This is a genomic window from Bacteroides sp. AM54-2NS (genome assembly GCF_003602935.1).
GTDB classification, from domain to species: domain Bacteria; phylum Bacteroidota; class Bacteroidia; order Bacteroidales; family Bacteroidaceae; genus Bacteroides; species Bacteroides xylanisolvens.
In genome coordinates, this window is record NZ_QTMZ01000006.1 from 115343 (window position 1) to 212644 (window position 97302).

Here is a 97302-nt window from a genome sequence, read left to right on the forward strand (position 1 = left end):
GGACTGACGATAAACATAAAAATAGTAGATAATATATATTGGAGGACAACATATATGAATAGTGATTATAAAGTGGGCGATTTAATTTATGATGCAAATATTTATGATGCGATGAATACTAATCTAGATGATTGGTACTTTTATAAGCGATGGCTGCCGGAAAACAAGGATGCCAGGATACTTGAACTTTGTTGTGGTACGGGCAGGCTCACTCTGCCCATTGCAAAGGAAGGATATGATATTACTGGGATTGATTATACCCCTTCAATGCTTGCCCAGGCAAAAATTAAAGCTTCCGAAGCAGGATTAGAAATAAGTTTTATCGAGGCAGATATCAGAACTTTGAATTTGCCGGAAAAATACGACTTTATCTTTATTCCGTTTAATTCAATTCATCATTTATATAAGAATGAAGATTTATTTAAGGTATTTAATGTCGTTAAGAATCACCTCAAAGACGGTGGCTTATTTCTGTTTGATTGTTTTAATCCGAATATCCAATATATAGTTGAAGGTGGAAAAGAGCAGAAAGAAATTGCTGCATATACAACCGATGACGGTAGAGAAGTATTGATAAAGCAGACTATGCGATATGAAAATAAAACTCAGATTAACCGTATCGAATGGCATTATTTTATCAATGGCAAGTTCAACTCTATTCAAAATCTGGATATGAGAATGTTCTTCCCTCAAGAGTTAGATTCATATTTGGAATGGAATGGTTTTCATATTAATCATAAGTATGGCGGATTTGAAGAAGAGGCATTTGACGATAATTCGGCAAAACAGATATTTATTTGTCAATGTGATTTAGTGTATTGAGATTTTATTAATAAATAAGTGAAAATGTAATTTGTCGGCAATCAGTATGGTAGCGTGGTTGCCTAAAGACCTTTTGGGGCTGTCTTTATCCTTTTGAACTGGAAGTACTCATCAGAATTCTTTTTCAGTTTCGACTTTTCTCATTTTGTTTAATGATTCTTTAGTTACTTCTCGTAATAAATTTGGCGTTCGCTAAAGTAGGAAGTCTGACTTTGGCTTCCTTGGTTTTGATACTTACTTCATTTCCTTAAATAGGTTAGAATAGATATTATAGCAGATTGATAAAAAATAGAATCTGTAATTCGGGTAATAATGTCAGTAATTCATCTACATACAGTCTCTTTATTTCACCCTATTTTTGCAACGTAGAAAATAGATAATCAATTCTTTAATTATTAAAACACAAGAGATATGAAACGGATTTTATTATTAACAACTGTATTTATGATGATGCTTGGAACTAGTTTTTCTTCTGCACAGACAGATGCAGATAACTTTTATAAAAGTGATTTGGTAAGTGTGGAGAAAGTTTCTTTTTCCAACCAGTATAAAATGAAGGTAGCCGGAAATTTGTTTCTGCCTAAGAATATGAAAGAAGGGGACAAATACCCTGCAATCATTGTCGGACATCCAATGGGAGCTGTCAAGGAACAGAGCGCGAATCTTTACGCAACGAAAATGGCCGAACGGGGTTTGTAACACTCTCCATAGACCTGTCTTTTTGGGGTGAGAGTGAAGGCGAACCGCGTAATGCTGTTCTGCCGGAAGTTTATGCGGAAGACTTTAGTGCCGCAGTTGATTTTTTAGGTACCCGTCCATTTGTTGACCGGAATCTGATTGGAGTAATCGGTATTTGCGGTAGTGGAAGTTTTGCTATCAGTGCAGCGAAAATAGACCCTCGCCTTAAAGCCATTGCGACAATCAGTATGTACAATATGGGTACGGCTAGCCGTAACGGGTTAAAACACTCATTGACATTGGAACAGAGAAAGCAAATAATGGCTGAAGCGGCAGAACAGCGTTATGCTGAATTTTTAGGTGGAGAAACTCAATATACAGGTGGCACCGTACATCAACTGACAGAAAAGTCCAGTCCGATTGAACGGGAGTTCTATGAGTTCTACCGTACACAAAGAGGAGAATTTACCCCCGACGGAGCAACTCCTATGACCACCACTCATCCTACACTTTCAAGCAATGTGAAATTTATGAATTTCTATCCTTTCGAAGATATTGAGACTATTTCACCCCGTCCTATGCTTTTCATCACCGGTGAAAATGCCCACTCACGTGAATTTAGTGAAGACGCCTACCGATTGGCCGCCGAACCTAAAGAACTGTATATAGTACCCGGCGCCGGACACGTAGACCTTTACGACCGTGTAAGCCTTATACCATTTGACAAGCTGGAATCTTTCTTCAAGGAGTATCTGAAGAAATAGTGATAACAGGAAGTGTAAATGTAACTTTTGAAATAACAGATTAAAGAATAAACTAATGGAACAAATAAGAAATAAAGAATATGGAGGCGAACGTCCTCTGTTCGCGACCCACGACCTTCAACTGGAAGATGTAACAATTCACGCCGGTGAATCTGCATTGAAAGAATGTAGTAATATTATAGCAATCAACTGTCGCTTTGAAGGAAAATATCCTTTTTGGCATACCAACGGATTCATTGTGAAAAACTGTCTCTTCACAGAGGGAGCCCGTGCTGCTCTATGGTACTCTCAAAGTCTGCAAATGGCAGATACCTTGGTAGAAGCACCGAAGATGTTTCGTGAAATGGACGGAATAAAACTCGAAAACGTGCAGTTGCCTAATGCTTTGGAAACGTTTTGGTATTGTCGTAATATAGAGCTGAAGAACGTACAGATTGATAAAGCGGATTACCTTTTTATACACAGTGAGAATATTAAGATACAAAACTATGCCCAAAACGGGAACTATTCGTTCCAATATTGCAAGAATGTAGAAATCCATAATGCAGTTATCAATTCCAAAGATGCTTTCTGGAATACGGAAAATGTAACAGTCTATGATTCCGAGCTGAACGGAGAATATCTGGCTGGCATTCTAAAAACTTACGTCTGGTAAATTGCAGGATTTCGGGGACTCAACCGCTTTGCTACGCACATGATCTGGTGATGGAAAATTGTACGATGGCGGAAGATGCTGACCTTGCTTTTGAACACAGTAGTGTGAAGGCAACGATTAAAAGTCCCGTTCATTGCGTAAAAAATCCTCGTACGGGAAGTATTGTTGCCGAAAGTTTCGGAGCAATCATTTTGGACGAAAATATTAAATCACCAGCAAATTGTGAATTGAAACTTTGGGACGATCTAACCTGTTTTAATTGAAATATGAAATATAATTTCGATGAAATTATTCCACGCAGAGGAACGAATTCTTATAAATGGGATTCGGCTGAAGATGCGGATGTATTGCCGATGTGGGTAGCTGATATGGATTTCCGTACGGCTCCCCCTGTCGTGGAGGCATTGAAGAAACGGGTGGAACATGGGATTTTCGGTTATGTACGTGTACCTGATGCATACTACGAGGCAGTTCTAAATTGGTTTGCTCAACGGCATGCCTGGCGGATGGAAAAAGAGTGGATTATTTACACCACCGGTGTTGTGCCGGCAATATCTGCTGTGATTAAAGCATTAACGCTGCCCGGAGATAAAGTAATGGTGCAGACACCTGTATATAACTGTTTTTTCTCCTCTATCCGTAATAACGGATGCGAGATGATTGCCAATCCTTTGGTATATAGAAACAGGGGCTATCAGATTGACTTTGATGATTTGGAGCGGAAAGCTTCAGACCCGAAGGTAAAACTTCTGTTGTTATGCAATCCGCACAATCCTGCCGGAAGAGTGTGGAGCAAGCAAGAGTTAAGGCGGATAGGTGAGATTTGTCTTCGAAATAATGTGTTTGTGGTTGCGGATGAAATTCATTGTGAATTGGTATTTCTGGGGCATGAATATACTCCTTTTGCTTCTATATCAGAAGAATTCCTACTGAACTCGGTCACTTTTGTTTCGCCTAGCAAAGCCTTTAATTTGACAGGACTTCAGATAGCCAATATCATTTCCGCAGATGCAGATGTACGGAGGCGGATAGATAAAGCGATTAATATAAATGAAGTCTGTGATGTGAATCCTTTTGGAGTGGAGGCGTTGATAGCTGCTTATAATGAGGGTGAAGAATGGCTGGAAGAACTTAAAATCTATTTGTTTGCGAATTACATCTATTTAAAAGGTTATTTCGAGACCTATCTTCCGGAGTTTCCTGTAATGATGTTGGAAGGTACGTATTTAGTTTGGGTAGATTGTTCGGTTCTGCATCAGGCGTCAGCGGAAATAGTCAAAGACTTGTTGAAGAAAGAAAAACTTTGGGTGAACGAAGGCAGCCTGTATGGAGAGGCTGGTGAAGGATTTATCCGTATCAATATTGCCTGTCCGCGACAGCGGTTGATAGATGGATTAAACAGATTGAAGCGGGCTTTGAAATAATAAAATAATTGTCAGTTTATTGAGAGATCCCCCTTCTCACTCCCCGTAAATACGAATGAAAAGAAGTAATATGGAAAGTCTGAATTGTTCGAAAGGGAATACGGTAGGTATTGTTGTTGCCTATTTTCTCATTTATGTAGTCTGGGGCTCCACCTATTTTTTTATCGGTGTGGCCTTGAAAGACTTTTCGCCTTTCCTTCTCGAGCGCTCCGGTTTACGGCTGCCGGGATTATACTTCTGGGAATCTGTTATTTGCGGGGAGAACAAATTATAAAGAAAAGCTTGGTAAAACGTTCCGCCGTTAGTGGCATTGTATTGTTGTTTGTAGATATGGCTGTCGTTATGTTGGCGCAACGTTATCTGACCAGTAGCCTTGTAGCCATTATCGCTTCTTCCACAGCCCTTTGGATTTTGCTGTTGGATGTCCCGATGTGGTGTACTAATTTCCGTAATCCACTTACTATAATGGGAGGTTTGATTGGTTTCGGAGGGGTAGTGATGCTTTATGCAGAGCAACTCAATGTCAGATGGTTACATTTGTATAGTGAGCGTGGTATTCTGCTCCTTATTTTTGGGTGCATATCCTGGGCTTTGGGAACGCTATATGCCAAATATCGTTCTTCTCGTGAAGAAAAAGTGAATGCTTTTGCCGGTTCTGCCTGGCAGATGCTTTTTGCCAGTGGAATGTTTTGGCTTTGTGCTGTTATCAATGGAGATGTTCGGGAGGCCGATTTGCGTGAAGTCTCGGTTACAAGCTGGCTCTCCCTGCTTTATTTAGTCTCTTTCGGTTCTTTACTGGCATATTCGGCATACGTTTGGCTGTTGAAAGTGCGTCCGGCTGCGGAGGTAGGGACACATGCTTATGTCAATCCTTTTATTGCTGTTCTTTTAGGAGTCTTTTTAGGAAACGAACAGGTTACTTTTATTCAGGTTTCCGGTTTGCTGGTTATTCTGTTGGGAGTGATGTTGATAAGTCGGAAGCGTAAAGCGCAATAAATAGAAAACGATGTACATCTTATACCATTTCGATAATATAATTCCTTATATTTGTATCAGGATGAATAAACCAATAATTTGAGAAATGAAAACAGAAAAAGAAAAAATGTTGGCGGGAGAAGTTTATGATTGTGCTGATAATGAGTTACTGACCAGGTGGCATAAAGCAAAGCAGCTTCAACAGGAGTATAATAATACTCTCACTACTGATGCAGGTAAAATTTCTGATTTATTAGATGAATTAATCGGTTCAAGGGGGGATAATGTCTGGATTAGTGCTCCTTTCTTTGTGGACTATGGTGAGAATATTTATATCGGGAAGAATGTAGAGATTAATATGAATTGCGTTTTTCTTGATTGTAACAAGATTGTTATCGGTGATAATTCGGGGATTGGGCCGGGAGTACATATTTATACTGTTTTTCATTCTACAAAGGCATCGGAAAGAACCTCTGAAAACAGTACTTTTTGGAAGTCACAGACAGCTCCGGTGATTATTGGCAATAATGTGTGGATTGGTGGAGGATGCATCATTCTTCCGGGAGTAACTATTGGCGATAATACAACTATTGGGGCAGGGAGCGTTGTCACAAAGTCTATTCCGGCCAATGTGCTGGCGGTTGGCAATCCGTGTAGAATCCTTAAACAGATAGAGGATTGACGCTTCTTTAATATTCGTATTATCTCGTCAGTAAAAAAGTCACTTGTAATGCTATGTTAAGCACTTCCCATTCATAACGTAAAAAATACCAGAACGGGGAGTATTAGGGAGAAATGTGTTGATCTAATAATGACGCTATATCTCTGTATTTAAGATGTCAGGTTTGCGTGCGGAATTTATTAGGAGTCATCCCGACAATTCGTTTAAACATTCGGTTAAGATGTTGTGGATACTGGAATCCGATTTCGTAGGCAATCTGACTCGTTGTTTTATCCGAAGACAAGAGTTGTTCTTTTGCCAGTTCAATCATTTTATCCTGAATATATTCGGAGACGGTTTTACCAGTTTGCTTACGAATCATATCGCCAAAGTAGTTGGGAGAAAGGAATACTTTGTCGGCAAAGTATTTGACCGATGGCAATCCTAAATGTTGCGGAGCATCTCCTTCAAAATATTCATTGAGCAGATGTTCGAAGCGGACGATAATATCATTGTTAACTTTGTTTCGGGTTTCAAACTGTCGTTCGTAAAAGCGCATACAGTAATCAAGCAGCAATCTGATATTGGTACAGATCAGGCGGCGACTGTGTCTGTCGATAGCATGGTTTAGTTCGATTGCTATTTTTTGCAGGCAATCCATTACTATCTGTCGCTCCTCTTCAGAAAGATGGAGTGCTTCATTGGTTTCGTAAGAGAAGAATGAGTAGTTTTTTATTTCTTGTCCGAGGCTGGTGCCTCGTATGAGGTCGGGATGGAATAGGAGGCCGTGCGCATTGGGCTGAATGTTTTGGATCAATTCCAAATCAGTAATTTGCCCGGGGCCAAAACAGACAATGGTTCCGTCTTGATAGTCATAATATTGACGACCGTATTTAATATCACCGCATTTTACATTTTTCAAGAATAGCGCATACACTTCATAGCGAAACCATGCGCGTGTAGGCCATGTGGTGGCCTTGGTGAGATCGATGATGCTGACCAACGGATGTTTGGTTTCAAGTCCGAATATTTCGTTATAACGATTCACGTTATCTATTACAATCATTTCGTCTTTATAATTCTCTTCCATAGCGTTGTCTGCTTTTAGTAGGTTACAAATATAATTCTTTTATCCATAAAATTAGTTCTCCATCTTCAAAATCCATGATTGGGGTATAAATATCCGTAAATCGTCTACATCCGGGGTGGATGATTCCCAGTAACTTTGTAATCGGTAATTTAATACTGAAATTCGAACTATCATAAGTTATCAAGATGAAAAAGTTACTGATTGCTTTTCTATTGTTTGCTGCCGCTATTTCGGCCAGCATCATTAAACCGGTTGAGCGGTTTGCCACCGAAAATAATAAAGTACGGTTGTCTCGCATAACAGTCGATTCGGCACGACTGGAAGAATATAATGCTTATCTGAAGGAAGAAATCGAAGCCTCCATGCGATTAGAACCAGGTGTGCTGGTACTCTATGCCGTAGCGGAGAAAGAACGTCCCCACCATGTGACAATTCTTGAAATTTATGTTGATGAAGCAGCTTATAAAAGCCATATTGCTACGCCTCATTTTCAGAAATATAAAAAAGAAACGCTTGATATGGTGCAGTCGCTCGAACTGGTAGATACCACTCCACTCATTCCTGGGCTGAAGATTAAGTAAATTGAATCAGTAATATTGGTTTCTATATCCGTAATTTGTATCATAAAGAGTTGGAACAGAATAGCTAACTTTGCATTATCAGAGAGTTCATAAATAATAAACCATACGTAGTTATATGAGAAAATTGTTTTTTATTATTGTAACAGCCATCGGAATGATGCAAATCCCGATGCAATCTATAAATGCACAGAATATGAAAAAAGAAGAAGTACCTCAAAACATCAGCGCATTTCCGGTAGGAAAAGCGAATACAGGATTCGAACAATATTTCACGGGTAGATCTTGGCTGGCACCGCTGACTGGTAACAAAGACTTGAATGTACCCATGTCCAACGTTACTTTTGAGCCTGGCTGCCGGAATAATTGGCACAGCCATACGGGTGGACAACTCCTGATTGCCGTCGGCGGTGTGGGATATTATCAGGAACGTGGTAAAGCGGCGCGTCGTTTACTTCCCGGTGATGTGGTTGAAATTGCTCCAAACATAGAACACTGGCATGGCGCCGCTCCCGATAGTTGGTTTTCACATCTGGCTATCGGATGCAATCCGCAGACCAACCAGAATACATGGTTGGAACGAGTGGATGACCAACAGTATGCCGAAGCAACGAAAGGTAACGTAGCAATCGGACTGCAAGCTACCGATCCTGAATTGGACGATATATTTAGTAATTTTACAAAAGAAGTGCAAGAATACGGTGCACTGGACATTAAAACCCGTCTTATGGTAACATTGGCATCCAATATTGCTTCACAAGCGCAGGCCGAATACCGCATCACACTCGAAAGCGCACTTAATGAAGGCATTGCTCCGATAGAAATAAAAGAAATCCTTTACCAGTCAGTAGCCTATGCGGGCATGGCTAAGGTCAGAGATTTTATCGGTATCACCAATGATATATTGCTCGCCCGTGGCGTGCGTCTTCCTTTGGAAGGACAATCGGTTGTATCATCCGAAACACGTTTCAATAAGGGACTGGAGTTGCAGAAATCCATATTTGGCGAACGGATAGAACAGATGCATAAGAACGCTCCCGACAATCAGAAGCACATCCAACGTTACCTCTCCGCCAACTGTTTCGGCGACTATCAGACACGTAGCGGACTGAATGTAAAGACCCGCGAACTGATTACATTCTCGATACTTGTTTCTTTAGGCGGCTGTGAATCGCAGGTAAAAAGTCACATACAGGGAAATGTCAACGTAGGGAATAATAAAGATACGTTGCTGGCAGTCGTAACGCAACTCTTGCCATTTATTGGTTATCCGCGCACACTCAATGCCATAGCCTGTCTGAACGAAGTGATTCCGGAAAAATAATAAAGACATTGATGCATCCCGAAAGGTAACGATTAAAATCTATCCGGGACTTGACAAACGCTTTTTAATGTTGTATATTTGTAGTCCGGGAAAGTATGAAACGAATGAATACTAAATGAAAAAATAGACGGAATATGGATATGAAATGGATGGAAAATAGTATAATATAACAACGAACTTAGCTCATTCCCTTAGCTTATACTAGAGGATAAGGCAACAGATATAACCCAAAGGCTGCGAACTTTACAGAGTTCGCAGCCTTTTTTGTAACCTATTATTGAATATATTTATGCAAATTCAGATTTTAAAGTTTATAATAAACAGGGGGGACGTTTATAATAAACGGTCACAGTATTTATTAATAACGCTCTTTATGTTTATGTGGTAGGTTGTTATCTTTTTTGTATAACCTTTCTCTAAAGGATAGAAACTTGTGCGGTTGTGATAATAATAATTGATATATTGACTGGGTAATTTAATTTTATAAAATATAGTTTCTCCACTATTCTTGTTATTGTTACTCTATGTTATCTATCAGCTTTGTTTTGAAATGCACCTTGAATACCTGTTTTTATCTGTCGGAAACTTTGCAGGACGAGATAATAAAACCTCATATTTGATGATCGATTCACTGCAAGATTTGTTATCTTTGCAAAGGTTTCATTTATAAAGAGAAGAAGTTATGGATATCATGGACCGTTTGAAAGAACCCCGGCGCAATCTGCCTATCGGAATACAAAGTTTTGAGAGACTTCGTCGCGACGGCTATTTGTATGTTGACAAAACAGCATTTGTCTACGAACTTGCCTCAACGGGCAATCCGTATTTCCTTAGCCGTCCGCGTCGTTTTGGCAAAAGTCTGCTGCTTTCTACGCTGGAAGCGTATTTCTGTGGAAAGAAAGAGCTTTTTGAAGGACTTGCCATTGAACAGCTCGAAACAGAATGGAACGAACACGCTGTATTGCATCTTGACCTTAATGCCGAGGATTACTCTGAAATAGAAGGATTGAGAAACGGACTTGAATTGCAGCTTCGTAGTTGGGAAAAAGTCTATGGAACCAGTGAGGAAGGTTTGAGTTATTCCGGTCGTTTCATGCAAGTCATTAAAGAAGCTTATCGACAAACAGGTCGTGGCGTAGTTGTTCTTATTGACGAGTACGACAAACCGCTGCTTCGCTCCATGCATAATCCGGAATTACAAGACAAGTTCCGCGAAATGCTCACCGCTTTTTATACTGTACTGAAATCAGCAGACCCCTGGTTGCGCTTCGTCTTTATCACCGGAGTGACCAAATTTGCTCAAATGGGTATATTCAGCACTCTCAACCAACTGATCGATATCAGCTTCGACCCGCAATACAATGCTCTTTGTGGTATGACCCGCCCGGAAATTGAAGCCAATTTCGTCCCGGAACTGGAACGGTTGGCAGAAAGGAACGGTTTGACAAAAGAAGACTGTATGGCATACCTTACTCGTATGTATGACGGATATCATTTCAACTATGTCCGTAAGGAAGGTATGTACAACCCGTTCAGCATACTGAATGTGCTTAGGAGCGGGATGTTTGAGAATTACTGGTTTGCCAGCGGAACACCCACTTTCCTTGCCGACATGCTGAAGAAGACCCATTATGATTTGCGTGAACTGGACGGATTGGAAGTAACTGCTGCCTCTCTTACCGACGACCGTGCTGACGTAAACAACCCTGTGCCGATGATTTATCAAAGCGGCTATCTGACCATTAAAGGATATGATACAGAACTGCGTCTCTACAAGCTGGGTTACCCCAATGATGAGGTGAAGTATGGCTTTCTTAATTTTATCACTCCGTTTTATACCTCGTTGGATGAATCGAAAGCCCCCTTCTATATCGGACAGTTTGTAAAGGAACTAAGGGCAGGAGATGTTGAGGCTTTCCTCACCCGTCTTCGTGCGTTCTTTGCCGATTTTCCCTACGAACTGAATGATAAGACAGAGCGTCACTATCAAGTGGTATTCTATCTTGTTTTTAAACTACTGGGGCAGTTTATTAACGCCGAAGTGCAAAGTGCCCTGGGACGTGCTGACGCTGTGGTGAAAACAGCAAATGCTGTTTATGTCTCGAATTTAAGCTAAACGGTACCGCAGAAGAAGCATTGGCACAGATTGATAATCGCGGCTATCTCATACCTTATACTACTAATGGTTGCCGTATAGTGAAAATAGGTGCAGAGTTCAGTAAGGAAGAACGCAATTTGAGTCGATGGTTAGTAGAGGAAGAAGGATAGTAGGGAATTGATAATAAAAGTATAGTATATAATTTCACCCCCCAAAAGTAACGCCCAAACGGTAAAACAGCATCCGTTTGAGCGTTTTTTTTTAGAAATCTTTTTGGAAGGACGAGGAAGGAAACGATAGCTTATATCTTCCATTACTCCGTTCCCTATGCGATATAGACGTTGATTTTAATGTTTCCTTTGACAACTCCCGGTCGATGTTCTATTTTTCATATTTTAGATTGCTCGAAAACACAATAGATGTTAATTGGCTACCAGGCTTGCGAACTAATTTTTAATATGATATGTTGTTTAAAGTGAATAACGAATTAAAAAATGAACTAGAAAGTTAGATATGGACAAATAAAGCATTTCTAATGATTTAGCAGATAAAACATTACATTATAAAACTTATGATTATGAGAAAATCGATTATTTTATTAGCCTTGATATTGGGTGGACTTACAGCAAATGCCCAATCAGTTGTAGAAGGTACAAAAGTAACAGACAATTGGTCTGTGGAAGTCAATGCCGGTGCAATCACTCCCCTTACTCACAGTGCTTTCTTTAAAAGTATGCGTCCTGCTTTTGGAGTGGGAGTTTCCAAGCAATTAACTCCTATCTTCGGTTTGGGATTCCAAGGAATGGGATACATTAATACTACTCCGAGTAAAACATCTTTTGATGCTTCCGACGTCAGCCTGTTGGGTAAAGTCAACCTGATGAACCTGTTTGCTGGTTACAAAGGCGAACCCCGCTTGTTTGAAGTGGAAGCCGTTGCAGGAATGGGCTGGTTACATTATTATGTGAATGGTGATGGAGATCAGAACACTTGGTCTACACGTTTGGGATTGAATTTCAACTTCAACTTGGGTGAAAGCAAAGCATGGACATTGGGTATCAAACCTGCCATTGTATATGATATGCAAGGCACTTACCCCGAAACAAAGAGCCGTTTCAATGCCAATAACGCAGGTTTCGAATTGACAGCCGGATTGACATATCACTTTAAGACAAGTAACGGAACACATCATTTTGCAAAAGTGAGAGTGTACAACCAAGCTGAAATTGACGGATTGAACTCTTCCATCAATGCGCTTCGTTCGGAAGTGAACAACAAAGACGGTCAGATCAGCAACGCCAACCAGCGCATCAACGGACTGCAAGAAGAACTTGAAGCCTGCCGTACAAAGGTTGTTCCGGTAGAGACAGTAGTGAAAACCGCCCGTGTGCCCGAATCTATCATTACTTTCAGACAAGGTAAATCATCGGTTGACGCTTCCCAACTTCCTAACGTGGAACGTGTAGCTTCCTACATGAAGAAATATGCCGATGCAAAAGTAGTTATTAAAGGATACGCTTCTCCGGAAGGTAGTGTGGAGGTCAACGCAAGAATCGCTGCTGCACGTGCAGAGGCTGTAAAAACTATCCTTGTTAATAAATACAAGATTAGTGCATCCCGCATCACTGCTGAAGGTCAGGGCGTAGGCGACATGTTTACCGAACCGGATTGGAACCGTGTAAGTATATGTACGATTGAAGATTAAACAGATAGATTACATAAATAGAATAATGAAGGCTGCCCAAAAGGCAGCCTTTGTTGTATGTACTGGTTTTATAGATAAGCGGCTTATTTTTGAATAAGCCTGAAAGATTAGTAAACAGATTTCTTTGTACATTATATAAAATAGCTATTTTTGCAAGTATTGTTCATGCGCGTTCTGTGTTGAGTGTGCAAATATCAACCATTAAAAACTGTATTATGAAGAGAGTATTCGTTTTTCAAGATTTTAAATCGCAGAAATTCTGGAGTATAGAGGTAGTCGGGACAGATGTTACTGTAAATTATGGTAAGCTGGGGACTGCCGGACAAACACAAGTGAAAAACTACGCAACTACTGAAGAAGCTGAAAAGGCTGCCAACAAACTGATTGCAGAGAAGACAAAGAAAGGTTATGTGGAAACTGCCGAAGAAACGGCACGTGAAATGAAAGTGGAAGCTAAGAAATATACATTGAGCTATGATGAGTATGAAAACGATGTGAAGCTTTTGGATAAGATATTGAAAGACAAGCATCTCTCTGAATATAAGCAAATAACGATTGGCTGTTGGGATTATGAAGGTGATGACTGTTCGGCTTTATTACAGGGCCTCATTGAAAATAAGGACAAGTTTGCGCAGATAGAAGGCCTGTTCTGGGGTGATATTGAACAGGAAGAACAGGAGATTTCATGGATTGAACAAGCCGACCTTAGTCCGCTGCTCGATAGTATGCCTAAATTGAAGGATCTGAAAATAAAAGGAACAAACAATCTGCGCTTGGGAAAAACTTCACGTCCGGAGTTGCGGTCGCTGGAAATAATTAGTGGTGGTATGCCTACTGAAGTGGTAGAGGACATTCTTGCTTCTGACTTTCCCAATCTGGAAAAACTGATTCTATATGTTGGTGTGGAAGATTACGGATTTGAAGGTGATATTGAGATCTTCCGTCCGCTTTTCTCCAAAGAGCGTTTCCCGAAGCTGACCTATCTGGGGCTTGTTAACTCTGAAGAACAGGACAGCATTGTAGAAATGTTCCTGGAATCGGATATTCTACCTCAACTTGAAACCATGGATATTTCGGCCGGTACTCTGAAAGATGAAGGTGCACAGTTGTTGCTGGATAATATGGATAAAATCGCTCATTTGAAGTTTATCAATATGCGCTATAATTATTTGAGCAAGGACATGAAGAAACAGTTGCAGAACCTTCCTATGAAAATAGACATTGCCGAAACCGAAGAGGCGGATGAATATGATGGTGAATTGTGGTATTACCCGATGATTACAGAATAGGAGATGCAGATAATCGTTGTCAGCAACTCTTTATCCAAACGTATAGAATATTTTGTTGAAGCAGGTAAGCACTTGCAGACAGAAGTTTGTTTTATGACTTATGAGGAACTTTTTAGCTGCTTGCCGCTATTGCGGCAGGCAGTTATCAAACTGGAACCCTGTGTAAGTGATGAAACTGATTTCCTGAAATATGCGCTGTTGAATCAGGCATATAAGGAGACATTGCAACGTTTGAGCGAGATGAGCCTGCCTGATGATGTGTGCTTTTTAAATACTCCTGATGCTTTGTTGCGTGCTCTTGATAAAAAGGAAACAAAAGAAGTCCTGATGGACAAAGGGCTGAAAGTGACTCCGATGTTACCGTCTCCACAATCCTTCGATGAGTTACGGCAGCTTCTTGCCGATTGCGGTAGAGGATGCTTTTTAAAACCCCGTTATGGTTCGGGTGCGGGAGGCATTATGGTGATTCGTTATCAGCCCAACCGGAATAAGTGGGTAGTCTATACTACGTTGCGGCAAGTGGACGGAGTGATTCATAATACCAAACGAATCAATCGTTTGAGCGTGGAAAAAGAGATAATCCCGTTGGCAGAAGCTGTGATACAAACAGGAGCTATCCTCGAAGAATGGATTCCTAAAGCACAATTGCAAGGAGAAAATTACGACCTCGGGTAGTGTGCCGGGAGTCTGAAATAGATTATATCGTTGTGAGATGCAGTAAAGGAAGCATAACGAATTTACACCTGAACAACAAGGCGCATTGGTGGAATGAATTGTCTCTATCCGAAGAGGTACGGCAACAAATCTATTTTCAATGTCAGGAAGCTGTGCAATCCTTGGATTTGCGTTATGCAGGAGTAGATGTATTGATAGAAAGAGGGACGGATATTCCTTATATAATAGAAGTCAACGGACAAGGAGACCATGTTTATCAGGATATGTTTGCTCATAATTCTATTTATACTCAACAAATAAAAAACATAAAAAAGAAATATAACCATGCAAATAGATGAACTGCCGGCTGGCGAACAGACCCGTCATCCGGATCTGGATATGAATCAGGTGGTGGGTACTCATGATATATTGATGCTTTGCTTTGACACCTTGCGGTATGATGTCAGCAAAGAGGAAGAAGCGGCCGGAAGAACGCCTGTACTGAACAGCCATGGAGGAGAATGGGAGAAAAGACATGCTCCGGGAAATTTCACTTACCCGTCTCATTTTGCCATCTTTGCCGGATTTCTGCCTTCTCCGGCAGAACCTCATTCGTTGCGTAGCCGTAACTGGTTGTTTTTCCCCGTGCAAGCGGGTACAGGACGTATTCCGCCCAAAGGAAGTTATCCATTTACAGAAGCGACTTTTGTGCAGAGTCTTGCCCATACAGGCTATGAAACGATTTGTATAGGTGGCGTAAATTTCTTTAGCAAGCGTAATGAGCTGGGGCGTGTATTCCCCGGTTACTTTACTAAAAGTTATTGGCTGCCTACCTTTGGATGCACAGCACCCGATAGTACTGAAAAACAGATTGATTTTGCATTGAAAAAACTAGAAAATTATCCGGACGACAAACGGATCTTTATGTATATCAATTTTTCTGCTATCCATTATCCGAACTGTCATTATGTGGAGGGTAAAATGAAAGATGATAAAGAATCACATGCAGCTGCCCTGCAATATATTGACAGTCAGCTACCTCGTTTGTTTCAGGCTTTTCAGAAACGGAGCAATACGCTGGTGATTGCCCTTTCCGATCATGGCACTTGCTATGGTGAAGATGGGTATGAATACCATTGCATATCTCACGAAACGGTTTATACAGTCCCTTACAAACACTTTATTTTAACGAAACAATGAATCAACCGCTACCACGATATGTAGACTATATGTATAGCTATCCACATAAAACTGCCTATCGTTCTTTTCCATCTCCGGTTTCGCTGCTTCCTTACCTGGAACAGGTGGAAGGGCAGAAGGCATCACTCTATTTCCATATTCCTTTTTGTAGTCATAAATGTGGATATTGTAACCTGTTTTCTCTACAAACCAATCGTGCGGATTATATCGCAACTTATTTGGAAACCCTTCATAAGCAGGCACAACAATTGTCACCTCTCACCACCGGACTGATCTTTAACAGTTTCGCCATTGGAGGAGGCACGCCATTGCTTCTCACCGTTTCCCAACTGGAATACTTATTGGAGACGGCTGCCCTGTTCGGAGTCCATCCTTCACATGCTTTTACTTCCATAGAAACATCACCGGAGTATGCTGATCCTGCCCGTTTGACATGGTTGAAACAGGCAGGAGTGGCTCGTATAAGTATCGGTATACAAAGTTTTCTCAACGAAGAGTTAACCGCTTTGAAAAGACGTCCCCGGCAAGACACGATCAATCAGGCGTTGGAAACTATCCGGAAGATGGAATTTCCTTTTTTTAATATCGACTTGATTTACGGAATCAAAGGACAAACAGTGGATAGTTTTCTCTATTCTTTAGAGCAGGCTCTTCTGTTTCAGCCTAACGAACTCTTTATCTATCCGTTATATGTGCGACAGGGAACAGCTATCACGGAGCGGGAATCTGATGATGTCTGTTTCCGGATGTATTGTGCCGCCCGTGATCTGTTGAAAGACAGAGGCTTTCTACAAACTTCGATGCGGCGTTTTATTCATCATCCGTCTACTGATGCGGAAATTTCCTGTGGAGATGAAGTGATGCTTTCGTGTGGTTCCGGCGGACGTAGTTACTTGGGTAATTTGCATTATGCCACCCGGTATACTGTTTGTCAGCGCTATATTGCCGAAGAGATAGATGACTATATGGGCACTACTGATTTTACAGTAGCTCGCAATGGATTTATCTCTCTCAAGAAGAACGAAGGCAACGTTTCATCATTAAAAATCTGATGTATTATATGGGGCTTGATAAAGCCGAATATGAGCGTCGTTTTGGCGAATCACCGGATGATATTCCATTATTCCGGCAACTGGCAGAACGGCAATGGATAGAAAATACAGATGACCGCATTTGTCTTACTTCCGAAGGAATAGGATATTCTGATTATATTGGTCAGTTGTTCATTACTCCTGAAATAAGAGGGCTGATGGAAACTTATTCTTATTGAACGAAATGAAAATGAAAAACGAGGGGGATTTACTTTCCATCAAGCGTATCTATTATCGCGGTAAATTGAATAGCTGCAATTATACCTGCTCTTACTGTCCTTTCGGCAAAAAGTCACATCTGACAGCCACTACGCAGGATGAACAGGCGTGGAACCGTTTTATTACGGCTATTGAACAATGGAAAGGGGGACCGTTGCAGTTATTTATTATTCCTTACGGTGAAGCATTGATACATCGTTATTATCGGAAAGGGATCATTCATTTAGCGGCGTTGCCACAAGTGGCTGGAATTTCCTGTCAGACTAATCTTTCTTTTTCTGCTGATGAATGGCTGGACGAATTTCCGGCTACACCGACATTGATAAGTAAGATCAAGATTTGGGCCAGCTTTCATCCGGAAATGACTTCAGTAGAAAGTTTTGTCCGGCGACTTCATACACTTTATAATGCAGGAATACAGGTCTGTGCCGGAGCGGTAGGCAATCCGATGGCAAAAAGCGTACTTAGTGATTTGCGAAATGCTCTTTTGCCGGATATTTATTTGTTTATTAATGCTATGCAAGGTTTGAAGTCTCCGTTAAGCATAGAAGATATTCGTTTCTTTACGCAACTGGATAACCTTTTTGAATATGATTTAAAAAACGCTTCGGCTCAATGGACTATCTGTTCGGGAGGGAGAAGTAGTTGTTTTATTGATTGGAAAGGAGATATCTTTGCTTGTCCCCGAAGTCAGGTGAAGATAGGAAATTTTTATCAGAATCAAATGTTGGCCCCCTTGCTTCCTTGTCGGCGGAAGGTCTGTGACTGTTACATTGCTTTCAGTAATTTGACTAATCATCCTTTGCATCGAATAATGGGAGCAGGTGCATTTTGGCGGATCCCGGATAAGCCTTTCATTACTTCCGTGTTTTTTGATGTGGATGGAACACTTACCGATGCCCAGGGAAGGGTTTCGGAAAGTTATGCCCATGCTTTGCGGTACATAGCGCAATTTGTTCCCTTATATCTTGCTACTTCTTTATCTATGCAACAGGCGCGGAGAAAGTTAGGCAAGGCTCTTTTCAGCCTGTTTGAAGGAGGGGTGTTTGCTGATGGTGGATTACTGGTATATGGCGGGCAGAGCCGGTGTATGCCGGTTGAATTACTACTGGACATAAACGAAGAATCAGCAAAGATAACGGCGCATAGCTATGAAGGTCAAGTCTATAAATACAGCATGCTGGTTTATGATAAGGAAGAGAGAATAAATATTCTTTCTCGCTTAAAAGAGAAACCTTATCAGGTGTTTTATAAACCACCTCTTATTACGGTTATCCATAAGGAAGTTGACAAACGGAAAGGAGTGCTTCATATATGCAAGGCTTTAGCTTTTCCCCTTGACCAAGTATTGGTTGTCGGAAATTCATTGAAGGATTGGGAGATGATGTCAGTAGTATCTCATTCTTGTGCAGTGATGAACGCCGAACCACTTTTAAAAGAACGTGCCCGCTATACGCTGAATCCGGACCGATTGGCTGCTTTCTTCCGCTTCCGGGAGTAGAAAAGCGACTGCAATAAAAGCTTCACATTGATACCTGATTGTACCATTCAAAAATAAAAATCAGTTATAATTTGGTAGTTATAAAAACAAAGCCCATATTTGCAGCCCGAAAATAGGGACAGGCATAAAAATCCTCATCGGAGGGTGCTATAATAGATAATTATAGTGCTGGATAAGATGAATGGTGTAAATCATTCGCTTGTCCGGCACTATTTTTTATTGTAACAATTTAAGATAAGAGGTAAAGTAGCGGAGAAACTATGAAAGAGTTAAATTTGACACAAGGAAGTGTTCCGAAGGTATTGCTGCAATTTGCAGTGCCTTTTCTTATTGCCAATGTGCTTCAGGCACTTTATGGTGGAGCCGACTTGTTTGTTGTGGGGCAATATGATGATTCGGCAAGTGTGGCGGCTGTGGCTATCGGCAGTCAGGTGATGCAGACGATTACGGGTATTATTCTTGGCATTACGACAGGCACAACCGTGCTGATTGCTATCGCTATCGGAGCAAAAGATGACCGGAAAGTAGCTTTTACAATCGGTTCTTCCGTGTGGCTATTTTCAATCGTAGGAGTCTTGCTGACCTTGGTCATGCTGGCATTTCATGGGCAGATAACCGAACTGATGCACACGCCTGCGGAAGCGATGGCTGATACTAAAAACTATATTCTGGTATGTTCGGCTGGTATTCTGTTCATAATAGGGTATAACGTTGTATGTGGTATCCTGCGTGGATTGGGTGATTCAAAGACACCGCTTTATTTTGTAGGCTTGGCATGTGTAATCAACATAATGCTCGATTTTATACTGGTCGGCTATTTCCATTGGGGAGCTACAGGAGCGGCTATTGCTACTGTAACCGCGCAAGGCGTCAGCTTTGGAATAGCGCTTTGGTTCTTATACCGGCATGGATTCCACTTTGATTTCTCGCGGAAGGATATCCGTTTGAACCGGAATCTGTCTAAAAAGATCATGGTATTGGGAGCGCCTATTGCTTTGCAAGATGCTTTAATCAATGTTTCATTTCTGATAATCACTGTCATTGTGAATCAGATGGGAGTCATTGCGTCTGCTTCTTTAGGGGTTGTTGAGAAAATCATAGTGTTTGCCATGCTGCCTCCGATGGCTATATCATCGGCTGTGGCAACCATGACTGCACAAAATTACGGGGCGGGACTTATCAAGAGAATGAATAAATGTCTTGCTTCCGGAATAGGGATTGCTCTTGTTTTCGGTGTGTCGGTTTGCGTGTATTCGCAATTCCTGCCGGAGACTCTTACCGCTTTCTTTACGAAAGATGCCGCTGTGGTGGCAATGGCAGCAGAGTACCTGCGGGGATATAGCATCGACTGTATCGTAGTCAGTTTTGTGTTCTGCATCAATTCTTATTTCAGCGGACAAGGGAACTCGTTATTCCCGATGATTCACAGTCTGATAGCTACTTTCCTGTTCCGTATACCATTGTCATACTGGTTCAGTCAGATGGATAGCTCGTCGCTGTTTATCATGGGATTTGCTCCACCCATTTCAACGGTGGTTTCATTATTGATTTGTATCTGGTATTTGCGATATACGCAAAGGAAATTATACTTGAGAGGCACATTGATGCCTGCTATGTCGAATTAGGTGTTTTTAAGTGACATATATTAACTAAAATCTATTTTGTATGGAAGCTTATTTGAAGAAACTCTGTTTTGAGTATCAGGTTGATGAAAAAGAAGTGAAAGAGCTGTTGGCTCGTATGGAAATGGTGTATCTGGATAAAGGAGAAACGATTGCATCTGCCACAATGCCCGAGCAGAGCTTGTATATTATTGTTTCCGGCATTCTGCATACATACACGACCCATGAAGGAGAGGACAGAACCATCCGGTTTTTATCTGAAGGGGATGCTGTATTGTGCTATAACTCCAGTCAGTATGCTGTAAAGGCGCTGACGAAATGTGCTGCTTATTACATCAGCGAAGAGGAGATTGAAGAGTTGTGCGCAACATCTATTTCGTTTGCCAACTTGGTTCGTCAACTGATGGAATATCAGTTCTATTTTAAAGAAGAAGAGAATATGAACGTTCGTAAACTGACGGTAAGAGAGAGGTATCTTTCTTTATTGGCAGAAATCCCAGATATTCTGTACAGGGTACCTTTGAAGTATATTACTCATTATCTGGGTGCCGATGTAACCAGTTTGGGATATATGGCTGGAAGTTCTAAATAGGAAATATGACCTGGACATCTATTTTTCTATGTATTCCTTATCAGATGGTTCATTGACTATTCAAAATTGAGTTTGAAAAGTCTTTGGATTATTTGGTAAGGAATATTATTTTTGTATTCCAAATGAAAAACTCAATACCTCGATATACTTTTTATAAGAATAAGTATGGAAGCGAACTTTTGGTCGATGTGGTAGAACTGAAATATGTGAAGAAGTTCTTGGCTGAAAGTGCTATTCACACGTTGAATTATTATGATGTTACTTTTATAACAGAAGGTAAAGGGACGTTTTCAGTCGATAACCAAACCTATGAAGTAACCCCATGTGACGTTCTATTCTCTAAACCGGGCGAAATCCGGAACTGGGATACGCGTCATATCATCAATGGTTATGCGCTGATTTTCGAGGAAGAGTTCTTGTCTTCCCTCTTTAAAGATTCTTTATTTGTACAGCATCTTTCGTTTTTTCAGCTGGAAAGCTTTTCATCAAGACTGCATTTGCCCGATGAGCTTTATGCCCGTATACTCCAAATTTTGCATCATATAAAGATGGAGATCGACTCGTATCAGCAAAACGATGTGCATGTATTGAGAGCGTTGCTTTATGAAGTCCTGATGTTATTGGACCGGGCTTATCTTAAAATGACTTCGATAGAGGAGGGCAGGAGCAGAGAAGCGTCTAATAACCATGTAAGTAAATTCATGAATTTGGTAAATATCCATTCGAAAGAGCAACACTCGGTTCAGTATTATGCGGATAAACTTTGCATTACTTCAAACTATTTGAATGAGATGGTAACCTCGACAATGGGGTTTAGTGCCAAACAATATATTCAGAATAAAGTGATGGATGAGGCTAAAAGACTGCTCGTTTATACAAATTTCCCCATATCGGATATTGCTTTTGAACTCTGCTTTTCAACGGTCTCCTATTTTATTCGCAGCTTCCGGCAACATACGGGAGAAACTCCATTACTTTATCGGAAAACACATAAACCGTAAAAAGTGCTATTTTCCCCTTTCTTTTTATTACGTCGTGTTTCTTCTATTTCTCTACTTTCGCATCAGATAATAACTAACAATAAAAAATGAAATGATGAGAGACGCAGAAAAAACAGTAGGGAGCATGATTGATAAGTTGAAAACAGCTTTTATCGGTTCTATAGACAGTGAAGGGTTTCCTAATATCAAGGCAATGTTGCAGCCTAGAAAAAGGGAAGGGATCAGAACGATTTATCTGACAACGAATACTTCATCCATGCGTGTGGCACAATACGGGGAGAACAATCATGCCTGTATTTACTTTTGTGATACAAGATTTTTTAGAGGTGCGATGCTGCGGGGTACAATGGAAGTATTGACAGACAGTGCCAGCAAAGAAATGATTTGGCAGGAGGGTGATACCATGTATTACCCGGAAGGAGTGACAGATCCCGACTATTGTGTATTGAAATTTACGGCAACTTCCGGTAGGTTTTATAGTAATTTCAAATCGGAGAGCTTTATCGTAGAATAAAACTCATAGTATATAAGAGATACTAAGAGACAGCGCTTTTATAGTCTCAATGTGCTATTTTTAAGATTGTATAAAAGAATAGCAACTTTAAAAACAATGAACCAGTGAATAAACGGCATAAAATAGTGCAATAATATGCGGAAATGCAGGTCTATTTCGCATAAAACTACATACGGTATGCATCTTTTCTTGTTGGCAAAGCGTTCGTTCCTCGGTGAGGAGCGGGGTGTTCCTCGGTGTGCGTCGCTAGCTTCCTCACCGAGGAACTTGTTTGTCATCGGTGAGGAAGCTGAAACTGGTCTTTTTGAGGGTGGTTTTTCTCTAGTTTGGCATAACTGTTAGAAAGGATAGGAATAATAAAAAGAACGGTTATCTTAATATTTTATGTTGAATGGTGAATGAATAATGGAAAATAGCTGCTATTTGGATGATATATGTCCCAAATGATAATAATAAAGAACTTTCTCCCGACAGATGCCGGGCTTTTTTCTATTTTTCTTAAATCGTTATGCTATTGTCTCTCTTTCTGATTGCTTAAATATTCCTTTTTTAAGAATGGTCATTCTTTCATTCATTTTATGCTCCCGGACAGAATCCGTTTTTATAAAACAGATAACTTTCCTCTATCGCATCGGCAGTATCAGCTTCTAATGCATATAATATTTCTTTGCAAAATTCCAATTGCCCGGTTCCGTTGGCAGTTACAATATTCTCGTCTCTTACAGCTTGTTCATTGATATAGTTCGAATCGCCTGTATATTTATCCCCAGCATACTGTTTTAGATAATTGAGCGTATTGCTGGTATGCTTTACCTCATTAAGGAAACCGTGCATACCCAGAAAAACAGAAGCATTACATATTCCGGCAACTAATTTCTTTTCTTTAATAGCTTTTTCTACAAGTGGAACTATCAATTCAGCTTCAGGTGAGAACCAGTTCATACCGCCAATTAACACCAGCCCCGCATAATCTTCCGCCATATCTTTTAGCCCATAATCAGGCAGCACTCTGAATCCGCCTATTGAACTTACGGGTTCTTGAGTTATTGATAGGGTTTTCACTTTATAACTAATAGGATTTCCGGGCTTGACTCCCTGATTCAAACAGGTAGCTATATATGCGCCTTCCCAGTCGGCGAACCCTTCTAAAATTACAAATATTACTTCTTTCATATATGATTCTAATTTTTAGTGAGTACAAAGGTGTGATATTTAATTGACTTTTGTAGTAGTAATTGTGGTAAAATATCGAATAATACAATTAAAATATGATTATTCAGTTTACAATAGGAAACTTTTTATCATTCAAAGAGCAATGATGAAGGGCGTGAAGTAAAAACTATAACTTTTCCATTCAGGAAAAATGAATTGGAAGGTACAATACCTTATGGGGGAGTGCGATACGCTCGGAAAAGAAATGACTCAATTAACGGAAGATAAATTTTTGTCCGTACTGGGACTGTCAATACACAAACAGGTAAACTTGTCGTCGCAGGTTATTATGATACAAACAATAATAACAAGTATGACAAAACAGATAAGGATGAAATCTTAATCTATGATTTGAAAACCTTGAAGTTAGCTTCGAGAATATGATTTCCGGCTAGATAGCCAACTGTGTACAAAGTAGAAAAGTGAAATAAAAAAAACTCTGTAATCATTGAATTACAGAGTTTTTTTTTATTTCACTTTCTTAAGAAGCGGTGCGTACGGGACTCGAACCCGTGACCCCATGCGTGACAGGCATGTATTCTAACCAACTGAACTAACGCACCAGAATTTCAATTTATTAATCTGCATCTCTCTCGATTGCGGGTGCAAAGGTAGTTGTTTTTTATAAATCTGCAAGCGTTTTGAGAAAAGTTTTTTTCAAGAAAAAACGATAAAAATGCTTAGTGTCTCATTTTGAGTACTTTTGTAATGAAAAAAATATTGTTTTTTTTCTCTTCGGATAGTGACGCTATCCGGTTGTTATAGTGACGCCATCACGATAGGATAGCGTCACTGTCCGAAGTCAATAGCGTCACTATCCTGAAGTTTGTCATTCTTTTCATTGAAAATAACTCTCGATATCTTTCTATCTGTAAGAAATCACCGTTTTTATATCAACTTTCTGCTTGAATAATTCGTAATTTTGCAATAAATCGTTATTTTTGCGGACTAAAATTAGAAAGGTAGAAAATAATCTGCCTAGAATCGTTAATTAGTAGAAAGAATGATGACAACAGCCAAACTGTTATTGCACTGTCCCGACAAACCGGGAATCCTAGCGGAAGTGACAGACTTTATTACGGTGAACAAAGGAAATATTATCTATTTGGATCAGTATGTAGATCATGTAGAGAACATCTTCTTCATGCGTATTGAATGGGAACTGAAAGATTTTCTGGTTCCACAGGAAAAAATTGAAGATTATTTCAGAACACTCTACGGGCAAAAATATGAAATGGATTTTCGTCTTTATTTCTCTGATGTAAAACCACGTATGGCCATTTTCGTATCCAAGCTGTCACACTGTCTTTTCGATATGTTAGCCCGGTATACGGCAGGAGAGTGGAATGTAGAGATACCTCTTATTATAAGTAATCATCCGGATTTGCAGCACGTAGCAGAACGTTTCGGAATTCCTTTCTATCTGTTCCCTATCACCAAGGAGACGAAAGAAGAACAGGAGCGCAAAGAGATGGAATTGCTTGCCAAACATAAGATTACATTTATTGTATTGGCACGCTATATGCAGGTGATCTCCGAACAGATGATTAATGCTTATCCGAATAAGATTATCAATATTCATCATTCTTTCCTTCCTGCGTTTGTAGGGGCGAAGCCTTATCACGCAGCTTTCCAGAGAGGGGTGAAAATTATTGGTGCAACTAGTCATTATGTAACGACAGAGCTGGATGCCGGACCGATTATTGAACAGGATGTAGTGCGCATTACTCATAAAGATGCTATTGAAGACCTCGTAAATAAAGGAAAGGATTTGGAAAAAATCGTTCTTTCGCGTGCAGTGCAGAAGCACATCGAGCGCAAAGTTTTGGCTTATAAAAATAAAACAGTAATATTTAGCTGATGAAAGTAGCAGTTGTAAAATACAATGCCGGCAATATTCGTTCTGTGGATTATGCTTTAAAGCGGTTGGGGGTAGAAGCGGTGATTACTGCTGATAAAGAAGAACTCCAATCGGCCGATAAAGTTATTTTTCCCGGAGTGGGAGAGGCGGAAACTACCATGAACCACTTGAAGGCAACGGGACTGGACGAACTGATTAAGAATCTCCGTCAGCCTGTATTTGGAATTTGTCTCGGCATGCAGTTGATGTGCCGGCATTCCGAAGAAGGAGAAGTCGATTGTTTGAATATCTTTGATGTGGATGTGAAACGTTTTGTCCCGCAGAAACATGAGGATAAAGTGCCGCACATGGGATGGAACACCATTGGAAAAACGAATAGCAAATTGTTTGAAGGGTTCACCGAAGAAGAGTTTGTCTATTTTGTGCATAGCTTCTATGTGCCGACCTGCGACTTTACTGCTGCTACAACTGACTATATTCACCCGTTCAGTGCTGCGCTCCATAAAGATAACTTTTATGCTACCCAGTTCCATCCGGAAAAAAGTGGTAAGACAGGAGAGAAGATTCTGACAAACTTTTTAAACCTCTAAGATACAAATAGTAAATAGATGATAGAAATTATTCCAGCCATTGATATTATTGACGGAAAGTGCGTACGCCTTTCCCAGGGAGATTACGATAGTAAAAAGGTGTATAATGAGAACCCGGTGGAAGTTGCAAAGGAGTTTGAAGCGAACGGTGTTCGCAGGCTCCATGTGGTAGACTTGGACGGTGCTGCTTCTCATCATGTCGTTAACTATCGGGTGTTGGAACAGATTGCTGTACGCACTTCTCTTGTCATAGATTTTGGTGGAGGAGTAAAGAGTGATGAAGATTTGAAAATTGCTTTTGAGAGCGGTGCGCAGATGGTAACCGGAGGAAGCATTGCAGTGAAAGATCCGGAATTATTCTGTCATTGGCTGGAAATATACGGCAGTGAGAAGATTATTTTGGGGGCAGATGTAAAAGAACATAAGATAGCCGTCAATGGTTGGAAAGATGAAAGTGCCTGTGAACTTTTTCCATTTCTCGAAAATTATATAGATAAAGGTATACGAAAAGTAATCTGTACGGATATTAGCTGTGACGGAATGTTGAGTGGCCCTTCTATCGATTTATATAAAGAGATGCTGGCAAAATTCCCTGACCTTTATCTGATGGCTAGTGGCGGGGTGAGCAAGATGGATGATATTGTTGCCTTGGATGAGGCCGGTGTTCCCGGAGTTATTTTCGGTAAGGCATTATACGAAGGACATATCACCTTACAAGATTTGAGAATCTTTCTATAATGAGCGTATCGGAATAAATAAGATACCTTTATTATAAGGAAGATAAGAATCGAGCTTCAGGAATATAGATTATAAATTGTTGAACAATAAATAAAATAGGATTGTGTTAGCAAAAAGAATAGTACCTTGTCTGGATATAAAAGACGGACAAACCGTGAAAGGAACGAATTTTGTCAACTTGCGCCAAGCCGGTGATCCGGTGGAGCTAGGTCGTGCTTACAGTGAACAGGGAGCGGATGAACTTGTTTTCCTGGACATTACTGCAAGCCATGAAGGACGTAAGACTTTTACGGAATTGGTAAAACGGATTGCTGCTAATATCAATATCCCATTTACCGTAGGTGGTGGAATCAATGAATTAAGTGATGTAGACCGTCTGCTGAATGCAGGGGCAGATAAGATTTCTATCAATCTTCCGCTATCCGCAATCCCCGGTTGGTTGACGAGATAGCAAAGAATTTCGGCTCACAAGTTTGTGTGTTGGCTGTAGATGCCAAACAGGCCGAAAACGGTTGGAAATGTTACCTGAACGGAGGACGCATCGAAACGGATAAAGATCTGTTCGAGTGGACTAAAGAAGCACAGGAACGCGGAGCAGGAGAAATACTCTTCACAAGCATGAATCACGATGGTGTAAAAGCCGGTTATGCAAATGAAGCACTTGCCGCTTTAGCGGATCAACTCTTTATTCCCATCATAGCTTCGGGAGGTGCGGGCTGTAAGGAGCACTTCCGTGATGTCTTTTTACAGGGAAAGGCAGATGCTGCATTGGCTGCCAGTGTTTTTCACTTCGGAGAAATTAAAATTCCCGAATTAAAATCGTATCTTTGCGGCGAAGGAATTACCATCAGGGGGTGAGGCACCCCGGCCGGGTTTTCCTGCGGATGGATTATATAGTCAGATAAATATAGGAACTGTCTGCAAAAGAATTCCGTAGGCGAATAGGTAGTAATTGTAAATTGGAATAGTAATTAGAACTTATATAAAAATGGAATTGGATTTCGATAAAATGAACGGACTCGTTCCGGCTATCATACAGGACAACGAGACACGTAAGGTCTTGATGCTGGGTTTCATGAATAAAGAAGCTTATGATAAAACGGTGGAAACCGGAAAAGTTACATTCTTTAGCCGTACGAAGAATCGTTTATGGACAAAAGGTGAAGAAAGCGGTAACTTCCTTCATGTTGTATCTATAAAGGCTGATTGCGACAATGATACATTATTGATTCAAGTAGATCCGGTAGGTCCTGTGTGTCATACAGGCACAGATACTTGTTGGGGGGAGAAAAACGAAGAACCAGTCATGTTCCTGAAAGCATTGCAGGACTTCATAGACAAGCGTCACGAAGAGATGCCCGAAGGTTCTTATACGACCAGTCTGTTTGAGTCGGGAATCAATAAGATAGCTCAAAAAGTAGGTGAGGAAGCTGTGGAAACAGTGATCGAAGCAACGAACGGTACTGACGAACGTTTGATCTACGAAGGAGCCGACCTCATTTATCACATGATTGTATTGCTTGCTTCAAAAGGCTATCGCATCGAAGATCTTGCACGTGAACTGCAGGAAAGACATAGCAGTACCTGGAAGAAGCATTAATAAGTAAAGATTAGAAATTAAAAATTAAAACGGGAGTCGGCATGGATGACGGGGCGTTGATACAATATAAGAACGTAGAAATCCATCAACAGGAACTCTGTGTGCTAAGTGATGTAAATCTGGAATTGCACAAAGGAGAGTTTGTCTATTTGATCGGAAAAGTAGGCTCGGGGAAAACGAGTCTGCTCAAGACTCTTTATGGCGAACTGGATGTAATTGACGGTGAAGCGGAAGTGCTGGGCTATAATATGCGATCTATCAAACGTAAGCATATCCCGCAATTGCGCCGCAAGTTAGGCATTGTATTCCAGGATTTTCAGCTGCTCACAGACCGTACTGTATATAATAACCTGGAATTTGTGCTTCGTGCCACAGGCTGGAAAAACAAACAGGAGATACAGGAGCGTATTGAAGAAGTGCTTCAACTGGTGGGAATGTCCAACAAAGGTTATAAACTTCCGAACGAACTTTCCGGTGGCGAACAGCAGCGCATTGTGATTGCACGTGCCGTACTCAATTCTCCGGCTATCATCCTGGCGGATGAACCAACCGGAAATCTGGATGTGGAAACAGGTAAAGCCATCGTTGAATTGTTGCACAATATCTGCGAATCCGGCTCATCGGTAGTGATGACGACGCACAATTTGCAACTGTTGAAAGATTATCCGGGCAGGGTATATCGTTGTGCCGACCATCAGATTGTAGATGTGACTGATGAATATATGCCCAGACAGAGAACAATAGAAATAGATTTAAATATAGATAACTAAAACAGTAACGAAAATGAAAGTTTTAAAGTTTGGAGGAACTTCCGTAGGTTCTGCTCAGCGCATGAAGGAAGTAGCCAAATTGATTACCGATGGTGAACAGAAGATTGTTGTTCTTTCTGCTATGTCAGGAACAACAAACACATTGGTGGAAATTTCGGACTATCTGTATAAGAAGAATCCGGAGGGTGCCAACGAGATTATTAATAAGCTGGAAGCAAAATATAAACAGCATATTGATGAGCTTTTTGCAACCCAGGAATATAAACAGAAAGGTCTTGAAGTTGTCAAATCCCACTTCGACTACATCCGCTCCTATACTAAAGACCTTTTCACTTTGTTCGAAGAGAAAGTGGTTTTGGCACAGGGAGAGCTTATCTCTACGGCGATGGTAAACTTCTACCTGCAGGAATGTGGTGTGAAGTCCGTGTTGCTTCCGGCTTTGGAATTCATGCGTACTGACAAGAACGCAGAACCGGATCCTGTATATATTAAGGATAAATTGCGTGCTCAATTGGATCTTTATCCGGATACGGAAATCTACATTACGCAAGGTTTCATCTGCCGCAATGCTTACGGTGAGATAGACAACCTGCAACGTGGTGGTAGCGACTACACCGCTTCTCTGATCGGAGCAGCAGTGAACGCTTCCGAAATCCAGATCTGGACAGATATCGACGGTATGCACAATAACGACCCGCGTATTGTTGACAAGACCGCTCCGGTACGCCAGCTGCACTTCGAAGAAGCAGCCGAGTTGGCTTACTTCGGTGCAAAGATTCTGCACCCTACTTGTATCCAGCCGGCTAAATATGCCAATATCCCTGTCCGCTTGTTGAACACAATGGATCCGGAGGCTCCGGGCACACTGATTTCTAATGATACGGAAAAAGGCAAGATTAAGGCAGTAGCTGCAAAAGATAACATCACTGCTATTAAGATTAAATCCAGCCGCATGTTATTGGCTCATGGTTTCTTGCGTAAGGTGTTCGAAATCTTCGAAAGCTATCAGACATCTATCGATATGATCTGTACGTCAGAAGTCGGTGTATCTGTTACGATAGATAACACGAAACATCTTAATGAGATTCTGGACGACCTGAAGAAATACGGAACAGTAACCGTTGATAAAGAAATGTGTATCATCTGTGTTGTAGGTGACCTTGAATGGGAAAATGTCGGTTTTGAAGCAAAAGCACTCGATGCGATGCGCGATATACCGGTGCGAATGATCTCGTTTGGAGGAAGTAACTATAACATCTCCTTCCTCATTCGGGAGTGTGATAAGAAAGTAGCTTTACAATCGTTGAGCGATATGCTTTTCAACGGCAAATAATTCCACAAATAATACGAGCGCTTTTACCGAACTGATAAAAGCGCTCTTTTTTAACCAACTAAACAAGTTTTTCGAATTATGAAGGGAATATTTCCAATCGATAAATTCCGCACTTTGCAGACACCTTTCTATTATTACGATACCAAAGTGCTGCGCGATACATTGTCGGCTATTAACCATGAGGTTGCCAAATATCCTAATTATTCAGTGCATTACGCTGTTAAAGCAAATGCTAACCCGAAAGTACTTACCATCATCCGTGAGAGCGGAATGGGAGCCGACTGTGTGAGCGGTGGAGAAATTCGTGCCGCTATCCGTGCAGGATTTCCGGCCAATAAAGTTGTTTTTGCAGGAGTAGGTAAAGCAGACTGGGAAATTAACCTCGGGCTGGAGTACGGCATCTTCTGTTTCAATGTAGAGTCTATTCCCGAACTGGAAGTAATCAATGAATTGGCTGCTGCTCAAAATAAGGTGGCTAATGTTGCTTTCCGTATCAATCCGGATGTAGGCGCACATACTCACGCAAATATCACTACCGGTTTGGCAGAAAATAAATTTGGTATCAGCATGCAGGATATGGACAAGGTGATAGATGTGGCGCAGGAGATGAAAAACGTAAAGTTTATCGGTCTTCACTTCCACATTGGCTCGCAGATTTTGGATATGGGTGATTTTGTAGCCCTCTGCAATCGTGTCAATGAGTTGCAGGACAAACTGGAAGCACGGAGAATTTTGGTAGAACATATCAATGTAGGTGGTGGTTTGGGTATTGATTACGGACACCCCAACCGTCAGGCTGTCCCGAATTTCAAGGATTACTTTGCTACCTATGCCGGACAATTGAAATTGCGTCCTTATCAGACCTTGCATTTTGAATTGGGACGTGCAGTTGTAGGACAGTGCGGTTCCTTAATCTCTAAGGTTTTGTATGTAAAACAAGGCACACGGAAGAAATTTGCCATCCTTGATGCAGGTATGACCGACCTGATCCGTCCGGCTTTGTATCAGGCATTCCATAAAATGGAAAATATAACTTCCGAAGAACCGTTGGAAGCCTACGATGTAGTAGGACCGATTTGTGAATCGTCAGACGTTTTCGGAAAAGCGATTGACTTGAACAAAGTGAAGCGTGGTGACTTGATCGCCCTTCGTTCTGCCGGTGCGTACGGTGAAATAATGGCTTCCGGATACAACTGTCGTGAACTGCCGAAAGGATATACTTCCGACGAAATGGTGTAAGTAAAAAATGAACTGCTACAATCAAAATGTGAATGTAGTTTAAAAATATAGGGTGCATGGAACAATTTTAACTGAAAGCGTGTTATTTTTGTAATGAGTTCAAAAAGAAACTACATTAACAACTTAATAAAAAAATACGATTATGATTTCAGAAAAATTACAGAATGCAATTAACGAACAGATTACTGCTGAAATGTGGTCTGCTAACCTGTATTTAGCAATGTCTTTCTATTTTGAGAAAGAAGGTTTCAGTGGTTTTGCTCATTGGATGAAAAAACAATCCCAGGAAGAAATGGGACATGCTTATGCAATGGCAGATTATATCATCAAACGTGGAGGAACTGCTAAAGTGGATAAAATAGATGTTGTTCCTAACGGATGGGGTACACCTCTCGAAGTATTCGAACACGTTTACAAACATGAATGTCATGTTTCTCAATTGGTAGACAAGCTGGTAGACGTAGCAGCTGCTGAAAAGGATAAAGCAACACAGGATTTCTTGTGGGGATTTGTTCGTGAACAGGTAGAAGAAGAAGCTACAGCGCAAGGCATTGTTGATAAAATCAAGAAAGCCGGTGATACTGGAATTTTCTTTGTAGATTCACAATTGGGACAGCGTTAATGATGCTACTCTGAAAAAATAGTTCTTTATATAGAAAGAAGCTACTCGAAATTTCTTCAAGTAGCTTCTTTTTTTTCACTTATTTGGCTCGTATCTGGAAATAAACTACCTTTGTATTAAGAGTCAGAGAGAAATTAATCCCGATTATTATAAATGAATGGTGTGAACAGAGGAATTTTTAGATTGCTCCCTATATTTTTATTGCTCTTTTTGGGGGTGAGCAGTTGTTCTCAAAAAGAGGAACGGCGTATTTTAGTTATCCACTCTTATGAGGAGACTTACGCGGCTTATCCGGAATTTAACCGGATGATAGCGGAGCAATTTGAGAAAGAGAAAATAGATGCTGATATCCGTACCGTTTATTTAGATTGCGAGTCCTATTGGGAAGAACCGGAGTTGGAACGAATGCGTTTTCTGGTTGATTCCGTTTCGAAAGACTGGCGGCCGGAAGTGATTCTGGTGAATGAAGACCAGGCTACCTATCATTGATGAAATGTGGGGTTCAGTTGGGCAAAGAAGTACCTGTGGTTTTTGGTGGTGTCAATTACCCGAATTGGGGCTTGCTGAAACGCCATCCTAATGTGACGGGTTTCCATGATAAGATCGCCTTTAATGAAAATGTCAGTGTGGCAAAAGAACTTTTCGGTGAACACGTCCGGTTGTTTACCATGCTTGATACCACTTATATCGATAAACAAATCAGAAGAGATGCAAAGGAACAGTTTAAAGGTCATAAAGTGACCGGATTCATCGATAACCCCGAACTTTCTCTTGAAGACAGATACGTTTGACGCAGGAGGAAGGTTATACTCGTTTCATGGCTATTCCTTTACGTAATGCCAGAAATCATTCGGATGCTACCTTTATGTGGGTGTTGAACAGAAGCTATCGCGATCAATGCTATATTCAGCTGAAACGGGATTATACTACCATTAATATTGGAAGCTCATCTGCTGGCTCCAGTCTGACAGCCATCAATGAAGCCTTCGGGTTTGGTGAGAAGTTGCTGGGTGGATACATCACTTCGTTGCCTATTCAGGTGGAAGAAGAGGTGAAAGCAGCCGTTCGTATATTACACGGTGCGAGTCCGGCGGACATGCCTATTGTTGAAAGCCGGAAAGAGTATGTTGTTGATTGGAATACAATGACGCAAATAGGTTTGAGTAAGGAAAGTATTCCTGCTAAATATCGTATTATCAATATTCCGTTTAGTGATAAATACCCTTTGTTGTGGGGAATTTCAGTCGCATCGTTCATTCTTATACTAATTATTCTTTTCGCTTCTCTTTGGTGGCTATACCTCGGGAACAGATGAGGAAAAAGCAGGCTCTTATAGCATTGGCTGATGAAAAAGAAACATTGTCATTAGCCATTGAGGGTGGAATGACGTATGCCTGGAGATTGGATAATGGTTGTTTTGTTTTTGAAGATGCATTCTGGGCGTCGCAAGGGTTAAATCCCAGACAACTTTCGTTTAAGGAATTCATGAGCTTTATCCATCCCGACCATTGGGAAGGAGTGAAGTTCAACTGGCGAAATCTGAAAAGTGCTCATAAAAAGATTGTGCAGGAGCTTTGTAACTTCGACGGCAAAGGCTATCAGTGGTGGGAGTTCCGTTATACCACCAAACAGCTACCTGGAGGCGAATATAAAACTGCAGGTTTGTTGCTTAATATACAGGATATAAAAGATCGTGAAGAAGAATTGGAAGCAGCACGCTTATTGTCTGAAAAGGCGGAATTGAAACAATCATTCCTCGCAAATATGAGCCATGAGATACGTACTCCGCTTAATTCAATCGTTGGCTTTGCCAATATACTGGCATTGGAAGATGGATTGAGTTCCGCAGAACGCGAAGAGTATATCAGTACTATTAACAAGAACAGCGAGTTATTACTCAAACTGATTAATGATATTTTGGAACTTTCCCGTATCGAATCAGGATATATGTCTTTCTCATTCAAGAGATGCAAGGTGAGAGAGTTGATTGACGATATCTATATGACACATCAGGTTCTGATTGCTCCACATTTGGAATTCCTGAAAGAAGTGGATGATACACCTTTGGAAATCAATGTGGACAGAGAGCGCTTGATACAAGTCCTGACAAACTTTCTGAATAATGCCGGTAAGTTTACGGAAACCGGATATATCAAATTAGGATATAGCTATCTGCCGGATGAAGGCAAAGTGCAGATTTATGTAGAAGATACCGGAAGAGGGATTCCACGAGAAGAACAACGGATGATTTTCAGCCGTTTCTACAAACAAAACGAATTCTCGCAGGGAGCAGGATTGGGACTTTCTATTTGTCAGGTGATTATAGAGAAGCTGGGTGGAAAGATCGAACTCAAGTCCGAGGTAGGCAAGGGAAGCCGCTTTACGGTTATTCTTCCTTGCCGGGTGGTATCTTGATAATGATAGACTTTAACGGGAATACGAACAATCTTATTTCTTGTTTTTTCCTTTCTCCATCGTTCCCAGGTAAATCTCCAGTGAACGGGTGGAAATCTGTATTTCGCGGAAAGATACGCCTAAAGAAGCTATCAGCAGAATCAATGCCAATCCGAATACATAAGCAGAGAATAATTGAAGCCCGATATAAATAAGGAACATGCTGACTACACAGAAAAAAAGGCTTGCAATACCTAGTCCTTGCATCCTACGGGTCAGGTTCAATCGTTTCCGTAGATTCTCGATTTGTGCTTCAGTGATATCCGAAGGGTTTTCCATGTAGCGGTCACGCAGTTGGCGCACAAGTTGGGCATACGATAAGAAACGGTTGGTATAAGCCAGCAATATCAATGAAACTGCCGAGAAAAGTAGGGCAGGAGTAGTGAGAGTCAATTCTTCCATAATCTATTTTTATAGTCAAGTAGCGGTTCAAAATTCATTTTATAAAAGAGAATTTTTAGGCACTGGTTACATGGATTTCACGGTTTTAGAAATATGCTTGCATAAAGCAACAGCGTAATCAGTGTAATCCGTGCCTAAAAATGGATGCTGCGAGTAAACCCTGCCCCGGAGTTATTCCGCTTTCAGCACATTAAGCTCTTTGCCTACCTTGATAAAGGCAGCGATGCACTTGTCAAGATGTGCTTTCTCGTGCCCTGCAGAGATTTGCACACGGATGCGTGCCTGATCTTTCGGCACTACCGGATAATAGAAACCTGTCACATAGATACTTTCCTCCTGCATACGTGCAGCGTAAATCTGGGACAACTTCGCGTCATACAACATAACGGCACAGATAGCGCTTTGTGTCGGTTTGATATCAAATCCGGCAGCCGTCATCTTATCACGGAAGTAGTTTACATTCTCAACAAGTTTATCATGTAATGCATTGTTCTCTTTCAGCATTTTGAAAACTTCAAGGCTGGCACCAATGATGCTCGGAGCCAAAGAATTCGAGAACAGATACGGGCGGCTGCGTTGACGAAGCAAATCGATAATCTCTTTACGACCGGTGGTGAAACCTCCCAGTGCACCGCCAAAAGCCTTACCTAATGTTCCGGTATAAATATCTACCCGTCCATGAGTCTTATACAACTCGCTTACTCCATGCCCTGTGGCACCTACCACACCGGCAGAGTGTGACTCGTCCACCATTACCAGTGCATCGTATTTCTCGGCAAGATCGCAAATCTGATCCATTGGAGCTACATTGCCGTCCATAGAGAACACACCGTCCGTTACAACAATACGGAAACGTTGTGCCTGCGCTTCTTGCAAACATCTTTCCAAGTCCTTCATGTCAGCGTTAGCATAACGGTAGCGCTTTGCCTTGCAAAGACGTACTCCGTCAATGATAGAAGCATGATTCAGAGAATCCGAGATGATGGCATCCTCTTCAGAGAAAAGCGGTTCGAATACGCCGCCGTTGGCGTCGAAACAAGCAGCATACAAGATCGTGTCTTCCGTTTGGAAATACTCCGAGATGGCAGCTTCCAGTTCTTTGTGTATATCTTGCGTTCCACAAATGAAGCGGACGGACGACATTCCGTAACCACGGTTATTCATCATTTCCTGCGAAGCCTTAATCAATCGCGGGTGATTGGATAATCCTAAGTAATTATTTGCACAGAAGTTCAGCACTTCCTTACCTTTTACAGTGATGGCAGCTTGCTGCGCACTTTCAATCAGTCGTTCTTCTTTATAAAGTCCGGCTTCCTTGATTTCAGCCAATGTTTGGCGGAGATATTCTTGCATTTTACCGTACATAGTGTTTGGGTGATTAAGTTATATTGCAAAGGACACAATTTTTCTTGGAATAACAATGTCTTTTTGATTAAAATCTGAAAAAAAAGTGCTTACTTTGCGCACTATTTAAGCTTGATATTCTAAGTCAGAAGAAAAAATGGAACACATTTTGATTATTGGAGCTACCGGACAGATAGGGTCGGAGCTAACGATGGAGCTACGTAAACGTTACGGAAATGCAAATGTAGTAGCAGGTTATATTCCGGGTGCAGAACCTAAAGGGGAATTAAAGGAGTCCGGACCGTCGGCAATTGCTGATGTAACGGATGGAGAGGCGATCGCATCTGTGGTAAAAGAGTATCACATCGATACAATTTATAATTTGGCTGCTCTGCTGTCCGTAGTTGCCGAGTCGAAACCCAAGCTGGCCTGGAAAATAGGTATCGATGGATTATGGAATGTATTGGAAGTGGCACGCGAACAAGGATGTGCAGTGTTTACTCCGAGTTCTATCGGTTCGTTTGGCGCTAGTACGCCTCATACGAAAACACCGCAGGATACAATTCAGCGTCCGCGCACCATGTATGGAGTCACCAAGGTAACGACCGAGTTGCTAAGTGACTACTATTTTAATAAATATGGTGTTGATACCCGTGCTGTCCGTTTTCCGGGCATTATTTCGAATGTGACCCCTCCGGGAGGAGGTACGACCGATTATGCTGTCGATATTTATTACTCGGCGGTGAAAGGAGAAAAATTTGTGTGCCCCATTAAGCAAGGCACTTTGATGGATATGATGTACATGCCGGATGCGCTGAACGCAGCAATTACGCTGATGGAAGCTGATCCGACAAAATTGATACACCGAAATGCTTTCAATATCGCCTCGATGAGTTTCGACCCGGAGACGATTTATCAGGCTATCAGGAAGCATGTGCCGCAGTTTGAGATGATCTATGATATAGATCCTTTGAAACAGCGCATTGCCGATAGCTGGCCCGATAGTCTGGATGACACCTGCGCTCGTGAAGAGTGGGGCTGGAAGCGGCCTACGATTTGGAAAGCATGACGGTAGATATGCTTGAAAAGTTAAGAGAGAAACTAAAATAATGAAAAAACTAATTGTAGGGGTCATGTTGCTCGGTATACTGGGTGCTTGTGGAAACAAGAAAACAAACATTGACCCCTTCGCATCTATCACAAAAGAAGTGGATTCTATCCGGCGGGTAGCCGATTCTATTCACTGTGATGAATCGCCGGAAGATCCGCAACCTATACAGGCAGATGAATCTTTCGATGATTTTATCTACAATTTTGCTTCCGATGACGTGTTGCAGCGTCAGCGTGTGAAATTTCCGTTGCCTTACTACAATGGAGATAAAAAAACGAATATCGAGGAGCATAACTGGAAGCATGATGACTTGTTTACCAAACAGCATTATTATACGCTTCTGTTTGATAGAGAAGAAGATATGGATTTAGTAGGAGATACCTCCCTCACTTCCGTACAGGTAGAATGGGTGTTTGTGAAAACACGAATGGTAAAGAAATACTATTTTGAGCGTATCAAAGGTGCATGGATGCTAGAGGCAATTAATCTGCGTCCCATTAAGCAAAATGATAATGAAAATTTCGTGGAGTTTTTCGGACACTTTGCCGCAGATAGTCTTTTTCAGAGTAAGCGTGTGTGTGAGCCTCTGGCTTTTGTAACCACCGATCCGGACGATGATTTCTCTATTCTGGAGACCACCCTCGATCTTAATCAGTGGTTCGCTTTTAAACCGGGACTTCCTGCCGATCGTCTTTCTAATATCAATTACGGGCAGCGGAATGACGATGATTCGCCAACGAAAATTCTGGCGTTGAAAGGTATCGGTAATGGTTTTTCCAATATCCTCTATTTCCGTCGCAAAGCCGGGGAATGGGAATTGTATAAGTTTGAAGATACAAGCATTTGATGCAGGTAGTAATACGCTACAAGAAATAGCCTTGCTGTTAATGATATAACAGTATTTGCCGGCTTATAACGAATAATGATATAACTTATAATTAAAAATATATGTATTCTCTTTTACCCTACAATACATTCGGCATTGATGTCAGTGCCGCTCGTTTTTTAGAGTACACTTCGGTTGAAGAACTGAAGAAGCTGATTGTGCAAGGTGCCGTTACGACACCTTTTTTGCATATTGGTGGTGGCAGTAACCTGTTGTTTACCAAAGATTACGACGGGTTGATATTGCATTCCCGCATTGAAGGAATCGAAGTGACGGAAGAAGATGCTCACTCTGTATCAGTGCGAGTGGGAGCAGGGGTGGTATGGGATGACTTTGTAGCTTATTGTGTAGAGCATGGATGGTATGGAGCGGAGAACCTGTCGCTGATTCCCGGTGAGGTGGGGGCAAGTGCAGTACAGAATATCGGAGCCTATGGCGTTGAGGTAAAAGATCTGATAACGGCTGTGGAAACAGTGAACATTCAAGCTGAAGAACGCGTTTATTCAGTTGGTGAATGTGGATATACCTATCGCAACAGTATTTTTAAGCGTTCGGAAAACAAATCGGCTTTTGTTACTTATGTCCGTTTCCGGCTAAGTAAAGAAGAACATTATACATTAGACTATGGCACCATTCGTCAGGAGCTTGAAAAATATCCGTCGTTGACACTTTCTGTTGTCCGGAAAGTGATTATTGCTATTCGCGAGAGCAAGCTGCCCGATCCGAAAGTGTGGGTAATGCCGGCAGTTTCTTTATGAACCCCATTGTGCCGAAAGAAAAACTGGAAGCCTTGCAACAGGAATATCCCCGCATACCCTACTATGAGCTGGCCGACGGCCGCGTAAAAATTCCGGCAGGGTGGATGATTGACCAATGCGGCTGGAAAGGAAAAGCCTTGGGACCGGCTGCCGTGCATGATAAACAAGCACTGGTGCTGGTGAACCGTGGCGGAGCAAAAGGTAGTGATATTATTGCACTTTCAGATGCGGTCCGAGCCTCTGTTCGTGAGAAGTTCGGTATTGATATCCATCCGGAAGTCAACTTTATAAATTGAGAATAAACAAGTGAAAGTAAGAATTATAGGAAGTGGAACATCGACGGGAGTACCTCAAATCGGCTGTACATGTCCGGTTTGTACTTCTTCCGATCCGAAAGATAATCGATTGCGTGCATCTGCTATTGTGGAGACAGATGACGCGCGGATTCTGATAGATTGTGGTCCCGATTTCCGGACACAGGTATTACATCTCCCTTTTGAGAGGATAGATGGTGTGCTCATTACGCACGAACATTATGACCATGTAGCGGACTGGACGATTTACGTCCGTTTTGCCGGTTCGGTTCCGTGCCTATTTATGCGGAAGATTATGTAGCGCAGGGATTGCGTTTGCGTATGCCCTATTGCTTTGTCGACCATCGTTATCCGGGTGTTCCCGATATTCCTTTACAGGAAATTTCGGTGGGGCAATCCTTTGCTGTAAACCACACGGAAGTGCTTCCTCTGCGTGTGATGCATGGCCGACTGCCGATTCTGGGGTATCGTATCGGGCAGTTGGGGTATATCACTGATATGTTGACCATGCCCGAAGAATCCTATGAACAATTGGCAGGAATAGATGTTTTGGTAATGAATGCGCTTCGGATCGCCTCGCATCCTACTCACCAAAATTTGGAAGAAGCATTGGCGGTGGCCCGGCGTATTCAGGCAAAGAAGACATACTTTATACACATGAGTCATGATATGGGCTTGCATGCGGAGGTTGAAAAGAACCTTCCGGAAAATATTCACCTGGCGTTCGACGGATTGGATATCTATGTTTGATTACCGGTGAAATTTTTAGCAAAAGTTTTGTTTTCTTTGTAGAAATTATTATTTTTGCACCTAGCCGATAAACAGCGAATATTATGAAACTTCGTACGATAGTGAAAATAGCGATCACATCTTCTGTTGTACTTTTGTGCTCAGGTTTCGCATTGTACTCTTTTTTTAGACTGTCAGCAGCTGAAGGGCAGAAAGACTTTAATCTTTATGAACTGGTGCCATCCACAACTTCAGCAGTATTCGTTACTGATGACGTGCTCGAATTTGTAGCAGAAGTCGATGAGCTGACTTGCAGTAAAAATCAGCAATATCTTTATGTATCCAAACTCTTTTCTTATCTGAAACAGAGCCTTTACGCCCTTTCAGAAGATACTCCCCACGGTTTAAGCCGGCAAATGAATCAAATGTTGATTAGTTTCCACGAGCCGGATAACGAACGTAATCAAGTGCTCTATTGCAGATTGGGAAATGGAGATAAGGAGTTGGTAAACAGATTTGTACGCAAATATATATCCTCACTTTATCCGCCGAAAACGTTTATTTACAAAGGAGAAGAGATAATTATTTATCCCATGGCGGACGGTGATTTTCTAGCCTGCTATCTGACATCCGATTTTATGGCATTGAGCTTTCAGAAAAAACTGATTGAAAACGTTATTGATGCGTATAAAAGTGGAAAATCGTTGGCTGATGATTCTACCTTTACAGGAATACGTGCTCCGAAAAAAAGTGCGGCTGCTGCTACCATCTATACCCGTATGCAAGGGTTGATGGGATGGACGGAATTTGACATGAAAATGAAAGATGATTTCATCTATTTCTCCGGCATCACTCACGATGCAGACACTTGCTTTGCGTTTATAAACCAGCTTCGCCAGCAACAATCCGTTAAGGGATTTCCGGGAGAAGTGTTACCGTCTACTGCTTTCTATTTTAGCAGGCAAGGGATTACGGACTGGGTGTCTCTGCTTTCTTATGGAAATGCCCAAGGACAGCGCGTGCCTGCCCGCACGAGTGAAGTGCAAAATAGGGATAAAGAGTTTTCACGCTATCTGATGGAAAATGCCGGGCAGGATTTGGTTGCCTGTCTCTTTCAGTGTGAAGATACTTTGCAGGGTGCAGCGGCAGTCTTGAGCCTGTCGGTGGCAGATGTAACGGAAGCCGAGCGAATGCTTCGTGCCCTTGTTAATGCCGCTTCGGCGGACGAAGGAAGAAGAAATCCGCGTATAACTTTTTGTTATACTGTAAATAAAGCATATCCTATCTATCGGTTACCTCAAACAACATTGTTTGAACAACTAACCAGTTTTGCGGAACCAACCTTGGATGTATATGCAGCCTTCTATGGCGGGCGCTTGTTGCTCGCTCCTGATGCGGATGCTCTCGCGCATTATATTCGCCAACTGGATAAAGGTGAGGTGCTCAATGGAGCGATGGCCTATCAGACAGGCATGGATCATTTGTCCGATTCCTACCATTTTATGCTGATGGCGGATTTCGACCACATATTCCAACAATCAGAAAATCACGTTCGTTTTGTACCGGATTTCTTTCTGCGCAACGCCGACTTCTTCTGTCATTTCACCCTCTTTGTTCAGTTTGCCTGTGCAGACGGAATGGTATATCCTAATATTGTTTTGAAATATAAATCAGAATAAAAAATCATCGTTTGTCTGCGATCATTTTTCTGAAAACCTCCATAGCTTTTGGCTGGATTATCCATAAACTTTGCCTGCTTCCTCCATACATTTTTAAGATGCTGTTTATCGTTTTTTTTGCTCCATTGACCCATACTTTTTTGTGTGCGTTCTGCTTTTGGAGAAACGCCTTTTTGTTTTTTTTCTTTTTGCATTTTTGCCGTTTTTATATGTGTGCTTATAATAGTCCTATGGTCAGCTTATTATGGGTGATTTTAACATTTAAATCTGTAAAATATACAGAAAAATTCATCCCCCATTATAAACAAAGAAATAAATAAAAAAACTTCTTCTTCTGAAGATGAAAAAGAAGAAGAAAAAGATTTGTTTTTTTTCGGGAGAAAAGGAGATAAAAAAACTCCCGATGGAGTTTAATCCTATCGGGAGTTTTTTATGCTTATTCATCGAACAAATGACTTTCGGTTTAGAATGGCAGATCGTCTTTGGCATCGCCCGGAGTAAATTCCGGCATAGCCGATGGAGCTGGAGGAGGAACGGGAGAACCGGAAGCCATTGGAGCACCTGTGCTAACACGTTCTACTTTCCATGCGCGGATACTATTGAACCAGCGATCATTCCACTGACGGGCGTCAACGTCGAATGATACAGTCAATTCTTCGCCCATTTGAATGTTGAACTGCTCGATTTTGTCTGCGCCAAATACGTCGAAGCACATTTTACGTGGATATTGGTCGTGGTTTTCGATAACGTACTCTTGTGATTTCCACTCGTTGCCGCTAGTTTTTGAAACTCCGCCTCTCGGGGGGAGGATAGCGATGATTTTTCCTGTAAATTCCATTGCGATAATTTTAAATTCTGCGGCGAAGTTACAATTTTTTAGTAATATCCCTCGCACAATACCTGTTTTTTTCTTTTGTTTTTATTGGGCAGCCCAAATCTTTTTTCGTAACTTTGTGCGATAGAACATTTAAAACTTAAATACACGAAAATATATGAAATTTATCGTTTCAAGTACTGCTCTTTCCAGCCATTTACAGGCCATCAGCCGTGTTATTAATTCAAAAAATGCGCTGCCAATTCTCGATTGTTTCCTCTTCGAACTGGAAGACGGAACTTTGTCTGTGACTGTATCCGACAGTGAAACAACGATGGTGACTACCGTAGAAGTGAATGAAAGCGATACGAACGGGCGTTTTGCCGTAGTAGCGAAAACATTGCTTGACGCACTGAAAGAAATTCCGGAGCAACCACTCACATTCGATATCAATCCGGATAATTATGAAATAACGGTGCAGTACCAGAACGGAAAATACAGCCTGATGGGGCAGAATGCGGATGAATTCCCGCAATCGGCTACACTGGGGGATAATGCTGTCCGCGTAGAAATGGAAGCAAGCGTACTTTTGGGAGGTATCAACCGTTCGGTGTTTGCTACTGCCGATGATGAACTTCGTCCGGTGATGAACGGTATTTATTTCGATATTACAACAGAAGACATTACAATGGTTGCTTCGGACGGTCATAAACTGGTGCGTTGTAAAACGTTGGCAGCCAAAGGCAACGAGCGTGCAGCCTTCATCCTTCCGAAGAAACCGGCTACATTGCTAAAGAATCTTTTGCCGAAAGAACAAGGCGCAGTGACCATCGAATTTGACGAACGCAATGCTGTATTCATGCTTGAAAGCTACCGGATGGTTTGCCGCCTGATTGAAGGACGTTACCCGAACTACAACTCGGTAATTCCGCAAAACAACCCGCACAAAGTAACCGTAGACCGCCAACAGTTGGTAGGAGCTTTGCGCCGTGTGTCTATCTTCTCGTCACAAGCCAGCAGTTTGATTAAACTTCGTATGCAGGAAAACCAGATTGTGATTTCCGCACAAGATATTGATTTCTCTACTTCTGCCGAAGAAACACAAGTTTGCCAGTATGCAGGTGCTGCAATGAGTATCGGTTTTAAATCGACGTTCCTCATCGACATACTGAACAATATTTCGGCAGATGAAGTAGTCATCGAACTTGCAGATCCTTCACGTGCCGGAGTAATCATCCCGGTAGAGCAGGAAGAAAACGAAGACTTGCTGATGCTGCTGATGCCGATGATGCTAAATGATTAATGTTAATTCACCACAGAGGACGCAGAGGACACAGAGGATAAATTTGAATATTTATTAAATAACCCTCTGTGTCCTCTGCGTCCTCTGTGGTGACTCAATAAAATAAACAGAAATGAAATTAAACCTGAAAAACCCCATTGTTTTCTTTGATTTAGAAACAACAGGAACCAATATCAACACAGACCGAATTGTTGAAATCTGCTATCTGAAAGTATATCCGAATGGAAATGAAGAAGCAAAGACATTACGTATCAATCCTGAAATGCATATTCCGGAAGCATCCTCTGCTATACATGGTATTTATGATGCCGACGTAGCAGATTGTCCTACTTTTAAAGAAGTAGCGAAAAACATAGCCCGAGACATTGAAGGTTGCGATTTGGCAGGATTTAATTCCAACCGTTTTGATATTCCTGTTCTTGCCGAAGAATTTCTTCGTGCCGGAGTAGATATTGATATGACAAAACGTAAATTTGTAGATGTACAGGTCATCTTCCACAAAATGGAACAACGCACCCTATCTGCTGCCTACAAGTTCTATTGCGACAAGAATCTGGAAGATGCACACACTGCCGAAGCAGATACACGGGCTACTTACGAAGTGTTGAAAGCGCAGCTCGACCGTTACTCCGATCTTCAGAATGATATTGCGTTCCTGGCAGATTATTCAAGTTTCAGCAAGAATGTCGATTTTGCCGGACGCATGGTGTACGATGATAACGGAGTAGAAGTGTTCAACTTCGGAAAATATAAGGGAATGTCTGTTGCCGAGGTTTTGAAGAAAGATCCCGGATATTACAGTTGGATTTTGAATAGTGACTTCACGCTGAACACCAAGGCGGCATTGACAAAAATCCGCTTGCGTGAAATGAGTAATTTGATTACAAAATAATGCTAAAAGGAAAGAAAATAATTCTTGGAATTACCGGCAGTATTGCCGCGTATAAGGCGTGCTATATCATTCGCGGACTGATAAAACAAGGAGCGGAAGTGCAGGTCGTAATTACTCCGGCGGGAAAAGAATTTATTACTCCGATCACTCTTTCGGCTTTGACCAGCAAACCGGTCATCAGTGAGTTTTTTGCCCAACGTGACGGAACGTGGAATAGCCACGTTGATCTCGGTTTATGGGCGGATGCCGTATTGATTGCGCCGGCCACTGCCTCCACCATCGGTAAAATGGCCAACGGAATAGCCGACAATATGCTGATAACCACTTATCTTTCAGCAAAAGCTCCCGTGTTTGTTGCTCCGGCAATGGACCTCGATATGTTTGCTCATCCTGCCACCCAGAAAAATCTGGATATTCTGCGTTCCTATGGTAATCATATTATCGAGCCGGGGACAGGAGAACTAGCCAGCCATCTGGTAGGGAAGGGGCGAATGGAAGAGCCGGAGAATATCATCCGGGTATTGGATGAATTCTTTGCTTCGAATGACGAACTGTCCGGAAAGAAAGTGATGATTACCGCCGGACCGACTTACGAAAAGATTGACCCGGTGCGTTTCATCGGCAATTATTCGTCCGGAAAGATGGGATTCGCGTTGGCAGAAGAATGTGCCCGTCGCGGAGCGCAAGTGACCTTGATTACAGGCCCTGTGCAACTCAAAACGCAACATTCTGGCATAATCCGTGTCGATGTCGAATCTGCTGAAGAAATGTACAAAGCAGCGCAGGCTCATTTCCCGGATGCTGATGCAGGTATTCTTTGTGCGGCAGTAGCCGACTATCGTCCGGCAACGGTAGCCGATAAGAAGATTAAGCGGGAAAAAGAAGAAGAACTGACCCTGCATCTTCGGGCAACACAAGATATTGCTGCCTCTTTAGGAGCCATAAAAAGAAAACAACAATGCCTGGTTGGCTTTGCACTCGAAACCAATAATGAGCAGCAGAATGCCGAAGGAAAGCTCGAACGCAAGAACTTCGATTTTATTGTGCTCAACTCGTTGAATGATGCAGGAGCCGGTTTCCGCCATGATACCAATAAGATAAGTATAATCGACAGGAAAGGTCGTACAGACTATCCTCTGAAGTCGAAAACGGAAGTAGCTCAAGACATCATTGATCGTCTGGTAGCCACCCTGTCTCCCAATTTTTAATTTTCAAATTTTAATTTTTAATTAGTTTGTTACGTTCACTATACATTCAGAATTACGCATTGATAGAAAAACTGGATATCAGTTTTGAAACAGGCTTTTCCGTTATAACAGGTGAAACGGGAGCCGGGAAATCAATTATTCTGGGAGCTATTGGCTCCTGCTGGGGCAGCGTGCCGATGTGAAAGCGATTCGTCGCGGAGCTTCCAAATGTATTATAGAGGCACGGTTCGATATTGCTGCCTACGGTATGCGTCCGTTTTTTGAAGAAAACGAATTGGAATATGATGAAGAGTGTATTTTGCGTCGTGAGGTACAGGCTTCCGGCAAAAGCAGAGCATTCATCAATGATACTCCCGCTTCACTGGCACAAATGAAAGAGCTGGGCGAACAATTGATAGATGTACATTCTCAACATCAGAATCTGTTACTTAATAAAGAAGGATTCCAGTTGAACGTGCTTGATATTCTGGCACATAATGATGCAGCATTGGAGAAATACCATCTGCGTTATGGCGAATGGAAGCAGACAGAACGCGAACTGGCTGAATTAATGTCACTGGCAGAGAAAAGCCGTTCTGATGAAGATTATATCCGTTTCCAACTTGAACAGCTCGAAGAAGCCCATCTTGTGGAAGGCGAGCAGGAGGAACTGGAGCAGGAAGCCGAAACACTAAGTCATGCGGAGGAAATTAAAGCCGGACTTTACCGGGTAGAACAGTCATTTGTCTCGGATGAAGGCGGATTGCTTTCTTACCTGAAAGATAGTCTGAATACGCTGAATAGCCTGCAAAGAGTCTATCAGCCCGCTAAGGAACTTACCGAACGTATGGAGAGCGCCTATATCGAATTGAAAGATATTTCGCACGAAGTCTCTTCGCAAAGTGATTCCGTTGAATTTAATCCGGTCCGCCTGGAAGAAGTGAACGAACGGCTGAATCTGATTTATTCCCTGCAACAGAAACACCGGGTACAGACTCTTGACGAGTTGATAGCGTTGACGGATGAATATCGTAGCAAATTGTCCGACATCACTTCATACGATGAGCGTATTGCCGAGCTGACCGCTCGTAAAGAGGAACAATATAAGCAAGTGAAACAACAAGCAGAACTGCTCACCAAAGCCCGTACGAAAGCTGCGCGTGAAGTGGAAAAGCAATTGGCTGCCCGCTTGATTCCGTTGGGAATGCCGAATGTTCGTTTCCAGATCGAAATGGGACTGAAGAAAGAGCCGGGATTGCAAGGAGAAGATACAGTCAACTTCCTGTTTTCTGCCAATAAGAATGGTACCTTGCAGAATATCTCTTCCGTAGCTTCGGGAGGTGAAATTGCCCGTGTCATGCTTTCTATCAAAGCATTGATTGCCGGAGCCGTGAAACTGCCGACTATCGTATTTGATGAAATAGATACCGGTGTCTCCGGTGAAATAGCCGACCGCATGGCGGACATGATGCAGGAAATGGGCGACCGGAACCGTCAGGTAATCAGCATCACCCACTTGCCGCAGATTGCTGCCCGCGGACGTGCACATTATAAAGTATATAAGAAAGACAGCGATACGGAAACAAACAGTCATATCCGCCGTCTCACCGATGAAGAACGAGTAGAGGAAATAGCTCACATGCTTAGTGGCGCCACTTTGACCGAGGCCGCCCTTAGTAACGCCAAATCCCTGCTTGATGCTAAGTAATTAATGGCTAAATTGATTCATTCAAAGTAGTTGTTGAGGTAGTGAATTGTTAAGCGGTAACTGATAAGTAGTAAATTGTAAATAGTAAAATAGTAAATCAAATAGATGTTGGATAAAAGTGAAATGATTTTCGGTGTTCGTGCCGTGATAGAAGCCATTCAGGCAGGTAAAGAGATTGATAAAATTCTGGTAAAGAAAGACATTCAGAGTGATCTTTCCAAAGAATTGTTTGCTGCTTTGAAAGGGCTGATGATACCGGTTCAGCGTGTTCCGGTAGAACGTATTAACCGCATTACCCGGAAAAATCATCAGGGAGTGATTGCTTTCATTTCTTCTGTGACTTATCAGAAAACGGAAGATCTTGTTCCTTTCTTGTTCGAACAAGGGAAGAATCCGTTTTTTGTTATGCTGGACGGAGTGACCGATGTACGTAATTTCGGAGCCATTGCCCGTACCTGCGAATGTGCAGCTGTCGATGCAGTGATTATTCCTGTCCGCGGGAGTGCGTCTGTCAATGCTGATGCCGTGAAAACATCGGCAGGAGCGCTGCACACGCTGCCTGTGTGTCGTGAGCAGAACCTCCGTTCAACGCTGCAATATCTGAAAGACAGTGGTTTCCGCATTGTTGCTGCTACCGAGAAGGGAGATTACGACTATACAAAAGCCGATTATACAGGACCGTTGTGCATCATTATGGGAGCGGAGGATACGGGAGTTTCTTATGAAAACCTTGCGCTCTGCGACGAATGGGTGAAAATCCCGATGCTGGGCACCATCGAATCTCTGAATGTTTCTGTGGCTGCCGGTATCCTGGTTTACGAAGCTGTGAAACAAAGAAATAATGATTGATATGAAGAAGATTTTAATTCTACCTTTGCTGCTTTTCTTCCTGATACAGGGAAGCATGGCGCAAACTCCCAAATGGGTAGAGAAGGCAAAACGGGCAGTCTTCTCTGTGGTGACTTATGACAAGAATGATAAAATGCTGAATACCGGAAACGGATTTTTTGTATCCGAAGATGGATTGGCTTTATCAGATTATACTCTTTTTAAAGGAGCCGAACGTGCAGTGGTAATCACTTCCGAAGGCAAGCAGATGCCGGTTAGCCTGATACTTGGAGCGAATGATATGTATGATGTCATTAAGTTCCGTGTGGCTATCACCGAGAAGAAAGTGCCTGCGCTCATTGTGGCTAAAACAGCTCCGGCAGTGGGAGCCGATGCGTGGATGCTTCCTTATTCTACACAGAAAAGTATTGCTTGCGTTACTGGTAAAGTGAAAGAAGTTTCCAAAGTAGCCGGAGAATATCATTACTATACATTGGGTATGCAGATGAAAGATAAGATGGTGAGCTGTCCGGTGATGAATGCCGAAGGTCAGGTATTTGGCATTGCGCAGAAGTCATCCGGCATCGATACGGTGACTACTTGTTATGCGGCAGGAGCAGCTTTTGCCATGGCGCAGAAAATCAGTGCTCTTTCTTTGGGAGACGCTGCTTTGAAAAAGATTGGCATCCGGAAAGGCCTGCCCGAGACGGAAGACCAGGCATTAGTGTACTTGTTTATGGCATCTTCGAGCCTGTCGGGCGACGATTACGAAAAGCTGTTGGATGATTTCATCCGTCAGTTCCCTGCCAATGCGGATGGTTATCTTCGTCGTGCCAATTATTATGCAGCTAAAGGCAAAGACGATCAGGCTTGGTATGATAAAGCAGTTGCCGACTTTAATCAGGCTTTGAAAGTAGCCCAGAAAAAAGATGATGTATATTATAATATAGGTAAGCTGATGTATGCTTATCAATTGTCGAAGCCGGAAAAAACGTATAAAGACTGGACGTATGACACTGCTTTGCAGAATGTTCGTCAGGCAATCGCTATTGATCCGCTGCCTATTTATATTCAAATGGAAGGCGATATACTGTTTGCCCAGCAAGACTATGCCGGTGCTTTGGCAGCTTATGAAAAGGTAAATGCCAGCAACATTGCTTCTCCGGCCACTTTCTTTAGTGCTGCCAAGACGAAGGAACTGGCGAAAGGTGACCCGAAAGAAGTCGTAGCTTTAATGGATAGCTGTATTGCCCGTTGCCCGCAACCGATCACAGCAGATTTTGCTCCATATTTGTTGGAACGTGCGCAGATGAACATGAATGCCGGCCAGCCACGGAATGCAATGCTCGATTATGATGCTTATCATACAGCAGTCAAAGGAGAAGTGAACGACGTATTCTATTACTATCGCGAACAGGCCGCTTTGAAAGCACGCCAATTCCAACGCGCCTTGGATGATATAGTTAAAGCAATCGAAATGAATCCGACAGACCTGACCTATCAGGCGGAACATGCCGTTGTAAACCTGCGTGTAGGACGTTACGAAGAAGCTATTCAGATTTTGAATAATATACTGAAGGCTGATCCTAAATATGCCGAGGCTTACCGCTTACTGGGACTTTGTCAGATACAGTTGAAGAAGACAGATGAAGCTTGCGGTAACTTTAAGAAAGCAAAAGAACTGGGTGATCCGAATGTAGATGAGCTGATTACCAAATACTGCAAGTAAGAGATTACCTCTTCGAAAAACAACATAAGTAAAAATGAATCCCTGCCAACTCGAAAATTGGCAGGGATTCCTCGTTTTGGGGGACGTTGTATAAAAAACTCTCTCTCTTTTTTTTATTTTTCCCCACTTCACTTGTTAAGCTCAGGTTGTAGGTTTTAATGATATATGGTTTGATTTCCCTTTTTCCCCTCTTTTATAAGTTAAATGCACGCTTATTGAAAATATTGCATGGCTTCACTTATTTTTTTTAGAAATTATTCGATTTTCGATCTAAAACAGCGACTAAATTTAAAAATGTGCTTCATTTTATCTATAATCTTACTATATTCCGCACGTTTTTTAATAACACTTATGAGATAAGTTATAATTTATGGAAAAAAATCGATTTACTATTTGTGCAAACAATTACATCGATTGTTTGCGACAAGAGGGGCGTTATTCTACGGCCCACGTGTATAAACACGCTATTCGTTCTTTTTCGCAGTTTTGTGGAACCCAATCCATTACGTTTAGTAGGATAAACCGCGAAACTCTAAAGAGGTATAGCAACTATCTGTTGGCTTCCCGTTTGAAGCCTAATACGATTTCTACGTATATGCGTATGCTTCGTAGTATCTACAATCGCGGAGTTGATACGCATCAGGCTCCTTATGTACATGGCTTGTTCCGGGATGTATTTACCGGGGTGGACACACGTCAGAAGAAAGCCATCCCGATCGGTGAACTTCACATATTACTAAACAAAGATCCTCAATCGGAAAAGCTTCGCCGGACACAGGCCATTGCCAATCTGTTATTTCAGTTTTGTGGAATGCCTTTTTCTGATTTGGCCCATCTGGAAAAATCTAATTTGAAACAAGGTCTTTTAAAGTACAACCGTCTCAAGACTGGTACTCCTATGAGTATAGAAGTGCTGGAGTCAGCGCACAATGCAATCGGAGGATTATACAATAAAACCGATGCGCGGAGTCCCGATTATCCTGATTATCTTTTCCGGATATTAAGCGGAGCATATAAGAGAGATGAAGAGGAAGCATATCGTGAATATCAGTCAGCCTTGAGACGTTTTAATAATGATTTGAAAAGCCTGTCTAGAAAATTAAGGATATCTTCATCCGTCACATCTTACACGCTTCGTCATTCTTGGGCTACGACTGCCAAGTACAGAGGTGTTCCTATCGAGATGATTAGCGAATCATTAGGGCACAAATCTATTAAAACAACACAGATATATTTAAAGGGTTTCGAATTGGAAGAAAGAACAAAGGTTAATAAATTGAATTATTCTTACGTATGTAGTTTTAAAATGTTCTGATTAATATTATTAAAGCATTATGGATTAGGGACTTAACGCTGGTGTTACTTCTTAGGTAACGGAAATATATTCGCTACAAAGATAGGTAAAAATATTAATAGCAAACAAGCAAAAAACTTCTTTTTTTCCTTTTTCTCTCAAATATGCAACATGAATCTATCTGAACATGAAAGATAACATCTTCATGCTCAAGGGATTTTTATTACCTAAATTCAAAAAAGTCTTATATTGAATGTTAGGTACCCGCTTTTATATTCCCTCATAATCGATTTTTTCCTTTTTTCACTGCTATGTGTATCCTATATGTGTGTTATCCGTTACCTAAGAAGTAACGGAATCACATGGGGTAAAAAAATATGATTTTAACGAAACCAAAATCAGTAAATGCCGGGCCTATTAGTGGGACAGGGGAAGGCGTAGCACACTCAAAACGCTGGTATGTAGCACTCGTTCGAATGCATCACGAGAAGAAGGTATCCGAGCGTTTGTCTAAGATGGGAATTGATTCTTTTGTTCCCGTTCAGCAACAGATCCATCAATGGAGCGACCGTCGAAAGATGGTTGATACAGTCTTGCTTCCCATGATGGTTTTTGTTCATGTCAATCCAAAAGAGCGTATGGAAGTCCTAAGCTTCTCCACAGTTAGCCGTTATATGGTGATGCGTGGTGAAAGCACTCCTGCCGTTATTCCTGACGAGCAGATGGCGCGTTTCCGTTTCATGCTCGATTATTCCGATGAAGCAGTCTGTATGAATGATACTCCACTGGCGCGTGGTGAGAAAGTTCGTGTCATAAAAGGTCCTTTGAGCGGCCTTGTTGGCGAACTCGTGACTGTCGGGGGTAAGAGTAAGATTGCCGTTCGTTTAAATATGCTTGGCTGTGCTTGTGTAGATATGCCAATCGGTTATGTAGAACCTACAAAGATTAGTAATGACGACACAAAAAAACTTTAACATATTTCTATTCATTCTACTGTTAGGAGTTTTTTCTCCTTTGATGGCTCAAAATATGAGTGATTCTCAAGTATTGGAGTATGTCAAAGAGGGGATTAGACAAGGGAAAGAACAAAAACAATTAGCCTCCGAACTTGCACGTAAGGGCGTGACTAAAGAACAGGCTATGCGTGTGAAGCAGCTTTATGAGCAGCAGAACAATGTCAATGCTTCCAACGCTACCGGTACGGATGTCAATGAATCACGCTTACGTGAAGAAATGAAGGAGAACACCTCCGATATGCTGGAAGACCATCCGAGTACTCAAGACCTCGCACGTGGTAATCAGGTTTTCGGACGTAACATTTTTAATACCCGTAACCTGACTTTTGAACCCAGTGTCAACATCGCCACCCCTTTAAATTACCGTCTGGGTCCTGGTGATGAAGTGATTATTGATATTTGGGGAGCCAGCCAGAACACTATCCGCCAACAGATTTCTCCTGACGGCACTATCAACATTCAGAAAATAGGTCCTGTCAACCTGAACGGACTAACTATTGCTGAAGCCAACGACTATCTTAAAAAAACATTAAACAAAATATATAATGGTCTCAATAATACGAATGACCCCACTTCTGACATCCGTCTGACTTTGGGCAGCATCCGTACTATTCAAATCAATGTGATGGGTGAAGTAGTCCAGCCGGGCACTTACTCTCTCTCTTCCTTTTCTACTGTCTTCCATGCACTTTATCGTGCAGGTGGAGTCAGTGACATAGGTAGCCTTCGTAATGTCCAGCTGGTACGTAACGGTAAGAACATCGCCACGATTGACGTCTACCAATTTATCATGAAAGGCCACATTCAGGATGACATCCGTCTTCAGGAAGGTGATGTCGTGATTGTTCCCGCCTATGACGTATTGGTTAAGATCGATGGAAAAGTTAAACGCCCGATGCGTTTCGAAATGAAAAAGGATGAGAGTCTATCCACTCTTATCAGCTATGCCGGTGGCTTTGAAGCCGACGCTTACACCCGTTCCTTACGTGTCGTACGTCAGAACGGACAGGAGTATGAAGTAAACACAGTCAAAGACCTCGATTATAGTGTCTATAAAATGCGGAATGGTGATGTTGTGACAGCTGAAGCCATCCTTAACCGCTTCATCAATAAACTTGAAATCCGCGGAGCTGTTTACCGTCCTGGCATCTATCAATTGAATGGAAAATTAAACACAGTCCGCGAACTGGTAAACGAAGCCCAAGGCTTGACAGGTGATGCTTTCTTGAATCGTGCTGTCCTTTATCGTCAGCGTGAAGACCTTACTACTGAAGTTGTCCCTGTAGATATTAAAGCCATCATGAATGGTACTTTCCAAAACATTATCTTGATGAAAAATGACATCCTTTATATTCCGAGCATCCATGACTTAGAAGATAGAGGTGATGTTGTAATCCATGGTGAAGTAGCCAAACCGGATTCTTATCCTTATGCTGATAACATGACCCTTGAAGACTTGATTATTCAAGCAGGTGGCTTACGTGAGGCCGCTTCCGTCGTCCGTGTGGATGTATCCCGTAGAATCAAGAATCCTCGTAGTACGGTAGATAACGATACTATTGGCCATATATATACATTCTCCCTGAAAGAAGGTTTTGTTGTAGATGGAACGCCTGGCTTTGTACTTCAACCTTATGATGAAGTTTATGTACGTCGTAGTCCGGGTTATCAGGCTCAGCAGAATGTAGTTGTTGAAGGTGAAATTCTGTTCGGAGGCTCTTATGCTATGACTAGTCGTGAAGAACGTCTTTCAGACTTGATCAATAAAGCGGGAGGTGCAACGAATTATGCCTACTTACGTGGTGCAAAACTGACTCGTGTGGCCAATGCGAGTGAAAAGAAACGCATGGGTGATGTAATTCGTTTGATGAGCAGACAGTTGGGTGAGGCTATGATGGACTCTTTGGGTGTTCGTGTAGAAGATACCTTTAGTGTTGGTATTGACTTGGAAAACGCACTAGCGAATCCTGGAAGTACAGCGGATATTGTCTTGCGTGAGGGTGATGTAATTTCTATTCCGAAAAACAATAATACGGTTACAATCAATGGTGCTGTAATGGTTCCGAATACCGTTTCTTATATGGAAGGAAAGAATATAGATTATTATCTAGATCAAGCTGGTGGTTATTCTGAGAATGCGAAGAAGAGTAAAAAATTCATCGTTTATATGAACGGTCAGGTAACTAAAGTGAAAGGTAGCGGTAAGAAACAGATCGAACCGGGTTGTGAGATCATTGTGCCTAGTAAGGCTAAGAAAAGGACTAATATTGGTAATATCTTAGGTTATGCTACTACATTCAGTACGTTGGGAATGATGGTTGCATCTATTGCTAATCTGATAAAGAAATAAAAGAAAACAGTTTATACCATTATGACAGAAGGGGAATCTGAAAAAGAAATAGAACAGGGTCAGAGTAACCATATAGATAAAGAGGCCGAAATAGATTTGATGGATATTCTTCGTAAGATTATAGGTATTCGTAAGACAATCTATAAAGCTGCTAGTATTGGTTTGATAATTGGTGTTATTATAGCAATTTGTATTCCAAAGCAATATACCGCTGAAGTAACCCTTTCTCCGGAGATGAGCAGTAATAAAGGTACTGGTCTATCTGGTTTGGCAGCTTCTTTTTTGGGAAGTGACGTTGCCATGGGGGATGGTACTGATGCTTTGAATGCTTCTTTGTCTGCTGATATTGTATCTTCTACTCCTTTTTTATTAGAACTTTCTACAATGGAAATACCTGCATCGAAAGGTGTGAATATGACTTTGAACACTTACTTAGATGAAGAATATGTCCCTTGGTGGAGCTATGTAATCGGATTTCCAAGTATAATAATTGATGGAGCAAAGTCTTTGTTTATCGAAGAAGATGAATTAGTATATTCTAATAGAACCAATAAAGGTGTAATTGAATTATCCCAAAAAGAATCGAAGAAGATTGAAGTTTTAAAAAATACGATTACTGCTATTGTAGATAAGAAAACATCCATGACTACGGTTGCTGTGACTTTGCAAAATCCTAAAGTTGCCGCAGTGCTCGCTGATTCTGTTGTGAAGAAGTTGCAGGAGTATATTATAGACTATCGTACTACCAAGGCTAAAGAGGATTGTATTTATTTAGAGAAACTGTTTAAAGAGCGTCAACAAGAATATTATGCAGCTCAAAAGGAATATGCCAATTATATAGATTCTCATGATAATATCATTTTGCAGAGTGTTCGTGCTGAACAGGAGCGCTTACAAAATGATATGAGTTTGGCTTATCAGGTTTATAGTCAAGTGGCAAATCAACTTCAAGTTGCCAGAGCTAAAGTTCAGGAAGAAAAGCCTGTATTTGCGGTTGTAGAGCCTGCAGTAGTGCCATTGAAACCTTCGGGAATTAGTAAAAAAGTATACGTCTTGGTATTTATCTTCTTATCTGTTTGCATTGTCATGTTTTGGAAACTCTTTGGAGAAGAGTTTCTGGATAAAATTAAAGAAATACGAGCTTAGTATCCATTAATAAAATGATATGACGTCAACTAACCAAATAAATAAAGTAGTAGAATTTATTGCAGTTCTGGGCGATTTGGTCATTCTGAATCTCTGTTTGTTTCAGTTTCTGTTCTTTTGGGAAAATGTATTTATATATTCGCCTTTTTCATGTACTACTTCTTTGATGATGACTTCGCTTAGCCTTTGTTATTTAGCATGTTCGGCATCTCGTGGAAAAGTTTGGACTAGTAGGGAAATTCGTGCAGATCAGCTTGTACTGCGTGTACTGAAAAATATTATAACATTTTCAGTATTTTGGGCATGTATTATGGCATTTAGTGGAATATCTATCATTTTTCCTCTTTTTTTTGTTGTCTATTTTTTTACACTTTTTGTTATATTAAGTATTTATCGAATTATCATTCGTCATTCGTTGATCGGTTATTGTGCTAAGGGTAAGCACAAACATTATGCGGTTTTTATTGGTGGGGGGAATAATATGCAGATGCTATATGAGGAAATGGAAAGCTCATTGGCATCTATTTATGAAATTGTCGGTTATTTCGATATTGAACCTAATAATAGTTTTTCAACCCAATGTTCTTATCTTGGTAATCCTAACGATTTTGTTGATTTTATGTCCGAAAAAACAGCTATAAAACACGTGTTTTGTTCATTGTCAATGGAGCAGGGGCGCTATAATGTTTCCATCATCAATTATTGTGAGAACCATTTGCTTTATTTTCATGGGGTTCCTAATGTTTGTAAGGGATTCCCCCGACGTATTTGGCATAGCATGGTTGGCAATATGCCGATTTTGAATTTGAGATATGAACCATTAAGTAAAGTGGAAAATCGTTTCTTAAAGCGATTATTCGATATTGTGTTATCAGGAATTTTTCTAGTTGCTATATTCCCACTTATTTACCTGATCGTGGGAGTTGTCATAAAAATGACTTCCCCCGGTCCTATCATTTTTAAGCAAATGCGCACTGGTTTGAATGGTGTTGATTTTAAATGCTATAAATTCCGTTCTATGAGAGTGAATGAAGAAGCGGATAATAAACAGGCAACAGTTGATGATCCCCGGAAAACTCGCTTTGGAAATTTTCTTCGACGCTCTAATCTTGATGAACTTCCACAGTTTATTAATGTCTTTAAAGGTGAAATGTCGATAGTAGGTCCTCGCCCTCATATGTTGGCTCATACGGAAACTTATGCGCGGCTGATTGATAAATATATGGTGCGCCATTTTATTAAACCTGGAGTAACCGGATGGGCGCAAACACATGGTTTTCGTGGTGAAACTAAAGAATTGTCACAGATGGAAGGACGTATTAAAGCTGATATTTGGTATATGGAACATTGGACAATATTCCTTGACTTATATATCATTTATAAGACTATAGCGAATGTGGTTGTTGGGGAGAAGAATGCTTACTAGGGTGTGAAATATCAGTTTTCACTAACTTAGACTGATGAACTTTACAAGTGTCTAGTAATGCAGAAAATATCAATTGTCTGTCTATAGATAGAGAATGTTTATATAAAAAGGTAGTAAATAACTGTATTATTTTGATTGAATGAATATGTTTTAGTTTGCATATGGAGGTATTTACAATGCGAATTAAAATGATTAAATTTATTGTAATGAAAATTCCTAAAGTAATTGCGGAAATAGGTTGTAATCACAAAGGTGATATGTCTATTGCAAAAGAGTTGATAATGACTGCAGCAACATATTGTAAAGCTGATGTTGTAAAATTTCAAAAACGTTGTAATAAGGAATTGTTGACTAGTGAAGAGTATAATGCTCCACATCCACATCCTGAAAATTCTTATGGTCAGACTTATGGTACGCATCGTGAATTTCTGGAGTTTGATCTAGATCAACATAGACAGCTCAAAAGATGGTGTGAAGAATTGGGTATTGTATATTCTACATCTGTTTGGGATGTTACATCAGCTAAAGAAATTTGTACATTACATCCTGATTTAATAAAGGTTCCATCTGCCTGTAATTTGAATAAGGGATTATTGCAATATTTATGTGATAATTTTGAAGGAGAAATACATTTATCTTTTGGTATGACTACAAAAGATGAAGAAGTGGAAATTATTGATTTTTTTGAAGCGAATAAGAGAAACAAAGATTTAGTAATTTACAATTGCACTTCAGGTTATCCAGTGCCTTTTGAGGATATATGCTTATTAGAACTTGTTCGACTTCGTGAGGAGTATGCTGATAGGGTAAAAACTATTGGATTCTCAGGCCATCATCTTGGTATTGCAGTAGATTCGGCAGCAGTTGCCTTGGGAGCAGAATGGATAGAGCGGCATTATACATTAGATAGGACTTGGAAAGGTACAGATCATGCTGCATCTTTAGAGCCAGATGGTGTTCGTAAATTAGTTCGCGATTGTCGTGCAGTAGCTAAAGCATTGACTTATAAGCAACAAGATATTTTAGATATAGAGTCTGTTCAGCGTAATAAATTAAAGAAAAATCAAATAAATGGTAATCGCATTTATTCCAGTTCGGGGAGGTAGCAAATCTATTCCTCTTAAAAATATAAAAGATTTCTGTGGTAAACCGTTGGTATATTGGAGTGCATTAGCGTTGCAGAACTGCTCTTTAGTGGATAAAATAATAATAGCAACGGATTCGTCTAAAATAGAAGAAACAGTTCGTTCTTTTAAATTGAATAAATTAACTGTTTTTCGTCGTTCAGCGGAGAATGCGTGTGATACAGCAAGCACTGAGAGTGTGATGCTTGAATATATAAATAAGGTATCATTAAATTTGAAAGATATTTTTTTATTAGTCCAAGCTACATCTCCATTAACTCAATCAGTTCATTTTGAAGAAGCATTATCATTATATAATGAGGGACAATATGATTCGATATTGAGTTGTGTTCGAAATTATCGTTTTTTCTGGAATGCAGATGGCACTTCTAAAAATTATGATTATAAAAAGAGGCCTCGTCGTCAAAATATTAAAGGAGAATTGATGGAAAATGGAGCTTTTTATATTAATACGGTTGAAAACATCTTATCGAGTAATAACCGGTTGAGTGGTAGGATTGGTATTTATGAAATGCCAGAGTATACAGCGACTGAGCTGGATGAACCTGATGATTGGATTATATTAGAAAATTTAATGAGAAAATATATATTGTCAGGAACTACAAAGGATAAAGGGAAAATTAAATTATTTCTTACTGATGTTGATGGAGTGATGACAGATGGCAGTATGTATTATTCGGAGACAGGGGATGAATTGAAGAAATTTAATACTCGTGACGGTATGGGATTTCAATTATTGAGGGAAGCAGGAATCAAGGTAGGCATAATAACCTCTGAAAATACAAAAATAGTGGAGAATCGAGCAAGAAAGTTGAAAGTTGATTATTTATATCAAGGCAAAAGAGAAGGTGGAAAACTCTCTGCCGCCCTTGAAATCTGTAAAGAGATGGGCATAACACTTGAAGAAGTGGCTTATGTTGGAGATGATATTAATTGTATTGATCTTCTTTCGGCTGTAGGGTTTCCGGCATGTCCTTCTGATGCGCATATGAAAATTGTGAATATTCAGGGTATTAAAATTTTAAATAGAAAGGGAGGGGATGGTTGTATAAGGGAATTTGTTGATATACTTTTATGATATATAATTTCTTTTATTTTGTATTAGATGTTATGCGTATTCTAAAGAATAGGAATTATTTCTCAAAGAAACGTATAAAGGGACTCTCTGCTAATCGTAAATTACGAATTTTAGGTAATGGTAGTTCGTTGAATAATGTCAATTTCGACAATGAAGGTCTTGAAGATTATATGGTCGTTAATCGTCATGTTCTTTCAGATAATTATGTACTTGTAAAGCCTTTATATTATGTATTAGCTGATCCGCATTTTTTTCATCATTCTGAAGGATTGGAAATATTGCAAAAAATAAATGAGAAGACGAATTGGAGAATGACTCTTTGTATTCCATTTTCAAGAGAAGTAAAAAGACAGATTCTTATGACTATAACTAATAGTAATATTAATCTTCTATATTATAATGCGACTAATCTTTTATGTGATTTTAAATTTGTAAAATATTTTTGTTATAAATGGCAATTGGCTATGCCGGTAGTGCAAAATGTTTTAGTAGCTTCTATAATGTTAGGGATATTGTTTAAATATTCAAATATTGAGCTTTATGGAGTTGAACACACTTGGACTAAATATTTGTTTGTTGATAAAGATAATATTGTTTATTTAGAAAACCCTCATTTCTTTGATAAAGAAAAAGTTGTAGCTAAACCTGTAAAGGAGATTCAACATACGGAAGAATATCCATTTTATTTAATACTTAAAAACTATGCCAGGATGTTTGAGTCTTATTGGGAAATAAAGAAATATATATCTGATTGTCATATAGGATGTCAAGTTATAAATAAAACGGAGGGTTCTTTTATTGATGCTTTTAGTAAAGATGTGTAAGGAATGAGCAGATCGTCATCGTCGTTGTTAAAAAATAGTTTTTTATATTTGATAGCTACTATAAGTATACGTGCAACATCTTTTTTGTTACTACCTTTTTATTCGCATTTAGTATCACCGGAAGAATACGGATATGTGTATATGGTTTCTGCTGTATCTACTTTTTTTAATATGGTAATGCAATTTTCTATGCATGCATGTATTTCTCGTTTCTTTTTTGATTGTGAAGATGAGGAGAGTGTTAAAAGGCTATATTCCACAATTGTGTTATTTATTAGTATTAATTCAGTAATAATATTTACTTTGCTGTGGTGCTTTAATGAACAGCTTGCTGTTCTGATTAATCTTCCAACAGTATATTTTAAATTAGCATTGATTATTTCCTTTTTTGGTGTATTTTATAATGCTATTTTGGCTTTATTATATGTTAAACAAAATGCAAAGAAGGTATCGGTTACATCTATTTGTGTTGGTGTGTTTCAGATTTTTATTCAACTGTTATTAGTTGTAAATCTGGAAAATAAAGCAATGGCTTTAGTGGGGACTTTATTCTTAAATAGTATATTGACATTCATCATTTTTCTTTTTTACTCAAAACCTTTTTTTACTGTAAATTTTGATTTTTCGCGTGCGAGAAAATATATGTATTATTCTTTTTCTCAATTTCCAAGTGATGTATCTGGGTGGCTTGTCAAATTTACAGATAGGTTGTTTATTAATAAGTATATTGGTGCTGCTAGTACTGGAATTTATGGGGTTGGTTGTACTGTAGGACAAATCCCTACGATTCTTTTCATGTCGTTAAATTCTGCATTAGTACCTTATATATTTAGTAAATATAAGGATATGAATAGTGGGGTGGAAAAAAGTGAAATAGAGTTGGTAAAAACTGTAACAATCGTAAGTTCAATTTTGATGGTATTAATAACAATCCTGATAATATTATCAAATAATATAGTACAATTGTTAGCGCCTGAGTATGCATCTGCATTTTTTGTTATTATTGTGATGCTTGTAATATCTTTGGTTGATTGCTATCGTGTCATATATATGCAGCCTTTATCATATAATATAAAGTATACTAAGGTGAAGTCATTAATTTGGGTTGTTTCCGCTATATTTAATATTTTATTAAATATATATCTAATTCCACGATACGGAATATATGGAGCATGTTTTTCTTCACTTACTTCTTATTCTCTTACCCTTGTTTTGATTTTGTACTTTAGCAATAAGGCGATGCAAATACATTATGATTGGATTTCTTTAATTAAAATATTTTCGATTTCTGTAGTTATGCTTTTGCTTTTATTTTTAGAAGATAATTGGGGAACTCTGATGCTAAAGATAATAGTAATTGCTATGTATGTCTTTGTTTCTTTGAAGATATTAAATATCAATTTTAATAAAATATATCCGGTTATGTCAAAAATGTTTTTAACAAATAGTGAATACTTATATTCGTCATTTAAGAGAGATATCTCTAAATCTCCATATAACTACTATTTGAATATGCACATAATAATATTTACGCTTTAACTACTCAAAAAATTTCTGTTGAGAATCAAAATGCATTATTGCTACATGATGGTTTTGTAATAGAAAATGGGACAATAGTTTATAATAAAAAAAATGATATAACGATTCTGGAAGATATATTTCAAGCATATAATGCAAACATCAATGCCATAAGAAATGATACTTTGGGTAATTATGTTCTGGGTATATTTAAAGAGGATGTCCTGACTGTTTTTACAGAACAAAGTAATTGTTATGATGTTTTTTATTATGTTGATAATGATATTTGGGCTATATCTTCTTCATTGTATGATTTGGTTGAACCATTAAAAGAAAAACTCTCAATAAATAAATTGAATGTATTAGAATGGTTTAGTCGCCATGCCATTCTGAATGATGAGACTGTTTTTAATGAAATTAAAAGATTGTCCGGAGAGCAATGTATTCAAATTATTAATGATCAGTTTAGTATTAAAGAGCTCGGTTTACCAATTAAGAAAATAACCAGTGAAAATTATGCGAATAATATTTTAGAGATCGCTTCAATAATGAAGAGTGATGCTGAGATTTTTTCCAATTGTTTAGGAGATCCTACATTGGGTGCTACTGGAGGCTTAGACTCAAGAATGTGTCTAGCTGCTTTCTTAGCTGCTGGATCAAAACCTAAACTCACATACGGATTAGGAAATAGTATATTAGCTATTTCTAAAAAAGAAGATAAAGAAATAGATAAACTCTTTAGTGATAAATTTCATTTGACTTTTGAGGAATATCCATGGAATGAAACTTTACCATTGGATAAATATTGGGACTATTACACCTCTTTATATGGAGATGGAATATTTGTATATCAAGGTTGTGATGATGCTATGAAATATTTTGAGAACCTTGTGAGCCATATGTTATTTATGGGTATTGGGGGGAGTTATATCGTGAAACGGATTGGATTACTAAGTGTAAGAAAGATGTAATTACTGTAGAGGAGTTCTTAGATGGTTGGTATTATGAGTCTCAAAACAGAAACATAATTGATAGTTATCCTGATTTAAAATTGCATATAAAAAATAAGATTATAAATATCTGTTCTAAATATGGGCTCAATCCGAAAGCAATTAATAAGGATGATATTTTTTATTTTTATATGGAGTATAGAAGAAGAGCCGATGTGCATACTGTGAATCTTTTGAATAGGATGAAATATTGTCACTATCTGATGTCGGAATTCGAAATTGTTAGAAGAGCTTATGTTCCTATAAATAAGAAATTATCCGCTAAATTTATGCTTGAAATTTTAAGTGAACTATATAGTGAGTCATTAGAAATCCCTTTCTTTAGTCATTGTAAGAAACAAAAATATGTAAAGAGTCAAATGAAAATTGTGGATTACTACTCTTGGACGTTGAAAAATCGCATTTCGAGAACGCTTTCATATCAATTCAAAGAGCGACTAAAAAAAATAGTAGGAATTGAAAAAACGTTTACTATTTATCCGTCTTATGTAGCGGATTTAGTAGAAAATCCCCAGAATAAGAATTTAATATATAGCTATTTGCCAGAAGATATCTTATTATCTGCCATTAAAGATTCTAATTATAACAATGATATATTTTTAGTGAAGCTTGTACTGCAAGTTAAAATATTTGATAAATTTAATTTGAGAATATCTGATAAATAAGTTATAATAATGCATGTGGATTTACTCTCTATTTTAAAGAAAATAGTGAAAAAGGTATATTGGAATTCAAAATGGTATCAGGGAGTTCGTATTAGTATAACTTCTAATGTTAGTATTAAATCGGAATTCGAAGCACCATGTCAAATACATTCTGACGTAGTATATCGAGGACGTATGGGAATGGGCTCATATATAGCTTGTGGGTCTATATTATCTGCTGATATAGGGAGATTTACTTCTATTGGTGCTTTTGTGCGCAGTACTGCTGGAAGACATCCATATCAATCTCCGTTTGCAACGACTTCACCATGTTTTTTTTCACTCAATTCGAAGCACGACCAATGCGGTACTACTTATGCAAAAAAACAACTTTTTGAGGAATTTGCCTATGCCGATAAATTGCGCGGAATCCATGTGAAAATAGGATCTGATTGTTGGATTGGTACGGGAGTATTTTTGGTTGGTGGTATTGTGATAGGCAATGGAGCTGTGGTATTGGCAGGAGCAGTAGTAACTAAAGATGTTCCACCTTATGCTATTGTTGGTGGAGTTCCAGCACGGATTCTGCGTTATCGTTATGATGAAGAAACTATAAATTTTTTGTTGGGTATCCATTGGTGGGATAATGATAAAGAGTGGTTTCTTAAACATTGGGAACTACTTTCTGATATTGATAAGTTGAAGGATTATTATATTTCATCCAAGAGTCTTTAAAGTACCAGTATATATTATGGCTGAGATAAAAGAAAATCTTATTTCTGTGATAACTGTATGTTATAATGCTGAGAATAATTTAGAAAGAACCATACTTTCTGTTCTTAATCAGACATATAGCAATATAGAGTATATCATCATTGATGGGGGTAGTACGGATGTGACTATTGATCTTATTAAAAAGTATGCTGATAAAATAACTTATTGGCAGAGTGAAACTGATAAGGGGATTTATGATGCGATGAATAAGGGAATACAGAAAGCTACAGGTGAGTGGATAAACTTTATGAATGCAGGTGACTTATTTTCGTCGACAACCATTTTGCAACAAATGTCGGATGCAATAAAGCCTGGAACTCGAATATTACGTGGTAATATCATAAGAATTTACCCTAAATTCAAAGTAAAATCTGTTGGTGTTACTACACAGGAGCCTGATCTTATGGATATGTTTGATAATACCTTTCATCATCAGGCTTGTCTTATACAGAATTCTTTATTCAGAGAGTTTGGCTTGTATTCAACAGACTATAGATTATGTTCAGATTGGAAATTCTTTTTCGATTGTGTTGTGCTTCATAATGTAAAATCCCAATATGTTGACTTAACGGTGGCTCATTTTAAAATGGATGGAACAAGTAGTAACAATTCCATTTTATATAAGAAAGAACAAGAAAGCTATTTGAAGAATATATATGGAGAAGAGCAGTTTAATTTGTTACATGAATTGAAAGTATATAGAAAGTTAAAAATAATTACTCTTTATTATAAAGGATTTTGTTATATGATGGGTCATCTGTCACAGCAGAATTTCAGCCGTTTGCTTATGATAAAGAGATTCGTCAGGAGAATTTTAGGAATTAGTGTCAATTAGCTGTTGTCGCATTTATTTTAATTAGAAGACACTTAGTAGATAATAATAGAGCAATGATACCCAAAAAAATTCATTACTGCTGGTTGAGTAATGATGCTATGCCTGAAAAACTGCAACGGTGTATAGATAGTTGGAAAATGAAACTTCCCGACTATGAGATTATAAAATGGGATTTAAAAAAGTTTCCATTAGAAAAAAGTATTTGGGTTAGGCAAGCTTATGAGAGAAAGAAATATGCTTTTGCTGCTGATTATATTCGACTATATGCTCTTGTAACGGAAGGTGGTATATATCTTGATAGTGATGTTGAGGTATTGAAAACTTTTGATGACTTACTGCATCTTCCATTTTTTATATGTAAGGAGAATAGTCCCCAAGGTGTTGAAGCTGCAACAATAGGAGCGGAGGCTGGGACTTCTTGGTTGATAAAATGCCTTGAATATTATAACGAGAAGACATTTGTTGATAGTAGTGGCAAGGAACAAACAGCAGTGTTGCCATCGATTCTTCAGGATTGTATTTCTCGAAACTTTGATATTTGTTATATCGATAGTCCTTTAGAATTTAATGTAAATAAAAATACGGTTTTCGTGTTACCGATGGACTATTTCAGCCCTAAAAACTATGTAACAAAAAAAATAGTAATTACGGAGAATACTTATTCAATTCATCATTTTGCAGGGACTTGGCAACCAGGGTGGAAAAAAACTTTACTTTATTTATGGGTGCCATTTTCTATAAAGTTTCCTCGTTTGGCTGCTTGGTTAAAGCAGAAGATTAGCAATTAAGATTTATTTGATTGACAAAATATCGCATAGTGCTGAAAAACTGTATTAATAGAAAATTGCTAAGATGAAAATAAGTACTAGGGAACTGGCATTTCTTGTGTACTTTCTGCCATTATTTGCATTGAAAATGCTTGACATTACTGCTGATAATAATCTATTGAAGATAACAGCAGGCTGTTGTTTTATATTGTTTGCCATGTATATGTTTTACATGAAATTCAATAATCGGTTGTTGAAATTGTTTCTTTTATTATTGATTTATACGGTAATACTCATTTTTACTTGTGGCAAACAGGGAGCGTTTTTTTCTGTTGTGATGTTGTTAGCTATGAAAGATATTAATATGGATAATAAAAATTATAAGATCTGTTTCTGGGTCGGAGCCGTTTTTTTTATTGTTGCATGTTACTTAAATAAGGATGGGGCAGAAGCTGTGCGGTTTATGAATGGAGAATGGGTGAATATGAATAAACGTAGTAATATATTATATGTTGCTTTCACAGCTTTGGTTTCTTTATACCTTTTGATATATAGAGATAAATTAAATAATATGCGAATATTGGGTGTTGCTATTGTTAACTATCTAATATATATGTATGTAGGTTCAAGAACAGGGGTTGTTTCAATTTTCTTTCTTGTAATTCTTGTTTTATTGTTTAGAAATCAGTATTTTAGAAGATTGAAAATTATTAAATATGGATGTATCTTTGCACCTCTTGTTTGTATGGTATTTTCTATTTTTGCTGGGCTGAAGTATGATGAATATAGCTTTCTTAAAATTTTAGATATGATGTTACAGGGCAGAATTGCTCAGAATAATGCTTATTTAGATCGGTATGACATAAAGCTATTTGGACAACATATATATGAGGGGGCTGAAAATGGTGATTTTTGGAACTTGGATTGTGCATATCTTGATATGTTGATTTGTGAAGGATTGATCTTTGCAGTATTATGGATTGTTGTTAGCACTGCACTAATAAAGTATATGTATAATAATAACAGAATGGTCGAGGTAGCTATATTGGTTATGTATGCTATCTATGGAATAAGTGAAACTTTTCTTTTGAACTGTTTTTTAAATATGTCGTTATTTTTGTACGGGGAGTACTTGTATATACAGTTTAATAAAATACCTAATCCTACCCAGTGTCAAATATAGTTTTATCTATATTGATTTATTGCTTCACTATGATAAAATGTAATTCTGTATTGATTAGAAAAATAGTTATTACAGAGGATTTTTCTCTTAATGAAATATTTGAGAGACGGGGGCGAATATATACTTTTTTGAATCCAGTGTCATATTTGCTTGCTTTAGAAAATAAAGAGATATTTGGTAGTTTCGATGGCATTTTTGCTGATGGTTCAATATTGGTTTCCGCCATACGTTTATTATATAGTAAACGAATCACAAGGCGTAGTTTTGATATGACATCTATTGTTCCTAAGTTGTTAGATTATGTAATCGAGAATGATAAAACCATTTATATAGTGGCCTCAAAACAAGAAGCAGTAGAGAGAGCGGTTGAGATAATTAGAGAATGCTACCCTGCGGTGAAAATTATTGGTTACAGAAATGGATATTTTTCCTCAGAAAAGGAAATGAGAATGGAGGCAGAGCATATTGTAGAATTGAATCCAGATTTCTTAATTGTTGGTATGGGAGTATTGATGCAAGAAGATTTTTTATTTAGAGTGAAGAAAAACGGCTATTTAGGTGTAGGATTCACATGTGGTGGATTTATTCATCAAACTTTTAAAAGTGAAATAAATTATTATCCCAAATGGTGGATAAGATTAATATGAGATTCGTCTATAGAATGTATAAGGAAAAACATACTCGCAAGAGGTATCTATTGGCAGCTTTCTTGTTCCCGCTAAGATTTATTGGGGAAAGATTTTTTTGGCAAAGATATAATAAATTGCTTTGCCATCAGAATGAGAAATAGTTGAAACCATTCTATTTTAAACTTTAAATGAGATAGTAATAAAGAATTGGGTATAAAATAAAATGTTGAGATGTAATAAACACGTGAGTGTTTCGTATGTGAGATGAAAAAAATGTAGGTCCCTAGCTTCATGCTGTAAACAGCATGATTCTCCTACATTGTGGATTAGAAATAGCGCGACGGCGCATTTCTAATCCACGCCCTGACATCGGAGGTTAAAGCCGATGTGAATTTCCCACTATATCAACTGTCTGTGAAGATCGTTGATATTTCTTTTTATTCTCATTATACCGGATAATAGCCTCTTCTTTCTTTGTTTATATGTTCTAATTTTTGTAACTTTATAGCATATAAAACAGTAATAAAGAAACGATGGAACATTTAGAATTTGTAGTGAAATGTTATAATAAGCAAGAGTTGGCGCAGATGTATTTTCCTGATTTGACGATTCGTGCTTCGGTTAATAAACTCCGGCGCTGGATGAGGAGATGCAAGCCGTTGATGAATGAGATACTGTCTACCGACTTTCATCCGAAGACAAAGGCATTTTCTGTGAGAGAGGTACGGCTTATTACCTATTATTTAGGAAAGCCGGGAGAGCTATAAATGCTGTAATAATTGAATCTATAAATGATATAAACATAAAAAAAGAACTACGGGAGACTGCACTTTCGCCAGCTCCCGTAGTTCTTTTTATATATCCATATACTCCTTGCGACTGTCAAAACAGGGACAAGCCTTATGAATCGAAGCACTAAGTTGATAATGCCCCATGATTTGTGCTTCCGGATACTGATGTTTGAGAATCGTCAACAAGTCAAGTAACGCAAAACGCTGCGCTTGCGTTCTCGTATCTGCCGGACGGCCTTCTTCATCCAGTCCACCTTCATAGCAGATTCCAATACTGTGCCGGTTGAATCCTCTCACATGCGCTCCCGGTTCCGATACCGGTCGCAATGGTGAAGTTCCCCATTGCGGGTGATGTAAAAATGATAACCTATATCCTTGAAACCTCGTTGCAGATGACATTGGCGAAGCTGCTCTACGGTGAAGGGAACATTGCAGCGCGTTGCGCTGCAATGAATCACCAACAACTTAATCTCACGTGGGAGATAGCTTTCTTCTGAATTTTCCATATCGGGCAGCAGGAGATTAATGCCCCACACAGGACGTTACACCGATAGCCGAGATGATAGAAGTCGCGATAGTCACGATAAACTGGAGAATGTTTTTCCAAAGTTGCTTTTTCATACGAATTTAAATTAAAGAATAGATACTCATGCATTATAAACTATAAACTCAAGAACCAATCAACAACCGGTTGATTATGCCGCCGGGTCCGGAGCTTCTCCGCTGCCGGAGCCTCCTTGATTGTCGTTACCATCATCAGGAAGTGGATCTTTATCCGAATCTGCAGAAGAATCACTTTTATACAATGTATAATCCAGCGTCTTACACAGTTTGCGAAGATCACTTCCCGGATAAAAAAGCACTTTGCCCTTATCGATACACGATGCCTTGAATTCTTTTACCGTATCAGTAGGAGTACCCGTTTTGATACTCATACGGAAATTGCCCAGATCACCCATCTGTACGATGTTTCCTTCCTCCAGTACATTGACGATTTCGAGCAGGAACTCACCGATACAACCTTCCAATTCTCCTTTGGAGTAAGAAGAACGTTCGGTAATTCGTTTGCAGACTTCCTTGACCGTTACTTTGCGACCGCTGCGCGCCACTGCATAGTACTTCGGAGTTTCATCAGGTTTCAACAGGTTCTTGCGAGCCATGAGAGTGTAATTCTGTGCCATAAACTTTTAATTTTTAATTTTTAATTTCTAATTTTTAATTGTTTAATTCTCTTGTAATCGATTACATGACAAAAGTAATACATTGGAAAAGTGACATGACGCATAGTGACGTACATGGGCGCATAGATAAAAAGAAAAAACATTGGGAGATTTGTATCGAAACTTCCCAATGTTTGATTTCAATTATTGAGATGTTTTTTTCAAATCTCCCGATGTTTTTCCGATTCTCCAAAAGGACAAAAGGACAAAAAGACACCTATGACTGTTATTTATTCATCTTAGTATAAGAACCATGAGATATCTTGCTGATTTTTATTCCGTTAAGTGATTTTAGAAGACGTGTAACCTTACGAAGGTTGAAATCGTATTTTGCGCCAATCTGAATTGCTTCATCTGTAGTGAAGCTGTCAGGCAACTCATTGACGAAATTACGAATAATGTCCGGATTCTTCAGAGGACGGACCGCAGGAGCCGGCATGGATGAGTGTAACAGACGGCTGTGCTCGTAACAACATAGAACGATTTGAAGAGATCGTTCGAAATCGGCATCTATACAATAAATTTCGGAGGAGAGATCGGTTGTCTCAAATTGCCGGATGCGGGTCTGAATCATGCTGATACGCATCACCAGAAAAGCATAGCGCTTCACTACGGCTTGGAGGTCATCATTGCCCTCCATCGCTACCTCGGACAGCATACGTGAGAAAATCTCATTCAAACGGTTCCATTGCGGACGGGTGAAATGAAATAAAACAGGATGCGCCAGGCAGAAATTATATAGTTTGTAGACACGATGGGCAATCGGCTTGAAAGAGTCTTCCAATGAAATACAATCATCACCCATCTCTTTCCAGTGGGGAGCTTCACGGAAAGTGTAAGCCAGAATACGGCTGGGAAGTCCGTTCCCGTAACTGTTTAACAAACAGTCTATCTGTCCGGGAGTGCCCGTTAGAAGCAAAGCTAATTTAGGATAACGGATATAGATTGGGATGATACCGTTGGCTTTATAGGAAGAATCAATGTTTTCGTGCTCAAAAGCTTTGCGGAGCATATCATCGAAGTTACCACAATCTAGGTGATTGGCTGTGGAGAGCGTTTGGGCTTCCGTATCGAAAATGATACTTCCTTGCGAACCGTTGTCCTGCATCTGAATTTGCATACGGGTGTAACTGGTAGTGGCGGGAATGAACAACATTTTAAAAGGAGGTCTTTGAGGCTCTTCGGAACACGTTTCTCCTTTTTTCCTTTTCCGCTGACATTCTGCTTGCCAGGTATTGTGCGCTGTATGGTAGTTTTTTAACATGGATTCACTGGTAGACAGTATTTCAGTCTGTATTTCTTCCAATAGATAGCGTCCGGTTTGGGCAATGCTTTTACCGCTGCCGGCAGAAGAAAATATGACACTGAACAAATGGGGGGAATATTTTTTGTGGTTATAAATTCCGAAAGTTTGTGGAAGTGCCGCACTTAGTGCGGTAAGATCGGAAAGGAGGGAGATGTCTTGTTCGCGGTCGCTTGCGTCTTCAATGATACAGTCATTCAGTAGATCGGGAAGATTATTGTACAAATCGCGTGGGAATAAGGGTGTTCCTTTCCTGAATTCTTCTCCCAGCCAATAGGCTTCTTCGGTGCTATCGGAGTTTTCTAAAGTACCATAGGGGATTTTTGTCCTTATGTCCTTTTGAAAGGAAGAAGAGGTGGCTGTAGAGGAAGCAGGTGCGTGCTCGTTAACTTGCTTGTATCCAGATGATAAAACACTTGTCAATTCTTCGGGACGAAAATCTGTATGCTCGAAAAATGCAGTAAGCTCACGTAATATGCTTTCTTGCGGATAGTGTCGGCGGGAGGCTTCGCAGGCAAGTTTAAAGACGTTGGAATGACGTTGTCCGGCTGTCAGGGGATGGAGGAAAATATAGGACGAAATAAATTGGGCGATTTCTGCTTCAGACACGTTTTCCGGGGTATTATCCTGGAGAGGAAAAGGAGGAAGCACTTTATTTTCAGAGGAAGCGTTTGTTTCCTCTTTTAGATGTGGTTCCAACACAAATGCCTGATAAAGACCGGCAACATATCCATTGGGCGAATAACTGAAATAACATAGGCGACTTTCGTCCTTGCAGGCCGGATCACTCTCCAATCCCAGCAATTGATTGTAGTAACGGCTCACTAATTGCTGCCCTTCACGATGGCGGTTTTCGATACCTTCCACATAGGCGAAAACTTTCACTCCGTCAGTAGGACTTTCTATGGCCGCTACCGTGTGAGGATCTGCCGCACAACGTTGGATGACTTGAAGACGATCTTTTACATGATCGTAATCGAGCCCGACAATATGGCTGGGGAGGAGGAAGTTTTTGATGGCATGTGCTCCGTCAAAAGTACCTGCCGGAGTGAAACAGGGGAGCTGGCTCTTCAACTTCTGTGCCGCGGCATGGTCTCCTTCTGCATAGTATCGGCGGATAGCGTTTACGATAGAGGCATAGACCGGATGGATACACATAATGATGACTTCAAGGAAAGACATGACTTTGGGCTTTTTTGAATACACATTCTCGTAAACCGAGACTTTGATTTCTTCTAAGGCTTTCATATAAAATTGTTTTTTGTAAGATTGAGTTACCTGACTATCAGATAACGGGAACAAAGGTCGGGATATTAAAAATAGGGTTGCTTCCCTATGTGAATAGTACTTGATAAAGCAAATAAAAACTGAAATATTATAAATTATTAATCATAGAATGACATGGCAAAAGAAAAACAGGAACCATACGAGTTTTTGAGCAATTTGGTATTGGCTTTAATGGATATGGATCGTATTTTCAGTAACAGTTTTTTTACGAGCGAACTTGATATCTCTCCCAAAACACTGAGTGAGATAAGACGGGGAGAGGATATGTGTATTTATCAGTATGTGCGCGTGATCCGGTGTATGACGGAGTATCTTCATTTAATCATCCGGATGGATATGTTGCTGAAGGAGTTAAGAACCGTATTAGCTTCCAATTGTGATTTGGTGGTTGCTACGGTTCCGCACCGTTTTCATGGAACTTGCCAACCGAAAGAGTGGGTGGTAGTGATGCAATGGGATGGGGTGAAATTGTGATTTCTACAGAAAATAGGGCATTTTTTCAATCTTTTTGCCTGAATCCTTTCTTTATTTAATTTTTTTTATATCTTTGCTTTCATATTGAGAAACACGGATAAAAACTCACTTATTTATTCATATAAACTTAATAAATTATGTTCAAAGCTCCTTTTTCATTTGACGGTCGTATTCGTAGAATCGAATACTTCTTGTCAGGCATTATTGGTGGTATAGTTTCTAGTATTGCATGGGCACTAGGCGTAGGTACATTTGTTTTGGGTGCTGCCAGCGGATCGGCCGGGGGATCAGTATTTGGTTTATTGATCGGTCTTGCTGCTATGATTGCATCTATTTGGTTCTCTCTGGCACAGGGGGTGAAACGTCTGCACGACTTAAACAAATCCGGTTGGCTGATTTTGTTGTGCTGTGTACCTATTGTTGGTTGGATTTTTGCATTGTACATGCTGTTTGCAGATGGCACGGTAGGTCCTAATCCTTATGGTGCAGATCCGAAAAACCGTATGCCGTATCAGGCACAACCTGCTTCTGTAAACGTGACTGTAAATGTTTCAAGAGAAGATGTAAAAGTTGACAAGCCGGTAGAAGCTGCTCCTGCACCTGCGGAAGCCCCTGTAGAAGAAGATAAAGAAAAGGCTGAATAATCTTATTAAAGAAGAAATAATAGAGCCTCCTGCGAAATTCGTTTTGCAGGAGGTTTTTTTGTTATTAACCTGTTTGTTATTCAATATTTTGTCTAAATTTGTAAGTGTAACATAATAAATAATGATTTGTAAGATGAAAGAGTATATTCCCAATCCGGTGGATACAGGACACATCCAACTCCCGAAGGAATTGGAATACCTGGTAGAAGAAATGGCTAAGAATGTTCATGAGGTCTGGTCGAAAACCAGAATAGAACAAGGTTGGACGTATGGCGAAAAGCGGGATGATGTATTGAAACAGCATCCGTGCCTGGTTCCGTATGAAGAATTGCCTGAAGAAGAAAAGGTGTATGACAGAAATTCTTCAGTGGAAACCTTGAAACTGATAATGAAACTGGGGTTTAAGATTTCGAAGGATGAAAAATAGATGATGAATGATGGCAACAACCTTATTCAGAATTTATTTTTATCTTTGAAATCCATTATAAACAGAAAAAGAAATAGATATGAAAAAAGTAATTTGCAGTGAGAAAGCTCCGGGGGCTATCGGCCCTTATAGTCAGGCGATAGAAGCTAATGGTATGGTATTTGTGTCCGGTCAGTTGCCTATTGATGCCGCTACGGGACAGATGGCTGAAGGGATAGAAGGACAGGCTCGCCAGTCGTTGGAGAATATCAAACACATTCTTGAAGAAGCAGGATTGACAATGGGAAACATTGTCAAAACCACTGTATTTCTTCAGGATATGTCCCTGTTTGCAGGGATGAATGGCGTGTATGCCACGTATTTTGACGGAGCTTTTCCGGCACGTTCGGCGATTGCCGTAAAAGCTCTGCCCAAGGATGCGTTAGTAGAGATTGAGTGTATCGCGGTTCGCTAACAAATCTGCGACAATGAAACTGCTGCCTCCTACAAAGATCAGATCTTTTGGGGGGCAGTTCTTTTTTGCCGCCTGTACAGCTTCTACAACAGTGGGGTAGGTGGTACCTTTCAATCCGGCTTCTTCTGCCAATGCCAATAGTTCATTTTCCGGAAGTGCACGTTTCACACTTGCTTTGGTGAAATAATAGGTGGCATCTTTCGGTAACTCTTGCAAGACACTGCTGATATCTTTATCGTTCACCATGCCAAATACGATGTGCAGCTCCTGGTTGAATTTCTGATGAAGGAAATCAAGATGTCCACAGACATATTTGATTCCATCTACATTATGTCCCGTGTCGCAGATGATATCCGGATAGCTGTGTACTTTCTGCCAGCGTCCCATCAGCGGTGAGTTTGCACACATCAGCAAAACCATTGAGATAGTCTTTGGGACAGATGCGATACCTATTTTTGTCAGCTCTTCAAGAGCAGACAGGATGGTGAGGATATTTTCATGCTGGCAGAGACCGCTTAATTCCATAAAAAGACCTGCAGGAAACATTTCATTGACAATTCGGATAGCATCTTTTCTCTTGTCGAGTATTTTGTCTAATGCTTTAATGCTGTCTGCCGGATGCAGGAAAAGCAATATCTCTTTGGATTCTTGTGCGCTTTCAGATGGTTGGTGAGTCTCTTTTATCAAGTCTTGCAGGACATTATCCAGACGTTTTCTTAGTGCCTGCATTTCCGGATAAGGAAGCCAGTCTGTGGGATTATATGGGAAGATAGAATCTGCATAGTTGATAGGTGCATTCATTTCTTTTGCTTTCATGGTGAACACACGTTTAACGCTGCCTTTAGCTCTGCCGATGACTACCGGAACCCCTTCTTTGATAATGCCTGCTTTTTCTTTGGCTATTTTTGTCAGGGTATTCCCTAGATATTGCATGTGGTCAAAACTGATATTAGTGATGACACATAAATCGGGGTGAATGATGTTGGTGCAATCCAAACGTCCGCCCATTCCTACTTCGATAACGGCTACGTCTACTTTCTGGTCCGCAAAGTAGCGGAACGCCATGGCGGTAGTCAGTTCAAAAAACGAAGGATGGAGCGGTTCGAAGAATGAGCGGTGCTCTTCTACGAAGTTGACTACATATTCTTCCGGCATCATTTCTCCGTTGATGCGGATGCGTTCGCGGAAGTCGACCAAATGGGGGGAAGTGAATAAGCCTACCCGGTACCCTGCGGACTGTAATACGGCTGCGATAGTATGTGAGCAGGAACCCTTTCCATTGGTTCCGGCGATATGTATCGTCTTGAATTGTTGATGAGGATGCCCAAAATGTTCGTCCAATTTGTGTGTGGTCTCTAAACCCGGCTTATATGCTTTGCTTCCTATTTGTTGAAACATTGGCGCACTCTCATATAAGTACTTTAAAGTGTTCTGATAGTCCATGTTTTATAATATTTAACTTCGGGCAATCTTTATTGCCCGCTAATTTGTTTATCTTTAGAACCGTCAATCTAACCGTAAATGCAGGGATTGGCGAATGAGATTGCAAATATCAACATTTAAATCTAAGAAATCATGGGAACTAAGAAAAATTTTGTGTTAGACACAAATGTTATTCTTCACGATTACAATTGCTTGAAGAATTTTCAGGAAAATGATATTTACCTCCCTCTTGTTGTACTCGAAGAACTGGATAAGTTCAAAAAAGGAAACGAGCAGATTAATTTCAATGCTCGTGAGTTCGTACGCGAATTGGATGTATTGACAAGCGACGAGCTTTTCTCCGACGGGGTGAAACTCGGCGAAGGATTGGGACGTCTGTTTGTCGTGACAAGCAATGTGCCGGCTACCAAAGTTTGGGAATCGTTTCCAATAAAGAAACCCGACCATCTGATTTTGGCAGCAACCGAATATCTGACCGACAAGTATCCGAAAATGAAATCTATCTTAGTGACCAAAGATGTGAATCTGCGCATGAAAGCTCGTTCTATCGGATTGCTTTGCGAGGATTATATTACGGATAAGGTGGTAAATGTAGATGTGTTCGAGAAATCGAATGAGATTTTTGAAAATGTAGATCCGGCATTGATCGACCGCATTTATTCTTCCAAAGAAGGTATTGACTTGAGTGAATTCGACTTTAAGGATTTGGTTCATCCCAATGAGTGTTTTGTGTTGAAGAGTGACCGGAATAGTGTATTGGCACGCTACAATCCTTTCACACATTCTATTATCCGCGTGATGAAGGGTAAGAATTATGGAATCGAACCACGGAATGCGGAACAGAGTTTTGCTTTTGAGATCCTGAATGATCCGAATATCAAACTGGTAGCTCTGACAGGAAAAGCAGGAACAGGTAAGACTTTGCTGGCTTTGGCTGCTGCGTTGGGTAAACTGACCGATTACAAACAAATTTTGCTGGCACGTCCTGTTGTAGCGCTTTCTAATAAAGACATCGGTTTCCTTCCGGGAGATGCACAAGAGAAAGTAGCTCCTTATATGCAACCATTATTTGACAATCTGAACGTGATAAAACGTCAGTTTGCAGCAAACTCTACCGAAGTGAAGCGCATAGAAGATATGCAGAAAAGCGAACAGCTGGTGATTGAGCTCTGGCATTTATCCGTGGTCGTAGTTTGAGCGAAATGTATTGCATCATTGACGAAGCGCAGAATCTGACCCCAAATGAAATAAAGACAATCATCACCCGTGCAGGCGAAGGTACGAAGATGGTATTTACGGGAGATATCCAGCAGATTGACCAACCTTATCTGGATAGTCAGTCCAATGGCTTGGTATATATGATTGATCGTATGAAAGACCAGAATATCTTTGCACACGTCAATTTGCTGAAAGGTGAACGAAGTGATTGAGTGAACTGGCAAGCAACCTGCTGTAGGAAATGAAGAATGAAAAATGAAGAATGAAGAATAAGCTGCGCTATTATGCTGCATAGTAAATTCTTCATTCTTCATTTTTCATTCTTCATTTGTTTTATTCTTTCTTTCCGAAATATTTAAGGAATTGTGTACGTTCAAATGTATTGACGCCTTTAATATCTTTGATATTCAGTTTGCCTTTGAATTGAGCTATATTTTCGAATCCTTTGCGTTCCATCCATGCAGAGAGGAAGCGGTTGGCTTCTCCAATAAATGCGTTTGTATTCAGATAGACTGCGCTACATACTTCTACGGCTGAAGCACCGGCAAGGATAGCTTTCACTACTGATTCAGCATTGGCAACACCACCGGAAGCCGCATAGTCGATCTTATCTACTACTGCAGATGCAATTCCAATCCAGCGGAGCGGATTGGCGAGGTCGGAAGCATTACTGAATATTTCTCCTGAAATATGTTCCATCTTTTCGATGTTGATGTCCGGCTGATAGAAGCGGTTGAAGAGAACAACTGCGGCTGCACCGTTGGCATACAACTGATCGATTAATACCACAGGGTTGGTCAGGTTATCACCCAGCTTCATGATAACGGGAATGTTAACCGTCTGCTTGATGCGGCGGAGAATGTCGATGTGGCGTTGTTCGAATGAACCGTATGTATATTGCAGTTCTGATTGCAAGGCGAGGATATTGATTTCCAATGCGTCGGCACCAGCCTCTTCAATCTTCTTTGCAAAGTCGATCCATTCGGAATCAGTGTAGCAGTTGATGCTGGCAATGATAGGAATGGGGCATACCTTTTTGCTTTCTTTTATTAAAGTCAGGTATTCAGATAACTTGTGCTCACGGATATATTCTTCCAGATAGTCACTGGCTTCGGGATAGAATGCCGGGTCTTTCAGTTGATCTGCTTCCAGCATGATCTGTTCCTCAAACAGTGATTTCAGAACGATAGCACCGGCACCATCTTCGGCCAATTTTTTGTTTTTGCCGACACTGTTGGTCAGCCCTGAGCTACTGATGATGATAGGGTTTCTAAGAGAAAGCCCTGCGAAAGTAGTTTTTAAATCGGTCATAGCAATATGTTTTTTAATACTTAATCAATAATTTCTTTCTCCGAAAATCTTGCTTCCTACTCGTACCAGCGTACTTCCTGCGGCAATGGCTTCGTGATAGTCATGTGACATTCCCATTGATAGTTCGCAGAAAGTATCAGAGTGGGTGAACCAAGTTGTTTTTATCTCGTTAAAGAGTCTATTTAGTGAACAAAATTCCCGGTTGATTTGTTCAATACAATCGGTGTTGCTGGCCATACCCATTAATCCGCAGATGCGCACATGAGTCAGCTCTTTCCATTCTCCGGCATTCAGCATCTCTTTACATTCTTCGGGACTGAAACCAAATTTGGTTTCTTCCTGCGCAACGTGAATCTGCAACAGGCAGTTCACAGTACGTCCGGCCTTGACAGCTTGTTTGTTGACTTCGGCCAGCAGTTTATAACTATCAATTCCATGAATCATCGCTACGTATGGTATCATGTATTTGATTTTATTCGTTTGCAGGTGCCCGATAAAATGCCATTCGATATCTTTCGGCAAACTTTCGTATTTAGCTGTCATTTCCTGCACTTTGCTTTCTCCAAAAATACGCTGTCCCGCCTGATATGCTTCTTCTATCGCTTCGTTGGGATGGAATTTTGAGACAGCAACCAGCCGGACTCCTTGAGGGAGTTCGGCCAGCACTTGCTTTAAATTGTCAGCAATACTCATTGTAACTTATGCTTTTGACGGATCAAATTCCGGTTTGTCATTCGGTTCGGCGCTGTAAGGATATACATCCATGAGCGGAGTTTCGGATACCATACCGATCTGATAATCTGCCATGGTTCCTTTCATGCCTCATCCAGCTTTTTCACTGCATCACGCAAGTCGGCAGCTTGTACCAATACTTGAGTAGAAGTCTTTTTTTCCGCACCGCTTTTTTCATCGAGCGTGATAAAAATAAGTTTGCATTTGAACCAGCGGTCGGCACTTTCTTCGTCACTGGGGAATAATTCGCTATAGTTGGCACGTTTGATGTCCGAAACGGTAAATTCTCCGGAGATAAACGGAGTCATTTCTTCGATAATCCGTGCTTCTGCTTCTGTAAAGCTGAGTGCATCAACAAGATAAGGTTCAGTTACTTTCTTCTGCATTCCGTTTTCCATTACTTTCTCATAACGGATCTTGCACTCAAACCATGTATGCATTGCCATAATTTTCTTCCTTTTTAATTAATTGATTCATGTAAATTGCCTACAAAGATAAACAAAATACCAAAGTAAGTGCCGAAAGATTTTTATTTTCTTTTATGCAGATTTTTTAGTTCAAATGAAAGCATGACACGGAAAAGTCCGATGATGAGGAAAGTAAAAGAAATCATGTAGACTGCGTAGAGTGCTCCTATAGCGGGTTGCCATAATATTAAAAGGGAACACAGAATGGCAAGGATACCGAAAGCCATGTACCAGCCCCAGTCGCGGGTTCCGTAACGTTTCAGTCGATGGAATAGCCGGTGGAGGAGAAGCCGCGGAACATAAGCCAGAAGGCTATGATAAAAGGAATGACTTCCATGCTGACCATTGGGTAGGCAATCAGGTAGATACCCAGAACAAGGTCGATCAGTCCGCCTACGATATACCATCCCCAGCTCGGGACACCTTTCCGGTTGCTAAAAGCGAAGATAATTTCCAAAATACCGCTTATCAACATCGATACGCTGAAAATGATACTTAAAGCTACATAGGTGCTCACGGGTGAGAACATGAGCCAAAGGGCTACAATGATATACACGATTCCTAAAAGAAGAGAAGTCCACCAATTTTTTACTGAATGTTGAATCTCATTGAATACAGTTTCCATACATTTTATATTTTAAATTGAATACTAGGGTGATTTCGTTGTGGAATAACAAATTCAATTTAGAAAAGGTTTTCCGTGAACATATTTGGGGGAATCGTTGTTTCCTATATAAAGTAAATTTTAAATATAGATGCATTATGGCAACAACAAATTTCAAAGGACAACCGGTGAAACTAATCGGTGAATTTATACAAGTAGGTAAGGTAGCTCCTGACTTCGAGCTGGTAAAAACAGATTTATCTTCTTTCTCTCTGAAAGATTTGAATGGTAAAAATGTGATTTTAAATATTTTCCCCAGTCTGGATACCAGCGTATGTGCAACCTCTGTACGTAAGTTTAATAAGATGGCTGCCGGACTGAAAGATACGGTAGTATTGGCTATCTCTAAGGACCTTCCTTTTGCGCACGGTCGTTTCTGTACAACGGAAGGTATTGAAAATGTAATTCTATTGTCTGATTTCCGCTTCTCTGATTTCGACGAAAGTTACGGAGTGCGTATGGCAGATGGTCCGTTAGCAGGACTTTTGGCCCGTGCGGTAGTTGTAATTGGCAAGGATGGCAAGATTGCTTATACGGAACTTGTTCCTGAAATTACCCAGGAGCCTGATTATGATAAAGCCTTAGCTGCTGTAAAGTAATATAGAATATGGAGTATTAAGTATTAGGTATTAACTATTAGTTGCAGCTAATAAACGAATACGGCTAATACTTAATACTGCTCTTATCTTAAAGATTTTGACCTAATGGGACTGGTAAAAAGGCTTGGTAAACTGCCAAGGCTCCGTTCTTGTTAGGTTGTGTTTTTTTCTACACTAAACCTCAACTATCATGAACAAGATGAAAACTCTATTCATCACCCTGCTATGTATGGGTGCTGGAACCCTGTCGGCTCAAACTGCCGATAGTACACAAACTTCTCCCTGGACAAAAGAAGGATTTGCCGGACTGAAACTGACACAGGTGAGCCTGACTAACTGGCTGCCGGAGGTGATAACTCTGTTGCCTTTGACTTGCAGGGCACTTATCAGATTAATTATAAGAAAGGAAAACATTTGTGGAATAATCGTATTGAACTGGCTTATGGATTGAATAAGACTGGTGACGACGGAACCAGGAAGGCTAATGATAAGATTTATTTGAATACGAATTATGGCTATGCTATTGCCAAAAGTTGGTATGCCAGCGCATTCGCCACTTTCCAGACGCAGTTTTCTCCCGGATATGACTATTCCGTCAATAAGGATGTTGCTATCTCCGAATTTATGGCTCCCGCTTATTTGACTACCGGTTTGGGCTTTACTTATGATCCGGGTAAGATATTTACCGTTGTATTGTCTCCTGCTGCATGGCGCGGAACATTTGTTCTCAATGACCGTCTCTCGGACGAAGGGGCCTATGGAGTGGATCCGGGCAAACACCTGTTATCCAGCTTCGGTGCTAACTTGAAAGGGGAAGCCAAATATGAATTTTTGAAGAATATGACAGTATATTCGCGTTTGGATTTATATTCCGATTATCTGCACAAGCCATTGAACATAGATGTGAACTGGGAAGTGCAAATAAATATGATTATCAATAAATGGTTTTCAACCACGCTCACTACTAACTTGATGTATGACGATGATGTGAAGATTGTACAAAAGGATGGTACCAAAGGATCTCGTGTACAATTTAAAGAGATCTTGGGAGTAGGAGTCCAATTCAATTTCTAAGGATTGGTTTTTAAGTATTAGGTATTAAGTATTAGTCATGGTAATACTTAATACCTAATACTTAATACTCATTTTTTCTTCTTCTTCTTCAGTCCCTTATAAGCCAGGAATCCGATGACCAATACCACCACTGCTATAATGACATAGCCGATTTCGTGGCTGTATGTGGTTGCCATTACATAGACGTCATTAGTGGTTTTGAGGTCTGTAAACCGGTAGATCAGGTATCCGAGTAGAGCCAATATACTGTTCCATATCGCAGCGCCGAGAGTGGTGTAAAGTAGGAAAGGTCCTAATTTCATGCCGGCTAATCCTGCGGGAATACTGATAAGTTGGCGTACAGCCGGAATGAGACGGCCAAAGAAAGTGGAGGCTGCACCGTGCTTTCTGAAATATTCTTCTGCATGGTGTACCTTTTCTTCGTCAATAAGGCACATGTGCCCTAAACGGCTGTTAGCGAATTTATAGACAATAGGACGACCCAGCCAACGCGCCAGATAATAATTTACTAATGCACCGATATCTGCTCCTATGGTGGCAAATAGGACCACGAGAAAGATATTCATACTGTCGTCTGCCATAGCTTTCCATGCGGCAGGTGGCACTACGGCTTCCGAGGGGAAGGGAATAAAAGAACTTTCGATAGCCATAAAAATGGTGACTACCCAATAGTTCAAATTTTCTAATACCCATTTAAGAAGTTCTGCTACTGATTCCATGTTTTTTGAGGATAGAATTTATTAATCTGATTTATTTTTTTCCTTTCTTCTTTTTCTTATTCTCTTTTTTCATGCGTTCCCACACTTCTTTGAGAGTTCTTTCATCTTCCTCTCTATGTTCGGGACTATTTAACAGATCCAGAATCATATCTTCTTCCAGTGGATGTTCACATTCTTTGTTGTATTTAAAGAAGTTGTCGATTTCACCGTGCATGAGGCAAAGCACACTCAATTTCTCCGTCACATCTTCGTATTTCGGATTCATCTGGTACGCTTTTTCAAAGTATTCTTTGGCTTCTATCAGATAGTCACTTTCCGAATAAGCAGAGGCGATCATATACCACATTTCTATGTTAGAGTTAATCTCTATCGCTTTTTCGAAAGACAAGGCTGCTTCGTCTTCCAGCTCCTCTGCCAGATATAGTTTTCCCTCTGTCAGATAAATCAATCCTTCATTCGGGTTTATCTCTTTGGCTTTCTCGCAGAGCTGATGTGCTTCTTCATATCTTTCCAGATGAGACAGGGCGAAGGCTTTGCTGGTATATGTGTCTATTAATAGGACAGACTGTCTGTCTCCGTCTTCTTCAAAACGTGCGATTACTTTGTCGTAATAGTCATCGGCTTTCTGCCATTCTTCTTTATTGCCGTAAGATATTCCCATGAACATATAACCCAGTTCAGGGGGGATGGATTTAAGTTCGATCGCTTTTTGGTAATTCTCGATGGCATCATCCGAATTGTTCAGATAAAAAAAACAATGCGCTTTATAAGCGTAGGCTTCTCCACACTGATCGTCGGCTGCCAACGCAAAATCACAGGCTTCGATGGCCTTGTCTATTTGTTCCTGAACAAAGTAACATTTCACCAGTCCCATCCAGTAGGAAGGGTTGAAAGGAGATTTGTCGATGAGTTTGTTGTAATAGATGATAGCCGATTCTACTTGGTGGGTCGATGCCAGATAATCGGCTGTGAGGGCCATATATTCTTCATCTTCGGCATAACGCGATTTACCTCGGTCGAGCCATTCTTTGGCTGCATCCGGGTATCCCATGTCCAGATAGAGAAATACGACATCAATGATTGTTTCCAGTTCGTCGGCATCCGCTATCGTACTTAATAGCCATTGGGCTTCTTCCAGTTTTCCTCCATTCAGCAATAGTTCGGCTTTCAGCAGTTTCACTTCCGAGTCAAAATCTTCGGTGATGGAATCTGCTACTTTCTTTGCTTTTTGCAGTTTTTGGGTGTCCAGGTAGAGATAGGCTTGTTCGATGAGTAAAGCTGTATTTCCCGGATGTATCTTAAGTCCGTAGGTGATTACTTCTTGTGCTTCTTCAAATTTCCGTTCGGAGGCATACCAGTCGGCGATGTCGGCCAGTTGGTCAGCATCCAGATAAAGTTGTCGGTTTTCTGCTTTTGCTTTTTCGTAGTTTGTGATAAGTGTGGCTAGTTGCTTTTTTGCTGATGGTGAGTTCTTTCTACCCATTTTTATTAATTTTGTTCACCACAGATTACACGGATTAACACAGATTAGAGAATATAGAATAAAATCTGTGTTATCGTGTATCTGTGGTGAAAGGTTATTTATTAATCTTCCCCCACGTATCTTTCAACCCTACTGTGCGGTTGAAAATCAGTTTTTCCGGGGTTGATTCTTTGTCGATATTAAAGTAACCGATCCGTTGGAACTGCAGGTAGGAGAGTGCAGGCAGGGTAGCTGCGAACTTCTCTATGTAGCAGTTGGGCAGAACTTTCAATGAGTCCGGATTGATGATTTCTTTCATGGCTTCCAGTGCTTCGCAATTTTTAGCTTCGCGGATGGCAGCCAGTTCGTCACGTGGGTTTTCCACTTTCCACAGGCGGTCGTACAAACGTACTTCTGCTTGCAGGCAGTGATTGCAGCTTACCCAATGGAGCGTGCCTTTCACCTTGCGGTTTGCGTCCGGCATACCGCTACGGGTATTAGCGTCATATTCGCAATATACCTCTGTTATTACGCCGTTTTCGTCTTTCTTGCAACCGGTGCATTTTACGATATAGGCATTTTTGAGGCGTACTTCCTGTCCCGGTGTCATGCGGAAATATTTCTTGGGAGCGTCTTCCATGAAGTCTTCGCGTTCCATCCACAGTTCACGGCTGAATTCGATCAGGTGGCTTCCTGCTTCCGGGTCTTCCGGGTTGTTGATTGCTTCCAGTTCTTCAACCTGTCCTTCCGGATAGTTGGTGATGATTAGTTTAACCGGGTTGATCACTGCCGATACACGGGTGGCACGGCTGTTCAGGTCGTCCCGAACGGAGCTTTCCAACAGGGCGATGTCGTTCAGGGCATCGTATGTGGTATATCCGATTTTATCAATAAATTTATGAATAGACTCCGGCGAATAACCGCGACGGCGGAAACCACAGATAGTCGGCATACGGGGGTCGTCCCATCCGTTTACTAGTCCTTCTTTCACCAGTGTGAGCAGGTTACGTTTGCTCATCAGGGTATAGCTTAGGTTCAGTTTGTTGAATTCAGTCTGACGAGGACGGTTGTCGTTCAGGTCTTTTCCTTCTTTCAGCCAGTCGATGAAGAGGTCGTAAAGAGGACGGTGTACCACAAATTCGAGTGTACACAGCGAGTGAGTTACTCCTTCGAAGAAGTCACTCTGTCCGTGAGCGAAGTCATACATCGGATAAGCCTTCCAGGTAGTACCTGTACGGTGGTGCGGGTGTTTCACTACACGATAAATAATCGGATCGCGGAAGTGCATATTCGGGTTGGCCATATCAATCTTGGCACGGAGCACCATAGCACCTTCTTCGATCTCGCCGCTATTCATTTTCTTAAAAAGTTCGAGGCTTTCTTCGATAGGACGGTTGCGGTAAGGGCTTTCCACACCCGGTTGGGTAGGAGTACCTTTTTGCTGTGCGATCAGTTCGGAGCTTTGTTCGTCAATATATGCTTTTCCCTCCTGGATCAGGCGGATAGCGAAGTCCCATAATTGTTGGAAGTAGTCGGAAGCGTAGTATTCGTTTCCCCACTGGTAGCCCAACCATTGAATGTCTTCTTTGATAGCTTCTACATATTCCACATCTTCCTTGGTCGGGTTTGTGTCGTCGAAACGAAGGTTACATACACCGCCGTGTTTTTCTGCGATGCCGAAATCAAGGCAAATAGCTTTGGCATGGCCGATGTGAAGGTAACCGTTAGGTTCGGGCGGGAAGCGTGTCTGCACTTTTCCACCATTTTTACCTTCTTTCAAGTCTTTCTCTACTGCCTGTTCAATAAAGTTCAAGCTTTTCTTTTCGCCTGCTTCTTCGTTTTTAATATCTGTCATAACGGTTAATGTTATCTGTATTTAGGCTACAAAAGTAGGACATTTTTTTTATTTAACCGGAATATAACCGCTCTTTTTTATAATGTCCTGTCCGTCGGACGAGAGAATAAACTGAATCAGGGGTGATACTTGTTTCTTATTTTTTACATTGTAGTAGTAATAAAGCGGGCGCACGATGGGGTAGGTCTTATTGGTGGCGTTCTCTACCGTAGGCGTGGCATAGTGGGTGCCGTCGTATGATACGGAAAGCGTTTTGACACGGGGAGATACGTATGCCAGTCCGACATATCCGATGGCTCCTTTGGTTTGGCTGACAGACTGGATGATGGCACCCGTTGCCGGCATGGAAAGGCTGCTTGCCATGTAGTTTTTATTTTTCAGTACGCTCTCTTTGAAAAATTCGTAAGTACCGGACGATGTTTCGCGCGAGTAAACCACTATTTTGCGATCGTCTCCGCCTACCTGTTTCCAGTTGTTTATCTTCCCCCGGAAAATGTCTTCCAGTTGTTGGCGGGTCAGCTGCTTTACCGGATTGGAGGGATGCACCACCACGGCAAGAGCATCGTAGGCTACAATCACTTCGTCTACTTCTTCTCCGGCTCCTTTTATTTTCATCTTTTCGCTGAACTTGATCGGGCGGGAAGCCATTGCGATGTCCGTTGTATGATCCATTAAAGCGGAGATACCTACACCGGTTCCGCCACCGGTCACTGTGACACGGGCCTCCGGATGCTGGTTCATAAACCGCTCTGCTGTCTGTTGTGCGACAGGCAGTACCGTATCGCTACCTTTAATACGTTGTGCGTTGGCACCGAGCGAGAGTAAGGAAAGGGCGATTAATAAGTTTCTTCTCACTTTCATATTTCTTCGTTTTATTAACGTTGCAAATTAAGCAATCGGATATTACATTTTCATTTCATCCGGAGTGGAAATGGTACTTGTAACACAAACGTAACATGATTGAAACATTTCCTTCAAACGTTAGTCACACCTCCTTAATAAAGAGACGCTTTCTTTGCATCAGAAATCATAGCAGGTATATGAAAAAGGTATTTGAAAAGATTATAGAAGGAATGTTGACTTGTAGCGGCTTTGTGACAAGTATTACTATTCTGCTGATTGTACTCTTCCTTTTCACTGAAGCTTTCGGGCTGTTCAAGAGTAAAGTGATTGAAGAGGGATATGTGTTGGCGCTGAATAAGAGCAACAAGGTCAGCGTGTTGAACCCCGCACAGATAAAAAATGTTTTTGACGAAGAGATTACAAACTGGAAGGAACTCGGTGGGGAAGATCTCCCTATCCGGGTTTTTCGTTTGGAGGACATAACGCAGTATTATACGGAAGAGGAGTTGGGACCTGCTTATGAATATGCAGGCGATAAGATTACGGAGCTGGTGGAGAAAACACCTGGCATCGTAGCTTTTGTTCCGCAGAAGTTTATTGTTCATCCGGACGCGGTACATTTCATAGAGGATAACACTATTTCCGTAAAGGATGTATTTGCGGGTGCCGAATGGTTTCCTACGGCCACTCCGGCTGCTCAATTCGGCTTTTTGCCGTTGATTACCGGGACGTTGTGGGTGAGCCTGTTTGCCATCCTTTTTGCTTTGCCGTTCGGGCTGTCGGTTTCTATCTATATGTCTGAAGTGGCAAATCCGAAAGTGCGGAACTGGCTGAAACCGATTATCGAACTGTTGAGCGGTATTCCTTCCGTTGTTTATGGCTTTTTCGGATTGATTGTCATTGTTCCGTTGATTCAGGAATTGTTTGATCTTCCGGTGGGAGAGAGTGGCTTGGCGGGAAGTATCGTACTGGCTATTATGGCATTGCCTACTATTATAACGGTGACGGAAGACGCGATGCGCAACTGTCCGCGTGCGATGCGGGAAGCGAGTCTGGCATTGGGCGCTTCGCAATGGCAGACGATATATAAGGTAGTGATTCCTTATTCTATTTCGGGGATTACATCCGGTGTGGTACTCGGTATCGGACGTGCTATCGGGGAGACGATGGCAGTATTGATGGTGACGGGTAATGCGGCTGTGATTCCGACAACGATCCTTGAGCCTTTGCGTACCATTCCGGCTACGATTGCGGCCGAACTGGGAGAAGCCCCTGCGGGAGGACCTCACTATCAGGCGTTGTTCCTGTTGGGTGTCGTACTGTTCTTCATCACATTGATTATCAATTTTAGTGTGGAATATATTTCCTCTAAAGGATTAAAACGTAGCAAATAAGATGGAAATACGGAGTAATAATAAAGCTAAACACCGTTCGCAGAAAATTGCTTTCGGGATTTTCCGGCTGTTGAGCCTTTGCATTGTACTGATATTGTTTGCAATTCTGGGATTTATCGTCTATAAAGGAATCGGCGCTATCAGTTGGGATTTTATCACTTCGGCTCCTACGGACGGGATGACAGGTGGCGGTATATGGCCGGCCATTGTCGGTACTTTCTATCTGATGGTGGGGAGTGCGCTGTTCGCTTTTCCGATAGGGGTGATGAGCGGAATTTATATGAATGAGTATGCGCCGAAAGGTAAGTTGGTACGCTTTATCCGAGTGATGACCAATAATTTGAGCGGTATTCCTTCCATCGTATTCGGATTGTTCGGTATGGCGCTGTTTGTCAATTATATGGGATTTGGTGATAGTATTTTGGCCGGTTCTTTAACATTAGGTTTGCTTTGCGTACCTTTGGTCATTCGGACAACGGAGGAAGCTCTGAAAGCCATTCCCGACAGTATGCGTGAAGGCAGCCGGGCCTTGGGGGCAACGAAGTTACAGACGATCTGGCACGTCATTCTGCCGATGGGGATGCCGAACATTATCACAGGGTTGATTCTTGCCTTGGGACGTGTTTCGGGAGAGACGGCACCGATTCTGTTTACTTGTGCCGCATACTTCCTGCCACAACTGCCAACGGGTATTTTCGATCAGTGTATGGCATTGCCTTACCATTTGTATGTGATTTCCACGAGTGGAACGGATATGGAGGCACAATTGCCGCTGGCTTATGGTACGGCATTGGTGTTGATTATGATTATCCTGTTCGTGAATCTGCTGGCCAATGCATTGAGAAAGTATTTTGAGAAAAGAGTAAAAACAAACTAGATTAGTATATGGATACAGTGAAAATAGATGCGCGTGATGTGAACTTTTGGTATGGAGATTTTCATGCATTGAAGGGTATCAGTATGCAGATTGAGGAAAAGTCGGTTGTCGCTTTTATCGGACCGTCCGGTTGCGGTAAGTCTACTTTCCTCCGGCTTTTCAACCGGATGAATGATTTGATTCCTGCTACCCGTCTGGAGGGAGAAATCCGTATCGACGGACATAATATATATGCGAAAGGGGTGGAAGTGGACGAACTCCGCAAGAATGTAGGAATGGTGTTCCAGCGTCCGAATCCTTTTCCGAAAAGTATATTCGAGAATGTAGCTTACGGACTTCGTGTTAATGGAATAAAAGACAATGCTTTCATTCGCCATCGTGTGGAGGAAACGTTGAAAGGAGCGGCTCTTTGGGATGAGGTGAAAGATAAGTTGAAGGAGTCGGCTTATGCGTTGTCCGGCGGACAGCAACAGCGGCTTTGTATCGCCCGTGCGATGGCTGTCTCTCCTTCGGTATTGCTGATGGATGAGCCTGCGTCTGCACTCGACCCTATTTCTACGGCTAAGGTGGAGGAGTTGATCCATGAATTGAAGAAGGATTATACGATTGTAATCGTTACGCATAATATGCAGCAGGCAGCCCGTGTCAGTGATAAGACGGCGTTTTTCTATATGGGCGAAATGGTGGAATTCGATCAGACGAAAAAGATATTCACCAATCCGGAGAAAGAGGCTACCCAGAATTACATAACGGGACGCTTCGGGTAATTCGTGAAATCCGTGCCTGAAATTTATTTCTGAAATGTCATTAGCAGAATATTAATCATTTATATATAATAGACTATGGTAAAGTTTATAGAATCGGAACTTATCCTATTGAAGAAGGAAATTGATGAAATGTGGACCTTGGTGTACAACCAGCTTGACCGTGCCGGAGAGGCTGTGTTGACCCTCGACAAGGAGTTGGCTCAACAAGTGATGGTTCGTGAGCGTCGGGTGAATGCTTTTGAATTGAAGATAGATAGCGATGTGGAAGATATTATCGCATTATATAATCCGGTGGCGATTGACCTCCGTTTTGTATTGGCTATGCTGAAGATCAATACGAATCTGGAACGCTTGGGCGACTTTGCGGAAGGTATTGCCCGCTTTGTACTTCGTTGCAAAGAGCCGGTGTTGGATGCGGAATTATTGAACCGTCTTCGTCTGGCAGAGATGCAGGCAGAAGTGTTGTCGATGCTGGAACTGGCGAAGCGTGCCTTGAATGAAGAAAGCAATGATTTGGCAGCGGGAGTGTTTGCCAAGGATAATTTGCTGGATGAAATCAATGCGGATGCGACAGGTATTCTTTCTGACTATATCATCGAACATCCGGAAGCTGTACATACCTGCGTAGATTTGGTCAGTGTGTTCCGTAAACTGGAACGTTCGGGAGACCATATTACCAATATTGCCGAGGAGATTGTTTTCTTCATTGACGCCAAAGTGTTAAAACATCGTGGAAAAACGGACGAAAACTACCCGGAAAAGTAATTTTTTGCGGATTTTTAAACAGAAATTAGGGCTCCTTAAAAAATTATCCTATATTTGTCACCTATAACGGACAAGTTACAGGAGATTTTGCTTCAAATGATAATAAATCCAAAGAATTTTCAAAAAGATGTTATATGACATGTTTTATAATTTGGATAGTATCGGTAAAACCGCCTATATTTGCACCGTTATCCTGAAAACAATCTTTTTACCTTAAAAAAAAACTAATACCTATTGAAAACTGAAAAATGGAGCTTTGTGAAAAGCCCCATTTTTTTTGCTCTTATTGATGATAGTAAATTGGCGTTCTACAATACTGTGAGAGAGGATTCTTCTTGATATTTTGTTAGCTAAAGCCTTGTAAGCACAAAATTGAAGTACGAGTTTGAATTACGAAATTGAAGCACAGAAATGAATAACAAGGCTCAAACGGGACAGATTTTTTTTAATGAAGTACAGGCTAAGTTTAATTTGAGAGAACCCAAATCAAACAAGCCTACTAATATCTATTTGGTATGCAGGATAGATAGGAAGCAAATAAGACTTTCTACGGGTGTTAAGGTATATCCAGAACATTGGAATGTGAAGAAGCAAGAGGCTTATATCGGTTGTAGGTTAAGTGAACTTGATAATCTCAATAATACTATTGTTAACACGAAAATAATTGAGATTAAAAATCGCTTTCTGCAATATAAGCGTTATCTTTGTGACAATCCCAACGAAATCGGAAATAGTGTTAAGATATTAAAGAAGTATATACAAAGATACTATGGAGAAAGAAAAGCAAAATATAAATGCAGTACATTGGTTACGTAATACATTAGCTTTAGATAGAACTATAAAAGATAGTACAAGAGCTGATTATGTGAAACAAATAAAGTTCTTTGAAGCTTTTCTGAATGAAGTAGGTAAATATCCTATTAGTTTTAGTGATATAAATTTACCATTGATAAAGGATTATGAATCTTATCTTTTTAATAAGGAAGTTGGTAAAGGTAAAACAACGAAAACTACTACGGTTGGTAATAAGGTAGAGAAGATAATATGTATTCTTAAAAGAGCAGAGCAGCAAGGCATGATTGATATTCACGAATCCAAACTGGACAAGTATAAAAAGCCCCAAAGTAGACAAGGTGATGAAAATGAGATTTATTTAACGGAAGATGAAATAGATAAAATATATGCTTTGCGCTTAACAGGAAGGGAAGAAGAAGTGAGAGATTTGTTTGTATTACAATGTTGGATAGGGCAACGCTTCTCTGATACGCAAGCAATTAATGAGGGGATTATAAAGGAAGCGCCTAATGGTAAAGGGAAAGTAATAGAAATTGTGCAAGAAAAGAAAACGCATAGAGTATCAATTCCTCTTTTACCTGTTGCTATAGATATTCTGAATAAGTATAAAAATGGTTTTCCTATTTATACCAATCAAACAGCTTTGAACTATTTAAAGAACATAGGTGAAAAAGCAGGTATAACAAGATTACATAATGTAACAGAGGATAGGGGAGGAGAAGTTGTTACAACACAAGTGAAAGCATACGAACTAATAGGAACGCATACAGCAAGACGTTCCTTTATCTGTAATATGCTAAAACATGGCTATGATAGTCATATTATAATGAAGATAACAGGACATAATGATGCAAAGTCTTTTAAGAAATATGTAAGATTAACCTCTGAGGATGCCGCTTTACTAATGTTGGAAACAGAATCTACAAAAGTAAGGCAATCTGATAAAGTACCTACTACTATTAGTCAAGAAGGTAACAAAGAAGCCATTAATATTTTAAAACAGTATCAAAATACTATAAATGGTATTACGTTCGATACTCTGTTAGACACTCAATTTTTTGCGTCTAAAATCAATAAGGCTGCTGAACTACAATCACAGGTAGGTCATTTGAAAAATGGGAAACTGTGTAGTTATGACAATGAAATCACGTCTCTTATAAGCGAGATAGAAAAATTCTCCCAATCTTCCACTTCTGATTCTGATGTGGCAAAACAATATGTGAAACAGTTATCTGTTGGGAAGCAATCAGACTTGCATGACAGTTTTAGAGAAATGATTATCGAGTGCGTTAAAATTGGTATCAGTAAGGATGCAATTATGCAGTTTGTCAATAAGGCTTTGGAAATAAGCTTGTTAGATAAGGAAAGATTCACCAATATAAAAGAAATCACTACAGCCTTATTGGATAAAAGGAATCAGGGCTGACAAGCTTTTTAGGAAATCAAGGCTTCTGGTAAGCCTGAACATCATATTCTCCCCAAACAGATACGGCTGTAAGGAGGTATGATAAAATCTCATTAACTGACGTTAACTGATAGTCTGGATTAATGTAGCTAATCCGGACGAAATCAAGCATTTACGAGAAATAATAACCGTAGAATTTGGATGTTATCAGTAAAATGGTTTATCTTTGCAGCAGTTAAATGATTAACTCATATTGTTGATGAGTAAGCATTGAACAACCCGCTCTTTGACATCATGTACAATCCGACCCCAGCACCTCGGTGCTTTAAGCTATCGCTTTTTGCTTGGAAGTGATAAGCTGTGGCAATTAGTTCATAATTGTTAATATTATTAATTAGGCAATTCTCGGATTGCCGGGTATATATGAAGGTGTAAGTATGCCCGCTCTTATATACCGCCCGCTTAATAATTTTAACAAAATTGAAGTTTATGAAGCTTTTAAATTTAGGGAGCGCAGAAGCTCCCAAGTGGTACTTTGTTACCACAGTGAATTTTAATGGCGAAGAACAGGAAATCATTCTTGCCTTCACCGATTATTCTATCAAACGTAAAAACTTTGAGAAGAATAAAACCTATGAATCTATAGATAAGAGTAAGCTCTTGCCGACTCTGGTTTGCTTATGTGACGCAAAACCATTCTACACAGAGAATGTTCCTCTATACGATTACGTTGGTAGTAAAATAGAGAATCTTCCCGATAATGCTCCGGCCGTAATGGTCTATCTGGATAAAGCCGACAATGTTAACTTGCTCGGTTTGACGGATGAGCCACTGCAAGCTGAATTAGTGGAATGTGATAGTGTTGCCGACGCTTACCGCAGAGTAGCAACAACTGCATATTTCTCTCAATGTCCTTCAAAGGATGAGTGGATAGGATATGCCGGAATTGTAACGGGAGATGAATTATTACTGAATATCCGCAGCTTCGGTGAGAAGTACTCTATTTCCGGTACTGCCGTACAGGGATATTTTGGTATAAGCACTACTGTTTCTTTATTACAAAGCAAAGCCCTTGCTATGAATTCTTCTCTTTTTAAAGAAGAATATAGAACTTATGCGCAGGCAGAGCAATTGATGAAGGCAACAGTACAAGCCTTTGGCGTGAAAGCTGCAAAACAAACCAGATATATTAAGGCCATTAATTATTGCATCTCGCAATATGACTTTGATACAGTCTGTAATGTGTTAAACAGCATTGAAGCAACAGAGAAGTTGCGGATTGAAGCAGCTAAGTGCGAAGATAAAATTAGCTGTATTCAGCACTTAATCATCGAGCGAGTTATTGAGATGCGTAACGCTCAACAGCAATAAGAATAACCGGATTGTACATGATACATAAAATAAGAGGCTGTCTCAAATTGATTTTGAGTTCAGCCTCTTTCTGTTTGTTTACAATATTCCTCGAATCTCAAAGCCATTCTTCCGGCCGTTGGCGGTCGGTATCTTGACAGAATGAATCTCAAAGAATTCATTGAGGTCGGTCGCCTTCGGTGACTTGTCAATGCCCAACCTGTCATATACAACACGTAAGGTTTGCTGAATATCAGCAGTTAATATCCTGTCTCCGATGTGAATAGTGCCGTGTAATTCATGACGAATCTTATTTTTGGTTTTCATGATATGGATTTCATTGAGCAGTTTCTTCTCCTTATAATTCAGAGCTTTAATCCTGTCAACGCCCAAAGCCTCATAATAATACCTCAATTCTGGATATTTGCTTTCCAGTGTTGACATTGCGAGATTGACAATCAGCCTTGCTTGGCACGATATTCACAGTATGCCTGCATCCTGTCTACAAATGGCTCCTTTTTGATTAGATGTTTCAACTGTTCTTGGTAAACGGCATAAGTTTGATTCTCACTGACATCGAAACTACTATCTTGGAGCAGTTTCTTTACAATTACCCCATTCTGATAATTGAACTTCTGGACATCAAAACAGTATTGCTCATTTACATAGGCTAAACGGTTGAAAACAAATTCTCCTTTCTGTTCATCGTACATTGTATATGAATCCTGATATTTTACATTGTCGGGGATTCTCCTAAAATCCTTGATACGTTTGGCTCTCAATGCTTCACCGGCATTGTTGTTGTCTCTAATCTCGTCAAGTGTCACATTGACCTTCCGGCACAGATGCTCATTGAATGTCTCCTGCTCTACCTCCTCTGCATTGACATTGTAAACGAAGGTGAGGAACTGCCTGAAGGGGTTGCATGCCAGACGCTGCCTGCCTGCAATCTGTACCAGTTCCGTTGCTATATCAACCGCAGTGTTCGGGCGATTACAATCGCTAATGACAAAAGTTGCGGCATTGGTGGAGTAGAAATCACAGCCCGCATAAGCGGTGGAAGTACAGAAGGTGAATTTCTTGTGCGTCTCCCCCTTCAAGGGAATTCTTCCCCGTTTGAATCCTTCCCCAATCCTTGCAATCTGTCTGTCGTTATTGTCAGAATTACCTACAATGATATTTACTTCTTCCGGATTGAGTTCTGTTTGTTTAATAATGTTCACAATATTATTTACACTATTGAGAAATATAACACATTCTTTGGAGTAAATCCTTTCCCCATTAACATACACAGAAGGATAATTGCCATTCTGATAGTAGCGAACTATTTCCAATGCTGCATTGATAGGATTCTTTGTGCGTTCTCTATATACTCTGACAATATCCTTTTCTTCCCAGTCAAGCTGATAGTAATTCATATCCTTGAAGTGGTCAATCTGTTCCAGATATTTGTCAAGAATTGGAGTTGCCGATAAGAATGTAACATACGGAAACGACCTTGAATTATCCAAAAAGTGCAATTCTATTTCAGACTGAAACTACTATCTGCCAACAAGCACTGGAATTCATCCACTACTACACGCCAATCTGATTTATATTTAATACAGCCAATCAATTTATACACGGAATCGTAGGAGACCAGAATCTTGGGAAGCTCCGCAGTCTGCAAATATGCCTCAATCTCTTTGGTGTCCACCCCGCCAATTACAAGCAAGGTATCAGGGTATTGTTCATGTTTGTTTTTCAACAGCTCATTGCGAGGGCTGCATATAATAGTTTTATGTTCATCTGTCAGTGCGACTGTAGTTGCTCCACAGCCGGGTATCTCTTTATTCAAAATACCATTAGGAAGTTCAAACGGTTTCCCGAATTCTTCTATGAACTTCTCCCGTTCGGTTAAATACTTGATATTTGCCGGAATTTTAATCATTTCTTTCTTCATAAGTTAAGTTAAAAGTTAATTTGACTGGAATAATCTAATCTAGTGTTGTCCACTTTATAGAGAATTTTTATCTTTAGTATAAGGGAGTCATGGTAGAAATATTGGACAGTCACAAGAATAATAAAACTGATACGCATCAGGTCGAATTATACCCGTTTAGGGTATCTCTAACATGGAATCGGAATAATTTTGAGGATTATATTTGGGGTGTTTCCCATTGTCCTGATATTGCAAAGGTAATTAATATTCCGACAGTAAAATCATGAATTGTGGACAATCTGCAAACTTTATACTGATACTGTCATAAGTCCGTCATTCTATAGGGGAGTATGTCCTAAAGGCCAATAATGGCATTTGAGAGTGATATATATTACTGGTAAAGTTCCTTTTGATACCCAACTCAAAAATATAGGTACTTGAAATTCATACCCCCACCCTTTAGATTTAGGCAGTGTTTCTATTTAGACTTTATACAGCTATAGAGTGAAATATTTGATTTGTCAGTGAGCATATCAGATGTATATCGTGCATAAGCCCCTTCTATTACCCAAAACACCCCATACCAATCATTAGGAAAAATGAAAGGATTACATGAATTGCTATTCAGCCCACAAACCTTTTGAACTTCTTAAATGTGCGGACTTATCAACGATTTGTATATGTCTACATATAAAGATGCACAAAGGAAAGTGATAAGAAAGAACTTCATGTTAAGCCCTCATTTTGTCCTTAAATACACTATTTACTAATCTATTATTATGCGTATGGAGAATTTAAAGATTTTATTGACGTTTGGAATAATTCTAATTGTGCCAGTAGTC

General features: G+C 40.4%; 73 protein-coding genes, 1 tRNA gene and 19 pseudogenes. 70 read left to right on the plus strand and 23 right to left on the minus strand.

Annotation, left to right across the window (positions count from 1 at the left end; all coding sequences use genetic code 11):
- Positions 1–54: 54 nt before the first annotated feature.
- The 6 genes and pseudogenes from DXA05_RS05805 (at position 55) to DXA05_RS05830 (ending at position 6000) form a co-directional block, all read left to right on the plus strand.
- Positions 55–822, plus strand: a complete 768-nt coding sequence (locus DXA05_RS05805; RefSeq protein ID WP_004317699.1) for a class I SAM-dependent methyltransferase — start codon at positions 55–57, stop codon at positions 820–822.
- Positions 823–1233: 411 nt separating this feature from the next.
- Positions 1234–2264, plus strand: a pseudogene (locus DXA05_RS05810) (alpha/beta hydrolase).
- Between the two features lie 55 nt (positions 2265–2319).
- A pseudogene (locus DXA05_RS05815) lies at positions 2320–3182 on the plus strand (DUF3737 family protein).
- A gap of 3 nt (positions 3183–3185) precedes the next feature.
- The gene (locus DXA05_RS05820; protein ID WP_128858902.1) at positions 3186–4343 is read left to right on the plus strand and encodes a MalY/PatB family protein; all 1158 of its coding nucleotides are present in this window, start codon (positions 3186–3188) and stop codon (positions 4341–4343) included.
- 84 nt (positions 4344–4427) lie between these two features.
- On the plus strand, positions 4428–5339 hold the full coding sequence (locus DXA05_RS05825; protein WP_347812587.1) for an EamA family transporter: 912 nt from the start codon (positions 4428–4430) through the stop codon (positions 5337–5339).
- Between the two features lie 85 nt (positions 5340–5424).
- The gene (locus DXA05_RS05830; RefSeq protein WP_009039854.1) at positions 5425–6000 is read left to right on the plus strand and encodes a sugar O-acetyltransferase; all 576 of its coding nucleotides are present in this window, start codon (positions 5425–5427) and stop codon (positions 5998–6000) included.
- A gap of 157 nt (positions 6001–6157) precedes the next feature.
- Here the strand turns inward: DXA05_RS05830 and DXA05_RS05835 are convergent, their stop codons facing one another.
- Positions 6158–7069, minus strand: a complete 912-nt coding sequence (locus DXA05_RS05835; RefSeq protein WP_128858903.1) for a helix-turn-helix domain-containing protein — start codon at positions 7067–7069, stop codon at positions 6158–6160.
- Between the two features lie 185 nt (positions 7070–7254).
- Between DXA05_RS05835 and DXA05_RS05840 the strand changes: the two genes are divergently transcribed.
- The 13 genes and pseudogenes from DXA05_RS05840 to DXA05_RS05905 all read left to right on the plus strand — a co-directional run bounded on the left by DXA05_RS05840 (position 7255) and on the right by DXA05_RS05905 (position 22457).
- Complete coding sequence (locus DXA05_RS05840; RefSeq protein ID WP_015532895.1) at positions 7255–7650, plus strand: putative quinol monooxygenase; 396 nt, start codon at positions 7255–7257, stop codon at positions 7648–7650.
- Positions 7651–7765: 115 nt separating this feature from the next.
- On the plus strand, positions 7766–8971 hold the full coding sequence (locus DXA05_RS05845) for a carboxymuconolactone decarboxylase family protein (protein ID WP_128858904.1): 1206 nt from the start codon (positions 7766–7768) through the stop codon (positions 8969–8971).
- Between the two features lie 682 nt (positions 8972–9653).
- Positions 9654–11239: pseudogene (locus DXA05_RS05850) on the plus strand (ATP-binding protein).
- Between the two features lie 401 nt (positions 11240–11640).
- Entirely contained in the window at positions 11641–12774 is a 1134-nt protein-coding gene (locus DXA05_RS05860) for an OmpA family protein (protein ID WP_081357930.1), read from the plus strand.
- A gap of 215 nt (positions 12775–12989) precedes the next feature.
- Positions 12990–14063, plus strand: coding sequence for an STM4015 family protein (locus DXA05_RS05865; RefSeq protein WP_008020250.1), 1074 nt, complete (start codon positions 12990–12992; stop codon positions 14061–14063).
- Between the two features lie 3 nt (positions 14064–14066).
- A pseudogene (locus DXA05_RS05870) lies at positions 14067–15076 on the plus strand (STM4014 family protein).
- The gene (locus DXA05_RS05875) at positions 15063–15917 is read left to right on the plus strand and encodes an STM4013/SEN3800 family hydrolase (protein WP_015532890.1); all 855 of its coding nucleotides are present in this window, start codon (positions 15063–15065) and stop codon (positions 15915–15917) included. Before DXA05_RS05870 ends, DXA05_RS05875 begins: the two are co-directional and overlap by 14 nt.
- A pseudogene (locus DXA05_RS05880) lies at positions 15914–17187 on the plus strand (STM4012 family radical SAM protein). Before DXA05_RS05875 ends, DXA05_RS05880 begins: the two are co-directional and overlap by 4 nt.
- Positions 17188–17198: 11 nt before the next feature.
- Complete coding sequence (locus DXA05_RS05885) at positions 17199–18728, plus strand: STM4011 family radical SAM protein (protein WP_128858925.1); 1530 nt, start codon at positions 17199–17201, stop codon at positions 18726–18728.
- Positions 18729–18988: 260 nt separating this feature from the next.
- Positions 18989–20353 carry an MATE family efflux transporter gene (locus DXA05_RS05890; RefSeq protein ID WP_128858905.1) on the plus strand — a complete coding sequence of 455 codons (1365 nt, stop codon included), beginning with the start codon at positions 18989–18991 and terminating at the stop codon, positions 20351–20353.
- A 40-nt stretch (positions 20354–20393) separates the two neighbouring features.
- Entirely contained in the window at positions 20394–20942 is a 549-nt protein-coding gene (locus DXA05_RS05895; RefSeq protein ID WP_009039845.1) for a Crp/Fnr family transcriptional regulator, read from the plus strand.
- Between the two features lie 122 nt (positions 20943–21064).
- Entirely contained in the window at positions 21065–21943 is an 879-nt protein-coding gene (locus DXA05_RS05900) for a helix-turn-helix domain-containing protein (protein ID WP_128858906.1), read from the plus strand.
- Positions 21944–22034: 91 nt separating this feature from the next.
- Positions 22035–22457: a pyridoxamine 5'-phosphate oxidase family protein gene (locus DXA05_RS05905; protein WP_165861474.1), complete on the plus strand. Its 423-nt coding sequence runs from the start codon at positions 22035–22037 to the stop codon at positions 22455–22457.
- Between the two features lie 576 nt (positions 22458–23033).
- On the opposite strand, the gene DXA05_RS05915 is transcribed toward DXA05_RS05905, so the two are convergent.
- Positions 23034–23630, minus strand: coding sequence for a type 1 glutamine amidotransferase family protein (locus DXA05_RS05915; protein WP_004317740.1), 597 nt, complete (start codon positions 23628–23630; stop codon positions 23034–23036).
- A 528-nt stretch (positions 23631–24158) separates the two neighbouring features.
- Positions 24159–24232: transfer RNA gene (locus DXA05_RS05920), tRNA-Asp, on the minus strand.
- Between the two features lie 440 nt (positions 24233–24672).
- On the opposite strand from DXA05_RS05920, the gene purU reads away from it, so the two are divergent.
- From purU to DXA05_RS05970, 10 genes and pseudogenes are all read left to right on the plus strand, one after another.
- A complete protein-coding gene (gene purU / locus DXA05_RS05925) occupies positions 24673–25530 on the plus strand; it encodes a formyltetrahydrofolate deformylase (protein ID WP_004297049.1) in 858 nt (285 codons plus the stop codon).
- Positions 25530–26120, plus strand: coding sequence for an imidazole glycerol phosphate synthase subunit HisH (gene hisH, locus DXA05_RS05930; protein ID WP_004297048.1), 591 nt, complete (start codon positions 25530–25532; stop codon positions 26118–26120). Before purU ends, hisH begins: the two co-directional genes overlap by 1 nt.
- Before the next feature lie 18 nt (positions 26121–26138).
- Positions 26139–26858: a 1-(5-phosphoribosyl)-5-[(5-phosphoribosylamino)methylideneamino]imidazole-4-carboxamide isomerase gene (gene hisA / locus DXA05_RS05935; RefSeq protein WP_004304030.1), complete on the plus strand. Its 720-nt coding sequence runs from the start codon at positions 26139–26141 to the stop codon at positions 26856–26858.
- A 103-nt stretch (positions 26859–26961) separates the two neighbouring features.
- A pseudogene (gene hisF / locus DXA05_RS05940) lies at positions 26962–27716 on the plus strand (imidazole glycerol phosphate synthase subunit HisF).
- 130 nt (positions 27717–27846) lie between these two features.
- Positions 27847–28458 carry a bifunctional phosphoribosyl-AMP cyclohydrolase/phosphoribosyl-ATP diphosphatase HisIE gene (gene hisIE, locus DXA05_RS05945; protein ID WP_004304029.1) on the plus strand — a complete coding sequence of 204 codons (612 nt, stop codon included), beginning with the start codon at positions 27847–27849 and terminating at the stop codon, positions 28456–28458.
- A 41-nt stretch (positions 28459–28499) separates the two neighbouring features.
- Positions 28500–29228: an ATP-binding cassette domain-containing protein gene (locus tag DXA05_RS05950; RefSeq protein WP_004297044.1), complete on the plus strand. Its 729-nt coding sequence runs from the start codon at positions 28500–28502 to the stop codon at positions 29226–29228.
- 13 nt (positions 29229–29241) lie between these two features.
- Positions 29242–30561 (plus strand): aspartate kinase, encoded by a 1320-nt coding sequence (locus tag DXA05_RS05955; RefSeq protein WP_004304027.1) that lies wholly within the window; start codon positions 29242–29244, stop codon positions 30559–30561.
- A 78-nt stretch (positions 30562–30639) separates the two neighbouring features.
- A complete protein-coding gene (gene lysA / locus DXA05_RS05960; RefSeq protein WP_128858907.1) occupies positions 30640–31800 on the plus strand; it encodes a diaminopimelate decarboxylase in 1161 nt (386 codons plus the stop codon).
- 142 nt (positions 31801–31942) lie between these two features.
- Positions 31943–32422, plus strand: coding sequence for a ferritin (locus tag DXA05_RS05965; protein ID WP_004304025.1), 480 nt, complete (start codon positions 31943–31945; stop codon positions 32420–32422).
- Between the two features lie 153 nt (positions 32423–32575).
- Positions 32576–34837 (plus strand): annotated as a pseudogene (locus DXA05_RS05970) (ATP-binding protein).
- 33 nt (positions 34838–34870) lie between these two features.
- Here the strand turns inward: DXA05_RS05970 and DXA05_RS05975 are convergent.
- Positions 34871–35278, minus strand: coding sequence for a DUF2721 domain-containing protein (locus tag DXA05_RS05975; RefSeq protein ID WP_004313656.1), 408 nt, complete (start codon positions 35276–35278; stop codon positions 34871–34873).
- Positions 35279–35449: 171 nt separating this feature from the next.
- Positions 35450–36643, minus strand: a complete 1194-nt coding sequence (kbl, locus tag DXA05_RS05980; protein WP_128858908.1) for a glycine C-acetyltransferase — start codon at positions 36641–36643, stop codon at positions 35450–35452.
- Between the two features lie 136 nt (positions 36644–36779).
- Here kbl and DXA05_RS05985 point away from each other — a divergent pair.
- The 5 genes and pseudogenes from DXA05_RS05985 to DXA05_RS06005 all read left to right on the plus strand — a co-directional run bounded on the left by DXA05_RS05985 (position 36780) and on the right by DXA05_RS06005 (position 42099).
- Positions 36780–37732 (plus strand): annotated as a pseudogene (locus tag DXA05_RS05985) (NAD-dependent epimerase/dehydratase family protein).
- Complete coding sequence (locus DXA05_RS05990) at positions 37732–38580, plus strand: DUF4348 domain-containing protein (RefSeq protein WP_004313653.1); 849 nt, start codon at positions 37732–37734, stop codon at positions 38578–38580. The pseudogene DXA05_RS05985 and the gene DXA05_RS05990 overlap by 1 nt, the downstream one beginning before the upstream one ends.
- Positions 38581–38681: 101 nt before the next feature.
- A pseudogene (gene murB / locus DXA05_RS05995) lies at positions 38682–39673 on the plus strand (UDP-N-acetylmuramate dehydrogenase).
- Between the two features lie 10 nt (positions 39674–39683).
- Positions 39684–40441 (plus strand): annotated as a pseudogene (locus tag DXA05_RS06000) (MBL fold metallo-hydrolase).
- A gap of 83 nt (positions 40442–40524) precedes the next feature.
- Positions 40525–42099, plus strand: coding sequence for a DUF3352 domain-containing protein (locus DXA05_RS06005; protein WP_128858909.1), 1575 nt, complete (start codon positions 40525–40527; stop codon positions 42097–42099).
- Here DXA05_RS06005 and DXA05_RS06010 read toward each other — a convergent pair.
- Positions 42036–42293 (minus strand): hypothetical protein, encoded by a 258-nt coding sequence (locus tag DXA05_RS06010; protein WP_256144996.1) that lies wholly within the window; start codon positions 42291–42293, stop codon positions 42036–42038. The two genes, DXA05_RS06005 and DXA05_RS06010, sit on opposite strands and share 64 nt — an antisense overlap.
- 269 nt (positions 42294–42562) lie before the next feature.
- Positions 42563–42937, minus strand: a complete 375-nt coding sequence (locus tag DXA05_RS06015) for a DUF3127 domain-containing protein (protein ID WP_004316866.1) — start codon at positions 42935–42937, stop codon at positions 42563–42565.
- Positions 42938–43091: 154 nt separating this feature from the next.
- Here DXA05_RS06015 and dnaN point away from each other — a divergent pair, with 154 nt between their 5' ends.
- From dnaN to DXA05_RS06130, 23 genes and pseudogenes are all read left to right on the plus strand, one after another.
- A complete protein-coding gene (gene dnaN, locus DXA05_RS06020; protein ID WP_004316865.1) occupies positions 43092–44216 on the plus strand; it encodes a DNA polymerase III subunit beta in 1125 nt (374 codons plus the stop codon).
- A gap of 112 nt (positions 44217–44328) precedes the next feature.
- The gene (locus DXA05_RS06025; RefSeq protein ID WP_004316864.1) at positions 44329–45108 is read left to right on the plus strand and encodes a 3'-5' exonuclease; all 780 of its coding nucleotides are present in this window, start codon (positions 44329–44331) and stop codon (positions 45106–45108) included.
- Entirely contained in the window at positions 45108–46316 is a 1209-nt protein-coding gene (coaBC, locus tag DXA05_RS06030; protein ID WP_128858910.1) for a bifunctional phosphopantothenoylcysteine decarboxylase/phosphopantothenate--cysteine ligase CoaBC, read from the plus strand. The genes DXA05_RS06025 and coaBC overlap by 1 nt, the downstream gene beginning before the upstream one ends.
- 26 nt (positions 46317–46342) lie before the next feature.
- Positions 46343–48003 (plus strand): annotated as a pseudogene (recN, locus tag DXA05_RS06035) (DNA repair protein RecN).
- A gap of 105 nt (positions 48004–48108) precedes the next feature.
- Positions 48109–48852 (plus strand): 23S rRNA (guanosine(2251)-2'-O)-methyltransferase RlmB, encoded by a 744-nt coding sequence (gene rlmB / locus DXA05_RS06040; RefSeq protein WP_004316861.1) that lies wholly within the window; start codon positions 48109–48111, stop codon positions 48850–48852.
- Position 48853: 1 nt separating this feature from the next.
- A complete protein-coding gene (locus tag DXA05_RS06045) occupies positions 48854–50560 on the plus strand; it encodes a serine protease (RefSeq protein ID WP_128858911.1) in 1707 nt (568 codons plus the stop codon).
- Between the two features lie 370 nt (positions 50561–50930).
- Positions 50931–51875: a site-specific integrase gene (locus DXA05_RS06050; RefSeq protein WP_074909133.1), complete on the plus strand. Its 945-nt coding sequence runs from the start codon at positions 50931–50933 to the stop codon at positions 51873–51875.
- A gap of 356 nt (positions 51876–52231) precedes the next feature.
- A complete protein-coding gene (locus DXA05_RS06055; RefSeq protein ID WP_128858912.1) occupies positions 52232–52828 on the plus strand; it encodes a UpxY family transcription antiterminator in 597 nt (198 codons plus the stop codon).
- A complete protein-coding gene (locus DXA05_RS06060) occupies positions 52806–55220 on the plus strand; it encodes an SLBB domain-containing protein (protein WP_165861475.1) in 2415 nt (804 codons plus the stop codon). The genes DXA05_RS06055 and DXA05_RS06060 overlap by 23 nt, the downstream gene beginning before the upstream one ends.
- Positions 55221–55241: 21 nt before the next feature.
- Complete coding sequence (locus tag DXA05_RS06065) at positions 55242–56366, plus strand: Wzz/FepE/Etk N-terminal domain-containing protein (RefSeq protein WP_074708576.1); 1125 nt, start codon at positions 55242–55244, stop codon at positions 56364–56366.
- A 19-nt stretch (positions 56367–56385) separates the two neighbouring features.
- Entirely contained in the window at positions 56386–57792 is a 1407-nt protein-coding gene (locus tag DXA05_RS06070) for an undecaprenyl-phosphate glucose phosphotransferase (protein ID WP_074708579.1), read from the plus strand.
- A 206-nt stretch (positions 57793–57998) separates the two neighbouring features.
- Positions 57999–58898, plus strand: a complete 900-nt coding sequence (locus tag DXA05_RS06075) for an N-acetylneuraminate synthase family protein (RefSeq protein WP_128858928.1) — start codon at positions 57999–58001, stop codon at positions 58896–58898.
- Positions 58864–60015: an acylneuraminate cytidylyltransferase gene (locus tag DXA05_RS06080; RefSeq protein ID WP_074708582.1), complete on the plus strand. Its 1152-nt coding sequence runs from the start codon at positions 58864–58866 to the stop codon at positions 60013–60015. Before DXA05_RS06075 ends, DXA05_RS06080 begins: the two co-directional genes overlap by 35 nt.
- A gap of 32 nt (positions 60016–60047) precedes the next feature.
- Entirely contained in the window at positions 60048–60839 is a 792-nt protein-coding gene (locus DXA05_RS06085; protein WP_128858913.1) for a hypothetical protein, read from the plus strand.
- Between the two features lie 3 nt (positions 60840–60842).
- Positions 60843–62378, plus strand: a complete 1536-nt coding sequence (locus DXA05_RS06090) for an oligosaccharide flippase family protein (protein WP_128858914.1) — start codon at positions 60843–60845, stop codon at positions 62376–62378.
- A gap of 38 nt (positions 62379–62416) precedes the next feature.
- The gene (locus DXA05_RS06095) at positions 62417–63328 is read left to right on the plus strand and encodes a hypothetical protein (RefSeq protein WP_128858915.1); all 912 of its coding nucleotides are present in this window, start codon (positions 62417–62419) and stop codon (positions 63326–63328) included.
- A gap of 242 nt (positions 63329–63570) precedes the next feature.
- On the plus strand, positions 63571–64032 hold the full coding sequence (locus DXA05_RS06100; protein WP_128858916.1) for a hypothetical protein: 462 nt from the start codon (positions 63571–63573) through the stop codon (positions 64030–64032).
- A gap of 9 nt (positions 64033–64041) precedes the next feature.
- Entirely contained in the window at positions 64042–64746 is a 705-nt protein-coding gene (locus DXA05_RS06105; RefSeq protein ID WP_074708592.1) for a CatB-related O-acetyltransferase, read from the plus strand.
- Between the two features lie 16 nt (positions 64747–64762).
- On the plus strand, positions 64763–65620 hold the full coding sequence (locus tag DXA05_RS06110; RefSeq protein WP_128858917.1) for a glycosyltransferase family 2 protein: 858 nt from the start codon (positions 64763–64765) through the stop codon (positions 65618–65620).
- A gap of 53 nt (positions 65621–65673) precedes the next feature.
- The gene (locus tag DXA05_RS06115; protein ID WP_074911102.1) at positions 65674–66408 is read left to right on the plus strand and encodes a glycosyltransferase; all 735 of its coding nucleotides are present in this window, start codon (positions 65674–65676) and stop codon (positions 66406–66408) included.
- 64 nt (positions 66409–66472) lie between these two features.
- Positions 66473–67570, plus strand: a complete 1098-nt coding sequence (locus tag DXA05_RS06120) for a hypothetical protein (protein WP_128858918.1) — start codon at positions 66473–66475, stop codon at positions 67568–67570.
- Between the two features lie 29 nt (positions 67571–67599).
- Positions 67600–68360: pseudogene (locus tag DXA05_RS06125) on the plus strand (WecB/TagA/CpsF family glycosyltransferase).
- Between the two features lie 372 nt (positions 68361–68732).
- Entirely contained in the window at positions 68733–68966 is a 234-nt protein-coding gene (locus tag DXA05_RS06130) for a DUF4248 domain-containing protein (RefSeq protein WP_049702522.1), read from the plus strand.
- Between the two features lie 87 nt (positions 68967–69053).
- Here the strand turns inward: DXA05_RS06130 and DXA05_RS06135 are convergent.
- From DXA05_RS06135 to DXA05_RS06150, 4 genes and pseudogenes are all read right to left on the minus strand, one after another.
- Positions 69054–69496: pseudogene (locus DXA05_RS06135) on the minus strand (N-acetylmuramoyl-L-alanine amidase).
- A gap of 16 nt (positions 69497–69512) precedes the next feature.
- Positions 69513–69611, minus strand: coding sequence for a smalltalk protein (locus DXA05_RS26415; protein WP_004303901.1), 99 nt, complete (start codon positions 69609–69611; stop codon positions 69513–69515).
- A 74-nt stretch (positions 69612–69685) separates the two neighbouring features.
- A complete protein-coding gene (locus tag DXA05_RS06140) occupies positions 69686–70171 on the minus strand; it encodes an HU family DNA-binding protein (RefSeq protein ID WP_055236188.1) in 486 nt (161 codons plus the stop codon).
- A gap of 265 nt (positions 70172–70436) precedes the next feature.
- On the minus strand, positions 70437–72761 hold the full coding sequence (locus DXA05_RS06150) for a DUF3987 domain-containing protein (protein ID WP_128858919.1): 2325 nt from the start codon (positions 72759–72761) through the stop codon (positions 70437–70439).
- A gap of 153 nt (positions 72762–72914) precedes the next feature.
- On the opposite strand from DXA05_RS06150, the gene DXA05_RS06155 reads away from it, so the two are divergent.
- The 4 genes from DXA05_RS06155 (at position 72915) to DXA05_RS06170 (ending at position 74799) form a co-directional block, all read left to right on the plus strand.
- The gene (locus DXA05_RS06155) at positions 72915–73274 is read left to right on the plus strand and encodes a hypothetical protein (RefSeq protein ID WP_008025401.1); all 360 of its coding nucleotides are present in this window, start codon (positions 72915–72917) and stop codon (positions 73272–73274) included.
- A gap of 137 nt (positions 73275–73411) precedes the next feature.
- The gene (locus DXA05_RS06160) at positions 73412–73918 is read left to right on the plus strand and encodes a DUF805 domain-containing protein (RefSeq protein WP_008025398.1); all 507 of its coding nucleotides are present in this window, start codon (positions 73412–73414) and stop codon (positions 73916–73918) included.
- Between the two features lie 133 nt (positions 73919–74051).
- Positions 74052–74345, plus strand: a complete 294-nt coding sequence (locus DXA05_RS06165; protein ID WP_032851637.1) for a RyR domain-containing protein — start codon at positions 74052–74054, stop codon at positions 74343–74345.
- Between the two features lie 79 nt (positions 74346–74424).
- Positions 74425–74799, plus strand: coding sequence for a RidA family protein (locus DXA05_RS06170; protein WP_128858920.1), 375 nt, complete (start codon positions 74425–74427; stop codon positions 74797–74799).
- On the opposite strand, the pseudogene DXA05_RS06175 reads toward DXA05_RS06170, so the two are convergent.
- Positions 74767–76242: pseudogene (locus tag DXA05_RS06175) on the minus strand (folylpolyglutamate synthase/dihydrofolate synthase family protein). The gene DXA05_RS06170 and the pseudogene DXA05_RS06175 overlap by 33 nt on opposite strands.
- A 132-nt stretch (positions 76243–76374) precedes the next feature.
- Here DXA05_RS06175 and DXA05_RS06180 point away from each other — a divergent pair.
- Positions 76375–77698, plus strand: a pseudogene (locus tag DXA05_RS06180) (PhoH family protein).
- Positions 77699–77793: 95 nt separating this feature from the next.
- Here the strand turns inward: DXA05_RS06180 and DXA05_RS06185 are convergent.
- The 4 genes and pseudogenes from DXA05_RS06185 to DXA05_RS06200 form a co-directional block, all read right to left on the minus strand.
- Complete coding sequence (locus DXA05_RS06185; protein WP_004317603.1) at positions 77794–78771, minus strand: dihydroorotate dehydrogenase-like protein; 978 nt, start codon at positions 78769–78771, stop codon at positions 77794–77796.
- A gap of 24 nt (positions 78772–78795) precedes the next feature.
- Positions 78796–79464 (minus strand): YggS family pyridoxal phosphate-dependent enzyme, encoded by a 669-nt coding sequence (locus tag DXA05_RS06190; RefSeq protein ID WP_044134709.1) that lies wholly within the window; start codon positions 79462–79464, stop codon positions 78796–78798.
- Positions 79465–79470: 6 nt separating this feature from the next.
- A pseudogene (locus DXA05_RS06195) lies at positions 79471–79949 on the minus strand (DUF4494 domain-containing protein).
- A gap of 83 nt (positions 79950–80032) precedes the next feature.
- Positions 80033–80595 (minus strand): annotated as a pseudogene (locus tag DXA05_RS06200) (HdeD family acid-resistance protein).
- 137 nt (positions 80596–80732) lie between these two features.
- On the opposite strand from DXA05_RS06200, the gene tpx reads away from it, so the two are divergent.
- Positions 80733–81233 carry a thiol peroxidase gene (gene tpx, locus DXA05_RS06205; protein ID WP_128858921.1) on the plus strand — a complete coding sequence of 167 codons (501 nt, stop codon included), beginning with the start codon at positions 80733–80735 and terminating at the stop codon, positions 81231–81233.
- 190 nt (positions 81234–81423) lie between these two features.
- Positions 81424–82307: pseudogene (locus DXA05_RS06210) on the plus strand (DUF3078 domain-containing protein).
- 68 nt (positions 82308–82375) lie between these two features.
- On the opposite strand, the gene DXA05_RS06215 reads toward DXA05_RS06210, so the two are convergent.
- The 4 genes from DXA05_RS06215 to DXA05_RS06230 form a co-directional block, all read right to left on the minus strand.
- Positions 82376–83026 carry a DedA family protein gene (locus DXA05_RS06215; RefSeq protein WP_004317614.1) on the minus strand — a complete coding sequence of 217 codons (651 nt, stop codon included), beginning with the start codon at positions 83024–83026 and terminating at the stop codon, positions 82376–82378.
- Positions 83027–83057: 31 nt separating this feature from the next.
- Positions 83058–84509: a tetratricopeptide repeat protein gene (locus tag DXA05_RS06220; protein WP_004317616.1), complete on the minus strand. Its 1452-nt coding sequence runs from the start codon at positions 84507–84509 to the stop codon at positions 83058–83060.
- 94 nt (positions 84510–84603) lie between these two features.
- Complete coding sequence (locus DXA05_RS06225; RefSeq protein ID WP_117809572.1) at positions 84604–86343, minus strand: glutamine--tRNA ligase/YqeY domain fusion protein; 1740 nt, start codon at positions 86341–86343, stop codon at positions 84604–84606.
- 48 nt (positions 86344–86391) lie between these two features.
- Complete coding sequence (locus DXA05_RS06230) at positions 86392–87204, minus strand: PstS family phosphate ABC transporter substrate-binding protein (protein ID WP_128858922.1); 813 nt, start codon at positions 87202–87204, stop codon at positions 86392–86394.
- A gap of 179 nt (positions 87205–87383) precedes the next feature.
- On the opposite strand from DXA05_RS06230, the gene pstC reads away from it, so the two are divergent.
- From pstC to DXA05_RS06260, 6 genes and pseudogenes are all read left to right on the plus strand, one after another.
- On the plus strand, positions 87384–88580 hold the full coding sequence (gene pstC / locus DXA05_RS06235) for a phosphate ABC transporter permease subunit PstC (RefSeq protein ID WP_128858923.1): 1197 nt from the start codon (positions 87384–87386) through the stop codon (positions 88578–88580).
- A 1-nt stretch (position 88581) separates the two neighbouring features.
- Positions 88582–89457 (plus strand): phosphate ABC transporter permease PstA, encoded by an 876-nt coding sequence (pstA, locus tag DXA05_RS06240; protein WP_074559002.1) that lies wholly within the window; start codon positions 88582–88584, stop codon positions 89455–89457.
- Between the two features lie 8 nt (positions 89458–89465).
- Positions 89466–90224 (plus strand): phosphate ABC transporter ATP-binding protein PstB, encoded by a 759-nt coding sequence (gene pstB / locus DXA05_RS06245; RefSeq protein WP_074559003.1) that lies wholly within the window; start codon positions 89466–89468, stop codon positions 90222–90224.
- Positions 90225–90299: 75 nt separating this feature from the next.
- Positions 90300–90989 carry a phosphate signaling complex protein PhoU gene (gene phoU / locus DXA05_RS06250; RefSeq protein ID WP_004317629.1) on the plus strand — a complete coding sequence of 230 codons (690 nt, stop codon included), beginning with the start codon at positions 90300–90302 and terminating at the stop codon, positions 90987–90989.
- 411 nt (positions 90990–91400) lie between these two features.
- Positions 91401–93210: pseudogene (locus tag DXA05_RS06255) on the plus strand (site-specific integrase).
- A gap of 468 nt (positions 93211–93678) precedes the next feature.
- Positions 93679–94560, plus strand: a complete 882-nt coding sequence (locus DXA05_RS06260) for a hypothetical protein (protein ID WP_118496795.1) — start codon at positions 93679–93681, stop codon at positions 94558–94560.
- A 78-nt stretch (positions 94561–94638) separates the two neighbouring features.
- Here the strand turns inward: DXA05_RS06260 and DXA05_RS27170 are convergent, their stop codons facing one another.
- From DXA05_RS27170 to DXA05_RS27180, 3 genes are read right to left on the minus strand one after another with little or no spacing between them, the layout of a single operon-like run.
- Positions 94639–94983, minus strand: a complete 345-nt coding sequence (locus DXA05_RS27170) for a hypothetical protein (protein ID WP_284515444.1) — start codon at positions 94981–94983, stop codon at positions 94639–94641.
- 14 nt (positions 94984–94997) lie between these two features.
- Positions 94998–96050 carry a hypothetical protein gene (locus DXA05_RS27175; protein ID WP_284515445.1) on the minus strand — a complete coding sequence of 351 codons (1053 nt, stop codon included), beginning with the start codon at positions 96048–96050 and terminating at the stop codon, positions 94998–95000.
- Positions 96051–96061: 11 nt separating this feature from the next.
- Positions 96062–96469, minus strand: coding sequence for a hypothetical protein (locus DXA05_RS27180; RefSeq protein WP_284515446.1), 408 nt, complete (start codon positions 96467–96469; stop codon positions 96062–96064).
- Positions 96470–97302: the final 833 nt, after the last annotated feature.

Excerpts from the sequence above, each read along its gene's own strand:
- DXA05_RS06230 (WP_128858922.1), bottom strand. The coding sequence starts at position 87,204 with ATGAAAGTGAGAAGAAACTTATTAATCGCCCTTTCCTTACTCTCGCTC.
- DXA05_RS06120 (WP_128858918.1), top strand. The coding sequence starts at position 66,473 with ATGAAAATAAGTACTAGGGAACTGGCATTTCTTGTGTACTTTCTGCCA.
- DXA05_RS05865 (WP_008020250.1), top strand. The coding sequence starts at position 12,990 with ATGAAGAGAGTATTCGTTTTTCAAGATTTTAAATCGCAGAAATTCTGG.
- DXA05_RS06260 (WP_118496795.1), top strand. The coding sequence starts at position 93,679 with ATGAAGCTTTTAAATTTAGGGAGCGCAGAAGCTCCCAAGTGGTACTTT.
- DXA05_RS06090 (WP_128858914.1), top strand. The coding sequence starts at position 60,843 with ATGAGCAGATCGTCATCGTCGTTGTTAAAAAATAGTTTTTTATATTTG.
- DXA05_RS06065 (WP_074708576.1), top strand. The coding sequence starts at position 55,242 with ATGACAGAAGGGGAATCTGAAAAAGAAATAGAACAGGGTCAGAGTAAC.
- DXA05_RS06190 (WP_044134709.1), bottom strand. The coding sequence starts at position 79,464 with ATGAGTATTGCTGACAATTTAAAGCAAGTGCTGGCCGAACTCCCTCAA.
- DXA05_RS05820 (WP_128858902.1), top strand. The coding sequence starts at position 3,186 with ATGAAATATAATTTCGATGAAATTATTCCACGCAGAGGAACGAATTCT.
- DXA05_RS06060 (WP_165861475.1), top strand. The coding sequence starts at position 52,806 with ATGACGACACAAAAAAACTTTAACATATTTCTATTCATTCTACTGTTA.
- DXA05_RS26415 (WP_004303901.1), bottom strand. The coding sequence starts at position 69,611 with ATGAAAAAGCAACTTTGGAAAAACATTCTCCAGTTTATCGTGACTATC.
- DXA05_RS06185 (WP_004317603.1), bottom strand. The coding sequence starts at position 78,771 with ATGACCGATTTAAAAACTACTTTCGCAGGGCTTTCTCTTAGAAACCCT.
- DXA05_RS05835 (WP_128858903.1), bottom strand. The coding sequence starts at position 7,069 with ATGGAAGAGAATTATAAAGACGAAATGATTGTAATAGATAACGTGAAT.
- rlmB (WP_004316861.1), top strand. The coding sequence starts at position 48,109 with ATGTTGGATAAAAGTGAAATGATTTTCGGTGTTCGTGCCGTGATAGAA.
- DXA05_RS06055 (WP_128858912.1), top strand. The coding sequence starts at position 52,232 with ATGATTTTAACGAAACCAAAATCAGTAAATGCCGGGCCTATTAGTGGG.
- DXA05_RS05805 (WP_004317699.1), top strand. The coding sequence starts at position 55 with ATGAATAGTGATTATAAAGTGGGCGATTTAATTTATGATGCAAATATT.
- DXA05_RS05830 (WP_009039854.1), top strand. The coding sequence starts at position 5,425 with ATGAAAACAGAAAAAGAAAAAATGTTGGCGGGAGAAGTTTATGATTGT.
- DXA05_RS06005 (WP_128858909.1), top strand. The coding sequence starts at position 40,525 with ATGAAACTTCGTACGATAGTGAAAATAGCGATCACATCTTCTGTTGTA.
- DXA05_RS05890 (WP_128858905.1), top strand. The coding sequence starts at position 18,989 with ATGAAAGAGTTAAATTTGACACAAGGAAGTGTTCCGAAGGTATTGCTG.
- DXA05_RS06155 (WP_008025401.1), top strand. The coding sequence starts at position 72,915 with ATGGCAAAAGAAAAACAGGAACCATACGAGTTTTTGAGCAATTTGGTA.
- DXA05_RS06085 (WP_128858913.1), top strand. The coding sequence starts at position 60,048 with ATGCGTATTCTAAAGAATAGGAATTATTTCTCAAAGAAACGTATAAAG.
- tpx (WP_128858921.1), top strand. The coding sequence starts at position 80,733 with ATGGCAACAACAAATTTCAAAGGACAACCGGTGAAACTAATCGGTGAA.
- DXA05_RS06050 (WP_074909133.1), top strand. The coding sequence starts at position 50,931 with ATGGAAAAAAATCGATTTACTATTTGTGCAAACAATTACATCGATTGT.
- DXA05_RS06225 (WP_117809572.1), bottom strand. The coding sequence starts at position 86,343 with ATGACAGATATTAAAAACGAAGAAGCAGGCGAAAAGAAAAGCTTGAAC.
- lysA (WP_128858907.1), top strand. The coding sequence starts at position 30,640 with ATGAAGGGAATATTTCCAATCGATAAATTCCGCACTTTGCAGACACCT.
- DXA05_RS06165 (WP_032851637.1), top strand. The coding sequence starts at position 74,052 with ATGAAAGAGTATATTCCCAATCCGGTGGATACAGGACACATCCAACTC.
- DXA05_RS06170 (WP_128858920.1), top strand. The coding sequence starts at position 74,425 with ATGAAAAAAGTAATTTGCAGTGAGAAAGCTCCGGGGGCTATCGGCCCT.
- DXA05_RS27180 (WP_284515446.1), bottom strand. The coding sequence starts at position 96,469 with ATGATTAAAATTCCGGCAAATATCAAGTATTTAACCGAACGGGAGAAG.
- DXA05_RS05860 (WP_081357930.1), top strand. The coding sequence starts at position 11,641 with ATGATTATGAGAAAATCGATTATTTTATTAGCCTTGATATTGGGTGGA.
- DXA05_RS06010 (WP_256144996.1), bottom strand. The coding sequence starts at position 42,293 with ATGCAAAAAGAAAAAAAACAAAAAGGCGTTTCTCCAAAAGCAGAACGC.
- DXA05_RS27170 (WP_284515444.1), bottom strand. The coding sequence starts at position 94,983 with ATGTCAACACTGGAAAGCAAATATCCAGAATTGAGGTATTATTATGAG.
- DXA05_RS06220 (WP_004317616.1), bottom strand. The coding sequence starts at position 84,509 with ATGGGTAGAAAGAACTCACCATCAGCAAAAAAGCAACTAGCCACACTT.
- coaBC (WP_128858910.1), top strand. The coding sequence starts at position 45,108 with ATGCTAAAAGGAAAGAAAATAATTCTTGGAATTACCGGCAGTATTGCC.
- DXA05_RS05900 (WP_128858906.1), top strand. The coding sequence starts at position 21,065 with ATGAAAAACTCAATACCTCGATATACTTTTTATAAGAATAAGTATGGA.
- DXA05_RS05905 (WP_165861474.1), top strand. The coding sequence starts at position 22,035 with ATGATGAGAGACGCAGAAAAAACAGTAGGGAGCATGATTGATAAGTTG.
- phoU (WP_004317629.1), top strand. The coding sequence starts at position 90,300 with ATGGTAAAGTTTATAGAATCGGAACTTATCCTATTGAAGAAGGAAATT.
- dnaN (WP_004316865.1), top strand. The coding sequence starts at position 43,092 with ATGAAATTTATCGTTTCAAGTACTGCTCTTTCCAGCCATTTACAGGCC.
- DXA05_RS06025 (WP_004316864.1), top strand. The coding sequence starts at position 44,329 with ATGAAATTAAACCTGAAAAACCCCATTGTTTTCTTTGATTTAGAAACA.
- DXA05_RS06215 (WP_004317614.1), bottom strand. The coding sequence starts at position 83,026 with ATGGAATCAGTAGCAGAACTTCTTAAATGGGTATTAGAAAATTTGAAC.
- DXA05_RS06080 (WP_074708582.1), top strand. The coding sequence starts at position 58,864 with ATGGTAATCGCATTTATTCCAGTTCGGGGAGGTAGCAAATCTATTCCT.
- DXA05_RS05915 (WP_004317740.1), bottom strand. The coding sequence starts at position 23,630 with ATGAAAGAAGTAATATTTGTAATTTTAGAAGGGTTCGCCGACTGGGAA.
- DXA05_RS05990 (WP_004313653.1), top strand. The coding sequence starts at position 37,732 with ATGAAAAAACTAATTGTAGGGGTCATGTTGCTCGGTATACTGGGTGCT.
- DXA05_RS06105 (WP_074708592.1), top strand. The coding sequence starts at position 64,042 with ATGCATGTGGATTTACTCTCTATTTTAAAGAAAATAGTGAAAAAGGTA.
- DXA05_RS06130 (WP_049702522.1), top strand. The coding sequence starts at position 68,733 with ATGGAACATTTAGAATTTGTAGTGAAATGTTATAATAAGCAAGAGTTG.
- DXA05_RS06150 (WP_128858919.1), bottom strand. The coding sequence starts at position 72,761 with ATGAAAGCCTTAGAAGAAATCAAAGTCTCGGTTTACGAGAATGTGTAT.
- pstC (WP_128858923.1), top strand. The coding sequence starts at position 87,384 with ATGAAAAAGGTATTTGAAAAGATTATAGAAGGAATGTTGACTTGTAGC.
- DXA05_RS05845 (WP_128858904.1), top strand. The coding sequence starts at position 7,766 with ATGAGAAAATTGTTTTTTATTATTGTAACAGCCATCGGAATGATGCAA.
- hisA (WP_004304030.1), top strand. The coding sequence starts at position 26,139 with ATGATAGAAATTATTCCAGCCATTGATATTATTGACGGAAAGTGCGTA.
- DXA05_RS05950 (WP_004297044.1), top strand. The coding sequence starts at position 28,500 with ATGGATGACGGGGCGTTGATACAATATAAGAACGTAGAAATCCATCAA.
- purU (WP_004297049.1), top strand. The coding sequence starts at position 24,673 with ATGATGACAACAGCCAAACTGTTATTGCACTGTCCCGACAAACCGGGA.
- DXA05_RS06160 (WP_008025398.1), top strand. The coding sequence starts at position 73,412 with ATGTTCAAAGCTCCTTTTTCATTTGACGGTCGTATTCGTAGAATCGAA.
- DXA05_RS05840 (WP_015532895.1), top strand. The coding sequence starts at position 7,255 with ATGAAAAAGTTACTGATTGCTTTTCTATTGTTTGCTGCCGCTATTTCG.
- pstB (WP_074559003.1), top strand. The coding sequence starts at position 89,466 with ATGGATACAGTGAAAATAGATGCGCGTGATGTGAACTTTTGGTATGGA.
- DXA05_RS05955 (WP_004304027.1), top strand. The coding sequence starts at position 29,242 with ATGAAAGTTTTAAAGTTTGGAGGAACTTCCGTAGGTTCTGCTCAGCGC.
- DXA05_RS06070 (WP_074708579.1), top strand. The coding sequence starts at position 56,386 with ATGACGTCAACTAACCAAATAAATAAAGTAGTAGAATTTATTGCAGTT.
- DXA05_RS05895 (WP_009039845.1), top strand. The coding sequence starts at position 20,394 with ATGGAAGCTTATTTGAAGAAACTCTGTTTTGAGTATCAGGTTGATGAA.
- kbl (WP_128858908.1), bottom strand. The coding sequence starts at position 36,643 with ATGTACGGTAAAATGCAAGAATATCTCCGCCAAACATTGGCTGAAATC.
- DXA05_RS06110 (WP_128858917.1), top strand. The coding sequence starts at position 64,763 with ATGGCTGAGATAAAAGAAAATCTTATTTCTGTGATAACTGTATGTTAT.
- DXA05_RS06100 (WP_128858916.1), top strand. The coding sequence starts at position 63,571 with ATGTCGGAATTCGAAATTGTTAGAAGAGCTTATGTTCCTATAAATAAG.
- pstA (WP_074559002.1), top strand. The coding sequence starts at position 88,582 with ATGGAAATACGGAGTAATAATAAAGCTAAACACCGTTCGCAGAAAATT.
- DXA05_RS05975 (WP_004313656.1), bottom strand. The coding sequence starts at position 35,278 with ATGGAAGAATTGACTCTCACTACTCCTGCCCTACTTTTCTCGGCAGTT.
- DXA05_RS06140 (WP_055236188.1), bottom strand. The coding sequence starts at position 70,171 with ATGGCACAGAATTACACTCTCATGGCTCGCAAGAACCTGTTGAAACCT.
- DXA05_RS05875 (WP_015532890.1), top strand. The coding sequence starts at position 15,063 with ATGCAAATAGATGAACTGCCGGCTGGCGAACAGACCCGTCATCCGGAT.
- hisIE (WP_004304029.1), top strand. The coding sequence starts at position 27,847 with ATGGAATTGGATTTCGATAAAATGAACGGACTCGTTCCGGCTATCATA.
- DXA05_RS05965 (WP_004304025.1), top strand. The coding sequence starts at position 31,943 with ATGATTTCAGAAAAATTACAGAATGCAATTAACGAACAGATTACTGCT.
- DXA05_RS05885 (WP_128858925.1), top strand. The coding sequence starts at position 17,199 with ATGAAAAACGAGGGGGATTTACTTTCCATCAAGCGTATCTATTATCGC.
- DXA05_RS06015 (WP_004316866.1), bottom strand. The coding sequence starts at position 42,937 with ATGGAATTTACAGGAAAAATCATCGCTATCCTCCCCCCGAGAGGCGGA.
- DXA05_RS06075 (WP_128858928.1), top strand. The coding sequence starts at position 57,999 with ATGAAAATTCCTAAAGTAATTGCGGAAATAGGTTGTAATCACAAAGGT.
- DXA05_RS06115 (WP_074911102.1), top strand. The coding sequence starts at position 65,674 with ATGATACCCAAAAAAATTCATTACTGCTGGTTGAGTAATGATGCTATG.
- DXA05_RS06045 (WP_128858911.1), top strand. The coding sequence starts at position 48,854 with ATGAAGAAGATTTTAATTCTACCTTTGCTGCTTTTCTTCCTGATACAG.
- hisH (WP_004297048.1), top strand. The coding sequence starts at position 25,530 with ATGAAAGTAGCAGTTGTAAAATACAATGCCGGCAATATTCGTTCTGTG.